Here is a 113,658-nt window from a genome sequence, read left to right as displayed (position 1 = left end):
GGCGGCCGTCCGGCAGCGCGGCCGAAAGGTTGGGGAGGGCGTTGCCGAGGCTCGCATAGACGTGCTCGACGTTCGCACCGCCGCCGACACGCAGCCAGTCGGTCAGCGCCACCGCGATCGACGGCTGGATGTCGATGGTCTGCAGCTTGGTGCGGGTCGCGCTGTAGCGGGTCCAGCTGGTCGAATCGTAATCCGTGGTGAAGCTGTAGGGCGAGGTGACGGCAAGGCCGATCGCGACGGGACCGAACGGCATCGCGATGGCGCCAGAGGGCAGCACGCCGTTGTCGATCGGATTGCGCGCGACCTGGTCGCCGCCGACCGGTGCGAACTGACCACCGGGACGGCGGATCAGGGTGCCGTTGTTGACGACCTTGCCGCGCGGCAGGATCGCCGATGCGTTGATCGCAGCCTCGCCATTCTCCATGCCGGCGATCGCGGCCGGGTTCCACCACAGGGACTGCGGGCCGGTGTCGGCGACTTCGCCCGAGAAGGCACGGCCGGCGCCACGCGCCGACTGCTCTTGCAGGTAAAAGGCCTGGGCGTGGGCGACGCTGGCAAGGCCGAACGATCCCACAACGGCGGTGGCGAGCCGAGAGGCTTTGATACGCAAGGACATAAGAGGTCTTCCTAAAGCTTACTTGTAGGTAGGGATAATCAGCGGACGCGCGTCCAGGTCTGCGTCTTGCACAGCGGCACGAAGACGCAGCCGCGCACCTTCAGCGTGTTGGCATCGACCGGCGTCACCTTCGCCTTGTAGGTCTTGCCGTCGTCGGGGTTGTAGATCTGGCCGCCGCTCCAGGCATCGCCGTCGGCAGTGAAGCCGCTGATGAGCAGCAGGCCCCTCAGCGGGCGGCCACGCTGCGCGGCATTCTGGTTATTGACGTCCTTCAGGTCGGGTTGCTGGCGGAGCAGTTCCGACGAGACGAGACGGCCGCAGATCGAGGCGCCGCAGCGCTGGATTTCGACGATGCCGTTGCGGGTTTCGGTCTTCCAGCGACCGACCGCAGTATCGGGGGCTGGGGCCGGGGCCGCCGCAAGCAGCGCACCGAGCAAAAGCAGGGACATGCGGTAATCTCCTCTCCATGGGCCCGCTAACAGCCGCGGCACCCTGACAAGCCGTACGAGCTTTGCGCCGTATGTGTACGGTCGCATTGGGTCGCCCTCGTGACGGTCACCAGATGAACGATGACCTAATGGCGAACCATCTGCCGTATACGGCAGCTGTTAGGCCGACTAGCCGCGTGGAGCGATGTGTCAACCCGCAGTGTCAGCCCGAAAACCGATCGCTGCCGTAACGTTCGGTCGCGCGCCGGGATGCACGATGCGAAAATTCTTCCGGTTCGGGCGATGCCCGGGAAGGGCGAGGCACGCGGCGGTTCCAGGTTGGTGAAGACGGGGCGCTCGCTGCTCGCGAACGCCCGCGCCGTCAGTTTCGCAACGGTTTGCCCGTGGTCAGCATCTGCTGCACGCGCGCCTGCGTCCGGGGATCCTTCACCGCCGCCATGAACGCTTCGCGCTCGAGCGTCAGCAGGTCGTCCTCCTGCACCACGTCGACTAGATCGGTGTCGCCGCCGGTCAGCACGTTGGCGAGGCGGGTCGAGACGACCTCGTCATATTCGGTCGCCATGCCCTTCTTGCGGAAGCCGTCGACGACGCCGGCGATGGCGACGCGGCCGCTCTCGCCGGGCAGGCGGAAGCTCGGCTTCTCGGGCGGCGTGTAGCCGTCGACGAGGCTCAACGCCTTCGCCTTGGCAGCGGCGAGCAGGCGGTCGCGATTCATGGTGATCCCGTCGGACGGGCGCAGGAACAGCATCTCCTTGGCGAGCGCTGCCGATTTGGACACCTGCGCGGTGGAGATCGTCTCGAACGCCTTGGCCACCGCCGGCATCGGCCCCCGCGGCATCGTCGGTGCCCTGGCGATCCGGTCCAGCATCTCGCCATTGCCACCCCAGCCGGGCAGCAGGCCGACGCCGCATTCGACCAGGCCGATGTAGCTTTCGGCATGCGCCTGCACCGCGTCCGAATGGAGCAGCACCTCGCATCCGCCGCCCAATGCCATGCCGGCAGGCGCCGAGACGACGGGGAAGGGGGCGTATTTCAGCGCCTTCAGCGCCTGCTGGCCGCCGGCGATCAGCTTCTCGATCTCGCCCCACATGCCCGCGGCGACGGCGAACATCGCCATGCCGAGGTTCGCTCCGGCCGAGAAGTTCGACCCCTCGTTGTAGATCACCAGCGCCTTGAAGCGTTCCTCGACCAGCGGGATCGCCTGCTGGACGAGCGCCATGATCTCGCCGTCGAGCGCGTTCATCTTGGTGGTGAATTCGAGCGCGGCGACGCCGTCGCCGACATCCCACAAAGCTGCCGACGCATTGCGCAGCAGCGGCTCGCCCGCCAGCTTGACGTCTTCCAGCAGCAACACACCCTCGGGACGCGCCACGTCGGCATAGTCGCCGGACACGGTGAGGAACTGGCGCTTGCCGTCGACGACGCGGTAGAAGGGGCGTTCGCCGGCCGTTTCGAGGATCGCCGGCACCTCGCGTCCCTCGCCGCGCAGCCGTTCGGCGAGCGCGGCGGCGCCGATGCGGTCGATCAGCTCGAACGGGCCGTATTTCCAATTGTAGCCGAGCTTCATCGCGTCATCGATCGCGACCACGTCGTCCGCGGCCTCGCCGACCAGCGACGCAGCATAGCTCAGCACCTTGCCGAGGATCTCCCAGGCATAGTCGCCGACCTTGCCGGGCACGGCGATCAACGCGGCGACGTCCTTCTCCGCCTTGGGCGGCAGGGCGGCGGGCTTGATCCCCTCGCGATAGTCGCCGGTGGCGAGGTCGAGCGCGAGCTTGGTCCTGGTCGCCTTGTCGAAGCGATAGAAGCCGCCCTTGCCCTTGCGCCCCGTGAAGCCCTCGGCGATCATGCGATCGACCAGCGGCATCGGCCGCACCGTATCGAAATAGGCGTCGCCCGCCGGCAGCGTCGATGACAGGCTCTTCGACAACAATGGCATCAGGTCGACGCCGACCAGATCGACGAGGCCGAAGATCCCAGTCTTGGGCACGCCCATCGGCCGGCCACCGATTTGGTCCGCTTCCTCCACGGTCAGTCCCTGATCCATCGCCGCGTTGATCGCAACGGCGAGCCAATAGGTGCCGATACGGTTGGCGATGAATCCGGGCGTGTCCTTGGCGCGAACGATGCGCTTGCCCATGAAGCGGTCGACGAAATCCTCGACGCGGCCTGCGACGGCGACGTCGGTCGCCTCGCCGCGGACGATCTCGATCAGCCGCATGTAGCGCGGCGGATTGAAGAAGTGGGTGATGAGGAAGTCGGCCTTGAACTGGTCCGACCGGCCCTCGACCAGATGCCCGAGCGGGAGCGTCGAGGTGTTCGAACTGACCGCGGTGCCGGGGCGCTTCAGCTGCTCCAGCTTGGCATAGAGCGCCTGCTTGATGTCGAGCCGCTCGACGATCGCCTCGACGATCCAATCGCACTCGGCGACGCGGCCGAGATGGTCGTCGATATTGCCCGTCTCGACCAGCTTCGCCGCCGCCTTCGACATGAAGGGGGCGGGCTCGGTCTTGAGCATCCTGGCGACGGCACCCTTGGCGACCGCATCGCGATCGTCGCCCCCCTTCGGGACGATATCGAGCAGCAGCACGGGGATGCCCGCATTGGCAACCTGTGCGGCGATGCCGGCGCCCATCACGCCCGCCCCGATCACGCAGACCCTTTTGATAGATTCGGGCATGATGCCCTCCGGCTTGATGCCCTCGCTCACGAGACGCGCTCCAGCACCGTGGCGATACCCTGGCCGCCGCCGATACACTGAGTCGCCAGCGCATAGCGACCGCCCTCGCGCTCCAGCAGCGCCGCGGCCTTGCCGACGATGCGCGCGCCCGTGGCGCCGAGCGGGTGGCCGATCGCGATCGCGCCGCCGTCGAGGTTGATCGTCTCGTCCTTTAGGCCGAGATCGCGGATGCAGGCGATCGCCTGGCTCGCGAACGCCTCGTTGATCTCGACGACGTCGAGGTCGGCGACCAACACGCCGGCGCGGGCCAGCGCCTTCTGCGATGCACTGATCGGGCCGAGGCCCATCGTCTCGGGCTCGATGCCGGACACGCCGACCGCCTTGATGCGGGCGAGAATCTTGAGGCCGTGCTTCTGCGCGAACTCTTCGGAGGTCACCAGCACCGCGCTGGCGCCGTCGGTCAGCGGCGAGGAGGTGCCGGCGGTCACCGATCCCTCGGCGTTGAAGGCGGGCTTCAGCGTGCCGAGCGCTTCGGCCGTGGTATCGGGGCGGATCGTGCCGTCCTCGCTCACCGTTCCGGCCTTGGTCGTGATCGGCACGATCTCGTCGGCGAGGCGACCGTCGGCGCGCGCAGCGGCGGCCTTGTGCTGGCTCTTCACCGCGAAGGCATCCTGCTCGGCGCGGGTGATCTGGTATTTGGTCGCGACATTCTCTGCCGTGTCGCCCATCCCCATGTACGCGCCCGGATTCGCCTTCGCGAGCGCGGGGTTGGGCAGGGGGTTGTAGCCGCCCATCGGGATGCGGCTCATCGATTCGAGGCCGGCGCAGATGAACGCCTCGCCGGCACCGATTTGGATCTGGCCCATGGCGATATGGATCGCGCTCATCGACGATCCGCAGAACCGGTTCACCGTCATGCCGCCGACCGACAGCGGCAGGTCGGCGAGCAACCCGATCAGCCGTGCGACGTTGAGGCCCTGTTCGCCCTCCGGGAAAGCGCAGCCGAGGATGATGTCCTCGATCTCGGCCGGGTCAACGCCGGTCCTGTCGATCAGCCCGCGGATCGTCTGCGCGGCGAGATCGTCGGGCCGGACGCGGGCGAGGGCGCCCTTGCCAGCGAGGTGGAACGGCGAGCGCGCGTAACCGGCGATGACGACGTTGGTCATGAAATCCTCTCTTGGGCAGGCAAGGCCTTGCGGTATGCCGTATAGGTGCGATACCTTCCCATTACGTCAAGTGGTGCGAGCGGACAATATGCTCGATGATGCGTGTGAGAGGATGAAGTGATGAGCGACCTCCCGACCGGCCCAGTCGAGGCTGCGGCAGCCACGCCGCTGGCGATCAAGCAGGGCGTGCCGCTGCCGGGTGATCCGCGCCTGCTCGGGCAGATGCTCGATCGATCGGTGGCCCGCTTTCCGGATCGCGCCGCGATCGATTTCATGGGCCGGATCACGACCTGGGGCGAGCTGGGCGCGGCGGTGGATCGCGCGGCGGCGGGCTTGCAGCGGCTGGGTGTGGTCAAGGGCACGCGGGTCGCCCTGTGCCTGCCCAACACGCCCTATTACCCGATCCTGTTCTTCGCGACGCTGAAGGCGGGCGGGATCGTCGTCAACGTCAACCCGCTCTATGTCGAGCGCGAGTTGACGCACCTGATCGAGGATTCGGGCGCGGAGATCATCGCGACCGCGGATGTCGCGGAGATCCAGGCGCGGGTGCTGAACGTCGCGGGCGAAACCGGCATCCGTCACGTCATCAGCTGCCCGATCGCCGACGTGCTGCCGCGGGTGAAGGGCTTCGCCTACCGGCTGGTCAAGCGCAAGGAGATCGGGCGCGCGCCGCGCACGCCGATGCATCTGTTCTTCGCCGACCTGTTGGCGGAGGGCGGCACCCCGACGCCGGTCGCCGTCGCACCCGACGAGGTAGCGGTGCTGCAATATACCGGGGGCACCACCGGGGTGCCGAAGGCGGCGATGCTGTCCCACGCCAATATCGTCGCTAACACCGATGCGATGCTGGTCCATGTCGGCGGCGAATCGGCCGAGCAGGATCGGGTGCTCGGCGTGCTGCCGCTGTTCCACGTCTTTGCGCTGACCAACGTGCTGACCTTCTCGACGCTGGTCGGGGCCGAGATGATCCTGCTGCCGCGCTTCGAGCTGAAGCAGCTGCTCGCCACGCTCAGCCGTACGAAGCCGAGCTACTTCCCGGCGGTGCCGACCATCTACAATGCGCTCGCCAACCTCGGCGCCGACCAGCGGCCCGACCTTTCGTCGATCAAGGTCTGCATCTCGGGCGGCGCGCCGCTGCCGATCGAGGTACGCCATGCCTTCGAGGCGAACACCGGTGCCAAGCTGGTCGAGGGCTATGGCCTGTCCGAGGCCTCGCCGATCATCACCTGCAATCCGTTCGAGGGCGTGAACAAGGAAGGTTCGGCCGGCCTGCCGTTCCCCGGCACCACGATCGAGATCCGCGACCGCGAGGACCCGAGCCGCATCGTGGCGGCCGGCGAGAAGGGCGAGATCTGCGCGCGCGGGCCGCAGGTGATGAGCGGCTATTGGCACAAGCCCGCCGAAACCGCCGCCGCCTTTGCCGACGGCGCGCTGCGCACCGGCGATGTCGGCTATCTCGACGCGGACGGCTACCTCTTCATCGTCGACCGGATCAAGGACATGATCCTGTGCGGTGGCTACAATGTCTACCCCCGCGTCATCGAGGAGGCGTTGTACGAGCATCCCGCCGTCGTCGAGGCGGTGGTGATCGGCGTCGCCGACGCGCATCGCGGGCAGGCGCCCAAGGCGTTCGTCGTGCTGAACGAGCCCGGCGTGGTGACGGGTGCGGAACTGCGCGACTTCCTGCGCGACAAGATCAGCAAGATCGAGCTTCCCCGCGAAGTCGAAATCCGCGACACTCTGCCCAAGACGCTGATCGGCAAGCTTTCCAAGAAGGAGCTGGTCGCGGAAGAAGAAGCCAAGGCGGCGCGCTAGACCGCCCGGAGAGCGATGATGAACGACGGGGGGCATGATGGGGGTGAAGCCAGGGCGGACCTGAAGGGCATTCAGGAGGTGGCGGCGCTGCTCGGCGTCACGCCCCGCACCTTGCGCTTCTACGAGGACAAGGGGCTGATCGAACCGTGCCGGATCGGCACCACCCGCGTCTATCGCCGCCGCGAGATCGCGCGGATGCAGCTGATCCTGCGCGGCAAGCGGCTGGGGTTTTCGCTGACCGACATCGCCGAATTCCTCGACCTGTACGACGCCGATCCCCAGCATCTCGAACAGATGCGTGCGCTCGCCGAGCGCGTGCGGATGCGGATCGTCGAACTGGAGGGGCAGCGCGATGCGCTCGACCAGACGCTGGTCGAACTGGCGAAGCTGGAGGGCGAGGCGCTGGCACGCGTCCACGCGCACGAACCGGCGGCAAAGCGGGCGTGATTCCATGCCCGTCCGACCGGGGGCGGGCAGGTGAAGAAACGTGACGAAGGGGGGCGAATGGCGCGCCACGTCTTCGAGGACGTTGCTGACCTCCCCCTCCGTCACGGCTTCGCCGTGCCACCTCCCCCTGGCGGGGAGGAATGCGTGAGGTCGCATAGCGATGGCCCAACTCCTCCCCCGCCAGGGGGAGGTGGCAGCGCGTCAGCGCTGACGGAGGGGGAGGTAAGCGACATCCTTCGTCGGAGAATACGTCGTTTACTTCCCTCCACCATTCGGCTGGCGCCGAACGGTACCTCTCCCCTCTGGCGAGGGAGGATTTTCCTAGTAAAGCCGTTCGATGCCTGACCCGCGCGAAACCGAGCTCGTCCTCGATCCCAAATACGACGCCGCCGGCCTCATCACCGCCGTCGTCACCGATCGCGCGGGCGCGCTGCTGATGGTCGCGCACATGAACGCCGAAGCGCTTGCCGCCACGCAGGCGAGCGGCGAGGCGACCTTCTGGTCGCGCAGCCGCGGACGGTTGTGGAAGAAGGGCGAGACGTCCGGCAACGTGTTGCGTGTGGTGGAGATGCGGATCGATTGCGATCAGGACGCGCTGTGGGTCATCGCCGACCCTGCCGGCCCCGCCTGTCACACCGGCGCGACCAGCTGCTTCTATCGCCGCATCGACGGCGACCGGTTGCAGGCGATCGAATGAGGCGAGCCGCATGGCTGCCGCTGCTGCTGCTCGCGGGGTGCGGATCGGAACCGCAGACGGCGGCGCCCGATACCGCCGGTGCCCGGCTGGAGGCGGCGGCCGAACGGGCGGGGCTGGTCATCGACGCGGCCGCGGCCCCGTTGATCGGCTCCTGGGCGCGCGATACCGACCGGCTCTGCGTGACGCCGCGCGGGCGTGACCGTTTCGGTGTCGGCGTGCTGATCGATTATGGCCAGGGGCAGGGCTGCGTCGCATCCGGGGCGATGCGGCGGCGTGGCGATCGGCTGACGGTCGATTTCGGCGCCTGCACCTTCGACGCGCAGTTCGATGGCGAGCGCATCGCCTTTCCCGCCGAGCTGCCCGCCGCCTGCGATCGGCTGTGTACGGGCCATGCGACGCTCGCCGCGCTGTCGGTCGAGCACCTCAGCACCGCCGTGTCCGAGGCCGAAACGCTACGTGCGCCGGGTGGCCGATTGCTTTGCCCCGCCGGAGAGTAGGTTGACGTTGACGTAAACGTGATGTAGCGGTTCGGCATGGCCACATCACCTGCCTATGCCGTGATCGACCATCGTCCCGATCGCGACCATTTCACCATCTCCGACCTGTGCGAGGAGTTCGGCGTCACCGCGCGGGCGCTGCGTTTCTACGAGGACGAGGGGCTGATCGCGCCCGAGCGGCGCGGCACGCAGCGCGTCTATTCGCACCGCGATCGCGCCCGGCTCGCCTGGATCCTGCGCGGCAAGCGCGTCGGCTTCAGCCTGGGCGAGATTCGCGAGATGATCGACCTCTACGATCTCGGCGATGGCCGCCGCGTGCAACGCCAGGTTTCGATCGACCGGTGCCGCGCGCGGATCGCGCTGCTCGACCGGCAGAAGCAGGATATCGACGCGGCGATCGCCGAACTCACCGAATTCGTCGCGGTCGTCGAGGCCGTGCACGCGAACGACACACACGCATAACCTTAGGGATAATCGGATGCCTCAATATACGCCGCCCGTCCGCGACACCCGCTTCATCCTCGAGCATGTCGTCGGCTTGCAGAACTACGCCAACCTGCCCGGCTTCGATGCCGCCACCCCCGACGTGGTCGAGGCGGTGCTGGAAGAGGGCGGCCGCTTCGTCGCCGAGGTGCTGTTCCCGATCAACCAGTCCGGCGACCAGGAGGGTTGCACCCGTCACGAGGACGGCAGCGTCACCACGCCCGCCGGTTTCAAGGATGCCTATAAGCAATATGTCGAGAGCGGCTGGGCTACGCTGGGCAATGCGCCCGAATATGGCGGGCAGGGGATGCCGCACGTCGTCTCGATCGCGTTCCAGGAATATATGATCTCGTCCAACATGGCGTTCGCCATGTATCCGGGCCTCACGCACGGCGCGATCGCCGCGCTGGTCGCCAAGGGTAGCCCCGAGCAGCAGCAGATGTACGTCCCCAAGATGGTGTCGGGCGAATGGGGCGGCACGATGAACCTCACCGAGCCGCAGTGCGGCACCGACCTGGGCCTCATCCGCACCAAGGCGGAACCGCAGGCGGACGGCAGCTATGCGATCACCGGTACCAAGATCTTCATCTCGGCCGGCGAGCACGACCTGACCGACAATATCATCCACCTCGTGCTGGCGAAGACGCCCGGCGCGCCGGACAGTTCGAAGGGCATCTCGCTGTTCGTCGTGCCCAAGGTGCTGGTCAACGACGACGGATCGCTCGGCGAGCGCAACGCCGTCACCTGCGGCTCGATCGAGCACAAGATGGGCATCCATGCCAATTCCACCTGCGTCATGAACTATGACGGCGCCAGGGGCTGGCTGGTCGGCGAGGAGATGAAGGGCCTCGCCGCGATGTTCATCATGATGAACGCGGCGCGTCTCGGCGTCGGCCTGCAAGGGCTGGGTATCGCCGAGGTCGCCTATCAGAATGCCGTGCAATATGCCGAGGATCGCCGTCAGGGCCGTGCGCTCACCGGCCCCAAGGAACCGAACGAGAAGGCGGATACGCTGTTCGTCCATCCCGACATCCGCCGCATGCTGATGGAGGCGAAGGCCTGGACCGAGGGCCTGCGCGCGCTCTGCCTGTGGGGCGCACTCCAGGTCGATCTGGAGCATCATGGCGCGACCGAAGAGGAGCGCGAGATGGCGTCCGACCTGATCGGCCTGCTCACCCCCGTCATCAAGGGCGTCGGCACCGACAAGGGCTATGAGGTCGCGACCAACGCGCAGCAGGTCTACGGCGGCCACGGCTATATCGCCGAATGGGGCATGGAACAGTATGTCCGCGATGCCCGCATCGCGATGATCTACGAAGGCACCAACGGCGTGCAGGCGATGGACCTCGTCGGCCGCAAGCTCGCCACCAAGGGCGGTCGCGCGGTGCAGGCGCTGTTCAAGATCGTCACCGAGGAGGCGAGCGCTGCCGAAGGTGTCGAGGCGACCGCGCAGATCGCCGCCGGGCTGAAGAAGGCATTGGGCGAACTGCAGGCGGCGACCATGTGGTTCATGGCCAACGGCATGAAGAACCCCGAGAATGTCGGCGCCGGCGCGGTGCCGTACATGCACCTGATGGGCATCGTCGCCACCGGCCTGATGTGGCTGCGTATGGCGAAGGCGGCCGCCGAGCTGAAGGCGGCGGGCGAGGGCGATGCCGCCTTCCTCGACGCCAAGCTCGTCACCGCGCGCTTCTTCGCCGAGCGGATCGTGCCCGACGCCGGTGCGCTCCGCCGTAAGATCGAAGGCGGTTCGGACAGCCTGATGGCGCTGCCGCCGGAAATGTTCCGCGCGGCCTGAGGCCCAAGGGCACTCACCCTCACCCTGTCGGCGCTGCGCGCCTGCTTCCCTCTCCCATCGGGAGAGGGAAGCAGGCGCCGAAGGCGGCGAAGGGTGAGGGTGGAGTGCCGCGTCGCCGAAGCAACCGCATCGTCGCTCGTCCGTTCGAACCGAGCGCGTAACGATGATGCAGGGGAGGCGCTGATGATTTCAGTCTCGAAGGCGGCGTGACCCGGCTCGGCTGGGGTATCCTGATCGGAATCGTGCTGCTCGGCGCGGCTTTCTTCGCGATGACCAGTTTCGGCACCGCCTCGCACCGTCCTCCCCGCATGGAGGTCGCCACTGCGGTTCCGCCACCGACGGCCATCGATAGCGCGACCCTCGTCATTCCCGTGGCGGGCGTCCGCCGCGAGGCGATCGTCGACAGCTGGGGCGATGCGCGCGGCGGCGGGACGCGCGGGCACCACGGCACCGACATCCTTGCCGCGCAAGGCACGCCGGTCGTCGCCGCCGCCCCCGGCGTGGTGGAGAAGCTGTTCCAATCCAATCTGGGCGGCACCACCGCCTATGTCCGGTCGCGGGATGGGCGCTGGATCTATTATTACGCGCATCTCGCCGGCTATGCGCCCGGACTGCGCGAAGGGCAGGGCATCCGCGCCGGCGAGACGATCGGCTTCGTCGGCGACACCGGCGATGCGGGGCCGGGCAACTACCATCTCCACTTCGGCATGCAGCGCATGGCGCCGGGCGAGCGCTGGTATCAGGGGCAGGACGTCAATCCGTTCCCGATGCTTGCCGGTGGCGTCCCCACGCGGTAAAGCGCGCGCCACCGGGCGCGCCTCGCCGCGCGCCCACTCGCTCTTTCCAGCAGGTTCAATCCCATGAAGATCAGCGGCGTGGACATCCGTCCCGGCAACATCATCGAATATGAAGGCGGCATCTGGCGCGCGGTGAAGATCCAGCACACGCAGCCGGGCAAGGGCGGCGCGTACATGCAGGTCGAGATGAAGAACCTGGTCGACGGCCGCAAGAACAACGTCCGCTTCCGCTCGGCGGAAACGGTGGAGCGCGTCCGCCTCGACACCAAGGATTTCCAGTACCTGTTCCGCGACGGCGACCAGCTGACTTTCATGGACAAGGACAATTACGAGCAGATCACGCTCGACGCCGGCATCCTCGGCGATGCCGCGGCCTTCCTGCAGGACGGCATGGACGTGGTGCTCGAACTCTATGACGAAAAGCCGATCTCGGTCGAACTGCCGAGCACGATCGAGGCGACGATCGTCGAGGCGGACGCGGTGGTGAAGGGGCAGACCGCCTCGTCGAGCTACAAGCCCGCGATCCTCGACAATGGCGTGCGCGTGATGGTGCCGCCGCACATCGGCGCGGGCACTCGCATCGTCGTCGACGTGTACGAGCAGACCTACGTGCGGCGCGCGGATTGAGGCGAGCGGCCTGAGACGGATAGCGTAGCTATTCGCACAGGCCGCCGCCCGGCCAGCGCGCGCAGCGCGACTGACGAGGCGGGCTTTGCCCGCCTCGCGGCCACACTCCCCCCACCCCCGACCCCTCCCGCACGCGGGAGGGGGGAGATTATCGAATGCCCTCCCATTCCGGCCTCTTCACCGTCATCGAGCGCGCCGCCCGCAAGGCCGGCACCGCGCTGCGCCGCGACTTCAACGAGGTGCAGAACCTCCAGGTCAGCCGCAAGGGGCCGGCCGACTTCGTCTCGATCGCCGACAAGCGCGCCGAACAGACGCTGTTCGAGGAACTGCGCAAGGCGCGTCCCGACTGGGGCTTCCTGATGGAGGAGGGCGGCGAGGTCGCGGGCGATCCCGACAAGCCGCGCTTCATCATCGATCCGCTGGATGGCACGTCGAACTTCCTCCACGGCATCCCGCATTTCGCGATCTCGATCGCGGTCGAGGAGCCGACCGTATCGGGCAAGCGCGAGATCACGACCGCACTCGTCTACCAGCCGCTCACCGACGAGAGCTTCTGGGCGGAAAAGGGTCGCGGCGCGTGGCTGACCGACCAGCGGCTGCGCGTGTCGGCCCGGCGCGATCTCAGCGAGGCGCTGATCGCGACGGGCATCCCGTTCCTGGGGCATGGCGATTTCGTCCAGTGGAGCCGCATCTTCGGCGCGATCGCACCCGAAGTCGCCGGCATCCGCCGCTTCGGCTCGGCCGCCCTGGATCTCGCCTGGGTCGCGGCGGGCCGCTACGATGGCTATTGGGAATCGGGCCTCAAGCCCTGGGACACGGCGGCAGGGCTGCTGCTGGTCAAGGAAGCGGGCGGCTACGTCACCGATTTCCGCGGCGCCGACCGTGCAATGGAGCGCAACGAGTTCCTCGCTGCCAATGACGGGCTGCATACCAAGCTGCACAAGCTGGTGGCGGGCGCCTTGCGCTGAGCCCTCGCGGGCCGTCCCGCACCTGCCCTCACCCCGCGGCGCTGCGCACCTAGCCCCTATCCCGTCGGTAGAGGGGAGAGACGGCGCAGCCGTCGATGGGTGAGGGTGGGTGCGACGCCCTCGAATTGCGAGTGATTCTCACACCCTCGCGGCCTTGCCCGACCCGGCCGGCAGGCCTAAAGCCACCCCATTCCTATCGCACCTGCGAGAAGCCCTTTGGTCGACCTATCGCAATACCTTCCTATCCTGCTCTTCCTTGGCGTCGCCGTGGCGCTGTCGAGCACGTTCGTGTTCCTGCCGATGGTGGTGTCGCGCCTCACCGGCAGCAACAAACCCAACGAGCAGAAGCTCGCCGAATATGAGTGCGGCTTCCCCGCCTTCGAGGATCCGCGCAGCCAGTTCGACGTGCGATTTTATCTGATCGCCATCCTGTTCATCATCTTCGATCTCGAAGCGGCGTTCCTATATCCTTGGGCAGTCTCGGTTTTCAGCATCGGCTGGACCGCATGGATCTCCATGATGATCTTCATCGGCGAGCTCGCCTTGGGGCTCGTCTACGCCTGGAAGAAGGGAGCGTTGGATTGGGAGTAAGTGCACACTCCGGTCCCGTGGGCCTCGTCAACAATCCCGAAGGGACGGTGATCGCGCCGGACCAGGGGTTCTTCGACAGCCTGAATGGTGAACTGACCGACAAGGGTTTCCTCGTCACCTCGACCGAGGAGCTGTTCCAGTGGGCGCGTACCGGCTCGCTGTGGTGGATGACCTTCGGCCTCGCATGCTGCGCGGTCGAGATGATCCACGTCAACATGCCCCGCTACGACCTGGAACGCTTCGGCGCCGCGCCGCGTGCATCCCCGCGCCAGTCCGACGTGATGATCGTCGCAGGCACGCTGTGCAACAAGATGGCGCCGGCGCTCCGCAAGGTCTACGACCAGATGTCGGAGCCCAAGTACGTCATCTCGATGGGCAGCTGCGCCAACGGCGGTGGCTATTACCATTACAGCTATTCGGTGGTGCGTGGCTGCGACCGCGTCGTGCCGGTCGACATCTATGTCCCCGGCTGCCCGCCGACCGCCGAAGCGTTGCTGTACGGCATCATGCAGTTGCAGCGGAAGATCCGTCGCGCCGGGAGCATCGAACGGTGAGGGCGCCCGCACCCGCTTATGCGGCGAACCTCAACGGCGAGACGATCGAGGCTGTTCGTGCGACCCTCGGCGCGGCGCTGATCGACGCCGTCGACCAGGTCGGCGAGGTCGCGCTCTACGTGGAGCGCGAGGGCATCGTGCAGGCGCTGACGCAGCTGCGCGATACCCCCGGCCTCGAATACCAGCAGCTGATGGAGATCGCCGGCGTCGACTATCCGGATCGCCCCGAGCGGTTCGAGGTGGTCTATTGCCTGCTGTCGCTGACCCGCAACCATCGCCTGCACGTCCATGTCGCGACGGACGAGGTGAAGCCGGTGCCGTCGGTGACGGGCATCTGGCCGGTCGCCGGCTGGCTGGAGCGTGAGGTCTACGACATGTACGGCGTGCTCTTCACGGGCAATGCCGACCTGCGCCGCATCCTCACCGACTATGGCTTCCGCGGCCATCCGCAGCGCAAGGACTTCCCGCTGACCGGGTTCGTCGAGATGCGCTATTCGGAAGAGGCGAAGCGCGTCGTCTATCAGCCGGTCAGCCTGGCGCAGGACTTCCGCAACTTCGACTTCCAGAGCCCGTGGGAGGGCGCGGAATATGTGCTGCCCGGCGACGAGAAGGGCATGCTGCCCGAGGCCAAGGGGGCGCCGACGCCGCTGAAGGCCGACACGATCGCCAAGGCCGACGCATCGAAGGCACCGACCGAGACGCCCAAGGCGGGCAGCGAACCTTATGCCAAGACGGCGAGCGGCAGCACCGCCGATACCGGCGCGGGCGAGGCGCATGGCGGCAACAAGGCGGAAAGCAAGCCCGCCGATGCCGACGTGGTGCCGACCAAGGGTCAAGGACAGAACCAGTGAGCGACTATGTCGACGAACTGATGCACGCCACGGACTCGGACGATCCGACGACCGGCGACGTGACCATCCAGAACTACACGATCAACTTCGGTCCCCAGCATCCGGCCGCGCACGGCGTGCTCCGGCTGGTGATGGAGCTGGACGGCGAGATCATCGAGCGGATCGATCCGCACGTCGGCCTGCTGCATCGCGGCACCGAGAAGCTGATCGAATACAAGACCTATGCGCAGGCGATCCCCTATTTCGATCGCCTCGACTACTGCTCGCCGATGTGCATGGAGCATACCTTCGTGCTCGCCATCGAGAAGCTGCTGGATATCGAGGTGCCGCTGCGCGCCCAGTATCTGCGCGTCTTCTTCGCCGAGCTGACGCGCATCTCCAATCACATGCTGAACCTCGGCAGCCACGTGATGGACGTCGGCGCGATGACGCCGAACCTGTGGCTGTTCGAGATTCGCGAGGATTGCTACAACTTCCTCGAGCGGGCCTCGGGCGCGCGTATGCACCATAATTACATGCGTCCGGGCGGCGTGCACCAGGACGTGCCGCTCAAGCTGCTGACCGATATCGCCGACTGGCTCGACACGCGCCTGCCGCGCCTGTTCGAGGATGCGATCAGCCTGGTGGCGGACAACCGCATCTTCAAGCAGCGCAACGTCGATATCGCGACGGTGAGCCGCGAGGATGCGATCGCATGGGGCTTCTCCGGCCCGATGATCCGTGCCGCCGGCATTCCGTGGGATCTGCGCAAGTCGCAGCCCTATGATGTCTACGACCGGATGGAGTTCGACATCCCCGTCGGCACGCGTGGCGATTGCTACGATCGCTTCATGGTGCGTGTGGAGGAGGTCCGCCAGTCGGCGCGGATCATGAAGCAGTGCCTGCGCGACATGCCGGAGGGGCCGATCGCCTCGTCCGACCGCAAGGTGGTGCCGCCGAAGCGGGCCGAGATGAAGCAGTCGATGGAAGCGCTGATCCATCACTTCAAGTTGTATACCGAGGGCTATCACGTTCCCGCCGGCGAAGTGTATGTCGCGACCGAAAGCCCCAAGGGCGAGTTCGGCGTGTTCCTCGTCGCCGACGGCTCGAACAAGCCGTACCGCTGCAAGATCCGGCCGACCGCCTTTTCGCACCTGCAAGCGATGGACTTCATGTCGAAGGGCCACATGCTGGCGGATACGACCGCGATCCTCGGTGCGATGGATATCGTTTTTGGTGAATGTGACCGCTGATGGCTGAAGCACCCCAGATCCCCGACGAAGCCGAGACCCGCGCCCGTTGGGGCGGCTTCGCCTGGACCGAAGAGAACCAGCGTAAGGCGAACGAGATCCTGGCGCGCTACCCCGCCGGCCGTTCGCAGTCCGCGTCCATCCCATTCCTCGATCTCGCCCAGCGGCAGGTCGGCGCGGAAACGCAGACGCAGGGCTGGCTGCCCGTGCCGGTGATCGAATTCGTCGCGAGGGCGATCGGCGTGCCGTACATGCGCGTGTTCGAGGTCGCGACCTTCTACACGATGTTCAACCTCGCGCCGGTCGGCCGCTATCACGTGCAGGTCTGCGGGACGACGCCGTGCATGCTGCGCGGGTCGGACGATGTGCTCGCCGCGTGCAAGAACCGCGGACTGGTGAAGGGCGGCACGACCCCCGATGGCCTGTTCACGCTGACCGAGGTCGAGTGCCTCGGCACCTGCGCCAACGCGCCGATGGTCCAGATCAACGACGATAATTACGAGGATCTGGATTACGATCGCACCGTCGCGGTGCTGGAGGCGCTGGCCAAGGGCGAGCAGCCCAAGACCGGGTCGACGATCGGCCGCCAGACCAGCTGCCCCGAAGGCGGCCCGACGACCCTCACGGCGATGGTCGACGACAATCACGATTACCGGAGCGAGTGGGCCTGATGCTGGCGGACAAGGACCGCATCTTCACCAACGTCTACGGGTTCCAGCCCTGGAACCTGGAGGCGGCGCTGAAGCGTGGCGACTGGGACAATACCAAGGGGCTGATGGCGCTCGGCCAGGACGCGATCATCGACGTCATCAAGGCGTCGGGTTTGCGCGGCCGCGGCGGTGCGGGCTTCCCGACCGGCACCAAATGGTCGTTCATGCCCAAGGAACCCAAGCCCGACCGGCCGAACTTCCTGGTCATCAACGCCGACGAATCCGAGCCCGGTTCGTGCAAGGACCGCGAGATCATCCGTCACGATCCGCACAAGCTGATCGAGGGTGCGCTGATCGCCGGCTATGCGATGCGGGCGCGTGCCGCCTACATCTACATCCGCGGCGAATATATCCGTGAAGCCGAGACGTTGTTCGCCGCCGTCGCCGAGGCCTACGACAAGGGGCTGATCGGCAAGAACGCCAGCGGCTCGGGCTACGACTTCGACGTCTTCGTCCATCGCGGCGCCGGCGCATATATCTGCGGCGAAGAAACCGCGATGCTGGAAAGCCTGGAGGGCAAAAAGGGGCAACCGCGCCTCAAGCCGCCGTTCCCGGCGGGTGCGGGCCTCTATGGCTGCCCGACCACGGTCAACAACGTCGAGAGCATCGCCGTCGCTCCCACCATCCTGCGTCGCGGGGCGGAATGGTTCTCGTCCTTCGGGCGCGAGAACAACAAGGGGACGAAGCTCTTCCAGATCAGCGGCCATGTGAACCGGCCGTGCGTGGTGGAGGATGCCATGGGCATCTCGTTCCGCGAACTGATCGAGACGCATTGCGGCGGCATCCGCGGCGGCTGGGACAATCTGCTCGCGGTGATCCCGGGCGGATCGTCGGTGCCACTGGTGCCGGCCAAGGACATCATCGATGCACCGATGGATTTCGACGGCCTGAAGGCAGTCGGCTCCGGTCTCGGCACCGCGGCGGTGATCGTGATGGACAAATCGACCGATATCGTCCGTGCGATCAGCCGCATCTCCTACTTCTACAAGCACGAAAGCTGCGGCCAGTGCACGCCGTGCCGCGAAGGTACCGGCTGGATGTGGCGCGTGATGGAGCGTCTGCGCACCGGCGATGCCGACATCGCCGAGATCGACACGCTGCAACAGGTGACCAAGCAGGTCGAAGGCCACACGATCTGCGCCTTGGGCGATGCCGCGGCATGGCCCATCCAGGGGCTCATCCGCCACTTCCGCCCGGAACTGGAACGTCGCATCAACTCGCGCAACGGCGGTGATCTCACCCCGATGCAGGAAGCTGCCGAATAATGCCCAAGCTGAAAGTAGACGGGATCGAGGTCGAGGTGCCGCAGGGAGCGACCGTGCTCCAGGCATGTGAGGCGGCGGGCAAGGAAATCCCGCGCTTCTGCTACCACGAACGGCTGTCGATCGCCGGCAATTGCCGCATGTGCCTCGTCGAGGTGAAGCCGGGGCCGCCGAAGCCGCAGGCTTCGTGCGCGCTGCCCGCCGCGGACAATCAGGAAGTGTTCACCACCACGCCGATGGTGAAGAACGCGCGCGAAGGCGTGATGGAATTCCTGCTCATCAATCACCCGCTCGACTGCCCGATCTGCGATCAGGGTGGAGAGTGCGACCTGCAGGACCAGTCGGTCGCCTACGGCAAGGGCCATAGCCGCTACACCGAGAACAAGCGGGCGGTCACTGAAAAGTATATGGGGCCGATCGTGAAGACGATCATGACCCGCTGCATCCAGTGCACGCGCTGCGTCCGCTTCGCGGAAGAAGTCGCCGGCGTGGAGGAGATCGGCGCGATCTATCGCGGCGAGGACATGCAGATCACCAGCTACCTCGAACAGGCGGTGACTAGCGAGCTCAGCGGCAACGTCGTCGACCTGTGTCCGGTGGGCGCCCTGACGTCGAAGCCTTACGCCTATGAGGCGCGGCCCTGGGAGCTGAAGAAGACGCTCACCATCGACGTGCAGGACGCGGTAGGCACCAACATCCGTCTCGACAGCCGTGGCCGCCAGGTGCTGCGCTGCGTGCCGCGCATCAACGAGGACGTTAACGAGGAATGGGCGCACGACAAGACGCGCCACCATGTAGACGGGCTCGTGCGGCGCCGGCTCGACCGGCCTTATGTACGGCGTGACGGCAAGCTGGTCGCGGTCGACTGGAACGAAGCGTTTGCGGTCATCAAGGCCAAGGTCGATGCAGCAGGAGCGAACATCGCCGCGGTGGCTGGCGACCTCGTCGATTGCGAGACGATGTATGCCGCCAAGGCGCTGCTCGGAGCGCTCGGCTCGTCGCTGCTCGAAGGGCGGCAGACCGGGATGGATTATGATACGTCCAGCCTCGCTGCGGTGAACTTCAACACCGGCATCGCCGGCGTGGAAGAGGCGGATGCCATCCTGCTGGTCGGCACCAACCTGCGCTGGGAAGCGCCGTTGGTGAACACGCGAGTCCGCAAGGCGATCAAGAAGGGCGCGAAGGTCTTCGCGATCGGGCTGGAGACCGAGCTGACCTACAAGGTCGAATGGCTTGGGGCCGACCTGTCGCTGCTCGGCAATCTGCCGGACGCTGCGGCCGAGCTGTTCCGCAACGCGAGCAAGCCGATGGTCATCGTCGGCGGTGGCGCGTTGAAGGGCGGCCACGGCGCTGCGTTGCAGTTCGCCAAGGACTTCAACCTCGTCCGCGATAGCTGGAACGGCTTCAACGTCGTCCACATGGCGGCGAGCCGGATGGGCGGGCTGATGCTCGGCTATGCACAAAAGGGTGGCATCGCCGACCTGCGTGGCGCAGACGTCACCTTCTTCCTGGGTGCGGACGAGGTCGATTTCACCGGCTTCGGCGGCTTCAAGGTCTATGTCGGCCACCATGGCGACAAGGGTGCGCATCATGCCGACGTGATCCTGCCGGGATCCACCTATGCCGAAAAATCGGGGACCTGGGTGAACCTGGAAGGCCGCGTGCAGCGTGGCGAGCGCGCGGTGTTCGCGCCGGGTGACGCACGCGAGGATTGGACGATCTTCCGCGCGTTGTCCGAAGTGCTCGGGGCAACGCTGCCGTTCGACAGCCTCGCCGGCTTGCGCGAGGCGATGGCGACGGAGGTGCCGGCGCTGCGCAACATCGGCGCAGTTGCAAGCTTCGACTGGAACCCGCCGTCGCTCGGTACCGCGGGGCAGGGCAGCCTGTCCGGCTATCCAATCAAGGATTTCTATCTGACCAACGCCATCTGCCGCGCATCGCCGACGATGCAGCGCTGCTCGGCCGAACTGGTCCATGGCGAGACGTTCGCGGAGGCGGCGGAGTGACCGATTTCTTCAACTCGACGATCGGCCTGCCCTATGGCTGGGCGTGGTTCGTCGCGACCATCGTCGGCATCCTGGTCATCGCACTGCCGCTGATGCTGGCGGTGGCGATGATCATCTATGCCGACCGCAAGATCTGGGCGGCGATGGCGCTGCGCCGTGGGCCGAACGTGGTCGGACCGCTCGGCCTGCTCCAGTCATTCGCCGACGGCCTGAAGGTGTTCCTGCAGGAAACCATCGTGCCGGCCGCTGCCAATCGCGGCCTGTTCTTGATGGCGCCGATCATCACCTTCACGGTCGCGCTGATCGTCTGGGCGGTGGTGCCGTTCGGAGCCGGCGTGGTGCTCGCCGACATCAATGTCGGGCTGCTCTACGTGCTCGCCGCCTCGTCACTCGGGGTCTATGGCATCATCCTGTCGGGCTGGGCGTCCAACTCGAAATATCCCTTCTACTCGGCGCTGCGCGCCGCGGCGCAGATGGTCAGCTACGAAGTGGCGCTCGGCTTCGTGCTCATCACGGTCGTGCTGTGGGCGGGGACGTTCAACCTGTCGTCGATCGTGCTGGCACAGAAGGCGATCTACAGCTGGCTGCCGGTCAACGGCTTCGGGTTCAATCCGCTGCTGTTCCCGATGAGCATCGTCTTCCTCATTTCCGGCATGGCCGAAACCGGCCGTGCGCCGTTCGACCTGACCGAAGCGGAATCGGAACTCGTCGCCGGATACCAGACCGAATACAGCTCGATGAGCTTCGCGCTCTTCTGGCTTGGCGAATATGCCAACGTGCTGCTGATGTGCGCGCTCAACGCGACGCTGTTCTGGGGCGGCTGGCTGCCCCCGATCGACTGGGCACCGCTCTACTGGGTGCCGGGCATCATCTGGCTGTTCGCCAAGATCCTGTTCTTTTTCTTCGTCTTCAGCTGGGTGAAGGCGACCGTCCCGCGCTATCGCTACGACCAGCTGATGCGGCTGGGCTGGAAGATCTTCCTGCCATTGTCGCTGTTCTGGGTGTTTCTGGTGTCGGGCGTGCTGATGCTGATGCGGGTGCCGCTGTGAGTGGCATCCTTACCAGCAACCTGTGGCGCCGTGCCTTGGGCGGCGTGGTTATCGGATTGACGGTCGTCGCCATCGACCGGGTTATGGGGTTTGGATCGTGAGCGTCGCGCAGATCGTCAAATCGTTCACGCTTTGGGAATTCGTGAAGGCGCATGCCCTCACGCTGAAGTATTTCTTCAAGCCCAAGGCGACGATCAACTATCCCTATGAGCGCAACCCCATCTCGCCGCGCTTCCGCGGCGAGCATGCGCTGCGTCGCTATCCGAATGGCGAGGAACGCTGCATCGCGTGCAAGCTGTGCGAGGCGGTGTGCCCGGCGCAGGCGATCACGATCGAGGCCGAGCCGCGCGACGACGGCAGCCGCCGCACCACGCGCTACGACATCGACATGACCAAGTGCATCTATTGCGGGCTGTGCCAGGAGGCCTGCCCCGTGGACGCGATCGTCGAGGGGCCGAATTACGAATTTTCAACCGAAACGCGCGAGGAGCTGATCTACGACAAGGCCAAGCTGCTCGACAATGGCGACCGCTGGGAACGCGCGATCGCGGCGAACCTTGCCGCCGATGCGCCCTACCGTTAATGCGCGCCGCACTCGATTCCGGGCTTAGGGGGCCGACCAACTCGTGATCCAGGCCATAGCCTTTTATCTCTTCGCCATCGTGGTGATCGGATCGGGCGCGATGACCATTTCGTCGCGCAATCCGGTGCATTCCGTCATGTGGCTGATCCTCGCCTTCTTCAACGCGGCGGGGCTGATGGTGCTCGTCGGTGCCGAATTCATCGCGATGCTGCTCGTCATCGTGTATGTTGGTGCGGTCGCGGTGCTGTTCCTGTTCGTCGTAATGATGCTCGACATCGAGGTCGCTGAACTGCGTGCCGGGTTCGCCCGCTATGCGGCGTTGGGCCTCGCGCTCGCCGTGGCGCTGGCCGCCGAAATCCTGATCGGCATCGGTGCCTGGAGCGCCGGCGGCCTCAAGATCAACCAGCGGATCGCGCCGATCGACGGTTCGGTGCCCAACATCCAGGCGATGGGGCAATTGCTCTATACGCGCTATCTGTTCGTGTTCGAGGCGGCGGGCTTCGTCCTGCTGGTCGCGATGATCGGCGCGATCGTGCTGACCCATCGTCAGCGTGGCGGGGTGCGCGCGCAGTCGCCGTTCCGGCAGATCGCGCGCCGGCCCGAAGAGGCGACGCGCAACGTCCAGCCGCCGGTCGGGCAGGGGGTGCAGCTGTGATCGGTCTTACCCATTACCTGGTCGTCGCGGCGATCCTGTTCACGATGGGCGTGCTCGGCATCTTCCTCAACCGGAAGAACCTGATCGTCATCCTGATGGCGATCGAGCTGATCCTGCTCGCCGTGAACCTCAACCTGGTCGCCTTCTCGGCCTATCTGCACGACCTCGTCGGTCAGATCTTCGCGATGTTCGTGCTGACCGTCGCCGCGGGCGAGGCAGCGATCGGGCTGGCGATCCTGGTGATCTATTTCCGTGGCCGCGGCACCATCGCGGTCGATGACGTCAACCGGATGAAGGGCTGATTTCGGTGCACGCCATCTTATTCATCGTATTCCTGCCGCTGCTCGCCGCCGCCATTGCGGGGCTGGGCAACAAGGCGATCGGCTTCGTGCCGGCCAAAGCCGTCACGACCGGCGCCTTGTTCATCTCGTGCCTGCTGTCCTGGCCGATCTTCCTCGGCTTCCTCGCCGGTTCCAGCGAGGCGCAGGTCATGCCGGTGCTCAAGTGGATCGTCAGCGGCGACATGGCGGTCGAATGGTCGCTGCGCGTCGACCAGCTGACCGCGATCATGCTGGTGGTCATCACCAGCGTGTCGGCGCTCGTCCACCTCTATAGTTGGGGCTATATGGGCGAGGACCCGGACCAGCCGCGCTTCTTCGCCTACCTCTCGCTGTTCACCTTCGCGATGCTGATGCTGGTGACGGCGGACACGCTGGTCCAGATGTTCTTCGGCTGGGAAGGCGTGGGTCTCGCTTCCTACCTGCTGATCGGCTTCTGGTTCCGGAAGCCCTCCGCCAACGCGGCCGCGATCAAGGCGTTCGTCGTCAACCGCGTCGGCGATCTCGGCTTCATGCTGGGCATCTTCGGCACCTTCCTCGTCTTCGGTACCGTGTCGATCCCCGCGATCCTCGCCGCGGCGCCGGGCATGGCGGGGTCGACGATCGGCTTCCTCGGCTTCCGCGCCGATACGATGACGGTGCTCTGCCTGCTGCTGTTCGTCGGCGCGATGGGCAAGTCGGCGCAGCTCGGCCTGCACACCTGGCTGCCGGACGCGATGGAGGGCCCGACCCCGGTGTCGGCGCTGATCCATGCGGCGACGATGGTCACCGCGGGCGTCTTCATGGTGTGCCGCCTGTCGCCGATGTTCGAAGTCTCGCCGACCGCGCTGCACTTCGTCACCTTCATCGGTGCCGCGACCTGCCTGTTCGCCGCCACGGTCGGCATGGTTCAGACCGACATCAAGCGCGTCATCGCCTATTCGACCTGTTCGCAGCTCGGCTATATGTTCTTCGCGGCGGGCGTCGGCGCGTACGGCGCGGCGATGTTCCACCTGTTCACACACGCCTTCTTCAAGGCTTTGCTGTTCCTGGGCGCGGGCTCGGTGATCCACGCGATGCACCACGAGCAGGACATGCGCTATTACGGGGGCCTGCGTAAGAGCATCCCGCTGACCTTCTGGGGCATGATGATGGGGACGCTGGCGATCACCGGCGTCGGCCTGCCGGCGGTGTTCGGCAATCCGTTCTCGATCGGTTTCGCGGGCTTCTATTCCAAGGACGCGATCATCGAGGCGAGCTGGGCGGCGGGCGAACCGGGTGTGTGGTTCGTCGGCGTGCTCGTCGCGCTCATCACCAGCTTCTATTCGTGGCGCCTGATGTTCCTCACCTTCTGGGGAACGCCGCGCTGGGCTGCATCCGAGCATATCCAGCATGCGCTTCACGATGCACACGGCCATGATGCGCACGGCCATGATGCGCACGGGCATGGTCATGACGATCATCACGCGCATGGCCACGACGCGCATCACGCCGACGAGGCGCACGGCAACCCGGCGCAGGCCGAGGACAGCGGCGATCGTCCGTCGACGCATGGCGCTTCGCAGCAGGACCTGCCTGCCGGCACCGGCGGCTATCATCCGCACGAGAGCCCATGGCCGATGCTGGTCCCGCTGATCGTGCTGTCGATGGGTGCCATCGCCGCCGGCTTCGTCTTCCAGCATTTCTTCATCGAGCCGAGTGCGGGTGAGACCTTCTGGAAGGGCGACATCGCGTTCCGCGAACATTTGATGCACGCGATGCACGAGATCCCGGTGTTGGCGAAGCTCGGCGCGACGATCGGCATGCTGCTCGGCCTGTTCATCGCCTGGTATGCCTATATCAAGGCGCCGCGCTTCCCGGCGGCGGTGGCGGACCAGTTCCGCATCCTCTACCGCTTCCTCACCCACAAATATTATTTCGACGAACTGTATCACCTGCTCTTCGTCCGCCCCGCCTTCGCGATCGGCCGCTTCCTGTGGCATCGCGGCGACGAGAAGACGATCGACCGGTTCGGGCCGAACGGCTCGGCCTGGGTGGTGCAGTTCTCCAGCCGCGTCGCGGGCCGGCTCCAGAACGGATATGTCTATACCTATGCCTTCGTCATGCTGATCGGTCTGACCGCCGTCGTCACCTGGGCGATCGCACAATGAGCGGCGTTCCCATCCTCTCGATCATGCTGCTGATCCCGGCGGTCGCAGCGGTCGCCTGCCTGTTCCTGCCCGCCGCCACGGCGCGGACGGTGGCGCTGGCGGCGACGCTGGTCGACTTCGTGCTGGGCGTGCTGCTATGGGCGAACTACGACATCGGCGGCGCGCAGTGGCAGTTCGTCGAGCAGGGGCCGCGGTTCGGCTTCTTCGCCTGGGACCTCGGCATCGACGGCTTCGCGCTGATGCTCATCATGCTCAGCGTCTTCCTGATGCCGATCTGCATCGGGGCGAGCTGGCGTTCGGTCACCAATCGCGTACCCGAATATATGGCAGCCTTCCTGCTGACCGAGGTGCTGATGATCGGCACCTTCGCGGCGCAGGACCTGTTCCTCTTCTACCTGTTCTTCGAGGCAGGCCTGATCCCGATGTACCTCATCATCGGCATCTGGGGCGGGGCGAACCGCATCTACGCGAGCTACAAATTCTTCCTCTACACGCTGCTCGGCTCGCTGCTGATGCTGGTGGCGATGCTCTACATGGCGCGGGTCGCCGGCACGTCGAGCATCCCCGCGTTGCAGGCGCACGACTTCCCCGCCCCTGTCCAGACGTGGCTGTGGCTCGCCTTCTTCGCCTCGTTCGCGGTGAAGATGCCGATGTGGCCGGTGCATACCTGGTTGCCCGATGCGCACGTGCAGGCACCGACCGCGGGATCGGTGATCCTGGCAGGCGTGCTGCTGAAGCTCGGTGGCTATGGCTTCCTGCGCTTCAGCCTGCCGATGTTCCCGGAGGCATCGGGGCAGCTCACCTGGCTGATCTTCGGCCTGTCGGCGGTAGCGGTGATCTACACCAGCCTCGTTGCGCTGGTGCAGTCGGACATGAAGAAGCTGATCGCCTATTCGTCGGTCGCACACATGGCGATCGTGACCATCGGCCTCTATGCCTTCAATCGGCAGGGGATCGAGGGCGCGATGATCATGATGCTCAGCCACGGGCTGGTGTCGGGTGCGCTCTTCCTGTGCGTCGGCGTGATCTACGATCGTCTGCATACGCGGGAGATCAGCCGGTACGGCGGCCTGGCGATCAACATGCCGCGCTATGCGCTGTTCTTCCTGTTCTTCACCATGGCGTCGATCGGCCTGCCGGGGACCAGTGGGTTCGTCGCCGAATTCCTGGCGCTGATGGGGACGTACCAGGTGTCGACCTGGATCGCGCTGCTCTGCACGACCAGCATCATCCTGGGCGCGGCCTATATGCTCTACCTCTACCGCCGGATCGCGTTTGGCGAGATCAAGTCGGACGAGGTGCGCGGCATGCAGGACCTGTCCAGCCGCGAACTGTGGCTGCTGGCGCCGATCGCCGCGGTGACGCTGTGGATGGGTGTATACCCCGAAAGCTTCATGGCGCCGATGCGTAAGGATGTCGGCGTCCTGCTCGCCCGCATCGACCGCGCTGCGCCGCCGTCCGATTCCAAGCCGACTGCCGGCAAGCCCATCCCGGTGGCCCATGCTGCCGCCCACGGAACCGCACACTGATGGATTACGCCGCCAATCTCGCCATGACGCTGCCCGAGGTGATCCTCGGCGTCGGTGCCATCGTTCTGATGCTGGTGTCCGCCTGGGGCGGCCCGGCGTCGACACGCGCCGTGTCCTGGGCTGCCGTCGCGATCCTCGCCGGTGCGGCGATCGCGTTGATCGGACCGGCCAGCCATGGCGGCGTCGCGTTCGACGGCCTTTACCGCGCGGACGCGTTCGCCGCCTTTGCCAAGGTGCTGATCTATATCGCTGCCTCGTTCGCCGTGCTGATGGCGCCCGATTTCTTCCAGCGCACCAGCGGCGACGACCTGCGGCCGGAATATCCGGTGCTGATCCTGCTCTCCGCGGCGGGCATGGGCATGATGGTGTCGGCGGCCGATCTGCTGACGCTGTATGTCGGCCTCGAACTGCAGAGCCTGTCGGCCTATGTGCTGGCGAGCTTCATGCGCCGCGACACGCGCTCGGCGGAAGCGGGCCTCAAATATTTCGTGCTCGGCGCGCTGGCGAGCGGCATCCTGCTGTACGGTATCAGCCTGGTGTACGGCTTCTCGGGCACGACCCTGTTCGGCGGCATCGCGGCGGCCTATGCGGGCGCCCATTCGCTCGGCCTGCTCTTCGGCCTCGTCTTCGTCTTTGCCGGTATCGCGTTCAAGATCTCGGCGGTGCCGTTCCACATGTGGACGCCCGACGTGTACGAAGGTGCGCCGACGCCGGTCACCGCCTTCTTCGCCTCGGCGCCGAAGGTCGCGGCGATGGGCCTGGCGGTACGCGTGGCGGTGGAGGCGATGGGGCCGGCGACCGACCAGTGGCGCCAGATCGTGATCTTCTCCGCGCTCGCCTCGATCATCCTCGGCGCGGTGGCGGCGATCGGGCAGACCAACATCAAGCGCCTGCTTGCCTATTCGTCGATCAACAACGTCGGGTTCGCGCTGATCGGGCTCGCGGCGGGGACGCCGGAGGGCGTGTCGGGTGTGCTCGTCTATATGACGATCTACATCGCGATGACGTTGGGCTCGTTCCTCGTCGTCCTCCAGATGCGCGACGATGCCGGGCAGCCGGTGGAGAGCATCGCGGCGCTGTCGGGCATGTCGCGGACGCGGCCGGGCCTAGCTGCGGCACTGGCGATCTTCATGTTCAGCCTTGCGGGCATTCCGCCGCTGTTCGGCTTCTACGCCAAGTTCGCGGTGTTCGACGCGGCGGTGGCGGCAGGCCTGTTCCCGCTGGCGGCAGTCGGTATCGCGGCATCGACGATCGGCGCCTATTATTACCTGCGCGTCGTCAAGACGATGTACTTCGACGATCCGGCACCGGCGTTCCCGAAGGGCAACAACCCGGTCGAGGGCGGGTTGATCGTGCTGACCGCGGCCTTCGTGTCACCCCTGGGCTATCTCGCCATTCCGCTGCTCGGCGGCTGGACGATGGCGGCGGCCCGCGCGCTGTTTCCCGCGATGTGACGATCCGTACCGTCGCAGAAACGGGATCGACCAACGCCGACATGCTGCTCCTCGCCCGCCAGGGTGAGGGGGAAGGGCAGTGGCTGCGCGCGGAGCGTCAGACGGCGGGGCGGGGCAGGCTCGGCCGATCCTGGGAATCGCCCATTGGTAATCTCTACGCCAGCACGCTGGTGCGATTGCGGTCGGGCGATCCGCCACCGGCAACGCTGGCGTTGGTTGCCGCCATCGCGCTGCACGAAGCGATCGGCGTATTCGGCGTCGCCACCCGGATCAAATGGCCCAACGATCTGCTGCGCCAAGGGGCGAAGCTATCCGGCATTCTGCTCGAACGCAGCGATGATGCGGTGGTGGTTGGGATCGGCGTCAACGTGGCCCATCAGCCGGAGCTGCCCGACCGGCCGACCACCAGCCTTGCCGAGGCCGGCGTCAACATCGCCGCGGAGACGTTGCTGGAGGTACTGGCGGAGGCGTTCGCGCGGTGGCTGGGGCGGTGGCGCGGCGAGGGCCTGGCCGTGATCCGCAGCGCCTGGCTCGCCGCCGCGCATCCGGTCGGCACGGCGCTGACCGTCCGTCTGCCCGACGGGGGGACACGCGAAGGCCTGTTCGATGGGCTTGGTACGGACGGCGCCTTGATCCTGCGCTTGGCGATCGGGGAACGGCATGTCATTCACGCCGCCGACGTCTTCGTGATGAAGGATTGACGATGCTGCTCGCGGTGGATGCCGGCAATACCAACGTGGTGTTCGCGCTGGTGGAGGGCCGGACGATCAAGGCACGCTGGCGCATCGCCACCGATCCGCGCCGCACCGCCGACGAATATGCCGTCTGGCTGAGCCAGTTGCTTGCGCTGGAGGGCTATGACCGCGGGCAGGTCGACGGCGTCATCATCGCCACGGTCGTTCCACGCGCGCTGCACAACCTGCAGGTGCTCAGCAGCAAGTATTTCGGCACCGAGGCGCTGATCGCCGGCCGCGCGCCGGTGGAATGGGGCATCGCGCTCGACGTCGACGAGCCGCAGAACCTGGGCGCCGACCGCGCCGTCAACACCGTCGCGGCGCATGCGCTGCATGACGGCGATCTCATCACCATCGACTTCGGGACCGCCACCACCTTCGACGTCAGCGACTTTTCCGGCGCCTATAAGGGCGGGATCATCGCGCCCGGCATCAACCTGTCGCTCGATGCCCTGGTCAGTGCGGCGGCCAAGCTGCCGCGCATCGCGATCGAGGCGCCGGCGACCACCAGCGTGATCGGCCGCAATACCGTCGACCAGATGGCGATCGGCGTCTATTTCGGATATATCGCGATGATCGAAGGATTGGTCGCCCGCATGAAGGCGGAGATCGGTCGCCCGGCGCGCGTCATCGCGACCGGCGGCCTCGCCACCCTGTTCGAACAGCATACCGACGTGTTCGACGTCATCGAGCCGGACCTCACCATACAAGGGCTGGCGATCATGTACCAAAACGCCCATATCGGCTGAGACGCGCTCGCGCCGATCAGAGGCCTGCGGGCGACCGAGACATTCACGAAAGACCTAGATGACCCCCAAGACCAACGAACTTCTCTTCTGCGCCCTCGGCGGCTCCGGTGAGATCGGCATGAACGTCAATCTCTATGGCCACGCAGGCAAATGGCTGATGGTCGATTGCGGCGTGACCTTCGCCGACGCTGCCTATCCCGGTATCGATATCGTGCTGCCGGACCTCGCCTTCATTGAAGACCGGCTCGACGATCTCGTCGGCATCGTGCTGACCCACGGGCACGAGGATCACATCGGCGCGCTGCCGTATCTGGCCGAAGACCTCGGCGTGCCGCTCTACGCGACGCCGTTCACCGCCGGCCTGATCCGCGGCAAGCTGGAGGAAGAGGGCAACGCCAACCGCGTCAAGCTGCGCGTGATCCAGCCCGGCAAGAACGGCGTCGCCGGCGCCCAGATCGGCCCCTTCGGCGTCACCTTCGTCGAACTGTCGCACTCGATCCCCGAGCCCAATGCGCTGGTGATCGAAACGGCGGCTGGCCGAGTGTTCCATACCGGTGACTGGAAGCTCGATCCCACCCCGGTGATCGGCAAACCGACCAGCGCCGAACGGCTGACCCAGATCGGCGATGCGGGTGTCGACGTGCTGGTGTGCGATTCGACCAACGTGTTCAACGCGGAGGCTTCGGGATCGGAGGCATCGGTGCGCAAGGGGCTCGCCGAGCAGATCGCGCGTGCCCGCGGCCGCGTGCTCGTCACCACCTTCGCCTCCAACGCCGCGCGCCTCCACACGCTCGGGCAGGTCGCGCGCGAGACGGGGCGCAAGCTGTGCGTCACCGGCCGTTCGCTCGACCGGATCCTCAAGGTCGCGCGTGCGACGGGGTATCTCACCGACTTCCCGGAGACGGTCGATCCCGACACCGCGATGCGCCTGCCCAAGAACAAGGTGCTGATCGTCGCCACCGGCGGGCAGGGCGAGCCGCGTGCGGCGCTGGCCCGCGTCGCCGACGGATCGCACACGATCAAGCTCGATGCGGGCGACGCGGTGATCTTCTCGTCCAAGCAGATCCCGGGCAACGAGGTCGCGATCGGCAAGATCCAGAACACGCTGGCCGCCAAGGGCGTGGTGATGATTACCGAGCGCCAGGCGCACGTCCACGTGTCGGGTCATCCGGGCCGTCCGGAGCTGTCGCAGATGTACAAGTGGATTCGGCCGACGACGTTGATCCCCGTGCATGGCGAGATGCGCCACATGATGGAGCATGCCCGCTTCGCACTGGCGGAGGGTGTGCCGCAGTCGCTGGTGCAGAGCGACGGCGACGTGGTGCGCCTGCTGCCGGGGGCGCCGACCAAGATCGGCAATGCCGGTGTGGGCAGGCTGGTGCTGGACGGCGACGTGATCCTGCCGGCCGATGGTTCGACGATCAACGAGCGGCGCAAGCTGGCGGTCAACGGCCAGATTTCGGTCGCAGCGGCGATCGGCCGGGATGGCCGGCTGCTCGGTCGTCCGCAGATCCGCGTCAACGGCGTGCCGGTCGAGGAAGATCGCGCCGCCTTCGTCGAGGATGCGGCCGAGGCTGCCGCCGAGGCGCTGAAGGGGCAGAAGCGTGAGATGGACCGCCGCCGCGAGGACGTGCGGCTGGCCGTGCGGCGGATCGCGACGCGCTGGACCGGCAAGAAGCCCATCGTCGACGTGCTGATCGTCGAGGCCTGATCCCATGCGTTGGACGTCGATGCTCGCGATCTACGTCCTGTTCTGGGCGTTTTCCGTCTTCCTCGTCCTGCCCTGGGGCGTGCGCACCACCCGCGAGGCGGGCGGTGAGTATATCGCCGGGCAGGCGGAAAGCGCGCCGCATGAATTCCGCCTCGGCCGCCTCGCCTTACGGGTGACGATCGTCGCCACCCTGCTGTTCGGGCTGTTCGTGGCCAATTACGAGTTCGGCTGGGTGACGCCGAAGATGCTGGACCTGTTCGATCGCGAGGCGGTGTACGCCGGCGCGTGACGCAAGTGTCACGTCGGTGTCAGCGCCCTGGCCGTCCCGCCTTGCTAGCGGGACCGTATCGGCAGGCCCGGCGTTGAAGGGCTTGTCCCAGGTCGAAAGGCACGCCCGCATGAACCATACCTGCCTTCAGGCGCTCGAACTGCTCAACCGTGCGCTGCGACTGATGGACGGCGAGGGCATGCCCCAGGTGGCGGCGCGGATCGCGATGGCGATCGACGAACTGTCCCGTACCCCCGAATGCGTCGAGCACCCGACGATCAACTGACCGTCCGGGTCAACGCAAACGCTCGATCGCCTGCGCGAGGGCCACGTAGAGCTTGCCCATATCCGACGACAGCAGGGTCACGCTGAGCGGCGATCCGTCGCGCTGCGCCAGGACCATGCGCAGCATGCCTTCGAAATCGTGGATGTAGCGGTTGACCGATTCGCGGAAGGTCGCGTCGTCGTCATAGAGCCGTGCGATGTCGCGGGCGTCGCCAGGCTCCAGCACGCGGACCGCTCGGCGGGTGAAGACGCCGCGATCGCCCTTCAGATAGGCAGCCCAGGCGCTGTCGGAGATATCCGGCGCGAACGCCTTGGTGATGTCGATCGAGGCCGAGTGCAGCGATTCGATCAGCAGCGAGGCGCGGCGGGCGAAGGTGTCGCGCTCCGCCTCGTCGCGTTCGGTGCGGGCGTCCTCGATCCGGGTTTCGACGATCGCGGTCTGGTCGAGGATCTGCTGCACCTGCGCCGACAGTCGCTCGGTGGCGCGGGTGGCGGCGTCGACCGCATCGCCGGTCGCATCGGCGATGGCGCGGACTTGCCGCTCCACGGTGTCGCTGGTCGCGCGGCGCATCGCCTCGGCACTGGCCAGTTCGAGCTGCCCGGCGGCATCCGGGATCACCGTCGCCAGCGTCTCACGCGCCTTGTCCGCCGCGACGGATGCGGTTTCGCGCACCCTGAGCAGCGCGTCGACCAGCCGCGGTGCCGCCTCTTCGGCGAAGCGGTGCGTCCGGTCGATCGTCTCGTCCACCATCATGCCCAGCGCGTCGGCCTTGGCGCGGCCTTCCGACAGGGTCTGGATCAAGCTGCCGGACAGATGATCGAGCGTGCGGCGCTGTTCGGCGATCACGCCGGCGATCGCCTCGATCGCGTCATGCGTGCTCTCGGCCGCGGTAACCAGAGCGAGCAGTTCGGGCTTGGCGGCGACCACCACCTGCTTGCTCGACGCGATCTTGGCATCGAGCCGGGTCAGTGCGTCGGGCAGCGTCTCGTCGATCTCGCGGGCGGCTGCATCGAGCGCGATCAGCAGCGATTCGGTGGTGCCGATCGTCCGCGACGCCATCGCTTCGCCGGCGCGCAAGGCCTCGGTCATCGCATCGGCCGATCCGCCGAGCGCGCTGATCGAGGCAGCGAGCAGTTGCGACCGTTCCACGCCCTGGCTGTGCAGCGTATCGAGCCGTGTCTCGACCTGGCCGATGCCGGTATCCAGCCCGGCGAGCAGGGCGTCGCTCTCGCTGCGCTGCCCCTGCAGCCGCAGGGTTACGCGGTCGATCACATCCTCGACCATCGCGATCCGTTCGGCGAGCGCATCGGCGCTGTCGCGCGCCGCGCTGTCGAGCGCCGCCTGATTGGCGCGCAGCATCGCGAGCATGGCTTCGCCCTGCACGGCGATGCCCTTGCGTGCCTCGTCCACCGCATCGGCGGTGCGGCCGAGCAGGGCATCGACCGCGTCCGACATATCGCCGGTCACCGTCTCCAGCCGGGCGCCGGCGGTTTCGCTGGTCGCCTCCATGCGCGCGATATGCGCGGCGAGCTTTTGCGCTGCGCTGCCGGCGACGACATCCGCCTCTCGCCCGCGGTCGGCGAGTGCGGCGAGTTGTGCCTCCAGCGCCGCGGCATGGCCGCTGGCGGCAAGGCCGGTATCGTCGAGCAGGCGCTGGACGTCGATCACCTCCGCCTGCGCGCGGGGCAGCGAGGCGAGCAGGATGCCGAGGCTGTTCTGCGCCTCGCCCGCCGCACGGGCGAGCGCATGGGCATGGGCGTCGGCCTGGTCGATCTCGATCGCCATGCCGCGGCCGATGGCGGCGAGGCGTTCGTTGGCGCCGTCGCCCAGCGCCGCCAGCATGGCGATCTGGTCGGCGAGTTGCCGGCGGTTGGCGTCCAGCGAGCGGGAAAGCGCCGCCACCGTCCGTTCCAGGTTCGCCGCCTCTGCCCGCATGCCGTGCGCCGTGGTGCCGAAGCACCGCGCCTCGCGGCGGCTGGTGCGCATCGCCAGCAGGTAGACGATGCCGATCAGCGCCGGCACCACCGCCAGTGCGGCGATCAGTTCGACCCAGGCGACCGGAGCCAGCGCGACGACCTGATCGGATACCGCCCAGATCGCACCGGCGATCCACAGCACCGCCAGCGCCGCGGCGAGTACCGGTGGCAGCCAGGCGGGGCCGCGCCGGTCGGGCTCGACGGCCTGCGTCCAGGCCGAGGCGTGCGCCTCGCCGGGCTCGTGGCCGCCCATGCGCTCGTGATCGTCATAACCGCGAACGTCGCTGGTCGCCGCCGCATCCGACCGCATGTCGATAATCATGGAACCCCCGTTCGTGGACGGCGAGCTTAACCGGCTTCGCCGCCCCCATAAAGCGAAACCGCAACACTCGGTTAAGCACCGCCGCGCTAGAGGCTCGTCATGGCTTATGATCCCGGAGCGATCGATGCGGCGCTGGCCGCCGCAGTGGGCGACGAACCCGCACTGATCGCCGAGCTGCGGCTCGCCTTCGTGGAAAGCGCGCAACGGGCGCTGGCGCAGCTGGAGGCGGCGGACACGCGCGACGACTGGCGCGAGGCGGCGGCACGGCTGAAGGGCCTGGCCGCCAGCTTTGGCGCGATACGGCTGATGGCGCTGGCGGCGCAGGCCGCCGACCTGCCGGGCGACACGGCGATGCTCGCCAAGCTGCGCCGATCGGTCGCGCGCCTGTAAGCATAACCGCCTAGGCAGGGGCGACATCACGCCCTAACAGCGGCGGGATGCTCGCCGGCCTTCTCTTCGCCATGCACGACGCGGACGATCGGCCCGCGATGCTGACCGCGACGCTGCCGTTCGGCGGCGTGACGCTGATCGAATATCAGGCGCGGTTGCTCGTCGCGGCGGGCGCATCGCAGATCGTCATCCTGGTGTCCCGCCTGACGCCCGAACTGCTGGGTGCGATCAACCGCATCGGCAAGCGCGGCGTGGCGGTGGACACGGTCCGCACCGCCGCCGAGGCGGCCGAGAAGCTGCATCCGCTCGCCCGCGTGCTGATGCTGGCGGACGGGCTGACGACCACGGCGGAGACGCTGGCGGTGCTGGCGCGCGAGGGCGGGGATGCGTTGCTCGTCGCGCCGGAGGATCAGGTCGGCCAGGGCTATGAACGGGTCGGTGGCGGCATGGTGTGGGCCGGTGTCGCGCGGCTGGAGGCGCGGCGGCTGGCCGAGCTTGCCGCGATGCCGCGGGACTATGACGTGCAGTCGACCTTGGTGCGGCTCGCCTCGCAGGCGCGGGCGGTGCATGCGTTGTTGCCGGCGGAGGCGGTGCGCGGCGGCCATGGCGTCGGCCATTCCGGCGCCGTCCTGGAGGCGCGCGGCCGCACGGTGATGGCGGCGATGGTGTCGGGGCGCAGCGGCTGGTTCGACCGGTTCGTCACCGCCCCGCTGGCGCGCACGGTCATCCCGCTGCTGGTGCCGCGGACGGTGCCGGTGGTGGCGGTCGCCGGCGGGGCGGCGGGCGTGGCGGTGCTGGGGCTGGTACTGATTGCCTTCGCCCATCCGGTGGCCGGCCTGCTGTTGGCGTTGCTGGGTACGATCGGGCTTACGCTGGGTGCGATCCTGGCCGACCTGCGCGACGAGGCGGCGAGCGAGCGCTGGCTCCATCTCGCGGCCGCGGTGCTGCCGGCGCTGGCGGTGCTGCTCTATGGCCGTGGCATCGCCGATGCCAGCGGAGAGGCATCGGCAGAGGTGCTGGCGATCGGCCTGGTCGCGCTTGGCGGGCTGGGGGAAAGGGCCGTCGACGCAGGCCCGCGCCGCGGTTGGTGGGGCTCGCCGCCGGCCTATGCCCTGCTCGTCTGGCTGGGTGCATTGGTCGCCGCGCCGCTCGCCGGCATGGGCGCCGCGGCCCTGTATGCGGGTGCGACATTGGCTGCGGCAATCGAACGATTGCGGCGGCAGCCTTAGCGTCGTTTTAAGGATGGGGGGATAGGCGTCGGGCATGTCGTCCGGATCGGAACAGGCCGAGCCCCATGTGCTCGGCACCCGCATCACTGCCGCGCGCCGTCTCGGCGCGCTGGCGGACACGCGCCTGTCCGGGGCGATCGACGATTTCTTCCTGGCCGACGACGCCCGGTTGGGCGAGCGGCTGCGGCTGACGCTCGGTCAGGTGCTTACCGCGGTGGTGCAGGGAATCGAAGGCGATATCCGCCGCCATGCCGCACGCCAGCTGGCGAGCCGCGGCGACGACGTGCGGGCAGAACGCCTGCTGAAGGGGCATGACGATGTCGTGCGGCGGCTGTCGCGCGCCGGCCTGCTGCGCGACCGGTTGCTGATGGACGAATTGATCGCGCAGGTCCGCTGCGATCTGATCGCGGAGCGGCTGGCACCGGCCGTCGCCGCGCCCGAACAGCCAAGCGTCCTGCTCCGCCTGACCGACGTGGCGGATGGCGTGGTCGCTGCGGCGGCGCGGGCGCTGCTGTCCGTCGAGGCGCGTCGCCGCGCGGCGGCCGATCAGAACGGTGCGCTGCCCGATATCTTGCCCGCCGAGCGGCATCACCAGCTCGTCTGGTGGGTGGCGGCCTGCGTGCGAGAGGCGCTAGTCGCGGCGGCGGGTGAGGATGCCGTGATCGACCGCGCGATCGTCGAGGCGGCGCAGCGCAGCCTCGCCGCGCACGACGAGGGGCAGCGCGGGGAAGCGATCGCCATGCGGCTCGCCGCTGCGATCGACGCACGTGCAGGCGAGATTGGCGACCTGCTGGTCGATTCGCTGGGCGACCGGCGCCTGCTGCTGTTCATCGCCGTGCTGGCGCGGGCCGCGGACCTGGATTTCATCGGCGCGCGTGCGATCGTGATCGAGCCGGAGGGCGACCGGCTGTGGCTGGCGCTGCGCGCGGCGGACCTCGACCGGGCGACCATCGCGCGGATCGCCCTTGCCCTCGCCGATGCCGATCCGCGCCGTGATATCGAGGCCTTCGCCGACGATCTGGACGCCATCGCGATGGTGCCCGTGGAGGCGGCGCGCTCTGCGCTGGCGCCGCTGACGCTGCACCACGACCTGCGCCTCGCGATCGATGCGCTCGCCCGGGAGACGACACGATGAGGGCGGACGGCATTCCCGACGTGCCGGTGAGCCACGCCACCCTGGACGGGGAGGGGCGGTTGATCGCCGCCGATCCGGCGATCATGGCGCTGAACGACCACGCGGGCGGCGCACCGGGCGAAGCACTGGCGGTGCCGCAACTCGCCACGGTGGTGCGGCTGGCGCGGCGGCTCGGCATCCTCGTGTCGCGCGGCGTGACCGTGGCCGACGACGACACCGATCTCGACCTGTGGGTGCGGGCGCAGCCGGAGGGGGAGGGCGTGCGCCTGGCGGTGAGCGGCTGGCGAGAGGTACGGCCGCGTGGCGTCGCGGCGCCATTGTCCCGGATCGCCGAGACGGATGACCTCGGCTGGGAAACCGACGCCAGCCTGCGCCTTACCTTCGTTTCCATCGACGCGGCGCGGCGGCTGGGCTTCGATGCGCTGGCGCTGATCGGCCAGCCGCTGACCGCGCTGTTCACCCTGGATGCCGCAGGCGACGGCGCGCTGCCGATCCTGGAGGCGGTGGCGCGGCGCAAGCCGTTGCGCGAGCAGCGTGCACGGCTGCGTGGCGGCGAGCCGCGCATGCTGCTGACCGCCGACGTCCGGCAGGACGGCGCCGGTGCGTTCGCCGGCCTTTCCGGCGTTGCGCGCGTCGCCGATGCGCCGGAACGTGCCGCCGCGCCGACCATCTCCGCCGGGTTCACCGCCGGGTTGGACAAGGCGCTGCGCAGTCCGCTTGCCAAGATCATCGCGCACGCCGACACCATCCATGCCGAAGCCGAGGGGCCGGTGCAGCGCGACTATGTGGATTACGCCTCCGATATCGCCAATGCCGGGCGGCACCTGCTGGAGCTGGTCGACGACCTCGTCGACCTGCAGGCGGTGGAGCGGCCCGATTTTGCCCTGACCTGCGAGCCGATCGACCTTGCCGATGTCGCGCGGCGCGCGGCGGGGCTGCTGTCGGTGCGCGCCGGCAACGCCGGGGTGGCGATCGCGCGGCCGTTGCCCGACCTGCGCGTTCCCGCATCGGGTGACTTCCGGCGCGCGTTGCAGATCATGGTCAATCTGATCGGCAATGCCGTGCGCTATTCGCCCGAGGGCGGGGTGGTCAGCGTCACGGCGGGGCGGACCGGCGACACGGTCGAGGCGGTCGTCGCCGATCAGGGCAAGGGGATCGCGGCGGCGGACCAGGCCCGCATCTTCGACAAGTTCGAGCGGGTCGATCCGACCGAGGCGGGCGGCAACGGCCTTGGCCTCTATATCGCGCGGCGGCTGGCGCGGGCGATGGGCGGAGACTTGACGGTGGAGAGCACGCCTGGCGAGGGCGCGCGGTTCACGCTGACGCTGCGCGTCTGACGGCTCAGCGCCGCCGGATACGGCGTGCCACGAGGATCAGCAGCAATCCGGCGACGGCGACCGCCGCGCCCCGATCCGCCCACGGCCGCTGGTCGAGCATGAAGCTCGACTGCGGCCAGTGGACGTAGCCCAGGCCCTGGCCGATCCATAGCAGCCCGACCAGCGTCAGGAGGACGCCGATCGACAGCAGGACCGGCCGGGCGCGCCGCATCAGCGCTGACCGACGGGCACGTAGCTGCGCTGCGTCGGCCCGGTGTAGAGCTGGCGCGGGCGGCCGATCTTCTGGTCGGGATCGGTGATCATCTCGTTCCACTGCGCGACCCAGCCGACGGTGCGGGCGAGCGCAAACAGCACGGTGAACATCTCGGTCGGGAAGCCGATCGCCGACAGGATGACGCCCGAATAGAAGTCGACGTTCGGGAACAGCTTCTTCTCGATGAAGTAATCGTCGCTCAGCGCCAGCTCCTCGAGCCGCAGCGCGGTGTCGAACAGCGGATCGTTGACCTTCAGCGCGTCGAACACCTCGCGCACCGTCTTCTGCATCACGGTCGCGCGCGGATCGTAGTTCTTGTAGACGCGGTGGCCGAAGCCCATCAGGCGGAACGGATCGTTCTTGTCCTTCGCCCGCGCGATGAATTCGGGGATGCGCTCCGGAGTGCCGATCTCGCGCAGCATGTTGAGCGCCGCTTCGTTGGCGCCGCCATGCGCCGGACCCCACAGGCAGGCGATGCCCGCCGCGATGCAGGCGAACGGATTGGCGCCCGACGAGCCGGCCAGCCGCACCGTCGAGGTCGAGGCGTTCTGTTCGTGATCGGCATGGAGGATGAAGATCCGGTCCATCGCCTTTTCGACGGCCGGGTTCACCTCATATTGCTCGGCCGGCACGCCGAAGGTCATGCGCAGGAAGTTGCCGGTGTAGGACAGCGAATTGTCCGGGTAGAGGAACGGCTGCCCCACGCTGTACTTGTAGGCCATTGCCGCGATCGTCGGGATCTTGGCGATCAGGCGGTGGCTGGCGATGGTACGCTGCACCGGATCGTGGATGTCGGTCGAATCATGGTAGAAGGCGGACAGCGCGCCGACGACGCCGCACATGATCGCCATCGGATGCGCATCGCGGCGGAAGCCGCGGAAGAAGGCCGCGAGCTGTTCGTGCACCATGGTGTGGCGCGTGATCGTGGTGGTGAAGCCCTTCAGCTCGTCCGCCGACGGCAGCTCGCCGTTGAGCAGGAGATAGGCGACCTCCATGAAGCTCGACTCTTCGGCCAGCTCGCCGATCGGATAGCCGCGGTGGAGCAGCACGCCCTCGTCGCCATCGATGTAGGTCAGCGCCGACTGGCACGACGCGGTCGAGGTGAAGCCGGGGTCGTAGGTGAAGGCGCCGGTCTGCGCGTAGAATTTCCGGATATCGACGACGTCCGGCCCGACCGAGCCGGACATGACCGGATATTCGAGGTCCTTACCGTCCAGGGATACCTTTGCGGCTTCGGTCATGTCGTGGTCCTTCCTATCAGACTGCCATCCGGTCCGCGATCCGGCCGAGGCTTTCCTCTTTGCCGAGCAGCGCGAGCACGTCGAAAATGCCGGGCGACGTCTTGCGCCCGGTGAGAGCGGCGCGGAGCGGCTGCGCGACCTGGCCGAGCTTCACGCCCTGCGCCTCGGCCACCTGCCGTACCGCTGCTTCGATTGTCTCCTGATCCCACTGCTGCACCGCGTCAAGCGCCGCGTGCAGCGCAGCGAGAAGCTGCGGGGCATCGCCGCCGAGCAGATCCGCGGCGGCCTGATCCAGGTCGAGCGGCCGGTGGGCGAACAGGAAGCGCGCACCCTCCGACAGCTCGTTGAGATTGGCGGCGCGCGCCTTCAGCACCGGCATCGCACGGGTGAGGAGGCCGGTGTCGGCATACCCGCCGATCCCCGCCACCAATGCGGCGAGGCGGGCGTCGTCGGCGGCGCGGATATAGTGGCCGTTGAGGTTCTCGAGCTTCTTGAGGTCGAAGCGCGACGGGCTCTTGCCAACGCCGTCGAGGTCGAACCAGCCGGTCGCCTGTTCGCGGCTGATGATCTCGTCGTCGCCATGGCCCCAGCCGAGGCGGAGCAGGTAATTGTCGAAGGCCTCGGGCAGGATGCCGAGTTCGTCACGATACGCCTCGATCCCGACCGCGCCGTGGCGCTTCGACAGCTTGGCGCCGTCGGTGCCGTGGATCAGCGGGATGTGCGCGTAGACCGGCTCGGGCCAGCCGTTGGCGCGATAGATCGGCAGCTGGCGGAAGGCGTTGTTGAGGTGGTCGTCGCCGCGGATGACGTGGGTCACGCCCATGTCGTGGTCGTCGACCACCACCGCCAGCATATAGGTCGGCGTGCCGTCGGAGCGCAGCAGGATGAGGTCGTCGAGTTCGGCGTTCTGCACTGTCACCGATCCCTGCACCCGATCCTCGATCGTGGTCGCGCCCTCACGCGGGGCCTTGAGGCGGACGACGAAGGGTTGGCCCTCGGGATGATCGGTGCGGTCGCGCCAGGGGGAGCGGATGCGCAGCGGCTGCTTGGCCGCCTGCGCCGCCTCGCGCTGCGCGGCGATCTCCTCTGCGGTCATGTAGCAGCGATAGGCATGGCCGCTCGCCACCATCTGGTGCGCCACCTCGGCATGGCGATCCGCACGGGCGAACTGGAAGACGGCATCCCCGTCCCAGTCGATGCCCAGCCACTGGAGGCCGCCAAGGATCGCGTCGATCGCCGGCTGCGTCGAGCGCGCCCGATCGGTGTCCTCGATGCGCAGCAGGAAGCGGCCGCCGTGATGGCGCGCGAACAGCCAGTTGAACAAGGCGGTGCGGGCGCCGCCGAGGTGCAGATAGCCGGTCGGCGACGGCGCGAAGCGCGTCACGACAGCCTGCGAATCACCTGTCGAATTTTCCACTGTTGCGCTCAACCGCGCCTGCTCCCAAAGTTCGAAACCGATGGCCAGTTCAGCCGCCGCGCGCCCTAGCACGCGCTTTTCGCGCCTTCAAACGCCGTGGGATGGCAGGGTGTTGCGTGGCCGTGTCGAAGAATGGCTGGAGGCCGAGCGCGACCAACTGGTGCTGTGGCTGCCGGTCGCCTTCGGCGGCGGGATCGCCGCCTGGTTTATGTTGCCGGATGCCCGGGCCTGGGCCGCGGCGATGCTGCTGTGCCTGACCGTGGCGCTCGCCGGCACGGCGGCGGCACGGGGCGGCCGGGCGGCGCGGGCGCTCGCCATCGGCGGCGCGACGGCGGCGTGCGGCCTCGCCCTCATATGGTGGCAGGCCGAGCGGGTGGCGGCACCGGTGCTCGCCCGGCCGGTGGTGGCGGCGTTCACCGCGCGGGTGGAACGGGTCGAGCCGCTGCCGGCGCGGGAGATGGTACGGCTGACGCTGCTGCCGCAGGCGGGCACGGCGCTGCCGCCGCGCATCCGGGTGAATGTTGCGCAGGCCGACATGCCGGCGGGCGCCACGGCGGGCGCGGTGCTGGCCCTGCGCGCGCGGCTGATGCCGCCGCCCGCCGCGGCCGTGCCGGGCGCCTATGACTTCGCGCGGGTGGCGTGGTTCGCCGGGATCGGCGCGACGGGGCGCGGCTTCGCGCCGGTCGCGGTCGTGCGGCGCGGTGCGGGGGAGGGCAGCCTGCGCCTCGCCCTGACGCGGCACATCACCGATCGCCTGCCCGGCAGCCGCGGCGGCATCGCCGCAGCGCTGGCAACGGGCGACGAAGGCGCGATCGCCGAGGACGACGCGGCCGCCATGCGCAAGGCGGGGCTCGCCCATCTGCTGTCGGTGAGCGGCCTGCATATCACCGCTGCGGTGGCGGCGACGATGTTCGTCGTGCTGCGCCTGCTGGCGCTATGGCCCTGGCTCGCGATCCGGGTGCGGCTGCCGCTGGTCGCCGGTGCGGCCGGTGCGCTGGCGGCGATCGGCTATACGCTGCTGACCGGCAGCCAGGTGCCGACGATCCGGTCCTGCGTCGCGGCGCTGCTGGTGCTGGCGGCGCTCGCGATGGGGCGGGAGGCGGTGACGCTGCGACTGGTCGCGGCGGGCGCGATGGTCGTGCTGCTGCTGTGGCCGCAGGCGCTGATCGGGCCGAGCTTTCAACTATCGTTCGCGGCCATCGCCGCCATCGTCGCGCTGCACGAGCACCCGCGGGGGCGGCATTGGTTCGAGCCACGCGAGGAGCGGATCGGCCGCCGGATGGCGCGCGGGCTGGGATCGCTGCTGCTGACCGGGGTGGCGGTGGAGGCGGCGTTGCTGCCGATCGCCGCCTATCACTTCCACAAGGCGGGCCTGTATGGCGCCGCGGCCAACCTGATCGCGATCCCGCTGACGACGTTCGTCATCATGCCGATCGAGGCGACGGCGCTGCTGCTCGACGTGGCGGGGCTGGGCGCGCCGCTGTGGTGGCTGGCCGACCTTGCGATCCGGTTGCTGCTGCGCCTCGCCCATGCGGTGGCGGCGGCACCGGGATCCTCGGTGGCGCTGCCGTCGATGCCGGCCGGCGCCTTTGCGCTGATGATCGCGGGCGGGCTGTGGCTGGTGTTGTGGCGGACGCGATGGCGGCGGCTGGGGCTGCTGCCGCTGCTGGCGGGCGGCATCTGGGCGCTCGCCACGCCGGCGCCCGACGTGCTGGTGACCGGCGACGGGCGGCATCTGGCGGTTCGGCTCGGCGCCGATCTTGCCCTGCTGCGCGATAGGGCCGGCGACTATGTGCGCGGCATGCTCGCCGAGAATGGCGGGGTGGAGGGCGAGCCGCTGCTGCTCGCCGATCAGGCGGCGGCGCGCTGCACCCGCGACCTGTGCGCGGTCGATCTGGCGGCGGGTGGGCGTCGCTGGCGGGTGCTGGCGACGCGCAGCGCCTACCCGGTGCCCTGGCCGGCGCTGGTCGCGGCGTGCCGGGCGGCGGACATCGTGGTCAGCGAGCGGCGGCTGCCGCGAGGGTGCCGGCCGCGCTGGCTGACGCTGGATGCGCCGGTGCTGCGACGGACCGGCGGGGTGGCGGTGACGCTGGCGAATGGCCGTGTCGCGACGGTGCGGCGGGCGGGCGATGGCCATCCGTGGCTGGTCCCGCCGACGATCATGCCGCCGCGGGACGGGGTAGGGCGGTGATCGGGTTGCTGGAGCGAGGGGGGCAAGTGTTAGTGGCGAGGGCCTGAGTCTCACCTGTGCTTCGACAGGCTCAGCACGAACGGTTTGAATGCGGTCCTCATGCTTAGGACCAATCGACCTTCAATCCCCCCCCTGGGCGGGGGAGGATGAAAGGAATCCCTTATCTTGGATGTCGATCAGCGCTAAAGTCATGAGAATCGCCTCTCCTTCGACGGGCTCAGCACGAGTGCGACGTAATGTCGTGCTTAATCAGGACTTTAGCTGATTTCAAAAGTCACAAAAGTCACACCCGTGCAGGTGTCGTCGCCGGTGCAAAGGTCGCGAAAGTCGCACCGGCGAGGGGGGTGTCGACCGTCAGTCGTAGCGGCGCAGGATGCCCGACAGCTTGCCTTGCACGCGGACGTGCGCGGGCACGTAACGCTGCGGTTCGTAGGCGCGGTTGGCAGGATCGAGGCGGATCATCGCGCCTTCGCGGCGGAAATATTTGAGCGTGGCTTCGCTGTCCTCGATCAGCGCGACGACGATCTCGCCGTCGCGGGCGACGTCGGTGCGGCGGATCAACGCGTAATCGCCGTCGAGGATGCCGGCCTCGACCATCGAATCACCCGATACCTCCAGCGCATAATGTTCGCCCGAGCCCAGCAGGGCGGCCGGCACCGCGAGCATCGAGCTGCCCTCGAACGCCTCGATCGGCACGCCGGCGGCGATGCGGCCATGCAGCGGGATCTCGACCACGTCGTTGGCGGGGGGCGGCGCGGGGCGGACGTTGCCGGTCTTCGCCGGCGCGGGGGCCGGCGTGGCGGTGGCCTTGCGCTCCGAACGTTCGGGCATGCGCAGCACTTCCAGCGCGCGGGCGCGGTTGGGCAGGCGGCGGATGAAATGCCGCTCCTCCAGCGCGCTGATGAGGCGATGGACGCCGGATTTCGACTTGAGGTCCAATGCCTCCTTCATCTCCTCGAACGAAGGGGAGATCCCCGTTTCCTCGAGGCGGTCGTTGATGAAGCACACGAGCTCGTGCTGCTTGCGCGTAAGCATGGCGGTCCTTCCCGTCAGAACAGACGCGGAACTTCTAGGGAACAATCCGGCGCCCGTCAAGCGATCAGCAGGATTTCCGCCGAGTCGCCCGCACGGGCCGGGGGGGCGGCGACCGGCCGCACGATCAGGGCATGCGACCGGGCCAGGGTGAGGAGCATCGAACTGTCCTGGATGGTCGAGGCATAGGCGCGACCGTCGCGCAATTCGGCGCGCAGATAGTCGGTGCGCGGCCCATTGGCGGGCAGGTCTTCGCCGAGGACGGCGAGCGCGGGCCGGGGCAGCGGATCGGCGGCACCGGCGAGGTGCGCGACCAGCGGCTTCACGAACAGGATGGCGGTGACGAAGGCGGACACCGGATTGCCGGGCAGGCCGAGCACCGTCATCGGCCCCAGCCGGCCGGCCATCATCGGCTTGCCCGGCCTGAGCGCGATCCGCCAGAAGTCGATGCTGCCGCCCGCCGCCTCCAGGGCGGGGCGGACGAGGTCGTGATCGCCGACCGACGCGCCGCCGGTGGTGACGAGCAGGTCGGCGTCCGTGCCTGCGAAGGCATCGCGCAGTGTCGCAAGATCGTCGGGCAGGATGCCGAGGTCGATCACATCGACCGGCAGGTCGGCGAGCATCGCCGCGAGCATCGCGCGGTTCGATTCGGGCAGGGCGCTGTCGGTCGCCGCAGCGCCGGGTGCGACCAGCTCGTCGCCGGTAGCGCAGATCGCGACCCGCACCCCGCGGCGCACCGGAAGCGTCGCGAGGCCACCGGTGGCGGCGACGGCGATCCGCGCCGGGGTCAGCCGGTCGCCGGCGGCGATCAGGCGGTCGCCGGCGGAAAAGTCCAGCCCTCGGCGGCGGGTGTTGCGCCCCGGCGTCGCCGGGCCTTCGCCGACGAGGCGGATGGCGGTGCCGGCCGCCGCCACCTCCTCCTGGATCATCACCGTGTCGGCACCGTCGGGCAGTGCCGCGCCGGTGAAGATGCGGACCGTCTCGCCCGTCTCGACCGTGCCGGCGAAGGCGCGGCCGGCGGCGCTTTCGCCGATCAGCGTCCAGGGGCCGGGCAGGTCGGCGAAGCGGATCGCATAGCCGTCCATCGCCGACAGGTCGGCGGCGGGCTGCGTGCGGCGGGCGGTCACGTCGGCGGCGGCCCAGCGGCCGTGCGCGGCGGTCACCGGCACCTCTTCCACCGGCACCGGTGTCGCGAGGGCGAAGAGCCGGGCCTGCGCCTCGGCGATCGGCAGCAGCGCCATCGGCTCAGGCGCGCCAGTCGCCGGAGGCGCCGCCGGCCTTTTCCAGCAGGCGGATGCCGCCGATGGTCATGGCGCGGTCCATCGCCTTTGCCATGTCGTAGATGGTCAGCAGCGCGACCGACACGGCGGTGAGCGCCTCCATCTCGACCCCGGTCTTGCCATCGGTGGCGGCAAGGGCGGTGGCGGTGATGCCGGCGTCGTCCAGCGTCAGGTCGAGCGTGACGCGGGTGAGGGGCAGGGGATGGCAGAGCGGAATGAGGTCGGCGGTGCGCTTCGCCGCCATGATGCCGGCGACCCGCGCGACGGCGAGCACGTCGCCCTTCTTCGCGGCGCCGTCGCGGATCGCGGCCAGCGCGTCGGGCGCGACGGCGATATGGCCGGTAGCGACGGCACGGCGGCTGGTCGCCGCCTTGTCGCCGACATCGACCATATGCGCGGCACCGTCGGCATCGAGATGGGTGAGGCCGCTCATCCGAGCAGCGCCCGCGTCGCCGCCTCGACATCGTCGGCGCGCATCAGCGCCTCGCCGATCAGGAAGCAGCGCACGCCATGCGCGGCCATCGCGTCGAGATCGTCGCGGGTTTCAAGCCCGCTTTCGGCGACGAAGGTGCAGCCGGCCGGTGCCTTGCCGACGAGTTCGTAGGTGCGGGCGAAGTCGACGGTGAAATCGCGCAGGTCGCGGTTGTTGACGCCGATCAGGCGCGACTTGAGGCGCAGCGCGCGGTCCAGCTCGGCCTCGTCGTGCACCTCGACCAGCACGTCCATGCCGCATTCGAGTGCGGACGCCTCGATCTCCGCCATCTGCCCGTCCTGCAGCGCGGCGACGATGATGAGGATCGCGTCGGCGCCGAGCGACCGGCTTTCCGTCGCCTGCCAGGGATCGACCATGAAGTCCTTGCGGATCACCGGCAGGTCGCAGGCCGCGCGGGCGGCGACCAGATAGTCGTCGCAGCCCTGGAACCATTGTTCGTCGGTCAGCACCGACAGGCAGGCGGCACCCCCCGCCTGATAGGCGCGGGCATGGGCGGGCGGATCGAAGTCGGCGCGGATCAGGCCCTTGGACGGGCTTGCCTTCTTGATCTCGCAGATCAGCGCATGGCCGGGCTTCGCATCCAGCGCGGCGCGGAAGCCGCGCGGGCGGGTGACGGCGGCGATGCGGGCGTCGAGGTCGGCGAGGCTGGTCGTCGCCTTGCGTGCCGCGACCTCCGCGCGCTTGGTTTCGATAATGCGGGAGAGGATGGTCATCGGTAGGCGATCCAACGATCGAGCAGGGCACCCGCGCCGCCGTCATCGAGCACGGCCGCAGCGGCTTTCGCGCCGGTGGGGAGGGACGGGCTGTGGCCGGCGACGACCAGCGCCGCGGCGGCGTTGAGCAGCACCGCATCGCGATAGGCGCCCCCTTCGCCATCGAGCAGGCGGCGCAGCGCGGCGGCGTTGTAAGCGGGATCGCCGCCGCGGATCGCGGCGAGCGGGTGGCGCGGCAGGCCGGCATCCTCGGGCAGGATGCGGCGCGGCAGATCGGCGCCGCCGACGTTGACGGCGAGGCTGGGGCCGGCGGTGGACAGTTCGTCCAGCCCCTCTTCGCCGGAGATCACCGCGGCGCGCGCGGTGCCGAGCTGTTCCAGCGCCTCGGCATAGAGGCCGGCGTAATCGGGGCGGGCGATGCCGATCAGCTGGTTTGCGACCCGCGCCGGATTGGCGAGCGGCCCCATCAGGTTGAAGATCGTGCGCTTGCCGATGCGGCGGCGGATCGGCGTGATCCGCGCCATCGCGGGATGATGGTTGGCGGCGAACAGGAAGGCGATGCCGAGATCGGCGAGGCTACCCTCTGCCGTGGCGCCGGCGATGGCCATGTCGAGGCCGATCGCCTCCAGCGTGTCGGCGGCGCCCGCCTTGGACGAGGCGGCGCGATTGCCATGCTTGGCGACGGGGACGCCACACGCGGCCACCACCAGCGCCACCGCGGTGGAGACGTTGAGGGTGTGGTGGCCGTCGCCGCCGGTGCCGCAGACGTCGATCGCCCCGGCGGGCGAGGCGACCGGGATCAGCCGTTCGCGCAGGGCGCGCGCCGCCTCGGCGATCTCGATGCTGGTTTCGCCGCGGTCGGATAGCGCGATGAGGAAGCTGCCGATCGCCTCCTCGGATGCGCGCCCGTCGAGGATGTCGGCGAACGCCTGCGCCGCGCTTTCGCGGGCGAGCGGGGTCGCGGGATCGGGAAGCAGCGCGATGCTCGTCATGCCGGCTCCCTGACCGCGATCCCGGCGATGCGCAGGAAATTGGCGAGCATGGCGTGGCCGTGTTCGGTGGCGATGCTTTCGGGGTGGAATTGCACGCCGTGGATCGGCAGGCTTTCGTGGCGGAAGCCCATGACGTGGCCGTCGTCGGCGCGGGCGTTGACGACCAGCGGCGGCGCGACATCGTTGACGATCAGGCTGTGATAGCGGGTGGCGATGAAGGGCGAGGGCAGCCCTTCGAACAGGCTGGTGCCGTCGTGCGTCACCGGCGAGGTCTTGCCGTGCATCAGGCCGCCGCGTTCGACCCGGCCGCCGAAATGCTGGCCGATCGCCTGGTGGCCGAGGCAGACGCCGAGCAGCGGACGGCCGGCATCGGCGGCGGCGGCGACGAGATCGAGGCTGACGCCCGCCTCGGTCGGGGTGCACGGGCCGGGCGAGATGAGAAAGGCTTGCGCGCCCGACGACAGCGCCTGTCCCGCCGAGATGGCATCGTTGCGCACCACCTCGACCTCGCTCCCCAGCTCCATCAGGTAGTGGACGAGGTTCCAGGTGAAGCTGTCGTAATTGTCGACGACCAGGATCATGCCGCCGCCATAGCCGATGACCGCGTTCGCGCAACGCCTGTTGCGTGCCGGCAATGCTGCGGCAATGTGGGATGGATAAATGATATGTCGTGTCGCGCGCCGGGAGAAACTGCGTCGCCTGCACGTTGGTAAAAGCGAAGGAGACGCCCGTCATGATCCGCCCGTTGCTCATTGCCGCCCTGGCCGCATTGCCGGGGGTAGCGGCCGCGCAGACCACGCCGGCGTCCGCGGATGCCGCGAGCGGTTCGCCGCCGCAGCGGGTGCGCAGCGTCACGCTGAACCCCGGCCAGGCCTGTCCGCAGAGCAGCGACGGCGAGATCGTCGTGTGCTCGACGCTCGACCAGCCCTATCGCATCCCCAAGCAGTTCCGCGACAGCGGGCCGATCCCCGCCCAGAACCAGGCATGGGGCAACCGGGTCGCCACGCAGGAGCAGGTGAGCCGCGTCGCCGGCGGACTGCCGGACACATGTTCGCCGGTCGGCACCGGCGGCCAGAGCGGCTGCGCGCTGGCGACCAACCGGCAATGGGCGGCCGACCGGCGTGCGCAGCGCGACGCCGATGCGGCGGTGCCGTGAGGGCGGTGGATTGGGGTGGGAGTGGGAGGTGTTGCCGAGTGTCTTCAGCCCCTCCGGCATGAACGTGCGTGCAAGCTTTGCTTGCTTATAGTGACATGACCCCAACCCAAGCTCGCCGCTTGCCCTGAGCCTGTCGAAGGGCATGAGTCTCACCTGTGCTTCGACAGGCTCAGCACGAACGGTTTCATCTGCTGTCATCCTGCTTAGTTAGGCGTCAAGCCTTTCGGCGGGGCAGCGGGAACGATGAGGATGGATAACCTGCGACGCGGCCGCAGCGATGACCCAGGCAGCCGCCGTCCTCATGCCGCGGCGCGCAGGGCCTTGCCCCGGATCAGGTCCGCGGCCTTTTCCGCGATCATGATCGTCGGCGCGTTGGTGTTGCCGCTGACGAGCGTCGGCATCACCGAGGCGTCTATCACGCACAAACCCTCCAAGCCGCGGACGCGCAGAGTCGCGTCGACAACGGCGTGGGGATCGTCCGCGGCGCCCATGCGGCAGGTGCCGACCGGGTGGTAGATCGTCTCCGCAGTCGCGCGGACCCAGGCGTCAATCTGCGCATCAGTGCGGACCTCGGCACCGGGGGCGAGTTCGGCGTCGCGATAGGGATCGAGCGCAGCCTGTGCGGCGACGTCGCGGCCGATCGTCACCGCCTCGCGCAGGACGCGGCGATCCTCGGCGGTGGCGAGATAGCCGGCCTCGATCCGCGGATCGGCGAGCGGGTCGGCGGAATGGAGACCGATCCGCCCGCGGCTTTCCGGGCGGAGCTGGCAGAGATGGAGCGAGAAGCCGTCCTCGACCGCCTTGACCTTGCCATGGTCGCGCATGATCGCGAGCACGGCGTGGATCTGGATATCGGGATGGTCGAGCCCTGCGCGCGAGGGGATGAAGGCGCCCGCTTCCAGGAAGTTCTGCCGGCCGACGCCCTTGCCGGTCAGCGCATAGCGCAGGCCGACGCCGAGCTGGCGCAGGCCCTTCACCTCGCTGAACACGCTGCGCAGGCCGCGGCTGCGCCAGTTCATGATGACGTCGAGGTGATCCTGCAGGTTCTCGCCGACGCCGGGCAGGTCGTGCAGCGGCGCAACCCCCGCCTCGGCCAGTCGTGCCGGATCGCCGATGCCGGAGAGCTGGAGCAGTTGCGGCGACTGGACCGCGCCGGTGGCGAGCAGCACCTCGCGCTGCGCCTCGGCCTGGCGCAGATCGCGCCCGACCACATAGTCGATGCCCACGGCGCGCCCCTGGGCGAGGCGGATGCGCGTGGTGCGCGCATCGGTGACGACGGTGAGGTTGGGGCGGGCGAGCGCCGGCACCAGATAGGCCTGCGCCGCGGTCCAGCGGCGGCCGTCGGCGATCGTCAGGTCGTAGGGGCCGAACCCCTCGGGCGCGGCGCCGTTGAAATCGTCGGTGACGGGATAGCCCGCCTGCCGTCCGGCGGCGATGAAGGCGGCGTTGAACGGGCTGCTGCTTTCCCCGGCCGATACGCGCAGCGGCCCGTCCTGCCCGTGCAGCGCGCCGCCGCGGTGATGCCCCTCCAGCCGGCGGAAATAGGGGAGCACATCGTCCCAGCCCCAGCCGGCAAGACCCGACTGGCGCCAGCGATCGTAATCGCGCGGGTGGCCGCGCGAATAGATCATGCCGTTGATCGCCGAACTGCCGCCGAGGCCGCGGCCACGCGGCCACCACAGCCGCCGGTTGTCGAGATGCGGTTCGGGTTCGGTCCAGAACCCCCAATTATGCCGGCTCTTCGCCTTGATGAGCTCGCCGACGCCGGCCGGCATCCGCACCAGCAGTTCGCGATTGCGCCCGCCCGCCTCGACCAGCAGCACGCTGGCGGCGGGGTCTTCGGACAGGCGGGCCGCGAGCACGCATCCCGCCGACCCGCCGCCTATGACGATATAGTCGTAGCTCTGTCTCCGCATGGCCTCTCCTCCGCGGCTCTATCGGCCGCCCGTTGCGCATCGCTGTGGCAGAGGAGCGCGATCATCTCCTCCATCAGCGTGGCGCGATCCAGTTCGGGTGCGTGCACCTTGCTCAAGCCCAGCGTCATCAGCGCATAGCCGCGCACCATCGCATCGTGCCGGTCGAAGCCGGATGATTGCAGGCAGGCGGCGATGAAGCCGAGCACCTGTTCGTCATGCCGCTCGACGGCGGCGCGGGTGTGGGGATCGCCCTCCGCCCAGGCGCGCATCGCGATCGACAGGCGCGACATGCCGCGGCGGCGGACGATCTCGGCGAGCAGGCGGATACGCCCGATCGGATCGGCCTCGGCACGGCCGATCGCGTCGACCAGTTCGGTGATCTGCGGCCCGGCGAAATAGTCGGACAGGCGGCGCTGGTAATCGGGAAAGTCGGTGAAATGGTGGTAGAAGCTGCCGGTCGAGACGCCGAGCTCCGCCGCGAGCGGCCGCAGCTTCAGCGCGCGCAGGCCACCACGGCGGAGCAGCGACTGGCCGGCCTCCAGCCAGTCGCGCGGCGTTCGGTCCGCCGGCCGCGCTGTCGATGACTCACTGGCGGCCGGCGTCTCCATGACGAAGGTTATGCTGTGCGAACCCCTCGGCGATCAAGGCCCGTGTGACGCCGTTGGTCCAGCCGAAGCCGTCCTGGTTGGGATATTCGCCGCCGCCGCCGGGGAGCCGCTCGACCACGTCGTATTTCTCGAGCAGCTTGCCGCTGGCGTCATATTCGCGCGACACCGTCGCCAGCCAGCGGGTGGCGATGCGATCCGCGAGCGCGCGTTCGCCGTAGCTGCGCAGGCCGTCGATCGCCGCCCATTGCAGCGGCGCCCAGCCGTTGGGATCGTCCCATTGCTGGCCGGTACGGTTGGCGGTGGTGCGCAGGCCGCCCTCTCCGATCAGGGGTTCGAGCGCGCGGGCGGTGGCGCGGGCGCGGTCGGGCGTGGCGATGCGCACCAGCAGCGGAAAGGCCATGGCGGCGGTGCGGGCGTCGGAGGGCCGCCGTGCGTCGAGGTCGTAATCGGCATAGAAGCCGGCCGGGTTCCACAGATGCCGCTGGATCGCGGCGACCCGCGCCTGTGCCGCGGCGGCATAGTCGCGGGCGCAGGCTGCATCGCGTAGAGTGCGGCAATTGTCGGCGATCGTCGATTCGAGGCCGGACAGCAGGCTGTTGAGGTCGATCGGCACCAGTCGGGTGGTGCGGATCGTCGCCAGCGTGCGGCCGTCGGCGAGCCAGCGCGAGCTGAAGTCCCAGCCGCTTTCCGCGCCGGCGCGCAGATCCCGCCACAGGCGCGGCCGCTCGGCGGCGGGCAGCCCGGCGGCGAGTTCGGCATCCTCGCGATAGCTTTCGTCGCGCGGATCGGCGCGATCGTCCCAATAGCGGTTGAGCAGGGAGCCATCGGCGAGGCGGACGACGCGGGCGCGCTGTTCGCCGGGCTGCAAGCCGGCGGCGCCGGTCATCCAGAAGGCATGTTCGGCGCGCAGCCAGCGGGTGCGCTGCGCCAGCGTCTTGGGATCGCGCGACAATTTGGTGATGAGGTAGAAGACGGGCGGCTGGGAGCGGCTGAGATAATAGGTGCGCGTGCCGTTGGGGATGCGGCCGTAGCGATCGAGCAGGCTGCCGAAATCGGCGATCATGTCCTCGACCAGATCCTGCCGCCCGGAGGCTTGCAGGCCGAGCATCGTGAACCAGCTGTCCCAATAATACATCTCGCGGAAGCGGCCGCCCGGCACGACGAAGCGGCGCGGTAGCGGCAGCGCGGAGGAGCCGGCGGGGACGGTCGGCAGCGTGCGGGTCAGCTGCGGCCAGAGCGCGTCGATATGCGCGGTGAGGCCGAGCTTGCGTGACGGCGGCGGCGCCGCGGGCGTCACGGGGAGGGTGAAATTGGCGAGGACGAACGCCTTCAGCGCGGCGTCGCCGCGGCAGTCGCACCGTTTGTAGGCGGTGAGGATGGCGGCGTCGCTGCGGCGCGGCTGGGCGTCCGCGAAGGTCTTCGAATCGGGGAAGACCTGCCGCATCTCCACGTCGCGATAGAGCGCGCCGAACCGTTGGGCGGGTGAGAGCGGGCCGGCGGCGACAAGCAGGCCGGCGAACGCGAGCAGCAGCGGACGGATCATGATCGGCTCTCCAGACAGGTGCCATGTATCAGCGCGACGCGGCGCGCGCGACGATCGAAGCGGAGCGCGATGCGGGCATCGCCGCGTGGCAGGCGCAGTTCGAACCCTTCAGCGCCGGCCCAATCCTGCGGCCGCATCGGTTCGCCGTCGAGGCGGCGCCAGTCCGCCGCGGTATAGGGTGCGACGCGGCCGAGTTCATGGGCGGCGCGGAAGGCGGCAAGGGCGACGGCGAAGGCTTCGAGATCGCGGTCCCGGCCCTGCCAGTCGACCCAGCCGGTCGCATTGTCCTGCGCATAGGCATTATTGTTGCCGTGCTGGCTGCGGCCGAATTCGTCGCCGGCGGTGAGCATGATCGTGCCGCGGCTGGCGAACAGCGTGGCGAGCAGCGCGCGCAGGTCGGCATGACGGCGGGCGAGGACGGCGGGGTCGTCGCTCGGCCCTTCGACGCCGTTGTTCCAGCTGTGGTTGTCGCCGTGGCCGTCGCGATTGTCCTCGCCGTTCGCCCGGTTGTGGCGCTCTGCGTAAGCGACCGTGTCGGCGAGGGTAAAGCCGTCGTGGGCGGCGATGAAGTTGACGGTGCGTGTGTCAGCAGGCCCGAACAGGTCGTCGGAGCCGGCGATGCGCGTCGCCAGCGTTCCCGCACCGGCGTCACCGCGCCAGAAGCGGCGGACATCGTCGCGGTAGCGGTCGTTCCATTCGAGCCAATGCGCCGGGAAGGCGCCGAGCTGATAACCGCCGGGGCCGATATCCCATGGCTCGGCGATCATGACGCGGGTCCGCAGCAGCGGGTCGGCGGCGATTTCCGCGAAGATCGGCGCGTGCGGATCGAAGCCGGGACCGCGGGCGAGGATCGTGGCGAGATCGAAGCGAAAGCCGTCAACACCGGCGCGGACGAAGTGGCGAAGGCTGGCGAGGATGAGGGCGCGGACCTGGGGCCGGCTGCAATCGAGCGTGTTGCCGGTGCCGGTGTCGTTGACGAGGGCACCATCGGGGGTGTGGGTGTAATACAGGCGTTCGTCGAGGCCGCGCAGCGAGAGGGTGGGGCCGGCCGCGTCGCTTTCGCCCGTGTGATTGAAGACGAGATCGAGAATGACGCCGATGCCGGCGGCGCGCAGCGTCGCGACCGTCTCGCGCAGTTCGGCGATGCCGCCGGGGGCGAGGCGCGGGTCGAGGGCCATGGGCACGACGGGATTGTAGCCCCAGGCGTTGGTCAATCCGAGCGGCGGCAGGTGGCGCTCGTCGATCCAGGCGACGATCGGCATCAGCTCGATCGCGCCGACCCGCAGCGCCTGGAGGTGCACGACGATGGCGGGATGGGCGAGGGCGGCGATCGTCCCGCGCTGCGCCTCCGGCACGTCGGGATGCAGCATGGTGAAGCCGCGGACGTTGACTTCGTAGATGAGCCCGCCCGGCTGGAACAACGGCGGCGGCGGCGGGGGCATGGTGCCGGCGTCCGGTTCGACGATGGCGCGCGGCACGAGGTCGCCGGTTTCGACACCGGGCCGGCCGAGGCGGGAATCGTAGCGGAACGGTCGATCGAGCGCGGTGGCGTAAGGATCGACCAGCAGCTTCGCAGGATCGGCAGCGGTGCGGTAGCCGTAAAGCTGGCCGATACCGACGCCGGCGACCTCTGCGGTCCAGAGGCCGCCCCGGTCCGCCATCGCAACCTGCCGCTCCGTGCCGGCGGCGTCGAACAGGCAGAGCGTCGCGGGGGTGGCGGCGTGCACCGCGAACCGCGTCGCGCCGGTCCCGACCTGCGCGCCCGGCCGGGGCGCGTCGATCATGTGATGACGTCCGGCTCGCGTCGCCCGGTGTGCCGCACGATGCCGGCGATCTGATCCGCGGCGGCGACGATATCGGCCAGCATCGCTCCCGTGTCGCGTTCGAGGTCGCCGCCCGCCGGCTCGTAGCGTTCGAGGTAGACGCGCAGCGTCGCGCCGCTGGTGCCGGTGCCGGACAGGCGGAAGACGACGCGGCTGCCGCCTTCGAACAGGATGCGGACGCCCTGGTTGCGGCTGACCGAACCGTCGGTCGGATCGGTATAGGCGAAATCGTCCGCGCTCGCGACGCGCAGGCCGGCGACCTCGGTCCCGGCGAGCGTATCAAGCTTGCCGCGCAATTCCGCCATCAGCGCATCGGCGCGTTCGCTCTCGACGCCCTCGTAATCGTGGCGGGCGTAATAGTTGCGGCCATAGGTCGCCCAATGGTCGCGGGCGATTGCGTCGACCGATTGGCCGCGCGCGGCGAGGATGTTGAGCCACAGCAGCACCGCCCACAGCCCGTCCTTTTCACGGACGTGATCGGAGCCGGTGCCGGCGCTCTCCTCGCCGCAGATCGTCGCCATGCCGGCGTCGAGCAGGTTGCCGAAGAACTTCCAACCAGTCGGCGTTTCGAAGACGGCCAAGCCCTTCGCCGCGGCGACGCGATCGGCGGCGGCGCTGGTCGGCATCGAGCGGGCGATGCCCTTCAGCCCCTGCGCATAGCCGGGGGCGAGATGCGCGTTGGCCGCGAGCATGGCGAGGCTGTCCGACGGCGTGACGAAGCGGTTGCGGCCGATGATGAGGTTGCGGTCGCCGTCGCCGTCCGACGCCGCGCCGAAATCGGGCGCGTCCGGGGCCATCATCGTCTCGTACAAGGCGTGCGCATGGACGAGGTTGGGATCGGGATGATGGCCGCCGAAATCCTCCAGCGGTGTGCCGTTGCGCACCGTGCCCTCGGCGAAGCCCAGCCGGCGTTCGAGAATTTCGATCGCATAGGGGCCGGTGACCGCGCTCATCGCGTCGAAGGCCATGGTCAGTCCCGCGGCGCGGATCGCGGCGAAATCGAACAGGCGCTCCATCAGCGCCGCATAATCCGCGACCGGATCGACCACCTCGACGATCATGTCGCCGACGCTCACCTCGCCCAACGTATCGAGGTCCACGTCCTCGGCATCGACCGTCAGCCAGCGGTCGATCGTCTTCGTGCGCGCGTACAGCGCCTCCGTCACGTGTTCGGGTGCGGGGCCGCCGTTGGCGATATTATATTTGATGCCGAAATCCTCGGTCGGGCCGCCGGGATTGTGGCTCGCCGACAGCACCAGCCCGCCCAGCGCCTGGCGGATGCGGATCATGTTGCTGGCCGCGGGCGTCGACAACAGGCCGCCACGCCCGACGACGACACGGCCGAAGCCGTTGGCGGCGGCGATGCGGATCGCCTTCTGGATCACCTCGCGGTTGAGGAAGCGGCCGTCGCCGCCGACCACCAGCGTCGCGCCTTGCTTGCCGTCGATGACGTCGAACACCGATTGGATGAAATTCTCGGCATAGTTCGGCTGCTGGAAGACGGTTACCTTCTTGCGCAGGCCGGAGGTGCCGGGCTTCTGGTCCGGGTAGGGCGTGGTGGCGACGGTGCGGGTCATGCTGCTCCTGTCAGGCTCTTGTAGAGGTCGGCGTAGCGGCGGCCGCTCGTGCCCCATGAAAAATCGGCGCGCATGCCGTTGCGCTGGAGGGTGCACCACAGGTCGGGCCGCGCATAGGCGGCGACGGCGCGGCGGATGGCGTGGGCGAGGGTGTGGTAGCCGGCCTCGCCATGCTGGAAGCCGGTGGCGACGCCGGCGGCGAGCGCCGCCTCGTTGGCGTCGATCACCGTATCGGCAAGGCCGCCGGTGCGCGCGACGACCGGCACGCAGCCATAGGCGAGGCCGTAGAGCTGGGTAAGGCCGCACGGTTCGAACCGCGAGGGGATGAGGATCGCGTCGGCGCCGCCCTGCAACAGGTGCGAGAGCGGTTCGTCATAGCCGATCTTGACGCCGATCCGCCCCGGATGCCGCCCGGCGGCGGCGAGGAAGGCGGCTTCGAGATGGGCGTCGCCCGAGCCGAGCAGGGCCAGCCGGCCGCCTAGGGCGACCAGCTCGTCGAGGCATTGGGCGAGCACGTCCATGCCCTTCTGCCAGGTCAGGCGGCTGATGACGGTGAAGATCGGGCCGTCGCCGGCGTCGAGTCCGAACATCGCCTCGACGGCGCGCTTGTTCGCCTTGCGGCGGCCGAGCGCGCGTGCGGTGTAGCGGCTGGGCAAGGCGGCGTCGGTTTCCGGGTTCCATACCGCGGGGTCGATGCCGTTGACGATGCCGTGCACCCGGCCACGCCGGTTCTCGATCAGCCCTTCGAGGCCCATGCCGAAGCGGCCCTCGCGGATTTCGGCGGCATAGGTCGGGCTGACGGTGGTGATCGCATCCGCCGCCTCCAGCCCCGCCTTGAGGAAGCCGACGCCGCCGTAATATTCGACGCCGTCGATGCCGTACGCCGCATCGGGCAGGCCGAGCGCCGGAAAGACCTCCGCGCCGAACTGGCCCTGGAAGGCGATGTTGTGGACGGTCATCACGCTCGCCACCGGGGACGGCATGGCGGCGAAGCGGAGATAGGCGGGCGCCATCGCCGCCTGCCAGTCATGCGCGTGGAGGAGGTCGAAGCGCAGCTTCGGCACCGCGCCCGCCGCGATCTCGGCGGCGGCCTGTGCCAGTGCGGCGAAGCGGCGCCAATCGTCGGCATGGCCGTAGAGCCCGCCGCTGCGCGCGAAGAGCGCGGGCGCGTCGAGCACCAGCAACGGATGCTCGCCGATCCGCGTCGCGAGCAGCCGCGCCTCCGCATCCATCAGCTTGGGCCAGCGATGGACGACGCGCGCGCCCTTCACCGCCTTGCCGACCACCGGATAGCCGGGAATCAGCGTCGTCGTCGCGACGCCGTGGGGCGCGAGCGCATCCGGCAGCGCGCCGACCACGTCGGCGAGCCCGCCGGTCTTGACCAGCGGAAACGCCTCCGAAGCGACGGACAGGACGTTGAGCGTCACGGGAATCGTCACAGGTCCAGGCGGTCGATCATCGACTGGGTGATGAGGCAGATGCCCTTGTCCGTGCGGCGGAAGCGGCGGGTGTCGAGCTCCGGGTCCTCGCCCACCACCAGCCCGTCGGGGATGATGACGCCCCGATCGAGCACGACGCGGCTGAGCCGGGCGCCGCGGCCGATATGGCAATAGGGCAGCACCACCGCTTCATCGAGCGAGGAGAAGCTGTGCGCGCGGACGCCGGTGGACAGCAGGCTGCGGTGGATCGAGGATCCCGACACGATGCAATTGCCCGACACGAGGCTGGAGACGGCGCAGCCGCGGCGCCCCTCTTCGTCATGGACGAACTTGGCGGGCGGCGTAATCTCCGAATAGGTCCAGATGGGCCATTCGTGATCGTAGACGTCGAGTTCGGGAATGACGTCGGTGAGGTCGATGTTTGCCTCCCAATAGGCATCCACGGTGCCGACGTCGCGCCAATAGGCGGCAGGCTCTTCGCTGGTGCGTACGCAGCTTGCCGAGAAGCGGTGCGCCTGCGCCTTGCCGTGCTGCACGAGGTAGGGGATGATGTCCTTGCCGAAATCGCGCGCCGACCCTTCAGTGTCGGCATCGCGGCGCAGCTGGTCGATCAGGAACGCGGTGCGGAAGACGTAGATGCCGAGGCTGGCGAGCGCGATATCGGGCTGGCCGGGGATCGAGGGCGGATCGGCGGGCTTTTCGACGAAGTCGATGATCCGGTCGGTCTCGTCGACGTGCATCACGCCGAACGCGACCGCCTCCATCCGCGGCACTTCCATGCAGGCGACCGTCACGTCGGCGCCGCTGTTGCAATGCTGCTGGAGCATCACCTCGTAATCCATCTTGTAAATATGGTCGCCCGCCAGGATGACCATATATTCGACATTGTAGGATTCGATGATGTCGATGTTCTGGTAGACCGCGTCGGCGGTGCCTTCATACCATTGGAACTCGCTGACCCGTTGCGAGGCGGGCAGGATGTCGAAGCTTTCATTGCGTTCCGGGCGCAGGAAGTTCCAGCCGCGCTGCAGGTGGCGGATCAGCGAATGCGCCTTGTATTGCGTCGCCACGCCGATGCGGCGGATGCCGGAATTGATCGCGTTCGACAGCGCGAAATCGATGATCCGGCTCTTGCCGCCGAAATATACCGCCGGCTTGGCCCGGGTGTCGGTCAGTTCCATCAACCGGCTGCCGCGGCCGCCCGCCAGCACATAGGCCATCGCATCGCGCGAAAGCGGCTGTCCTCGTCTGTCTACCATCGGCTCCCTCCTGTTATCCTCTCGATGCTGATCCTTGGGGGATCAGCCTTCATATTCCAGCATGATCGTGGCGAGCGGCGGCAGCGTCACCCAGGCCGCGCCGTCCTTCGCCTCGACGCCGCCCAGGTTGCCGAGGCCGGAGCCCCAGTAATCGTGCGCGTCGGAATTCATCACCTCGCGCCAGCGGCCATCGCACGGCAGCGGTATGCGATAGGGTGCGCGCGCCACCGGCGTCAGATTGGCGATCACCGCCACGGGCGGCGCGCCGGGTGCCTTGCGCAGCCAGGCGAAGACCGAATTGGCGGCATCGGTCGCGACCAGCCATTCGAAGCCTTCGCCCTCGCAGTCGCGGGCATGCAGCGCGGGCGTGTCGCGGTAGAGGCGGTTGAGATCGCGCACCAGCTTGCGCACGCCCTCATGCGCCGCCGAACAGCGCAAGTGCCAGTCGAGCGCGCGATCCTCGCTCCATTCCTGCCGCTGCGCGAACTCCTGCCCCATGAACAGCAGCTTCTTGCCGGGATAGCCCCACATGAAGGCATAATAGGCACGCAGGTTGGCGAATTGCTGCCAGTCGTCGCCCGACATCTTGGTGAGCAGCGAACCCTTGCCGTGCACCACCTCGTCATGGCTGAGCGGCAGGACGAAATTCTCGTCGAAGGCGTAGACGAAGCCGAAGGTGATCTCGCCATGATGATGGCGGCGGTGGACGGGTTCGCGCGCGAAATACTGGAGCGTGTCGTGCATCCAGCCCATGTTCCACTTGAAGCCGAAGCCCAGGCTCTGCCGCGGTCCGTCGTCGAAGGCGGGGGTGGAAACGCCGGGCCAGCTGGTCGATTCCTCGGCGACGGTGAACACGCCGTCGCGTTTGCCGTAGACGGCGCGGTTCATGTCGCGCAGGAAGTCGACCGCTTCCCAATTCTCGCGCCCGCCCTCGTCGTTGGGGATCCACTCGCCCGCCTCGCGGCTGTAGTCGCGGTAGAGCATCGAGGCGACGGCATCGACGCGCAGGCCGTCGACATGATAGCGCTCCGGCCAGAACAAAGCGTTGTTGACGAGGAACGAGCGCACTTCGCGCCGGCCGAAATTGTAGATCGCGGTGTTCCAGTCGGGATGGAAGCCGAGCCGCGGGTCTTCATGCTCGTACAAGGCCGTGCCGTCGAAGCGGGTGAGGCCGTGCGGGTCCACCGGGAAGTGCGCGGGCACCCAGTCGAGCAGCACGCCCACGCCGGCGCGGTGCGCGCCATCGACGAAGCGGGCGAAGCCGTCGGGATCGCCGAACCGGGCGGACGGCGCATAGAGTCCGGTCGTCTGATACCCCCATGACGGATCATAGGGGTGTTCGCTGATCGGCATGAACTCGATGTGGGTGAAGCCCATGTCGACGACATAGGGGATCAGCCGGTCGGCCAGCGCGTCCCAGGACAGGTACCAGCCGTTTTCGTCGCGATCCCAGCTGCCGGCATGCACCTCGTAGATGCTCATCGGCACGCGGCGCGGATCGACCTTCGCCCAGGTCTCGCGATGCGCATCGTCGCCCCAGACGTGCGCGGGCGGCGCGGTGGTGAGCGAGGCGGTGGCGGGGCGCAATTCGGCCTGGAAGGCGAAAGGGTCGGCCTTCAGCGGCTGCGGCGTGCCATCGGGGCCGAGGATCGCATATTTGTAGCTGCGGCCGGCGCCGATATCGGGAACGAAGATCTCCCACACGCCGACATCGCTGCGGCGGCGCATGACGTGGCGCGCCTCGTTCCAGTCGTTGAAGTCGCCGACCACCGACACCCGGCGCGCATTCGGCGCCCAGACGGCGAAATGCACGCCCGAGGCGCCCTGATGCTCGATCAGATGCGCGCCCATCTTGTCGTAGAGGCGGAAGTGCGATCCTTCGGCGATCAGGTAATCGTCGGTCGGCCCCAGCACGGGACCGAAGCTGTAGGGGTCGGTGACCCACCATTCGGCGCCGAAGCCTTGCGCCTTGTATTTCACCGGCTGTGGATCGCCGGTGACGATCCCTTCGAACAGGCCGGCGTCGTCGACGCGCTTCAACAGGCCGAGCGATGCGCCCGCCAGGTCGTGCGCCTCCGCACTTTCCGCACCGGGAATCCAGGTCCGCGCGAACGTGGCGCCCGGCCCGGCGAACACGCCGAGCAGCGAGAACGGGTCGTCGTGGCGCCCCTCGACGAGGGCGGCGAGGGCGCCACGCGGTGGTTTCACATCACACTCCAGATCTGCCGCGCATATTCGCCGATCGTCCGGTCGGACGAGAACCAGCCCATATTGGCGACGTTGAGGATGGCCGACCGGCCCCAGGCGGCGGGGTCGCCAAAGCGCGCATCGACGTCGCGCTGGGCGGCGGCATAGGCATCGAAGTCGGCAGCCACCATGAACCAGTCATGGTCGTAGAGGCCGTCCATCAGCCCGGCGTAGCGGCCGGGATCGTCGGGCGAGAACACGCCCGAACGGATCGCGTTCACCGCCTGCGCCAGTTCGTGCGACCCTTCGATCACCTCGCGTCCGCGATAGCCGGTGGCGCGCTTTTCGGCGACTTCGTCCGCGGTCAGGCCGAAGATGAAGATGTTGTCGTCGCCGACGTGATCCTTGATCTCGATATTGGCGCCATCGAGCGTCCCGATGGTCAGCGCGCCGTTCAGCGCGAACTTCATGTTGCCGGTGCCCGACGCCTCCATGCCGGCGGTCGAGATCTGTTCCGACAAATCGGCGGCGGGGATGATGCGTTCGGCGAGGCTGACGTTGTAATTGGGGACGAAGGCGACCTTCAGCAGGTCGCCGACCGCGGGATCGGCGTTGATCCGCCTGGCGATGTCATTGGCCAGTTTGATGATGAGCTTGGCGTTGTGATAGCTCGACGCCGCTTTGCCCGCGAACAGCTTGACCCGCGGCGTCCAGTTCCGTTCGGGATGGCTGCGGATCTGGTCGTAGAGCGCCACCGTCTCGATCAGGCCGAGCAGCTGGCGCTTGTATTCGTGGATGCGCTTGATCTGGACGTCGAAGATCGCGTCGGGATCGAACCGCAGACCCATGCTGTCCTTGATGAACGAAGAAAGCGCCACCTTGTTGGAACGCTTAACGGCGGCGAAACGCTCCCGGAATGCGGCATCATCCGCAAAAGGCACCAGCGCGGTCAGCGCGGCGGCATCGTCGCGGAAGCCATCGCCGATCGTCTCGGCCAGCAAAGCGGTGAGGCCGGGATTGCATTGCTGCAGCCAGCGGCGGGGCGTGATGCCGTTGGTCTTGTTGTTGATCCGGTCGGGATAGAGGCGGTGGAGGTCGGCGAAGACCGTCTTTTTCATCAGGTCGGTGTGCAACGCCGCGACGCCGTTGACGCTGTGGCTGCCGGCGAAGGCGAGGTTGGCCATGCGCACGCGCCGTTCGCCGCCTTCGTCGATCAGGCTGATCGCGGCGATCGCGCGCTCGTCGATCCCCTCCACCTTTGCCGCCTCGCGCAGCAGCTTGGCGTTGATCGCATAGACGATCTGCATGTGCCGCGGCAGCAGCCGCTCGAACAGGGGCAGCGGCCAGCTTTCCAGCGCCTCTGGCAGCAACGTGTGGTTGGTGTAGCCGAAGGTCGCGCGGGTGATGTCCCACGCCTGGTCGAAGGGCAGTTCGTGGAAGTCGGTGAGCAATCGCATCAGCTCGGCGACGGCGACCGCCGGGTGGGTGTCGTTGAGCTGGATCGCCGCCTTGTCGGCCAGCGTCGCGATGTCGCCGAAATACTGGATGTGGCGGCGGACGATGTCCTGGATCGAGGCCGACGAGAAGAAATACTCCTGCCGCAGGCGCAGTTCCTGCCCGGCGGGCGTGCTGTCGTTGGGGTAGAGGACGCGGGTCAGCGTCTCGGCGCGGAGCTGCCCGGCGAGCGCGCCCTGGAAGTCGCCCGCGTTGAACTGATCGAGCTTGATCGGATCGAAGGCGCGTGCATTCCACAGCCGCAGCGTGTTGACCCGTTTGCCGCGCCAGCCGACCATCGGCGTGTCGAAGGCGACCGCCTCCACCGCTTCCGCCGGCGACCAGTGGCTGCGGCCATCGGCTAGCGCCGTCACCTCGCCGCCGAAGCCGACGAAATAGGCGCTCTCCCGCCGCTCGAATTCCCAAGGATTGCCGTGCGCCAGCCAGTTCTCCGGCAGCTCCACCTGCCAGCCATCGTCCAGGCGCTGGCGGAACATGCCGTTCACGTAGCGGATGCCATAGCCGTAGGCGGGCAGGTCGAGGCTGGCGAGGCTTTCCATGAAACAGGCCGCGAGCCGGCCGAGGCCGCCGTTGCCGAGCGCCGCGTCGGGCTCGATCTCTTCGATGACGGCGAGGTCGACGCCGAGCGATGCCAGCGCCTCGGCCACCTCGTCGTTGTGGCGCAGGTTGGATAGCGCGTCGCGGAGCAGCCGGCCGATGAGGAATTCGAGGCTGAGGTAATAGACGCGCTTGGCGCCGGCCGCATGCGCCGCCTTGGTCGATTGCATCCAGCGTTCGATGATCTCGTTGCGCAGCGTGAAGATCGTCGCCGCCAGCCAGTCGTGCGGACGGGCCGCCTGCGCATCCTTGCCGATGCGATGGACCAAGGTGTCGACGATGGCGGCGGCAAGCGCGTTGGTCTGGGCGGGGGCTCGGCTGTCGGTCACGGGCTGTCCTGGGGAGAGGAGCGGGAAGGGTGCAGTTAACGGCGACGCACTGCGTTTGTCACCGGGCTAAATGGCCGATCCGGGATCAGATCATGCCGTAGAGCAGGGTGACGTTGAGCCCGATGATGACCGCGGCGATAATCCAGGCAAGCGTGCGCAGCCACAGCGGGCTGACGAACCGGCCCATCACGCTGCTGCGCCCGGTGAACAGCACCAGCGGCACCACCGCGAAGGGGAGCTGGAGGCTGAGCACGACCTGACTGAGCACCAGCAGCTGCGTCGCGCCGCTGTCGCCCGAGGCGCCGACGACGATCACCGCCGGCACGATCGCAAGCAGGCGCGTCACCAGCCGCCTGAGCCACACCGGCAGTCGCAGGTTGAGGAAGCCCTCCATCACGATCTGCCCGGCGAGCGTGCCGGTGACGGTGGAGTTCTGGCCCGAGGCGAGCAGCGCCACGCCGAAGACGATGCTGGCGGCGCCGACGCCCATCATCGGCGCGAGCAGGCGATAGGCCTCGTCGATCTCCGCCACCTCGGTGCGCCCGGCGGTGTGGAAGACGGCGGCGGCGACGATCAGGATCGCGGCGTTGATGAAGAAGGCGAGGCCGAGCGCGATCGTGCTGTCGAGCGTCGCGAGCTTCGCCGCCTCCGCCTTGCCCGCATCGGTCGGCTCGAAGGCGCGGGTCTGGACGATCGACGAGTGCAGGTAGAGATTGTGCGGCATCACCGTCGCGCCGAGGATGCCGATCGCGAGGTAGAGCTTGGCGGGATCGGTGACGATGCCGGGCGAGGGGACGAGGCCGGCGAGCACGGCGCCCATGTCCGGCCGCGCATGGAACAGTTCGAACGCGAAGCAGCCGGCGATGATGAGCAGCAGCGCGACGATGAACGCCTCGATCTTGCGAAAGCCGTAGCGTTGCAGCGCGAGGATCAGGAACACGTCGAGCGCGGTGACCAGCACGCCCCAGATCAGCGGGATGCCGAACAGCAGTTTCAGCGCGATGGCGGTGCCGAGCACCTCGGCGAGATCGCAGGCGATGATCGCCACCTCGGCGAGCGCCCATAGCGCGAACGTGGTCGGCCGGCTGTAATAGGCGCGGCAGGCCTGCGCGAGGTCCAGCCCGGCGGCGACGCCCAACCGCGCCGACAGCGCCTGCAGGACGATCGCCATCAGGTTCGACAGCAGGATGACCGACAGCAAAGTATAGCCGAACGCCGAGCCGCCGGCGATGTCCGTCGCCCAATTGCCCGGATCCATATAGCCGACTGCGACGAGGAAGCCCGGCCCCATGAACGCGCCCAGCCGCCGCCACCGCGATCCCCCTTGCGGCAATGCCACGCTGCGATGACTTCCGATCAGGGAAACGGCGGGCGTGGCGGCGGGTGCTGTCATCGCCAGCGTCTGTGGGGCATGCGCCCCGCATGGGCAAGCGGCGAGAGCGTACGCTGGATCAAGGTGGCGCGGGTCAGACCGGCGCGGCGTCCTTGGGCGGCGTGTCCGGTCCGGCGCCGTAATGGTGCCAGGTGAAGATCGCGAGTGCGCCGCGATGTGGGCGCCAGGCCTCGGCGAGCTGGCGCGTCAGCTTTTCCGACGGGCGTTCGGGATGGCCGAGCAGGCGGCCGACCTCGATCTGCACGGCGAGGTCGCCGGCCGGCCAGATATCCGGCCGCCCTTCGGCGAACAGCAGGTAGATTTCGGCCGACCAGCGGCCGATGCCCTTGACCCGCACCAGCTGCGCGATCGCTGCCTCGTCGTCGGCGGGCAGAGCGGCGAGGTCGAGCCGGCCGCTGGTCACCTCGTCGGCAAGGCTGCGGACGTAGCCTGCCTTTTGCCGCGACAGGCCGGCGGCGCGCAGCGTCTCGTCGCTGGCGGCAAGGATGGTGTGGGGATCGCCGGGATCGCCGACCAGGCTCTCCAGCTTGCGATGCACGGCGGCGGCGGAGGCGACGCTGACCTGCTGGCCGATGATCGTGCGCAGCAGCGTCGCATAGCCCGTTTCGCGGATGCGCGGCGGCGGATAGCCGACGCGGGCGAGCCCGGCGGCGAAGGCGGGTTCGATGCCCGCCAGCGCATCCATCGAGGCGCGGATCTGCTCGGCGGTCAGGCCCATGCTTGATCCGGCGCGTTCCGCACGGCATGGCGCGGGCTATTCATTGCGGAGAACATCATGCCCAAGCTTATCGTCGTGACGCGCGAGGGGGAAGAACGCGAAATCAACGGCGAGGCCGGACTGTCGGTGATGGAAGTGATCCGCGACGCCGGCATCGACGAACTGCTGGCGCTGTGCGGCGGCTGCTGCAGCTGTGCGACCTGCCACGTCCATGTCGACCCGGCCTTCGCCGATGCGCTGCCGTCGATGGGGCCGGACGAGGACGACCTGCTCGATTCGAGCGACGAGCGTAATGCGACGTCGCGCCTGTCGTGCCAGCTGCCGTTCACCGATGCGCTGGACGGGCTGAAGGTGACGATCGCCGGCGAGGATTGAGGGGTTGAGGGACGGCGGTCAGGATAGCCGCCGCCACCCCCCCCCCCCCCTTCATCCCGGCGTTCGCCGGGATGACGTGGGGGGCGAGTAGGCGTCTTGCGATGCAGGCCTACCGCGCCGCCACCGCATAGAGCGCGATCGCGGCGGCGTTGGAGACGTTGAGGCTTTCCACCTTGTCGCTGATCGGCAGCTTGGCGAGTTCGTCGCAATGCGCCTCGGTGTTCTGGCGCATGCCTTCGCCTTCGGCGCCGAGCACGATGCAGATGCGCTGCTGGCCCATCGCCTGTGCCAGCGTCTGGTCGGCGTGGCCGGTGAGGCCGATCCGCCAGAAACCGGCTTCGGCGATCTCTTCGAGCGCGCGGGCGAGGTTGACGACGCGGCACCAGGGCACCGTCTCCAGCGCGCCCGAGGCGGAGCGGGCCACCGTGCCGCTCTCGGGCGGTGCATGCCGGTCCTGCGTGACGATGCCGAGCGCGTCGAAGGCGGCGGCCGAGCGCAGGATCGCGCCGACGTTGTGCGGATCGGTGACCTGGTCGAGCACGATCAGCGGGCGCCGGTCGTCCTTGCCCTCCAGCAACAGGTCGGCGAGCCACATCTCCTCCAGCGGCTCGACCTCGGCGACGAGGCCCTGGTGCGGGGCGTCGGAGGGGACAAGCCGGCCGAGATCGGCGACATCGGCATAGACCACCGGCATCGCCGGCGGCAGGTCGAGCGAGGCCAATGCCTCGCGCGTGCCCCAGATCTTGCGCACGTTGCGGTTCGGATTGGCGAGCGCCGCCGTCACCGGGTGGCGGCCCCAGAATTTGGGGCGGTTGGCGGTGCCCGTCGACGGGCGGTGGCCACGGCGCGCCATCAGCGTGGAAGCCCGGGGCGGGTGGTAAGGGGCATGCGGATCATGGCGCGCGTGCTACGTCCGGGCCGGCGATCGTGCAAGCATCGCGCTTTCTTCGCCGACCGGCGTTGACAGCCGCGTTTGCCCACGCCAATAGGCCGCCTCGCTTCGGCGAAGCTCCCATCTGGACAGGTGGCCGAGTGGTTAAAGGCAGCAGACTGTAAATCTGCCCGTGCAAGCGTACGCTGGTTCGAATCCAGCCCTGTCCACCATCCTCCCCATGGCTGCGGGGGGCGAGCGTCCACAGCATCGGTGCCCATCCCACGGTGACGGCCTGCGCTGGTGGGTTCTGGTGAAAACCAGCTTCATCTAATTGAATCTGCGTCCGTAACGATAGGAACGTCGTCGAGTCTGCGCGGTTGGGGGTGTCTTCCGAAGGGAGACGAGAATGACCGACCAACGCGACGATGCGCCCGCCTCCACCTCCAAACGCGGCGACGCTGCCGAGACGACCACCGCCGGTCTCATCGACGGGCAGGGCTCTGCCGTCGTCGGTCGATCGGTGACGATCGACCGGCCGGTGAGCGAACTTTACGCCTTCTTCCGCGACTTCTCCAACCTGCCGCAATTCATGGAGAATGTCGTCTCCATCGAGGTGAAGGACGACACGCTGTCGCACTGGGTGGTGAAGGCGCCCGCGGGGGCGACGGTCGCCTGGGACGCACGCGTCACGCAGGAGGAACAGGACCGGTTCATCGCCTGGACATCGGAGCCGGGCGCGGACGTGGCCAATTCCGGGCGCATCGAGTTCCGCGAAGCGGGCGCGCGCGGTACGGTGGTGACGGTCACCATCGCCTACGATCCGCCGGGCGGCGTGATCGGCAAGGTGATCGCCAAGCTGTTCCAGCGCGAACCCGCGATCCAGGCGCGCCGCGACCTGCGCCGTTTCAAGCAGCTGATGGAAACCGGCGAGATCGCCACCCCCGCGATGAATCCCAAGCAGTTCGAGGAGATGGGCCTGTGAAAGCGCTTTGTTCGAAGAAGGAGCTACGCTGATGCGAGCACTGGCATGGCACGGCAAGCATGACGTCCGCATGGATACGGTGGACGATCCCGAAATCGTCAATCCGCGCGACTGCATCATCAAGGTGACCTCCACCGCGATCTGCGGATCGGACCTGCACCTGTACGACGGCTACATCCCGACGATGAAGGCGGGTGACATCCTGGGCCATGAATTCATGGGCGAGGTGGTCGAGGTCGGTGCGAAATCGACACTCAAGAAGGGGCAGCGCGTCGTGGTGCCCTTCACCATCGCGTGCGGCAGCTGCTACCATTGCGGCAAGCACCAATATTCCGCCTGTCCCAACGGTTTGCCCGCGGACAATCAGGATATCGCCCAGTCGCTGTACGGGCATGAGATGTCCGCCTTGTTCGGCTACAGCCACATGACGGGCGGCTATGCCGGCGGCCAGGCGGAATATGTCCGCGTGCCGTTCAGCGACGTCGGGCCGATCGTCATCCCCGACGGCGTCGACGACGACAAGGTGCTGTTCCTCAGCGACATCCTGCCGACCGGCTGGCAGGCGGCCGAATATGCGCAGATCGAGCCGGGCGACACCGTCGCGGTCTGGGGCTGCGGGCCGGTCGGACTGTTCGCGGTGCAGTCCGCGTTCCTGATGGGCGCGGAGCGGGTGATCGCGATCGACCATTTTCCGACCCGGCTGGCGCTCGCCGCGAAGTTCGGGGCGGAGACGATCAACTTCGAGGAATCGGCCACCTATGAAGCGCTGATGGAGATGACCGGCGGGATCGGCCCCGATGCGGTGATCGACGCGGTCGGGCTGGAGGCGCACGGCCTGTTCGTCGACAACGTCATCGACCAGATCAAGGCATCGACCTTCCTCGGCACCGATCGTCCGCATTCGATCCGTCAGGCGATCATCGCCTGCCGCAAGGGCGGCCGCGTCTCGATGCCGGCGGTGTACGGCGGCTTCGTCGATAAATTCCCGCTCGGCGCGTTCATGGAGAAGGGGCTGACGCTCAAGACCGGGCAGACGCACGTCCAGCATTATATGCCGGGGCTGCTCAACGCGATCATGGAAGACAAGATCGACACCGAATTCCTGATCTCGCACCGCATGCCGCTGACCGACGCACCCAAGGGCTACAAGATGTTCAAGGATCACCAGAACGAGGTGACCAAGATCGTGCTGAAGCCGGGCATGACCGCGGCGTAACTTCATAGCCCTTCCGTCATCCCGGCGAACGCCGGGACCCATGGACCCGATCGGGCCGCGTCGGCGCGACCCATCAGCCGGGCGCATCCATGGATCCCGGCGTCCGCCGGGATGACGGGTAGGGATCATCATCTTCGAGAAAGGACCAAACCCATGGCCAATCCCTTTGCTATCATCACCGGTGCCTCCACCGGCATCGGCTTCGAACTGGCGACGCTCGCCGCGAAGAACGGCTACGACATCCTCGTCGTCGCCAACGAACCGCTCATCAACGCCGCCGCCAACGATTTCGAACAGTTCGGCACCAGCGTCACCGCGGTGGAGGCGGACCTGTCGACCATCGAGGGCGTCGACCAGTTGCTCGCTGCGGCGAACGGGCGGCAGATCGACCTCGTCTGCGCCAATGCCGGCCATGGCCTTGGCCACGCCTTCCTCGATCAGGAGGTGAAGGACTGGCGCATGGTGGTCGACACCAACATCACCGGCACCGCCTATCTGTTGCAGAAGGTGCTGAAGCCGATGGTCGCGCGCAACGACGGCAAGGTGCTGGTGACCGGATCGATCGCCGGCTACATCCCCGGCGCGTTCCAGGCGGTGTACAACGGCACCAAGGCCTTCGTCGACAGCTTCGTCGCGGCGATCCAGAACGAGATCAAGGATGCCGACGGCGTCACGCTCACCAACCTGATGCCGGGGCCGGTCGACACCGAATTCTTCGCCCGCGGCGACATGCTGGACACCGACGTCGGGAGCGACCCCAAGAAGAGCGACCCCGCGGACGTCGCCAAGGACGGCTGGGACGCGCTGATGGCGGGCAAGGCGTCGGTCGTGTCGGGGTGGAAGAACAAGCTGCAATCGGCGGTGGCCAACATCACGCCCAACGCCGTGCTGGCCGAGCAGCATCGCAAGATGGCGGAGCCGGGTACCGCGAAGGAGTGAGCGGAGGAGGAGCAGCAACGCGTCCTCCTACTCCAATGCGCTCCAAACCATCCTCCGTCATGCCGGACTCGTTCCGGCATCCACCGTGCCGCATACTCACAGGCACTTGGATGTGCGGCACCGTGGACCCCGGAACAAGTCCGGGGTGACGGGGTATGGACGACGATTCCATTCCCATGATGCGGCGCGTTCCGGCATGGTGGGCAGCGCACGATCATGGCGCTTTAGGCCGCGGCGCCGGCATTCTGGCCGCTGCCGGACAACCGTCCGTAGAAACGCTCGTCGGACATCAGTGATCGGGAAAGAAACGCTGGAGCGGGTAACGGGAATCGAACCCGTGTATTCAGCTTGGAAGGCTGCTGCACTACCATTGTGCTATACCCGCTCACCGGGCGTGGGGCCTGCGATACCGCCGCCGCGCGCACTGCGCAAGCGGGCGCGGGCATGGTTCACGACTTCCTTACCGCTGCCGGGCTAACCGGGCGGGATGTACCACGATCCCGCGCTCGCCGCGCATGCCGCCGACCAGCGCCCGCGTTCCGCCGTCAGCCATGGCGTCGGCCTTGCCGGACTGGCGGGACTAGGCGCCTGGCTTGCATTCGCCTTCGCGATCGGGATGGACGGCCCTTATTCGGCGCTGGTCGGGCTGGTGGCTTGTGCACTGCCGATGATCGGCTGGTCGTTGCTGGTCGACAAGGTGCATCGCAACGCCTCCACCGGCATCGACTGGGCATCGCCGCGTCCGTTCGCCGCCACCCGCGATGTCAGCCTCACCAAACTGGCCGGCCTGTTCGTCACCTGGGGCGGGATCGCATGCCTCTATGGCGTCGGCCGCTTCTATTGGGAGGGCAATTTCGCCTTTGCCATGTGGTGTTTCAGCTGGGGCGTGCCGATCGCCGCCGTGGTGGCGGTGCCCTACGTCCTGTGGCTCGACCGCTATCTGGTCGAGCCGCGGGATGGCGCGTGGCATGTCGGCGCCTGGCTGACCGGACAGGACGGCGTCGATCGCGACGCGATCCATGGCCACCTGCGCAGCTGGGGGGTCAAGGCGTTCTTCCTCGCCTTCATGCTGGCGGTGGTGCCGGGCAATTACGGGGGCGTCATCCGCACCGACCTTGCCAGCCTGCGCGATCCGGTGGCGCTGGCACAGTGGCTGATCGCGTTGATGTTCGTCGTCGATGTCGCCTTTGCGACCGTCGGCTATATTTTGACGCTGCGCCCGCTCGATGCGCATATCCGCAGCGCCAACCCCTATGCCGCCGCCTGGACGGCGGCGCTGATGTGCTATCCGCCGTTCATCCTGATGGAGGCGGGCGGACCGCTCGACTATCATCCGGGAACGCAGGAATGGACCGACTGGTTTGCCGGCCACCCCTGGCTGCTCGCCGGCTGGGGCGCGCTGCTGGTCGTGCTGACCGCGATCTATGCCTGGGCGACGGTGGCGTTCGGCCTGCGCTTCTCCAACCTCACGCATCGCGGCATCCTGACGCACGGGCCCTATGCCTGGTCGCGCCATCCCGCCTATCTGTCCAAGAACCTGTTCTGGTGGCTGTCGACGCTGCCGTTCCTCACCACCGGCAGCCTGGTCGATGCGGTGCGCGCGACGGCGCTGATGGGGGCGGTGAGCGGCGTCTATTACTGGCGGGCGCGCACGGAGGAGCGGCACCTCGGCCTCGACCCGGCTTATCGCGCCTATAGCGACTGGATCGGCCGCCGTGGCGCCGTGCCGCGCGTCCTGCGCTGGCTGGTCGCGCGCTAAGTCTTCGGCCGGTCCTTGGCCCAGAGCGCGTCGATGCGCTTCTGGTTGCCGCCGCTTTCGCGCAGGCGCAGGTCGGTCACCTCCACCGCACGGCCGCGCAGGGCACGGCCATGCGTCGACCAGACGAGGTCGTAGATCGCCTGCCGCGTGGTCGGCTGGTCGTCGGTGAAATAGGTGTAGCGGATCAGCACCGGCAGCCGCCCGGTCATGGTGTCGGGGCCGCCGTCCGTCACCGCGCGCAGCGCCTTGGCGAACCAGTCCACCGGGATCGTCTGCGTCACCGAATCCTGCGGCGACACGCCGAGCGCGGTCGGAAAGGTGACGCGGATGTCGCCGAGCGGATGGGCCTCGTCGCGGGTCAGCAGGATCGCCTGCTTGCCGGCATCGGGCGTGCCGCGCAGCATGAAGCGCGTCTTGTCGCGCGTCGCACTCGCCGCCTCGATCGCCTTGTCGGCGGCGGCGTCGCGGCGTTCCTGCCAATTATTGTAGAGGGTCAGCGCGGCGATAATGACGCCGGCCACCGCCACCACCTCGGCGAGCGTGATCCAGCGGCGGCGGGTCTGCGCCTGATCGGCGGTTTCGCCGCTGCCCTTGCCGCTCATCGCCCGCCCGCCTCCAGCAGCCCGCGTGGCGCGCTGAGTTCCCAGCTGCGGGCGATCCGGTCCTCGATCAGCGTCCAGTCGGCATGGCCCGCGGCGTCGAGCGTGTCCCATCCATCCGCGCCGCGCACCCGCAGCGATTCGCCCGCGATTTCGACGAAGGGCGTGCCGGCGACCAGGAACGCGCCGTCGCGCTCTTCCGCTTCGGGCAGCAGCAGCGCGATGGCGCGCACGGATTCGAGGATGGCGGTCATCGGCTGGCGAACTCCTTCAGCACCTGGGGATAGAGGCGGTGTTCGGCCGCGAGCACGCGCGCGGCAAGCGTGTCGGTGGTATCGCCGGGCAGGATCGGCACCTCGGCCTGGCCGAGCAGTTCGCCCGCATCCAGCTCCTCGGTGACGATGTGCACCGAACAGCCCGCCACCGTGTCGCCCGCCGCGAGGGCGCGGGCGTGGGTGTCTAGGCCCTTGTACTTGGGCAGCAGCGACGGATGGATGTTGACGATCCGCCCGCGCCAGCGCCCGACGAAATCATCGGACAGCAGCCGCATGTAGCCGGCGAGCGCGATCACCGCGCACCCCGCCTCGTGCAGCGCGGCATCGACCGCGGCTTCATAGGCGGCCTTGCCGATCCCCTTGGGCGACAGCGCGAAGGTGGCGATGCCGCGATCCCGAGCCCAGGCGAGGCCCGGCGCGTCCGGCGTGTCGGAGGCGACGAGGCCGACCGGGATGCCCGCCCCCACCAGCGCCATCATGTTGGAGCCGCGGCCGGAAATGAGGATGCCGACGGTCTTCATGCCCGATCAGCCATGGTCGTGCGTCGCGGTCCAGTCGCTGCGCGCGCTCCACGTTTCGGCCGATCCGCGCACGGTGCAGCCGCGCGTGCCGTCCTCGATGCGGCCGATCGCGTGCACCGTCTCGCCCGCGTCCGTCAGCGACGTGGCGACCGCATCGGCCTGGTCCGCCGCGACGACCACCGCCATGCCGATCCCGCAGTTGAAGGTGCGCGCCATCTCCTCGGGCTCGATCGCGCCTTGTGCTTGCAGGAAGGCCATCAACCGCGGCTGCTCCCAGGCGTCCGCATCGACAACGGCATGCGTGCCCTCGGGCAGCACGCGCGGGATGTTTTCCAGCAGGCCGCCGCCGGTGATATGGGCGAGGCCCTTGATCCGGCCTTCGCGCAGCAGCGGCAGCAGGCTTTTCACGTAGATGCGCGTCGGCGCCATCAGCGTGTCGATCAGCAGCCGGTCCGAATCGAACAGCGCCGGCCGGTCGAGCTTCCAGCCGCGATCGGCGGCCAGGCGCCGGACGAGCGAGAAGCCGTTGGAATGCACGCCCGACGAGGCGAGGCCGAGGATCACGTCGCCCGCCGCGATCCCGCGCCCGGTCAGCACGCGGTCGCGCTCGACCGCGCCGACGCAGAAGCCGGCAAGGTCGTAGTCGCCCTCGGCGTACATGCCCGGCATCTCCGCCGTCTCGCCGCCGATCAGCGCGCAGCCCGCCTGGCGGCAGCCCTCCGCGATCGAGGCGACGACGCGTTCGGCGATGGCGGTGTCGAGCCGGGCGGTGGCGTAATAATCCAGGAAGAACAGGGGCTCGGCGCCCTGTACGATCAGATCGTTGGCGCACATCGCGACGAGGTCGACACCGACGCCTTCGTGCCGGTCCCATTCGATCGCGAGCTTCAGCTTGGTGCCGACGCCATCGTTAGCGGCGACGAGCAGCGGGTCGGTGAAGCCCGCGGCCTTCAGGTCGAACATGCCGCCGAACCCGCCGAGTTCCGCATCCGCGCCCGGCCGCCGCGTCGCCTTGGCAAGCGGACCGATCGCGCGGACCAGCGCGTTGCCCGCGGCGATCGAGACGCCGGCATCGGCATAGGTGTAGGACTGGTCGCCAGTGGCAGGTGCGGGGGGCGAGGGGGGCGTGCTCATCCGGCCAGCCTGCTACGGTTTGCGGGCGGTGGTGGCAATGGCGAACCCGATCCTTCCCGGCACGGAGAGGGGGACCGCGGCCACAGGCCGTGGGGGGGGGGGGCAGCCGCAGGCGAGCCGCTCGTGGCTGCCCCTCTGTCGCGGCTGCGCCGCGCCACCTCCCCGTGCCGGAGAGGATTGAGCGGTCGGGGCTTGGCTTCGCGGCGCCGCTTCGCCAAAAGGCGGGCGAGATGCGTAACCGTACCCTGTTCTCGTCGCTGGCCGGTGCCGCATTGCTGCTGGGCGCGGGCGCCTATGCCCAGATCGAGGGCGGGCGCGGCGTCGCGCCGATCGACAGTTCGGGCGATTTCGAGGTGAGCGGCGTCGCCGTGGATGTCGCCGGCAAGACGGCGGAGGCCGCGCGCCTCGGCGGCTGGCGGCTGGCGCAGCGCAAGGCCTGGGTGCAGCTGTCGCGCCGGCTCGGCGGCGACGGCGCCCTGGTGTCCGACGGCACGCTCGACCAGATCGTCTCGGGCATCGTCGTCGAGAACGAGCAGATCGGGCCGGCGCGCTATATCGCCAGGCTGGGTGTGCTGTTCGATCGCGGCCGCGCCGCCTCGATCCTGGGGATCAGCGCCTATTCGGATCGCTCGCGGCCGATGCTGCTGGTGCCGCTGCAGGTGTCGGGCGGGGTCGAGACGGTGTTCGAGCAGCGCAACGACTGGCAGGAGGCATGGGCGCGCTTCCGCACCGGCAATTCGGCGATCGATTATGTCCGCCCGTCCGGCGCGGGCGCCGATTCGCTGCTGCTCAACGCCGGCCAGATCGGCCGGCCGGGGCGCGGCTGGTGGCGGACGATCATCGACCAATATGGCGCGTCCGATATCCTGATCCCGGTGGTGCGCCTGTACCGCAGCTATCCCGGCGGCCCGATCATCGGCGTGTTCCAGGCACGGCACGGGCCGGACAATCGCCTGCTCGGCAGCTTCACGCTGCGCGTCGGCAGCGCCGCCGGCCTGCCGCAGCTGCTCGACACCGGCGTCACCCGCATGGATGCGCTGTTCCAGCAGGCGCTGCGCAGCGGCGAGCTGGCGCTCGATCCGACGCTGTCGCCACCGCCGGAGCCGGAACCGGTCGTCGATCCCGATGCGGCCGGCGACGACAGCGGCGGCGAAACGCTGGCCGAGATCGTCGGCGACACCGGTTCCGCCAATGCCGGCATTCCGATCACCGTGCAGTTCGACACGCCTGGCGCCAGCGCGGTTGCCAATACCGAAGGGCTGGTGCGCGGCATCCCCGGCGTGCGCACCGCCAGCACCACCAGCCTCGCACTCGGCGGCGTGTCGCTGATGCGCGTCACCTATGACGGCGATCCCGACGCGCTGCGTGCGGCGCTGGAGGTGCGCGGCTATCAGGTGACCGGATCCGGGCAGACGCTGCGCATCCGCCGCGCGCCGCAGCTGCTGCCGCCGAACTTGCCGGCCGACGACCGACCCGCAGGCTGACCCGCATGACCAACCAGCTCGCGCTGCCGCTGGGGTGGCCGGCCGACCCCAAGGACGACGCCTTCCTCATCACCCCCTCCAACGTCCGCGCCGCGCAGACGCTGGAGCAATGGGCGACGTGGCCGGTGATGGCCGCGGTGCTGACCGGCCCGCGCAAGTCGGGCCGCAGCCTGCTTGCGCGCATCTTCGCGGCGAAGAGCCAGGGCACGATCATCGACGACGCCGAAAAGGTGCCGGAGGCGCAGATCTTCCACGCCTGGAACCAGGCGCAGGCCGATGGCCGCCCGCTGCTGATCGTCGCCGATGCGCTGCCGCCCGCTTGGGGCGTGAGGCTGCCCGACCTGCGTTCGCGCCTCGCGGCCAGCCCGCATGCCGCGATCGGCGCGCCCGACGACGAACTGATCGCCGCATTGCTCGACCATCTGTTCCAGCGCCGCGGGCTGGACGCCCGCCCGGACCTCGTCGGCTGGCTCAGCACCCGGATCGAACGCAGCCATATCGTCGTCCAGCGCGTGGTCGACGCGCTCGACCAGGAGGTGCTGGAAAGCCGCAAGCGCCTGTCCATCCCGCTCGCGCGCACCGTTCTCACCGCCGCAGGGATCGTCACGCAACCGCAACCGTTGTTGCCTATGACGTAACCATGACACGCCCCGCGCACCTCGCTCATCTGTCCGACGCCGACGACGATCCCTTCGTCCCGGAGGTGAACGATCGCTATTTCAACCGCGAGCTGTCGTGGCTGGCGTTCAATCGGCGGGTGCTGGACGAGGCGTGCAACGGGGCGCATCCCCTGCTCGAGCGGCTGCGGTTCCTGTCGATCTCGGGCAGCAACCTCGACGAATTCTTCATGGTCCGCGTCGCCGGCCTGAAGGGCCAGCAGATGAAGGACGTCGACCGTCGCTCGTCGGATGGCCTCACCCCCGGGCAGCAGCTGGCCGCGATCACCGCGGAGGCCGATGCGCTGATGGCTAGCCAGCAGGCGGTGTGGGGCGATCTTCGCCACCTGCTCGACGAGGCGGGGCTGCACGTCCTGCGCCGCGACGAGGTGGATGCGGACGCGGCGCGCTGGCTGGAGCAGCATTTCCGCGAGCAGATCTTCCCGATCCTCACCCCGCAGGCGCTCGATCCCGCGCATCCGTTTCCCTTCATCCCCAACAAGGGGCTGTCGGTGATGTTCGACGTGGTGCGCGATTCTGATGGCGAGCCGGTGCGCGAGCTGGTGATGATCCCGTCGAGCGCGCCGCGATTCGTCCGCCTGCCTGGCGATCCCGCCCGCTACGTGTCGATCGAGGCGCTGCTGAAGCGGTTCGCGCCTATCCTGTTCCCCGGCTACACGCTGGTCGGGGCCGCCGCCTTTCGCGTGCTGCGCGACAGCGATATCGAGATCGACGAAGAGGCGGAGGATCTGGTCCGCTATTTCGCCAATGCGATCAAGCGCCGCCGCCGTGGCCGCGTCATCCGGCTGGAGCTGGAGACGGGCATGCCCGACGCGCTCGCCGAGGTGTTGCGCGAGGAATTGGGCGGCGCCGACGCGACGATCACCGAAAGCGGCAACCTGCTCAGCATCGGCGATCTGGCGGCGGTGATCGACGAGGATCGGCCGGACCTCAAATTCCTGCCCTTCACCCCGCGTTTCCCCGAGCGCATCCGCGAGTTCGGCGGCGATTGCTTTGCGGCGATCCGGGCCAAGGATATCATCGTCCACCATCCCTATGAGGCGTTCGACGTCGTCCTCGCCTTCCTGAAACAGGCGGCGCAGGACCCGGATGTCATCGCAATCAAGCAGACGCTGTATCGCGCCGGCAAGCAGCCTGCGGTCATCAACGCACTGATCGCCGCGGCCGAGGCGGGCAAGTCCGTAACCGCCGTGGTCGAGCTGCGCGCGCGCTTCGACGAGGAACAGAATATCCTCTGGGCGAGCGCGCTGGAGCGGGCGGGCGTGCAGGTCGTCTACGGCTTCCTCGAATGGAAGACGCACGCCAAGGTGTCGATGGTGGTGCGGCGCGAGGGCGGCCAGTTCCGCACCTATTGCCACTTCGGCACCGGCAATTACCATCCGGTCACCGCGCGCATCTATACCGATCTCAGCTTCTTCACCGCCGATCCGCGGATGGGGCGCGATGCGGCGCAGATGTTCAACTACGTCACCGGCTATGTCGAGCCGACCGACATCACCAAGCTGTCGCTGTCGCCGCGCGACCTGCGGCAGAAGCTGCTCGACCTGATCGACATCGAGATCGGCCATGCTCGTGACGGTCGGGCAGGGGCGGTGTGGGCGAAGATGAACAGCCTGGTCGATCCGATCATCATCGACAGATTGTACGAGGCGAGCAACGCCGGCGTCGAGGTGGAGCTGGTGATCCGCGGCATCTGCTGCCTGCGGCCCGGCGTGCCCGGCATGTCGGAAAATATCCGCGTCAAATCGATCATCGGCCGCTTCCTGGAACACAGCCGCATCTTCTGCTTCGGCAACGGCGCGGCGCTGCCCAACGACGGCGCGCGCGTCTTCATCTCGTCGGCGGACTGGATGCCGCGCAACTTTGACCGGCGAGTGGAATATATGCTGCCGATCGAAAATCCGACGGTGCACGACCAGGTACTCGACCAGGTGATGGTCGCCAACCTGATCGATACCGAGCAGAGCTGGGAATTGCAGGCCGACGGCCGCTACGTCCGCGACGAGCCCGGCGACAAGCCGTTCAACCTGCACCGCTATTTCATGATAAACCCGTCGCTGTCCGGCCGCGGCGCGGCGCTGGCGGAAAGCGATGCGGTGCCGACGCTGGCGCTCAGGCGGCGGCGATAACGGGGTTGTTGGCAGGCGGCGGAGCGGCCACAAGCCGGGGGATGAAGGCCCTCCGTGTCATCCTGTACGATCGTCGACCCGGACGCGCTTCGCGCGGCGGGTGGAGGAATGGACGCCGTAACACGTCCGGGGCGGCGGAATGGACAGCGCGCAATGCAGCCCCGCCCTCCGCGCGACCACGGACGCGCTGATGGCACGCGCCTATCCCCGCACCGGCATCATCGACATCGGCTCCAATTCGGTGCGGCTCGTCGTCTATCAGGGGCATCCGCGCATTCCGGCGACCTTGTTCAACGAAAAGGTGATGGCCGGCCTCGGCCGCGGGCTTGCCGCGACAGGGGCGATCGACGCCGACAGCATGGCGCTGGCCCTCGGCGGACTGCGCCGTTTCGCCGCGGTGGCGCGCGAGATGGAGGCGAGCGTCCGCACCGTCGCCACCGCGGCGGTACGCGATGCCTCGAACGGTGCGGCCTTCATCGCCGCTGCCGCCGACCTCGGCCTGTCGGTCGAACTGCTGAGCGGCGAGCAGGAGGCGACCGCCGCCGGCATGGGCGTGCTGTCGGCGATCCCCGACGCCGACGGCATCGTCGGCGACCTCGGCGGTGGCAGCCTGGAGCTGGTCCGCGTCGTCGCGGGCACCGTCACCGATCGGGTTTCGTTGCCCCTCGGCGTGTTACGGATCGCAGCCCTGCGGCAGGGGCGCGGGCCCGGCTTCGACCGGCACGTCACGCGCATGATCCGCGAGGCGGGCTGGAACAGCCGGGGCAGGGGGCTGCCGCTCTACATGGTCGGCGGATCGTGGCGCGCGCTCGCCCGGCTCGACATGAGCCTCACCCATTATCCGCTGCCGATCATCCACGGCTATGCGCTGGCGCCGGAGACGGTCGGGCGACTCGGCCGCAGCCTCGCGCATCTCTCCCGGCCGCGGCTGCGCAATATTCCCGGCATGTCGTCGACACGGGCGGGCCAGCTCGGCGATGCGACCGCGCTGCTCGGCATCGTGATGCGCGAATTGGGGTCGACCAGCGCGATCGCCTCCACCTTCGGTCTGCGCGAAGGGCTGCTCTACGCGGCGCTCGACCGGCCGACCCGCGCCCTCGATCCCCTGATCGTCGCGGCGCGCGAGGAGGGGCGGCTGCTCGGCCGCTTTCCGGAACATGGCGACCTGCTGGCCGACTGGATCGCGTCATTGTTCACGGGAGACGCGCCGCCCCTCGCCCGCATCCGCCACGCCGCCTGCCTGCTCGCCGACACAGGCTGGCGCGCCAATACGGAGTTCCGCGACGAACGCGGCTTCGAGATCGCGCTGCATGGCAATTGGGTGGCGATCGATGCGGGCGAGCGGGCGATGCTGGCGCAGGCGCTGCACACCAGCCTCGGCGGCAGCACCAGCCCGCATCCGCTGCTGAGCGGCCTTGCCAATGCCGGGCAGATCCAGCTGGCGATCCTGTGGGGCCTCGCCATCCGGCTCGGCCAGCGGTTCAGCGGCGGCCTCGCCGGGCCGCTACAGCGCGCGTCCCTGTCGATGACGGCGAAGGACCTGACGCTGCACCTCGCCTCCGGGGATGCGGCGTTCTACGCGGAAACGGTGGAACGTCGCCATACCGCGCTCGCGATGGCGCTCAAGCGGCGGGCGGTCATCGCCTGATTTGTTCGCGTGAAATCACCATCATCCGCAGCGCAGGCCCTCGATCTGCTTCAGGTCGTCGAGCAGGATGTTGAGCCGGTCGGGGCGCAAGTCCATCGTCGCGACATCGCCGGGATTGAGGACGCGCGAAGTCGCGGCATGTGCCTCCCGCTCGATTTCGCTGCGCATCCGCTCGCGGAACTTCACACCCACGAACCGCATCCGCAGCTTTTCGGTGATCGCGCACGGGCCGCGCGGCGCCGGCGGTTCGGCCATCGTCGTGCATCCGGCGATCACCACCGGCAACAGCATCGTCCACGCCTTGGTCATGCCGCATCCTCCGTCCGGGTCATGGTGAGCTTGCCGTTCTTCACGGCAAAGCCCAGCCGCCCCTCGACCAGATCGAGCGCGTCGCGGCCGAACTGATCGTAGCGCCACCCCTCCAGCATGGGGAGTCCCGTCCGCACGCCCGCGGCCAGCATCTCCAGCTCGTCCGACCGGGCGAGCAGGCGCGAGGCGACGTCGATGTCGCGCGCCCGGATCTTGAGCAGCAGCTTCAGGAGGTCGGCGACCAGCGAACCGTCCTTGCCCAGCCCCGGCTTGCGATCGTCGCGCGGCGGCAATTCGTCCGCCGACAGCGGCGTCGCACCCTCCAGCGCCGCCATCAGCCGCCCGCCGATGTCGTTCGAGGCCCAGGTCGCCGACAGGCCGCGCACTTTGGCAAGGTCCGCCTGCCGCCGCGGCGGATGGCCGGCGAGATCGCCCAGCGTCTCGTCCTTGACGATGCGGCCGCGCGGCAGGTCCTTGCCCTGCGCCTCCAGCTCGCGCCAGCGGGCGAGCGCCTTCAACCGGCCGAGCACGTCGGGCTTGCGGCCGGACACGCGCACGCGCTTCCACGCCTGGTCGGGATCGTTGGCGTAATTGGCGGGATCGGCCAGCCGCTCCATTTCCTGGTCTAGCCACACGCCGCGCCCCGTCTTGCGCAGCCGCTCCAGCATCTTGGGGAAAATCTTGGCGAGGTGCGTCACATCGCCGATCGCATATTCGATCTGCCGCGCGTCGAGCGGCCGGCGGGCCCAGTCGGTGAACCGGGCACCCTTGTCCACCTGGATGCCGAGCCAGCTGTCGACCAGGTTGGAATAGCCGATCTGTTCGCCCTGACCCAGTGCCATCGCTGCCACCTGCGTGTCGAACAGCGGGTGCGGCGTCTTGCCGGTCAGGTTGTAGATGATCTCGATATCCTGCCCGCCGGCATGGACGACCTTCAGCACGTCGTCATTGTCGGTCAGCAGGTCGAGCAGGGGCGTCAGGTCGATTCCCGGCGCCATCGGATCGATGGCGGCGGCCTCGTTCACATCGGCGATCTGGATCAGGCAGAGCTCCGGATAATAGGTGCTCTCGCGCATGAACTCGGTGTCGACCGTGACGAAGTCGGCCTGGGCGAGGCGGCTGCAGAGATTGGCGAGGCTCGCGCTGTCGGTAATCAACGGGTGGATGTGCATCCGACCTCCCATAGACCGCGCGTGCGGGTTGACAAAGAGGGCATGGAAAGGGGAGGGCGCGGCAACCACAACCCGTCACCCCAGCGCCAGCTGGGGTCTTTCTACCGCGGGCGCGTCCGCGGCACGAGATCCCAGCCTGCGCTGGGATGACGCAATCAGAGAGCGCTGATGCACGCCTATCGTACCCACACCTGCGCCGCGCTCACCGCGAGCAACGTCGGCGATACCGTCCGCCTGTCGGGCTGGGTGCATCGCAAGCGCGATCATGGCGGCGTGCTGTTCGTCGACCTGCGCGATCACTACGGCATCACCCAGATCGTCGCCGACAGCGATTCGCCGGCGCTGGCCGTGCTGGAGCAGGTGCGCGTCGAATCGGTCGTGACGATCGACGGCAGCGTCAAGGCGCGCTCGGCGGGCACGGTGAACGGCAATCTCGCGACCGGCGAGATCGAGGTGTTCGCGCGCGGTGCGACCGTGCTGTCGGCCGCCGACGAGCTGCCGATGCCCGTCGCCGGCGAGCAGGATTATCCCGAAGACATCCGCCTGCGCTATCGCTTCCTCGACCTGCGCCGCGAGACGCTGCACGCCAACATCGTCCGCCGGACGAAGGTCATTTCGGACATGCGCCGCCGCATGGAGACCGCTGGGTTTACCGAATATTCGACGCCGATCCTCACCGCCTCCTCGCCGGAGGGCGCGCGCGACTTCCTGGTGCCGAGCCGTATCCACCCCGGCAAGTTCTATGCACTGCCGCAGGCGCCGCAGCAGTACAAGCAGCTGCTGATGGTCGCCGGCTTCGACCGGTATTTCCAGATCGCGCCGTGTTTCCGCGACGAGGATCCCCGCGCCGATCGCCTGCCCGGCGAATTTTATCAGCTCGACCTCGAAATGAGCTTCGTCACCCAGGAAGAGGTGTGGGAGACGATGGAGCCGGTGATCGGCGGCATCTTCGAAACCTTCGCCGACGGGCGCAGCGTCACGCCGTCGGGCCAGTTCCCGCGGATCCCCTATGACGAGGCGATGCTGAAATACGGCAGCGACAAGCCCGACCTGCGCAATCCGCTCATCATCACCGACGTGTCGGAGCATTTCACCCAGTCCGGCTTCGGCCTGTTCGAAAAGATCGTCGGATCGGGCGGCGTCGTCCGCGCGATCCCCGCACCGGCGACCGCGGAGAAGAGCCGCAAGTTCTTCGACGAGATGAACGAATGGGCGCGCAGCGAAGGTCATGCCGGCCTCGGCTACGTCACTCGCAAGGGGGGCGAATTCGCCGGCCCGATCGCCAAGAACCACGGCACGGAGGGCATGGAGGCGATCTACGCCGCGCTCGGCCTGGGGCCGGACGACGGCCTGTTCTTCGCCGCCGGCAAGGCGGAGGCGGCGGCGAAGCTCGCCGGCGCGGCGCGCACCCGCGTCGCCGATCAGCTCGGCCTCATCGAACAGGGCGCGTTCCGGCTGTGCTGGATCGTCGATTTCCCCTTCTACGAATGGGACGAGGATGCGAAGTCGGTCGAGTTCGCGCACAACCCCTTCTCGATGCCGCAGGGCGGCCTCGACGCGCTGACCAACCAGGACCCGCTGACGATCAAGGCGTTCCAGTACGATCTCGTCTGCAACGGCTATGAAATCGCCTCGGGATCGATCCGCAACCAGAGCCCCGAGCTGATGGTCAAGGCGTTCGAACTGGTCGGCCTCAGCAAGGCGGACGTCGAGGAGCGCTTCGGCGGCCTCTATCGCGCCTTCCAATATGGCGCGCCGCCGCACGGCGGCATGGCGGCCGGCGTCGACCGCATCGTGATGCTGATCTGCGGCGCGCAGAACCTGCGCGAGATCACGCTGTTCCCGATGAACCAGCGCGCCGAGGACCTGCTGATGGGTGCGCCGAGCCCGGCGGCGCCCAAGCAGCTGCGCGAACTCGCCATCCGCTCCGCCGTCCCGGCCGAGCCGGGCACCGCGGTCGCCAAGACGGTGGCGCCGAGCGCCGGCTGACGCCGCTCACCCTCACCCTTCCGGCGCTGTCGGCGGCGAAGGGTGAGGGTGAGTGCGACGTCCTCAATCGTTGCCGCCGATGAAATCGCCGAGGCCGCCCAGCACCGATCCTTCGCCGCGATTCTGACCGCGGCCGTTCGCCGCCGCCAGCATCCGTCCGGCAAGGCGTGCAAAGGGGAGCGACTGGATCCACACCGTGCCCGGTCCGCGCAGCCGGGCGAAGAACAGCCCTTCGCCGCCGAACAGCACGCTCTTCACGCCGCCTGCGGTGACGAGGTCGAAGTCGATGCCCGGCGTCATCGCCGCGAGGCAGCCGGTGTCGACGTGCAGTTCCTCGCCTGCGGCCAGTTGGCGCTCGACGACGGTGCCGCCCATCTGCACGAACACCCAGCCGTCGCCGGTCAGCGACTGCATCACGAAGCCCTCGCCGCCGAACAGGCCGGTCATCACTCGCCGCTGGAAATAGATGCCGAGTTGCACGCCCTTGGCCGCCGCCAGGAACGCGTCCTTCTGGCAGATCAGCTGCCCGCCGAGGTCGGACAGGCGGATCGGCAGGATCGATCCCGGCGTCGGCGAGCCGAAGGCGACGCGCGCCTTGCCGCGCCCCTCGTGCGTGAAGACGGTGGTGAACAGGCTCTCGCCCGTCACCAGCCGTTTGCCCGCGCCGAGCAGCTTGCCCATGAAGCCGCCGTTCTGGCCGCTGCCGTCGCCGAACACGGTGGTCATCGTGATGGCGGCGTCCTTCCACACCATCGCGCCGGCCTCCGCCACCGCGCTCTCGCCGGGGTTGAGTTCGATTTCGAGGAATTGCAGTTCCTCGCCCTTGATCTCGTAATCGATGTCGTCGGCGTCGCTGCTGCGGCGGCTCTGCTGCCAGGGGCTTTCGTAGGGCATGATCGTCTCCCGCATCGGTGCCTCGGGTATAAAACCGCTGGGGCAGGCGCGAAAGCGGCGGCTCTTTCGCCGCGCGATTAACCATGTCACTACCGCTACGGGGCTAAGCGAGGGGTGACATCGGCTTGCCCCGTTCGTGCTGAGCCTGTCGAAGCACAGGTGAGGCTTGAGGCCCTTCGACAAGCTCAGGGCGAACGGTTGGGGGCGGATCGATTTTACGTCATCATGCTCTATGAGAGCGGGAACAATGCTGGACGATCAACTGCTTCCCCAGGCGCCGCAGCCATTGGTGCGCAGCCTGGGCGTGATGGGCGTGCTGTTCCTCACGCTGTCGGTCGCGACGCCCGCCTCCTCCGTCTTCGTCATCATCCCCGGCATGCTGCAAGTGGCCGGCACCGGCACGATCTGGGCGATGATCCTCGCCGGCATCGTCTGCATCGCCACCGCCTTCGTCTATGCCGAATTGTCCAGCGCTTGGCCTGTCGCGGGTGGCGAATATGTCGCGGTCGCCAAGACGCTGGGGCCGCTCGCCGGCTTCGTGATGCTGGGTGTCAATGTCTTCAACAACCTGTTCTTCCCGCCCGTCGCCGGGCTCGGGATCAGCGCGGTGCTCTCCACGCTCTGGCCGGGGCTGCCGGAGGTGCCGGTGGCGGTGGCGGTGGTCGCCGCGTCGACGTTGGTGGCGCTGCTCCAGATCCGGGTCAACGCCTGGGTCACCGGCCTCTTCCTGCTCGGAGAGGTTTTGGCGCTGGTCGCGATCGTCGTGCTCGGCTGGGCCGACGTCGCGCGGCCGTTCGCGCCGTTCCTCACCTTGCCGGTGATGCCGCAGAACGGCGCGCTGGTGCCGGCATCGCCCGCGGCGATCGGACTCGCCACCTCGATCGCGATCTTCGCGCTCAACGGCTATGGCGCCGCCGTCTATTTCGGCGAGGAGATGCGCGAACCCTCGCGCCTGATCGCCCGCGCGATCCTCGCCAGCCTCGTCCTCACCCTGCTGTTCGAGATCGTGCCGACGGTCGCGGTGTTGATGGGGGCGGGGGACCTGCACGCGCTGCTCAGCGCCGATGATCCCTTCGGTCTGATCGCCCGGCAGCGCGGCGACGGCTGGCTGGCCGACGCCATCGCGATCGGCGTGGTGATCGCGATCGTCAATGCGGTTATCGCCTGCATCCTTGCCTGTTCGCGCTTCTTCTACGGCACGGCCCGCGACGGCAGCTGGGGGCGGCCGCTCGACCGCTGGATGACGCAGATCCATCCGCGGCTGGGATCGCCCTGGGTAGGCACGCTGATCGTCGGCGGCGTCGGCGTCGTCTGCTGCTTCCTGCCACTCACCTTGCTGCTGGTGCTGAGCGGCACCGGGCTCGTCGCCATCTATGCCGGTATCGCCGTCGCCGCGATGGCCGGGCGGCGCAGCGGTGCCACCGCGCACGCCCGCTATCGCATGCCGCTCTATCCGCTGGCGCCGGTCGTCACGCTCATCGCGCTCGCCTATGTCGTCTGGACGAGCTGGCTCGACCTAGCGGAGGGGCGGCCCGGCCTCATCATGACCGCGGCGCAGATCCTCGGCTCGGCGGCCTATTACTGGTTCGTGTTGCGCCGTCGCGGCGGTTGGCGCGTTCACATCCCTGAGGCATGACAGGATGGATGACAGGGAGCCGCGCGTGATCGACCTTGCCGATTTCGAGAAGACCAAGCCCTACAAGGGCCATTACAAGCGCGACCTCGCCGCGTTGCAGGACCGGCTGGAACGCATCCTCGTCGCGCATATCATCCACGGTCGTCGCGCCGTGGTGATGCTGGAAGGGTGGGACGCCGCCGGCAAGGGCGGCATCATCCAGCGGCTGACCGCGGACTGGGACCCGCGCCATTTCGAGGTCTATCCGATCGCCGCGCCGACCGCGGAGGAAAAGGCGCACGATTTCCTCTGGCGGTTCCGCACCCGGCTGCCCGCCCCCGGCAACATTACCGTCTTCGATCGCAGCTGGTACGGCCGCGTGCTGGTCGAGCGCGTCGAACGCTTTGCCGACGAGGCGGATTGGCGCCGCGCCTATGACGAGATCAACGCCTTCGAGGCGGAGTTGATCGAAGGTGGCACGACCTTGGTGAAGCTGTTCGTCCACGTGTCCCAGGTGGAGCAGGACAAACGGCTGAAGGACCGGCTGGACGATCCGTGGAAGCGGTGGAAGACGGGCGCCGACGATTACCGCAACCGGTCACGCCGTCAGGATTATCTGGATGCGATGCACGACATGTTCGCCCGCACCGATACCGGCGGCGCACCGTGGATCGTCGTCAACGGCAACGACAAGAAGGCCGCGCGCATCCATGCGCTGACCGCCGTCGCCGATCATCTAGAGGCCAACGTCGACATGACCCCGCCGCCGCTCGACCCGGAACTGGAGCGCGTGGCGACGGCGGCGCTCGGCTTGCGCTAGGCGGCGACCGGCGATGCTGCGATGATCGTCGTCAGAAGCTCGCCTCGTCGTACACCCGGGTGAGATCGCCCGCCCATGCGCCGTTGTAGCGATCGAGCAGCACCTGCGCCGGCACCTTGCCCGACCGCACCACCTCGCGCAGCGGATCGAGGAAGCCGGTCTCGTTGTCGCCGGCGGCATTGCCCCGCGCGCGCGCCGCAAGCCCGGCATGCGCGATGTCCAGCACTTCGCCGGCGATGTCGCCCAGCCGTCCGCCACCGGGCAGCGGCGCGTCGAGCGCCAGCCGCGGCACCGCATCGCGCAGCGCCTGCCGGTCGGCGAGGCTCCAATCCTTGACGAGGTCCCACGCCGCATCCAGCGCCGCGCCGTCATAGAGCAGTCCCACCCATAGCGCCGGTAGCGCGCAGATGCGGTTCCACGGCCCGCCATCGGCCCCGCGCATCTCGAGGAAGGTCTTCAGCCGCACTTCGGGGAAGGCGGTGGACAGATGGTCGTTCCAGTCGTCCAGCGTCGGCTTCTCGCCGGGCAGCACGCTCAGCTCTCCCTTCAGGAAGTCGCGGAAGGACAGGCCGGCGGCGTCGATGTAGCGGCCTTCGCGATAGACGAAGTACATCGGCACATCGAGCATATAGTCGGCATAGCGTTCGTAGCCGAAGCCGTCCTCGAACACGAAGGGCAGCATGCCGGTGCGCGCAGGGTCGGTGTCCGACCAGATATGGCTGCGATAGGAGAGGAAGCCGTTCGGCTTGCCCTCGGTGAACGGCGAGTTGGCGAACAGGGCGGTCGCCAGCGGTTGTAGCGCCAGCCCGACGCGGAACTTCTTGGCCATGTCCGCCTCGGACGCATAATCGAGGTTCACCTGGATCGTGCAGGTGCGCAGCATCATGTCGAGGCCCATGCTGCCGACGCGCGGCATGTGGCGCAGCATGATCGCATAGCGGCCCTTGGGCATGATCGGCAATTCGTCGCGCCGCTTGTCCGGCCACATGCCGAGACCGAGGAACCCGATCCCCAGCTTCTCGCCCGCCGCCTTCACCTGATCGAGGTGTCGGCCGGTTTCGGCGCAGGTCTGGTGCAGGTTGTCGAGCGGTGCGCCGGACAGTTCGAACTGCCCCGCGGGCTCCAGGCTGACGCTGCCGTCGGCGCCGGACAGTGCGATCAGATTGCCGCCTTCTTCCACGGCTTGCCAGCCATATTGCTGAAGCTCGGTCAGCAGCGCGCGGATGCCGCCCGGCTCGCCCCAGCTCGGCGCATGATGGTCGGCGGTGCTGTAGACGAACTTCTCGTGCTCCGTGCCGATCCGCCACCGTTCCTGCGGCTTTTCACCACGCGCGAAGCTCGCGATCAGCTGGTCGCGCGACTCGATGATGGGGGAGTCCTTGGGGCTGCCGGTTTTCGTCGTCATTGCGCGCCCTTACGCGGGGATGAACGGGCACGCCAGCCAGCTTTCCTACCAATCGCCCGCCGCCGCCATCCAGAGCGACACCGCCGTCGCCGCCGCGGTGTCGGCGCGCAGGATGCGCGGGCCTAGGCCGATGCCGATCGCCTGCGGCACCGCGCGGATTGCCGCGCGCTCCTCCGTGGTGAAGCCGCCCTCCGGCCCGATCAGGATCGCCGCCGGGCCGCGATTCGCCTGCATCGCCGCGAGCGGCGCGGCGCCGCCGCTTTCATCGGCGAAGAACAGGTGGCGATCCGCCGGCCAGTCACGCAGCAGCGCGGTCAGCTTCACCGCCTCGTCGAGCCGGGGGAGGGCCGTGCGCCCGCATTGCTCCGCCGCCTCGACCATGTGGCTGCGCAGCCGGTCGCGTTTCGGCCGATCGACCACCGTCCGCTGCGTCACCACCGGCACCAGCCGGTCGACGCCCAGCTCGCAGGCCTTTTCGACCAACCAGTCGATCCGCCCCTTCTTGAGCGGCGCGGCGCACAGCCACAGGTCGGGCACCGGCTCGCGCTCGCGCAGCCGTGTCGACACTTCGACAACGAGGTCGCGCTTGCCGACCTGGCTCGCGGTGGCGAGCCACTCGCCGGTGGCATCGTCGAACAGCTTGACCGGATCGCCCGGCGCCATCCGCATCACCGATACGAGGTAATGCGCCGCGGGGCCGTCGATGCGCAGCGGCCCGGGGGCGAGCGGGCGCTCGACGAACAGCCGCGGGGTCGATTGCGGCGGCCACGCCGGTGTCGCGGTCACTTCCTGCCCCTCCGTCGGGCTTGCCGCGCCCAGATCTTGCGCAGCACGATCCACGCCAGCAACGCTGCGGCGGCGATCGCGACCACCGCCACCGTCACCACGCCGGCGACGCGCAGGATCGCCCAGAACAGCGCCTCCACGAAGCGGCCGACGGCGACCGAGAGGCCGATCATGCGCGTTTTCCCATCATCGTCCTGCGATTGCCGGAACTTCGCGGCGATAGCGAGGCAAAAGCCGATGCGTCAGCGCATCGCGTGCTTGCTCCGCCACCCCCCGTCGCGGCAAGAGCGGCCGCATGACAGCAGAGATCGTGCCCGACAGCGAACACCGCGGCCTGACCGGGCGCCTGCCGCCGCTGCTGCGCGGCCTTGCCCTGCTCGCACGGCTGGACCGGCCGATCGGCTGGTGGCTGCTGTTCTGGCCCGGCGCCTGGGGGATCGCGCTTGCCGGCGGCGCGGTTACGCGCTGGCCGCTGCTCCTGTGGATCCTCGCCGGCAGCATCGCCATGCGCGGCGCCGGCTGCGTCTACAACGATATCGTCGATCGCGACCTCGACGCGCAGGTCGCGCGCACCCGCGCCCGGCCGCTGCCGAGCGGCCTGGTGTCGGTGAAGCTCGCCTGGGGCTGGCTCGTCATCCTGTGCCTCGTCGGGCTGGTCGTGCTGGTGCAGCTGCGTCCGCTGGCCGCCGGCGTAGCGGTCGCCAGTCTGGCGCCGGTCGCCGCCTATCCCTTCATGAAGCGGATCACCTGGTGGCCGCAGGCGTGGCTGGGGCTGGTGTTCTCCTGGGCGGCGCTGGTCGGGTGGAGCGAGGTGACCGGCGATCTCGCGCTGCCGCTATGGCTGCTCTACGGCGGCTGCATCGCCTGGGTGATCGGCTACGACACCATCTATGCGCTGCAGGATCGCGAGGACGATGCGCTGATCGGCGTGCGCTCCTCCGCACTGCGCATGGGCGCGCATGTGAAGGCGGGATGCGCCCTCTGCTATGCCGTCGCGCTGGCGTTCTGGGCCGCGGCGATCTGGCAGGTGCGCGCCGATCCGCTGGCGCTCGCCGCCCTGTTGCCCGTCGCCGCGCATTTCGCCTGGCAGATCGGCACGCTCGTTCCCGACGACGGCGGCAATGCGCTGGCACGGTTCCGCAGCAACCGGTTCGCCGGACTGCTGATGTTCCTTGCCTGCGCGGTCGTCGGCACCGCGCTCTAGCATCGCCGCGCCCGCGCCCCTAAGTCGGGGCGATGCTGACCCCCGATCAGGCGCGTGATCGCGCCGCCGATATCGTCGCGCGTGCCACCCGAGCGGGCGCCGATGCCGCCGACGCCGTCTTCGCCGCCGATGCTTCCCTCGACCTGTCGGTGCGCCTCGGCGCGCTGGAGGATGTCGGCCGGTCCGAAAGCGAGGAACTGGGGCTGCGCGTCTTCGTCGGCCGGCGCTCGGCAAGCGTCTCGACCTCCGACCTTTCCGACGATGCCGTCGCCGCGCTGGTCGAGCGCGCGGTCGCCATGGCGCGGGAGGCACCGGAGGATCGCTGGGCCGGCCTCGCCCCGCAGGAACGGCTGATGCACGGCGCGCCGCCGCTGCTCGATATCGACGATGGCGGCACGATGACCCCCGCCGAATTGCGCGAATGGGCATCGGCGGCGGAGGATGCGGCGCGTGCCGTGCCCGGCGTCACCAACAGCGAAGGCGGCGGCGCCAGCGCATCGCGATCGATCTGGGCGCTCGTCACCAGCCACGGTTTCGCCGGCGCTTATGCCGCCACCGCCTACAGCCTGTCGGCCAGCGTGCTGGCCGGCGATGCGGCGAGCGGCATGGAGCGCGATTACGCCCATCACGCCGCCCGCAAGCGCGCGCACCTCGAATCGCCTGAGGCGATCGGCTGTCGCGCCGGCGAGCGCGTCGTCGCCCGCGCCAATCCCGGCCGGATGGCGAGCGGCGCGATGCCGGTGGTGTTCGATCCGCGCGTCGGATCGTCGCTGCTCGGCCACCTGACCGGCTCGATCAGCGGACAGGCGATCGCGCGGCGCACTAGCTTTTTGCTGGATGCGCTCGGCACCGCGGTGTTTGGCCCGGGCGTCACCATCTGCGACGATCCGCACCGGCCGCACGGCTTGCGTTCGCGTCCCTTCGACGGCGAAGGCCTGCCGGTGTCGCCGCGATCGATCGTCGACGGCGGCGTGCTGGAAACCTGGCTGCTCGACAGCGGCTCGGCCCGGCAACTCGGGCTGGAGCCGACCGGCCATGCCGCGCGCGGCATCGGCGGCGCCCCCGGCGTATCGCCGAGCAACCTCTACATGGAGGCGGGCGACGTGCCGGTCGCGACGCTGATCGGCGACATCGCCGATGGCGTCTACGTCACCGAGCTGATCGGGCAGGGGGTCAATCCGGTCACCGGCGACTACAGCCGCGGCGCGGCGGGCTTCCGGATCGTCGCGGGCGAGATCGCCGGCCCGGTCGCGGAATTCACCATCGCGGGCAACCTCAAGGACATGTTCGCGCAGCTGACCCCCGCCAACGATCTCGAATTCCGCTATGGCACCAACGTGCCGACCCTTCGGATCGATGGCATGACGGTCGCGGGTGGCTGATACGCCCGCCGATCTGCTCGCCGCCGTCGCCGATGTCGCGCGCGAGGCGGGGCAGATGGCGCTCGCCCGCTGGCGCACCGATTTCGCGCGCTGGGAAAAGACGCCGGGCAGCCCGGTGTGCGAGGTCGACCTGGACGTCGACCGCATGCTCCGCGCCCGCCTCGCCGGGCTGCTGCCCGACGCCGGCTGGTTGTCCGAGGAAACCGTCGATGCGCCCGAGCGACTGGCGCGGCGCCGGATCTGGGTGGTCGATCCGATCGACGGCACGCGCGACTATATCCGCGGGCGGGAGGGCTGGGCCGTCTCCGTCGCGCTGGTGGAGGATGGCGAGGCGGTGCTGGGCGTGCTCGATGCGCCTGCACGCCGCGAACGGTGGAGCGCGACGCGGGGCGGCGGCGCCTGGCGCAACGGCGTCGCGCTGCGTGCCGGCGACCGCACCGACCTGACCGGCGCGCGCGTGCCGGCCGATGCCGCGCCCAAGATCGACCGGCATCTCGCCATCGTTCACAAGCCCAATTCCATCGCGCTGCGCATGGCGATGGTCGCCGCGGACGAGGCGGATCTGGTGGCGACGCTGCGCTGGGGCAACGAATGGGACATCGCCGCCGCGGCGCTGATCGCGGCGGAAGCGGGTGCCGGGGTCAGCGACGCACTCGGTGCGGCACTGCGCTACAACAAGCCCGATCCGACCGCATTCGGCGTGATGGTGGCCGCGCCGGGCATCCAGGCGGCGGCGCTGGATTGGATCGGTGATCGCGCCCGTGCCGCTCTACGGCGTTGAACAACCGCCTCTTTCCACAAGCTTTTCGGCCAGCGGCGGAACGCGTGCCGTATCCGTAACGTTTTGTTTCCCACTGGCGTCATCATGGCGTCGGCAAAGGAAGGGAAGCCTGACCATGTTGTGGACCATCGCCGTCATCCTGCTGATCCTGTGGCTGCTGGGCTTCTCGCTCCATATCGCCGGCGGATTGATCCACATCCTGCTGGTCATCGCGATCATCGTCGGCCTGATCCAGCTCTTCACCGGTCGTCGCGCAGTATAGCAGCGTGCCTGTGGTCCTCCCGCGCGGGAGGACCATGTCGGCCCGTTAGTGAACGAACCGCGCCACCACGTCGCGGTAGCTGCGGCTGACCTTCACATTGGCGCCTGAATTGAGCACCAGGAAGCATTCGCCGTTGGTGTGCGGCTTCACCTGCTTGACCAGATCGAGGTTGACGATCGTCGAACGATGCACCCGCTGGAAGCGCCGCGGGTCGAGCCGCTTTTCCAGGTCCTTCATCGTCTCGCGCAGGATCAGGTTCCGGTCGCCGGTGTAGATCACCATGTAATCGCCCGCCGCGTCGATCCGCTCGATCGTATCGACGTCGACGCGGAAGATCTGGCCCTGGTCCTTGATGTTGATGAGCTTCTCGAACCGGTTGGCGCTCACCGCGTCGCCGCTGCCGCCATCGATGTCCGCCGCGGCTTCGGGCGCATGCTCGGCCAGCACCTCCTTCAGCTTCTCGACCTCCTCCACGCCGCGCTTCTCGCTGAGCCTTTGCCGCACCCGTTCGATCGTGTCGGCGAGGCGCGATTCCTCCACCGGCTTCATCAGGTAATCCACCGCCTGCGCCTCGAACGCGCGCAGCGCGTGATCCGAATAGGCGGTGACGAACACGAACAGCGGCGGCTCCACCTCCATCAGGCCCTGCACCACCGAAAAGCCGTCGAAGCCCGGCATCTGGATGTCGAGGAAGACCAGATCGGGCTTGTGCGTCTTGATCGCCCGGATCGCCTCGCGCCCGTTGGAGCACTTTTCGATGATCTCGATATCATCATGCGCCTGGAGCCGGAGCTCCAATCCCTGGATCGCGAGCGGTTCGTCGTCCACCAGGATGGTTCTGATCGTCATGCGGCCTCTCTACTCAGATCGTCGAGCTGGAAGGGGATCTCGATCTCCACCGAAAAGCCTCCAGCCGGCGCGGTACGCGTCTCGAAACGGTGGTCCGTGCCGTACGCCTGGACCAGCCGCTCCCTAATATTGGGGAGACCCACGCCGGTTGAAAGGCTTGGCATCGCGCGCCCCTCCTGCAAACCCGGCCCGGTGTCCGATACGCCGATCTGCACGCGATCCCCGGCGAGCCGCACGCGGACGCAGATCTCGGCGCCTTCCTCCTGGGTGCTGACCGCATATTTGATCGCATTCTCGACCAGCGGCTGGAGCAGCAGCGAGGGCAGGCGGGCGCGTTCGGCGGCGGGATCGATCTCGAACTGCGGCCGCAGCCGGTCGTCGAAGCGCATCTTCTCGATCTCGAGGTACAGCTTCAGCGTCTCCACCTCCTGCGCGACGGTAACGTGCGCGGTCGGTTCGTTGGCGAGCGTGTAGCGCAGGAACGACGACAGGCGGCTCAGCATCGCATTCGCCCGCTCGGTCTGTTTCAGCAGCACCAGCGTCGAGATGGAATTGAGCGTGTTGAACAGGAAATGCGGGTTCAGCTGATAGCGCAGCATGGCAAGCTGCGCCGACGACGCCTGGTTCTCCAGATGCTGCATCTGGTCGATCTGATCCTCGACGATCAGGTAGAAATTGATGCCGAAATAGAGCGCCGACCAGCCGAACAGCGCCGTGAAGGTGACATAGAAGGACACCAGCATCCGCGGCAGCGTGACGCCGGGCTGCCCGTTCTGGATCAGCGACCAGGTGAAGGCGTCGAGGAACGCCGACAGCAAGGTCGCCGCGGCAAAGGCGAGGATCGTCAGCACCAGGCCCGCGACCCGCGGCAGGCTGCGGAAATAGCCGTAGAAGGTGGAGAGCAGCAGCGTCACGCAATAGCCGACGATCGCCTCGAAGATCACCGGGATCAGCACGTCGAGCGACAGGTTGGTCAGCGTCGATGCGCCGCGCAGCAGCAGATACCCCGTCCACCCGACCGCCTGCAGCGTCCAGAACGCACGGCTCTTGTTCTCGAAGAAGGGGCGCACGTTCAGCGCCGGACGGGGTGGGGCGGGAAGCGTCGCCATATGGCCAGCGTCCCTACACGCGCGAACGCCGCCGTGCAAAACAGAAGGGCCGCCGCCTCGCCCGAAGGGAAGCGGCGGCCCCGGTGAACCGTCAGGCTGGCGCTTGCTCCTTAGAAGGAGAAGCGCGCGCCGATGCGGATCAGGTAAAGCGAATTGTTGATGCTCGCGAAACCCGTGCCCGGAGCGCGATAGCTCGAGTACCGGTACTGGTTACAAGCCTGCGCGGTGTTGGTGTTGACAACACCCGTGGCCGGTGCCGTACCCGTCGGCGTTGCAACGCTGAGGCACTGTACCTGCACGACCGGCGCATATTGCGGGAAGGCTAGCTGACGCAGGCCACCCCAATTGTGGTTGATGAGGTTCGGCAGGTTCTCGATGTCACCAAAGATCGACAAGCGGGACTTTCCGATAAAGGTCGGGATTTCCTGCTCGAGGTGAAGGTCGATCCGGGTGAAGGCACGGTTGCGGTCGATGTTCCGCGCTGCGATCCGACCCCGATAGTCCTTCAGCTTGGTGCTGTTGATCAGATTCTCAACTGCCGTCTGGGTGTCCGTGCTGTCATAGCTGACCAGCGGATCGGTGGTGCTGGTCGGTACATACATCAGGAAACGCTGATCGGAGTTGGTGCCGAGGTTCGGGCCTCCAATAGTGCCGAACACCGGCGAACGACCATTGACCGGGCTCTGCATCGTGTAGCTGAATGGACGGCCCGCGCGGGTTTCGCCGAACAGCTGGATCGTGGTCTTGTAGTCGCCGAAGAAGGCGTGATCGTAGCCCAGGTTGTACTTGAATGCCCACTTGGTCTGGTCCGCAGACGTGCCGAGCGTGGCCATGTTCGGGTCGGACATCGCAACGTTGAAATAGTTGGACGACGCGGTCGATGAGGATGCCGGGCTGACGTCCTTCACGTCCTGGTAGGTATAGCTACCGCCGAGCGACAGGCCCCAGTCGAACTGCTTATCGGCATGGACGACGAAGATGTGGCTGCGACCCTTCGTGGTGTTGGTCAGGAGGATGTCCTGATTGGTGTCCGTGAAGCTCGTGAGGCTGCCGTACCGTGGGCGGCCGTCAGGCAACCTGCCGACCACGACCGAACGGATATCCGTGAACGTCACCGCCTGATTGGTCTTGGTGTACAGGTACGTCGCGCCGACGTTGAAGCCGAACAGCTTGTAATCCGCCGATGCGGTCAGCTTCGTCACGGAAGGAAGCTTGAAATCCTGCGCCAGGGCGTTGGTCGGAGCCGGGTTGCCCCCCGCCGGCGTGTTAGCAAGGTAGGAGCCGATCGCCGTCGGGATCGAATTCCCAGTGACGTTGTTCAGGCCCGTCGTGCACAGCGCTGCATTGGCACCGGTGTAAGGCGCGGTACACGTTGCCGTCGCCAGCGAGTTCGGGACCGTACCCGCAACCGTGCCGGCACGCGTCATGGTGGTGATGCGGTTGGTCAGCACGCCGGTGTTGGAGTAGCTGTTCGACAGATAGATGTCGGGCGAGCCGCCGCCGAAAACCGCAGCCGAGGCGCGGATCGACAGATCGTGAATCGGCTTCCACTGCGCGCTGATCCGCGGCTGCCAATTGTCCAGACCCTTGTACGTCTTCGTGTTATAGAAGCCGTAGCGGTTGAAGAAGGAGGCGTTGGCCGCGACCGGCGAGCGCTGCGCGTAAAGGTCATAGCGGACGCCGTAGGTCAACTGCAGCGTGTTGGTGACATCCCACGTATCCTGCAGACCGAACGTATACTGCTGGTACCGGAAATCGGCCGCGGCATCGGTGGAGTTCAGCGACACGGCATTGGCATAGTCGAACTGCGAAGCCGAACGGTTCTGGAAATCGGCGATCGAGTCAAAATAATAAGCGCCGTTCACCCGCTGCAAGAAGTAGTTGAAGGTGCGCTTGGCATTGACCTCTGCCAGGATCTTAACGTCATGGGCGCCCTCAGTGTATCGAGCCTGGATCGAACCACCCCAGTTGTCGAAGAACAGCTGGTTGGCCTGACGGCTGATGTCCGGACCGAAGACGACCTGCGGAATACCCGTGCCGCAGTTGCTGACGGTGTTCGTGCCCGAAACGACGCTCGTCGGCGCGGTGCAGACGGAGAACTGCGCGAAGTTGGTGCCGAGGAGCGAATCCTGACCTACCTTGTTGTACTGGTAGAGGAAGCGGGTCTCGGTCGAGAAGTTGTCCGTCCAGTCCGAGTTCAGCTGAGCGATACCAGAGCGAAGAAGGACGCTGCGCTGATAATAGTTCGACGCCAGGCCCACCGCCGGGGTTGTCGTCGACTGGCTGGTGCCTTGGGCGACCGTGCTCGACTCATAGGCGTTGATATAGGACAGCGACAGCTTCTGACGATCGGTGATGTTCCAATCGATCCGGCCGACGATCTTCTCGTCCTTCTGGTTGTTGATCGATGTGAAGCTGCCGGGATTGTAGCCGTACACGCTCTGGGCGATCGAGCTGATCTGATCGACCTGCGCCTGAGTGGCACCGGTAACCTGCGAAATGCTGGTGACCGCGAGCGGGCGCGGATCGGTATTCCGCTCTGCCGAAACCATGAAGAACAGCTTATCGGCGATCAGCGGACCGGACAGGGTCGCGCCGTATGTTTCCGAGTTATAGTCCGGCAGGTTGTTGATGACGTTGGAGCCGATCCGCTTGCCCTGCCATTCATCGCGGCTCTGCGAGTAGAAGCCGGTGCCATGGAATTCATTGGTGCCGGACAGCAGCACGGTATCGATCGCACCGCCCTGGAAGTTGCCCTGGCGAATGTCGATCGGAGCGATCGAAACGGAGACCTGACCGATCGCGTCGAATGGTACCGGGCCACGGCCGGTGGGGTTGGCGTCCGAGTTGAGGCCAAAGCTGTCGCCGACCTGCACGCCGTTGATCGTGAAGCGGTTGAAGCGCGGGTTGACGCCGCCGAAGCTCACGGCGCGGCTGTTGGAAAGATCGAGCGTGGCAAGCGGGTCACGGCGTTCGATGTCGCGGATATCGCGGTTCACCGAAGCGACCTTGCGGATATCTTCCTGGGTCAACACAGTGCGCAGTGCCGTGCCGACGGTACCGGCGCCTGCGATCGAACGAGCGGTCACCACGATGTCTTCACCGGCGGTTTCGCTGCCGAGTTCCACCGGGAGGTCGAATGCCTGCTGCGCGACCGTGAAGATGTCGGTCACGGTCTTGCTGCCCTGCGGGCTGGTCACTTCAACGGTGAACGGGCCGCCGACACGCAGACCGGTCTGGGTGAACGAGCCGTCTGCGCCGGTCGTGGTTTCAGCGCGTGTGTTCGAGGGGACGTTGATCACGACCACCTGCGCACCGGCCACCGGCACGCCGTTGGCGGTCACGGTGCCGCGAATGATGGACGTCGTCTCCTGCGCAGACGCGGCGGCCGGCGCGATGAGCGCGACCGCGGCCACGCCCAGGAAAAGGTTGTTACGCATCTTCAATGTCCCCTTGTGAGCGTCTGCTCGGAATCGCGGCTCGATCTCATGCCGTTGCCGCGCGCCCTGCCCGCGGGATATTTCTGTTCCATGACAGTTGCGAGTCGCGTTTGCGCAACCGCGAAAGTCGTTGATTGTGCGTTGCAAAAAGGCAACGGTTCCCTGCGAAAGTTACTCCGAAGCGGCCACGATGGCCGCCCAGTCCGCTTCGCTGATCACCGCCACGCCGAGGTCCGCCGCCTTCTTGAGCTTCGATCCCGCATTGGCGCCGGCGATGACGAGGTCGGTCTTGGCGGACACCGAGCCCGACACGCGAGCGCCGAGCTTTTCGGCCTGCGCCTTCGCTTCGTCGCGGCTCAGCGTTTCCAGCGTTCCGGTGAAGACCAGCGTCTTGCCGCTCACCTGCGATTCGCGTGTTTCCCATTGGAGGTCGGCGGGGGTCACCTCGGTCAGGAGGTCGGCGAGTGCCGTGCGGTTGTGCGGCTCGGCGAAGAAGTCGACCAGCGCCAGCGCGACCTCGGGGCCGACCTGTTTGGTGTCGACCACCGCGGCGAGCGCCTTGGCGACGCGGGCGAGGTGCTTGTCGTCGCTTTCGCCGATCGCCGGGGCCATCGCATCGCGCTCGGCGACGGCGCGGGCGAGCATCTCGATGAGGGCGCCCCAACTGCCCCAGCGGCGGGCGAGGTCGCGCGCCGTCACCTCGCCGACGTGGCGGATGCCGAGTGCGAAGAGGAAGCGGTCGAGCGGCGGCTGCCGCTTGGCGTCGATCGCCGCGATCAGGTTGCGCGCCGACACCTCCGCCCAGCGTTCGCGGGCGAGCAGCCGCGCTTCGGTCAGGCGATAGATGTCGGCAGGCGTGCCGATCAGGCCATCGCGGAAGAAGCTTTCGATATTGGTGACGCCCAGCCCTTCGATATCGAGTGCGTGGCGCGAGGCGAAATGGCGTAGCCGCTCAACCCGCTGCGCCGGGCAGATGAGCCCGCCCGAGCAGCGGAAGTCGACCTCGCCCGGTTCGCGTTCGGCGGCCGATCCGCATTCGGGACAGTGCGTGGGGAACGGCCAGGGCGCGCGCGCTTCGTCACGCGACAGATTCTCGACGATCTGCGGAATGACGTCGCCGGCGCGTTGCAGCACCACGCGGTTGCCCGGGTGGACGCCGAGCCGCCCGATCTCGTCGGCATTGTGCAGCGTGGCGTTGGTGACGACGACGCCGCCGACCGTCACCGGCTCCAGCCGTGCGACGGGGGTCAGCTTGCCGGTGCGGCCGACCTGGATATCGATCGCCTTCAACGTCGTCTGCGCGCGCTCGGCGGGGAATTTGTGCGCGATCGCCCAGCGCGGCGCCTTGGCGACCTGCCCCAGCCGCGCCTGCCAATCGAGCCGGTCCACCTTGTAGACGACGCCGTCGATATCGAACGGCAGGTCGGCGCGACGGGCCTCGATCGCGCGATAGGCGGCAAGCGCCTCCTCCACCGTTCCGGCCAGGGTGAAGCCGTCGGCGATCGGCAAACCCCAGTCGCGGATCGCCGCGACGATGCCCGCCTGCGTGTCGGCGGGTAACGCGGAAGTTTCGCCCCAGCCATGGGCGAAGAAGCGCAGCGGCCGGCTCGCCGTGACGGCGGCGTCCTTCTGGCGCAGCGATCCGGCGGCGGCGTTGCGGGGATTGGCGAACTGGCGCGCCTTGGCGGGATCGCTGGCCTCGTCGAGCAGGCGGCGGTTGAGCGCGGCGAAATCTGCCTTGGCCATATACACCTCGCCGCGGATCTCGAACACCGCGGGTGCGTCGCCGGCAAGGCGCTGGGGGATGTCGGCGATGGTGCGGACGTTGGCGGTCACGTCCTCGCCGGTGGTGCCGTCGCCACGGGTAAGCGCCTGGACCAGCTCGCCGCCCTCGTAGCGGAGCGAGCAGGACAGGCCGTCGATCTTGGTCTCCGCGGTCAGCGCCACCGGCTCGTCATCGCCCAGCCGCAGGAAGCGGCGGACCCGGCCGACGAACTCGGCCACATCGTCATCGGAAAATGCGTTGTCGAGGCTCATCATCGGCCGCGCATGCGCCACCTTCGCGAGGTGGCCGGCGGGGGCGGCGCCGACCAGGCGGCTCGGCGAATCGGCGCGGATCAGCGTGGGATAGGCGGCCTCGATCGCGGCGTTGCGGCGGACGAGCGCGTCATATTCGGCGTCGGCGATCTCCGGCGCATCCTGGGTATGGTACAGGCGATTGTGGTGCGCGATCGTGGCGGCGAGCGCTTCCAGTTCGGCGGCGGCCTGTTGCGGCGTCTCGGGCAGGTCGGTCATTCCGGCGGGGTAGGGGAGAGCCGGGGCGTCGGGCAAGTGTGCCGCGCATGTGTCTGTGTTGAGGTCGCTATTTTGCGAGCCCGGATGAACCAACGCGGGCGGCGAAGGGTTTCGCGGAGGAAGTGTCCGGGAGATGAACGCCATGACCGATTCCACCAGCCGTCGCGATCTGTTCAAGGGCGCAGCCGTCGCCGGCGTCGCGGCCGCCGCGGCGCCCGCCTTCGCCCAAGCCGGGGCCGCCGGTGCGAAACCGGCCGATCCGCAGACCCGCTACACCAAGCAGCCGTTTCCCGAACAGCGGCAGAAGTGGCCGGCGCTCCAGCGCGAGATGCAGCCGGTGCCGGACAGCGGCGAGGCGAGCTACCGCGGATCGGGCCGGCTCGCCGGGCGCAAGGCGCTGGTGACCGGCGGCGATTCGGGGATCGGCCGCGCCGCCGTCATCGCCTTCGCGCGGGAAGGCGCCGATGTCGCGATCAATTACTATCCGACCGAAGAGCCCGACGCGCAGGACGTCGCGCGGCTGCTGCGCGGCGAGGGGCACAAGGTCGTGCTGATCCCCGGCGACCTCACCGATGAGAAATTCTGCCGCGACCTGATCGCCCGCGCCAGCCGCCAGCTCGGCGGATTGGACATCCTGGTCAACAACGCCGCCTATCAGCAGTCGAAAGCGTCGATCGCCGACATCAGCGCCGAACAGTTCGACCGGACGATGAAGACCAACCTGTATGCGATGTTCCACCTGTCCAAGGCGGCGATCCCGCTGATGAAGCCAGGGTCGACGATCATCAACACCGCCTCGGTCAATTCGGTGATGCCGGAGGAGGAATTGCTGGATTACGCCACCACCAAGGCCGGCATCCTGATCTTCACCAAGGCTCTCGCCAAGCAAGTCGCGAAACAGGGCATCCGGGTGAATGCGGTCGCGCCGGGACCGATCTGGACTCCGCTGCAGGTCGCAGGCGGCCAGCTGCCGGGCAAGATGGGCGAATTCGGCCAGGACACGCCCCTCGGCCGCGCCGGCCAGCCGGCGGAACTGGCGGGGCTGTACGTGACACTCGCCGATCCGACGATCAGCTTCACGACGGGAAGCGCGGTGGGGGCCAACGGCGGAACAGGGGCGATCTGACGCGTTTGCCATCCGGTTCGGCGAGCCCCGCGGCGCGAGCAAGCGGGGCCGTCAGCCGCCAAATGACGATCGACGCGACGATGCCGGCCAGGCCATCGATGGCGTAATGCCACCCTAGGTGAACCGACCCTACGAACACCACGGCTGCGTAAGGCACCAGTATCCACGCTAGGCTGCGGCGCAGGCTGATCGCGAAGCAGATGAACAGCGTGGACATCCCGTTATGGATCGATGGCAGCGCCGAGATGCCAGCGCCGTCCGCGCTTTGCGCCGTGCCAAACAGCCGCAGCAATTGCGCCTGATACTCCAGCGAGATGAACCCGCGACCGATTTCCGAGGATTGCGCATGGAGCAGCCGCGTCAGCGCTTCATACCGGCCATTGCCATGAAGCGTAGCGTCGAAGCACGGCCCCACCGCCGGCACCAGCCAACTGCCGATGGTGGCCGGCCCGGCGAGCAACAGCGTCAGGCCGGCGAGATAGCGGAACCGGGCGACGGATCGCAGCGGAAGATAGGTGCAGAGCGCCACACCCATCGTCATCGGAAAAAACAGCGGGTGGTACAGCAGGTCGAGCAGATAGGTCGTGAGCGGGGAGGGCAGCATGCCATGGCTGATCGTCCATGCATCGTTGCCGCCGAGGAGCGTCTGGTCGATACGGGCGAGAAGCCCGTCGGCACCGTAGCCCGAACGGGGCAGGACCTGTTGCTTGAAGACGTTGTAGGCCGCACCGGCGAGCATGGCACTTGCGATCGGCACGAACAGCCCCGCTCCCCGCTCGGTCAGAAAGTCGCGTGCGATCGACATGATCGATCGCGATCCGCCATGCCGTCGCTCGCGGTATACGGCGCCGATCAGCATCAGTGGCGCTATCATCGCGATCGGCGGCCAATAGTCGCCGATCTTGCTCGCCGCGAGTGCGAGCCAGTCGATCATGCCGATATGCGCGAGCGCGAAGACCAAGCCTACATAGATGAGGCCGAGTGACAGCAGGATCGACGAAGGACGGTGAAGGACGAACACGGCACGACGTTACGTGTCGAACACTTAATCTTGTGTTCCCACCATGCTGACGCCCAATTGGGGCTCAATGCCGAACTCCTGCTCGTCTGCCCCCCGGGCCAGCCGGTGACCGGCGGCACCCGTCAGCTTCCACAGGAACATCGTGACAACCAAGGCGACGACACCATCGATCGCATAATGCCAACCCAGATGGATCGACCCGATCCAGATCAGGGCGGCATAGGCCGACAGCAGGCCGCCGATCCGTCGACCGAAGTGGAACCCGGCACAGGCAAAAAGTACTGCCATCGCGTTGTGCAGCGACGGCATCGCCGAGATGCCACCGCCGACCGCAAGCTCCGCCCCGCCGTACAGCTTCAACAGCTGTTCCTGAAAATTGGGTGCACTCAGTCCGGGCCAGCCGGCCGCCATGAGCGTCGCGTCATGCATACGCAATTCGGCGACTAAGGGCAGAAAGCGTTCGCGTTCGACCTGGAAATATTGGAAGAAACAGGGGCCGGCCGCGGGTAACAAGCGAGCGATCATCGAGCCCTGCACGACCCAGGTGAGCAGGTAGGTCATCAGGTAGCGCCAGGCGAGGAGCGAGCCAGGGCGCGCGAACGCGCACAGGACCACGCCCAGGGTCATTGGGGCGAACCAGGCGTGGTAGGCAAGATCGATGAACTGCGACCAGCCGGCACCAGGCAACATCGCATGGGTTACGCGCCAGGCATCACGCCCCAACATCCAATGATCGATCGTAGCGGCGCTTGGGCCGAATGCAAAGCCGGCACCGGGCAGCAGCCGCTGCTTGAATGTCGTGAAGGCGGCCATCAACAGTGCGAAGGCGGTCAGCGGCAGCCATAGCGACGTGCAGCAATCCCTCCGCCAGCGGGCGAGTACCGCATCGACGACAATCCCAGCCAACGATCGCGGCAATCCGCCGTGTGGTTCGCGGCGCAATGCTGCAAACAATTTAACGAGCAATATCAGCAGCGTCAGTGAAAATGATGCACCGAAATAGGCAAAGAATAGCCGGGCGAACCCCAATCGATCGTGATTGTCGATCCGCACGAAGACGGCTGCTGCATAGCTCCCCGCCAACATCAGCGGTGTCAAACGCATTAGCGGCGACCGGATTGTTCTTTCCCCCACGCAAAGCCGAATAGGGAGGAACTGTTATCAATAGGTGCATAGAGGCCGCGTTCTTCGGCCTCCCATAGGATGCGACCTTGCTTACGCCGCCTCCAACAACCGTTCCGCCTGCGCGCGCGCTTCGTCGGTCACTGTCGCGCCGGACAGCATGCGGGCGATCTCTTCGCGGCGTTCCGCTTCGCCCAGGACGCGCACGCCGGTGCGGGTGACGGTGCCGTCGTGGCTCTTGGCGATCAGCAGATGTTCGACGCCGCGCGCGGCGACCTGCGGCGAATGGGTGACGACGAGAAGCTGGGTGCGTTCGGCGAGGCGCGCCAGCCGTTCGCCGATCGCGCTCGCCACCGCACCGCCGACACCGCGGTCGATCTCGTCGAAGATCATCGTCGCCGCGCCGCCTTCCTCCGCTAATGCGACCTTGAGCGCGAGGATGAAGCGCGACAATTCGCCTCCCGAGGCGATCTTGGCGAGGGGGGCGAAGGGCGCGCCGGGGTTGGTCGCGATCTCGAATTCGACCCGGTCCTTGCCGTGCGACGACCAGCCCTCCGGCCCGACGGGCACCACCATCGTGCGGAAGCGTGCGGCATCCAGCTTCAACGGCGCGAGTTCGCCCGCCACCGCGGCGTCCAGCCGCTCTGCGGCGGCATGGCGACGCTGCGACAGGATGTCGGCGGCGGCGTCGAAATCCGCACGGGCGGCAGCGGCGGCGGCTTCGAGCAGCGCGATGCCATCCTCGCCAGCCTCCAGCCGGTCGAGCCGCTCGCGCAGATCGTCGGTCAGTTTTGCAAGATCGTCGGGCTGGACGCGGTGCTTGCGCGCCATGCCACGCAGTTCGAACAAGCGCGCCTCATCCTCCTCCAGCGCCCGCGGATCGTAGGCGAGCGCGCGGCGCGCCTCGACCAATTGCTCCTCGGCGGCCGAGGCCTCGATCACCGCGCGGTCGATCGCCGCCAGCGCCTCGCCGAGCGCCGGGTGATCCTCGGCGATCCGTTCCAGCACGCGCGCGGCCTGTCGCAACTGCGCAAGGCCACCATCCGACCCTTCGAGATAATCGTCGATCGCGCCCAGTTCGCTCGCGATCTTCTCGGCGCGCTGCATGCCGCGGCGCTTGTCGGCCAGCGCCTCCTCCTCGCCCGGTTCGGCGGCAAGGGCGGTGAGTTCCCCGACGGCATGTTCCAGCCACTCGCGGTCGCGCGCCGCCGTCTCGATCTCGGCACGTGCCGTCTCCAGCCTGGCCTGTGCCGCGCGCAGCGTCGCCCAGGCGCGGGCGGTATTGCCCGGATCGACCCGGCCGAAGCTGTCGAGCAAGGCGCGGTGACCGCGCGGGTTCAGCAGGCCGCGATCGTCATGCTGGCCGTGAATCTCGACCAGCATCGGCGCCATCTCGCGCAGCAGCGCGGCCCCTGCCGGCTGGTTGTTGACGAAGCCGCGGCTGCCGCCGTCGGCCTTGACGATGCGGCGCACGATCAGCGGCTCGCCGGGCTCCATCTCGACGCCATTGTCGTCGAGCAAGGCCGCGAGCGGACCGGCCGGCGGATCGAAGGTGGCGGTCACCACCGCCTGCGTCGCACCGTGGCGCACCAGCCCGGTTTCGCCGCGCCCGCCCAGCGCCAGGCCGAGCGCATCGAGCAGGATCGACTTGCCCGCGCCCGTCTCCCCGGTCAGCACGTCGAGCCCGGCCCCGAATTCGAGGTCGAGCGCCTCGATCAGCACCACATCGCGAATGGACAGCGCGGTCAGCATCGCCGCCCGATATAGCGTGCGATGCGCGGATGTTGATCCTTAAATGTTCTGATTTTTTCGCAATGTCCCGTGCAGCGGAGAGCGGGCACGCAAGTGCCGCCCCCGCGCATGGTGTTTCGCCACCGCCTCCCGCTTACGGGACGGCCGCGAGCTTCAGGTCGTCGGCGTCTCGGTGCTCGGTACCGGACCGCCGGTGGTGCCGCCGCTGGGCGCGACCGGAGTCGGCGTGCCCGGAGCTTCGGCCTTGGGCGTCGCGTTGTTCGTGCCCGGCAATGCCGGTTGCGCACCGGGGGTGCCGACCGGGACGATCGGCTGGCCCGCCGGGATCGGCGCGACCGGCGTGTAGGGATGCTCCTGCATCAGCTTATAGGCATGGCCGTACCAGTCGCTGCCCGGGTAATTGGCGCCGAGCACCGCCGTCGCCTTCTGCGCTTCGCCCGGCAGGCCGAGCGACAGATAGCTTTCGGTGAGCCGCATCAGCGCCTCGGGCGTGTGCGTCGTCTGCTGATATTTGTCGATCACTGTGCGGAAGCGCAGCGTCGCCGCCAGCCACTGACCGCGCGTTTCGTAGAAGCGACCGATCTCCATCTCCTTGCCGGCAAGGTGATCGTTGACGAGGTCGATCTTCAGCCGCGCGTCGGAGGCATAACGCGTATTGGGATAGCGGCGCACCAGCTCGCCGAGCGCGTTCAGCGCCTGCAGCGTGATCTTCTGGTCGCGCGTCACGTCGCGGATCTGCTCGTAATAGCTGAGCGCGACGAGGTAATAGGCATAGGGCGCATCGCGGTTGCCAGGGTGCACCGACAGGAAGCGCTGCGCCGACTGGATCGCCTGAGTATAGTCCCGGTTGAGGTAATAGCTGAACGCGCTCATCAGCTGCGCACGCCGTGCCCAGATCGAATAGGGATGCTGGCGCTCCACCTCGTCGAACAGCAGCGCCGCTTCCTTGTAGCGCCCCTGGTCCAGCCGCTTGCGGGCGGTGGAATAGAGCGTGCCGACGTCGCGGGCGACGTACGGCAGGTCGGACTTGGCGCGGTTGCGGGCGCAGCCCGCGATCGGGAGCGCGAGAACGGCGATCAGCGCTGCGGCAAGCGCCTTGGACTGTGGGGTACGCATCGGCTAAGGCTCTTAGCGTAAGCCCGGCCTCGCGAACAATCCCTTCCGTCATGGCCGCGCGCAATGGTTACGACCTCGAAAGGACCCGCATGCCCGCCACCCTGCTGCACACCCATCGCGTCGAAAAGCCGTGGGGCCGGCACGACCTCGGCTTCGGGTTCGAGGACGCGCCGAAGGGCGGCGATCCCGTCGGCGAGATCTGGTTCCAGGAGCCGGGCGACACGACGCCCGACCTGCTCATCAAATATCTGTTCACCGGGCAGAAACTGTCGGTGCAGGTCCACCCCGACGACGAACAGGCGCATGCCCGCGGCCTGCCGCGGGGCAAGGACGAATGCTGGACGATCCTCGCCGCCCGGCCCGATTCGACGATCGCCTTGGGACCCAAGGCGCCGATCACCGCCGACACGCTGCGCCGCGACGCGCAGGATGGCAGTATCGAGGACGATCTCGACTGGGTGCCGGTGAAGGCGGGCGATTTCTACTACGCCCCCTCCGGCACCATCCACGCGATCGGCGGGGGGCTGACCCTGATCGAGGTGCAGCAGAACAGCGAGACGACCTATCGCCTCTACGATTACGGCAGCGACCGCGAGCTGCACCTCGACGATGGCGTCGCGGTGTCGCACCTGACGCCCTACCAGCCGATCGTCTCGCCGGGCGCGGCGGGCGAAGGGCGCGAGATCCTGGTCGAGGGACCGAAATTCGTGCTGGAGCGCTGGTCGTCGGGTGAGCGGCAGGTCGCGCTGGCCGAGGGGCAGACCGGCTGGCTGGTGCCGATCACCGGATCGGGCAGCGTCGCTGGCCTCGCGTTCAAGGCCGGCGAATGCGTCACCGTCACCGGCTCGGAGACGATCGCGAGCAGCGAGGATGCCGATCTGCTATTCGCCTACTCCGGCATGCGCCGCCTCTGACCGCCCTTTTGGCGGCGTGATCGCGTGGGGCGTGCTGGCATTTGCTTAACCTCGCCGGGTTAGCAGGCGTCCCATGCTCCGCGTGCTCACGCTGTCCACCCTGTTTCCCGACGCGACGCGGCCGAACTTCGGTATCTTCGTGGAGCGGCAGACGCAGGGGCTGGCTGCGCTGCCGGACGTCGCGGTAAAGGTGGTGGCGCCGATCGGCCTGCCGCCGGGACCGCTGGCGCGGCTGCGCCATGCCGATCGACGAGCGCTGCCGCTGCACGAGACTTGGCATGGCCTCGACGTGGCGCGGCCGCGCTTCACCGCGGTGCCGGGGGTCGGCGGCCGCTGGCACGCGTATCACCTGCACCGTGCCCTCGAACCGGTGCTCGATGGCATCCGGGCCGAGTTCGCCTTCGACGTGATCGACGCGTCCTTCTTCTTTCCCGATGGCCCGGCCGCCGTCGCGCTCGGGGCGCGCTACGGCGTGCCGGTGTCGATCAAGGCGCGCGGGGCCGACATCCATCATTGGGGCCGCAATCCCGCCACCGCCGCACAGGTGCTTGCCGCGGGCCGCGGCGCCGATGGCCTGCTCGCCGTCAGCGCGGCGATGCGGCAGGACATGATCGCGCTCGGCATGCCGGGCAGCGCCATCGCGGTGCATCACACCGGCGTCGATCTCGACCGCTTCCGCCCGGTCGATCGCACGGCCGCCAAGACGGCGCTGGGCGTCGCAGGGCCGCTGGTGCTGTCACTCGGCGCCCTGATCCCCCGCAAGAACCACCACCTCGTCCTCCACGCGGTCGCCGCGCTGCCGGGCGTCACGCTGCTGATCGCGGGCGAGGGGCCGGAACGGGCGCGCCTGCTCGCCCGCGCCGCCGAACTGGGGGTGGCGGATCGCGTCCGCCTGCTCGGCAGCGTGCCCCATGCCGATCTGCCGGCCATCATCGGCGCGGCCGATGTGATGGCGCTTGCCTCCGCGTCGGAAGGGCTGGCCAACGCATGGCTGGAGGCGCTCGCCTGCGGCACCCCGATCGCGGTGTCGGATGCCGGCGGCGCGCGCGAGGTCGTGACCTCGGCCGACGCGGGCCGCATCGTCGCCTGCAATCCGGCCAATCTCGCGGTCGGCATACACGATCTGCTGGCCAGCCCGCCGCCAGCGCATGCGGTGCGGGCAGCGGCGGAGCGCTTCACCTGGCAGGCGAACAGCGCAGGCCTTGCCGCGCATCTCGAACGGCTGGTCGCCGCCCGAGCGAAAGGTCAGGCATCGAGTGGGTAGAGCGCGGCGCCGATGATCCGCCCTTCGCCGCGCAGCACGCCCCAGGCACGTGCCGCGGCGCGGCTGTCCATCGCCTCGACGCCGATCTCTCGCGCATCGAGGGCGCGGACCAGATCCACGGGTGGCCGCACCAGCGCGGCGCCGGTGCCGATCAGGATGAATTCGGGGCCGATGTCGATCAGCGGGCGCAGCGCCGCTTCGTCCAGCCGGTCGAGCGGCGGCGGGGCGAACTCCGCCGCCGTCTCCGGCGTCAGCAACAGCGCGCGATAGACGGCGTCGTCGACACGATAGCCGTTGCCGGCGAAGCCGCGGACGATCGGCCCGCCGCTCTGCTGCTCGCGCTCCATCCGCATGCGCGTCAGCCTTCCCGCGGGCCGACCCGCTCCGCATTGTCGATGCCGCCGCGCTTCGGCTTGTCGGCGGCGATCGGCTCGGCGCGCAGGCCCAGCGTGATGAGCAGCGACGACGAGACGTAGATCGACGAATAGGTGCCGACGACGATGCCGAGGATCATCGCCGCGGTGAAGCCACGCAGCACATGGCCGCCCAGCGCCAGCATCGCGACCAGCGCGAGCAGGATCGTCACCGAGGTCATGACGGTGCGCGGCAGCGTCTCGTTGACCGACAGGTTGATGATCTCGCGCATCTCCATCTTGCGATAGCGGCGCATGTTCTCGCGGATGCGATCGTCGATCACGATCTTGTCGTTGATCGAATAGCCGATGATGGTGAGGACGGCGGCGATGATGTTGAGGTCGAATTCGAAGCGCGATACCGCGAAGAAGCCGACGGTCATCAATAGATCGTGGACGATCGCGACGATCGTCGACACGCCGAACTGCCATTCGAACCGGACGATCGCGAACAGGCCGATGCCGAGGATCGCGAGCACGACCGCGAGCACGCCGTTGCGGATCAACTCGCCCGACACCTTGCTCGACACGGTCGAATAGCGGCTGAAGGTCGCGCCGGGAAATGCCTGGCCCAGCGCAGTCTCGACCTTCTTGACGACGGCGTTGGTGGCGCCTTCGTCGGCACCCTCCTGCACGGGCAGGCGGATGGTCAACGTCTTGGGATCGCCGAACTGCTGGAGCGCGGCCTCGCCGACGCCCAGGCCATCGATGACCTGGCGGACCTTGTTCTGGTCGGGCTGGGTCGGGAACTTCTCTTCGATCATCAGGCCGCCGACGAAGTCGACGCCGAAGTTGAGGCCCTTCACCACCGTCAGCCCGACCGCGAGCAGGCTGAGCGCGAGCGTCAGCCCGAATGCCCAGCCGCGCAGGCGGACGAAGTCGATATTGGTGTTGTCGGGTACGATTTTCAGGAGGCGCATGAGGTGTCCTTTCGCCTCAAATGTTGATCGTCTTGGGCTTGTTGCGCCGGATCCACAGCGCGACGAGCATGCGCGTGAAGGTGACGGCGGTGAAGACCGAGGTGACGATACCGATGAGCAGCACGACCGCGAAGCCGCGGACCGGACCTGATCCGAGCACGAACATGATCGCGCCCGAGATGAAGTGGGTCATGTTGGCTTCGAAGATGGTGCGACTGGCTTCCTTGTAGCCCAGCTCCACCGCCTGCACGACGCTGCGCCCGCGCCGGCGTTCTTCGCGGATGCGCTCGTTGATGAGCACGTTCGCGTCGACCGCCGTGCCGATCGTCAGCACGAAGCCGGCGATACCCGGCAGCGTCAGCGTACCACTGAGCAGCGCGAGCACGCCCAGGATCACGAACACGTTGATGACGACGGCGAGGTTCGCATAGGCGCCGAAGCGACCATAGGTCACGAACATGAACACCATGACGAGCGCGACCGCGACCGCACAGGCCTGGATGCCGGCCCGGATCGAATCGGCGCCGAGTTCCGGACCGACGGTCGATTCCTCGATCACCTTCAGGTTGATCGACAGCTTGCCCGAGCGCAGCGCGATCGCGAGCTGGTTGGCGCTGTCGACGGTGAAGCCGCCGTTGATGACCGCCGACCCGCCGAGGATCGGCTCGTTGATGTTGGCGACGGAGACGACCTGATTGTCGACCACCACCGCGAACGGCTTGCCGACGTTCGCCTGCGTGACGCGGGCGAAGCGGTTGCCGCCGACGCCGTTGAACGTGATCTGCACGTTGGGCGCGTTGGTCTGCTGGTCGAAGCCCTGGCGGGCGTCGGCCACCATGTCGCCGGTGATCACCGCCTGGCGCTTCACGACACTGAACGGCACGCCGTCGCGGCTGCCGGGATAGGGGAGGACCTGGCTGCCGATCGGCGCGATCCCCTTGGCGGCATCGGCGGGGTTGGCGGTCGTGTCGACCAGCTTGAATTCGAGGCGCGCGGTCTTGCCGAGCAGATCCTTGAGTTGTTGCGGGTTCTGGAGGCCCGGCACCTGCACGAGAATGCGATTGTCGCCCTGGCGGACGATGGTCGGTTCACGCGTGCCGAGCGCGTCGATGCGGCGGCGCACGACATCGGTCGCGTCTTCCATCGCGATCTTGATCGCCTGGTTGAGGCCCGCCTGTGTCGGGGTCAGCACGAAGCGGCTGCCATCGACGACCTGGATGTCCCATTCCCGCTGGCCGGTCATGCCCGCGCCGCCGCCGGTGATGCCGAGCAGGCGTTCGCGTGCCGCGTCGACCTGCGCCGGGTTGCGCAGCATGAAGCTGATCTGGTTGTTGCGCGTCGAGATATCGCCGATGTCGATCCGGGGCGTGCCGTTGCGCATCGTCCCCTGGATCTGATCGCGCATCGATTCGATCCGCGTGTTGGCGAGGTCCTGCGTGTCGGCTTCCAGCATTAGATAGCTGCCGCCGGCCAGGTCGAGCCCCTTGTTGACGCGCGGATGGAACGGCCAGTTCGCGGTCATCTTTTCAGGCAGGAACGTCGGGATGGCGAGCGCGCAGAGCAGCGCCAGCACCGCCCAGATCGACACCACCTTCCAGCGCGGGAAGTCTAGCATCAGTCGTTCGCCGGCTTCGAATTGGGGCTGGTCACCTCGGCCAGCGTCGCCTTGACCACGCGAATGCGGGTGTTGGGCGCGATCTCGACCTCGACGAAGGCGTCCTCGACGCGCGTCACCTTGCCGACCACACCGCCTGCGGTGACGACGCTGTCGTTCTTCTTCACGCCGGCGATGGCGTTCTGCAAGGTCTTCATCCGCGTCTGCTGCGGCCGAATCATCAGGAAGTAGAAGACGATGAAGATGAGCAGCAGCGGTGCGAAGCTGATGAGCGAGGCAAGGCCACCGGATTCAGCAGCGGCGCCGCCGGCGGTCTGGGCATAGGCTGGGGAGATGAGCATCTGATCCGTGCATGGCTGATCGGCAGAGGAAATACCCCCGCACCTGATGCCTGCGCGCTAGCATCCGTTGCGATCCCGCGCAATGTTGCGCCGAAGCAACGGATCGGGAGGGGAAGCTGCCATTAGCGGCTTGCGTCGCACGGCCGACGCGCCTACAGGCCCCGCTCCGGGATCGGCGGCTTTGCCGAATGGTCCCGTCGGTCGGGGCGTAGCGCAGCCTGGTAGCGCATCACACTGGGGGTGTGGGGGTCGCAGGTTCGAATCCTGTCGCCCCGACCATTTCATCCGCCGCCCGTGGCGGCACGGCTGCCCGGGGCAGCAGGGCATCCAAACCAAAATGATTTCGTAACAGGCCGTTTACCGGCCGCGGCCATGGCTGTCCGCAGTTCGTCGCTGCGGAGACAGGAATGACGTTGGTTCGTGGGGTTTGCCGGTTCGTCGTCTGTGTCGCCGCCGCCGTCCTGATGCCGGCTGCGGCCTCGGCGGCCTGCACGGTGACGCCGAAGGTCACGGCGAATGCCGGCCCCTATTCACCCGCCGCGGCCGCCGCGGCCAAGCTGCCGACGATCGCCAGCCAGGCGGGCCTGGGCTGCAATGCGACGGTGCTGACGCTGTTCGGTGGCAATTACGTGCGGGCGACCTTTTCCAGCACGAATGCGATGACGCTCAAGAACGGTGCCAGGGCGATTCCCTACACCGCCTTCGCCGATGCCGGCAGCACCGTGCCGCTGACCAACGGCGCGACGATCGACTATATGCAGAACAATCTGCTGAACCTGTTGGGCCTGCTCGGCAGCAGCAACGCGGCGCTGCCGCTCTACCTCAAGCCGGGCGCCGCCGCCGGCCTGCCGTACGGCAATTACGTCGACAAGATCACCGTCGCCTGGGACTGGAAGATCTGCAGCCTCGCCTATGTGCTGGGCGCCTGCGTCGGCACGCTCGATCAGGGCGCCGGCAGCAGCGAGATCACGGTGACCGTCACCGTCGGGCCGCAGGACGTCACGATGACGGTGAGTTCGGTGGTGACGTGGGATCCGGTGAACGGCACCGGCCGCCCCTTTGCCCTACCGGGCAGCAAGGGCCGCACCAGCCTGGCCGTGCGCAATCCCGATCTGGTGCCGCTCGACGACGGTTCGCTGGCGCTCGTCTACCGCGTGCCTGCCAGGACCAGCGTCGCGCTCGATGGCGACGGGACGGCGGGCAATCCGGTGTTCGGCTTCAGCGACGGGTCGCCTGCATCGGGTACGACGCTGAGCTACGTCGCCGGCAGCGCCACCGACGATGTCGATTTCTCGACCGACAATGGCGCCACCTGGACCTATTCGCCGGTGGCCGGGGATC

At 68.0% G+C, this 113,658-nt stretch carries 102 protein-coding genes and 3 tRNA genes (2 of these 105 running past the window's edge); 56 read left to right on the top strand and 49 right to left on the bottom strand.

The window, feature by feature from the left end; all coding sequences use genetic code 11:
• The 4 genes from AC4GY7_RS03070 to AC4GY7_RS03055 all read right to left on the bottom strand — a co-directional run.
• On the bottom strand, window positions 1-616 hold the beginning of the coding sequence (locus tag AC4GY7_RS03070; protein WP_491111930.1) for an OmpP1/FadL family transporter. It extends 683 nt beyond the left edge of the window; the window shows 616 of its 1,299 coding nt (coding positions 1-616); its start codon is at window positions 614-616; the stop codon falls past the left edge of the window.
• 38 nt (window positions 617-654) lie between these two features.
• Entirely contained in the window at window positions 655-1,065 is a 411-nt protein-coding gene (locus tag AC4GY7_RS03065; RefSeq protein WP_491111929.1) for a DUF2147 domain-containing protein, read from the bottom strand.
• Window positions 1,066-1,426: 361 nt separating this feature from the next.
• Complete coding sequence (locus tag AC4GY7_RS03060) at window positions 1,427-3,745, bottom strand: 3-hydroxyacyl-CoA dehydrogenase/enoyl-CoA hydratase family protein (protein ID WP_491111928.1); 2,319 nt, start codon at window positions 3,743-3,745, stop codon at window positions 1,427-1,429.
• Between the two features lie 26 nt (window positions 3,746-3,771).
• Window positions 3,772-4,911 carry a thiolase family protein gene (locus AC4GY7_RS03055; protein ID WP_491111927.1) on the bottom strand — a complete coding sequence of 380 codons (1,140 nt, stop codon included), beginning with the start codon at window positions 4,909-4,911 and terminating at the stop codon, window positions 3,772-3,774.
• A 120-nt stretch (window positions 4,912-5,031) separates the two neighbouring features.
• On the opposite strand from AC4GY7_RS03055, the gene AC4GY7_RS03050 reads away from it, so the two are divergent.
• From AC4GY7_RS03050 to AC4GY7_RS02915, 28 genes are all read left to right on the top strand, one after another.
• A complete protein-coding gene (locus tag AC4GY7_RS03050; RefSeq protein WP_491111926.1) occupies window positions 5,032-6,726 on the top strand; it encodes a long-chain-fatty-acid--CoA ligase in 1,695 nt (564 codons plus the stop codon).
• Between the two features lie 18 nt (window positions 6,727-6,744).
• Entirely contained in the window at window positions 6,745-7,173 is a 429-nt protein-coding gene (locus tag AC4GY7_RS03045) for a MerR family transcriptional regulator (RefSeq protein WP_491111925.1), read from the top strand.
• 337 nt (window positions 7,174-7,510) lie between these two features.
• Entirely contained in the window at window positions 7,511-7,870 is a 360-nt protein-coding gene (hisI, locus tag AC4GY7_RS03040; protein WP_491111924.1) for a phosphoribosyl-AMP cyclohydrolase, read from the top strand.
• Complete coding sequence (locus tag AC4GY7_RS03035; RefSeq protein ID WP_491111923.1) at window positions 7,867-8,367, top strand: hypothetical protein; 501 nt, start codon at window positions 7,867-7,869, stop codon at window positions 8,365-8,367. Before hisI ends, AC4GY7_RS03035 begins: the two co-directional genes overlap by 4 nt.
• A gap of 36 nt (window positions 8,368-8,403) precedes the next feature.
• Window positions 8,404-8,829: a MerR family transcriptional regulator gene (locus AC4GY7_RS03030; protein ID WP_491111922.1), complete on the top strand. Its 426-nt coding sequence runs from the start codon at window positions 8,404-8,406 to the stop codon at window positions 8,827-8,829.
• A 16-nt stretch (window positions 8,830-8,845) separates the two neighbouring features.
• The gene (locus tag AC4GY7_RS03025; protein ID WP_491111921.1) at window positions 8,846-10,648 is read left to right on the top strand and encodes an acyl-CoA dehydrogenase C-terminal domain-containing protein; all 1,803 of its coding nucleotides are present in this window, start codon (window positions 8,846-8,848) and stop codon (window positions 10,646-10,648) included.
• A 206-nt stretch (window positions 10,649-10,854) separates the two neighbouring features.
• Window positions 10,855-11,445 carry a M23 family metallopeptidase gene (locus AC4GY7_RS03020; protein WP_491111920.1) on the top strand — a complete coding sequence of 197 codons (591 nt, stop codon included), beginning with the start codon at window positions 10,855-10,857 and terminating at the stop codon, window positions 11,443-11,445.
• A gap of 63 nt (window positions 11,446-11,508) precedes the next feature.
• A complete protein-coding gene (efp, locus tag AC4GY7_RS03015) occupies window positions 11,509-12,072 on the top strand; it encodes an elongation factor P (protein ID WP_491111919.1) in 564 nt (187 codons plus the stop codon).
• Between the two features lie 155 nt (window positions 12,073-12,227).
• A complete protein-coding gene (locus tag AC4GY7_RS03010) occupies window positions 12,228-13,040 on the top strand; it encodes an inositol monophosphatase family protein (RefSeq protein ID WP_491111918.1) in 813 nt (270 codons plus the stop codon).
• Between the two features lie 216 nt (window positions 13,041-13,256).
• Window positions 13,257-13,631: an NADH-quinone oxidoreductase subunit A gene (locus AC4GY7_RS03005; RefSeq protein WP_491111917.1), complete on the top strand. Its 375-nt coding sequence runs from the start codon at window positions 13,257-13,259 to the stop codon at window positions 13,629-13,631.
• Window positions 13,622-14,185, top strand: a complete 564-nt coding sequence (locus AC4GY7_RS03000) for a NuoB/complex I 20 kDa subunit family protein (RefSeq protein WP_491111916.1) — start codon at window positions 13,622-13,624, stop codon at window positions 14,183-14,185. Before AC4GY7_RS03005 ends, AC4GY7_RS03000 begins: the two co-directional genes overlap by 10 nt.
• The gene (locus AC4GY7_RS02995) at window positions 14,182-15,036 is read left to right on the top strand and encodes an NADH-quinone oxidoreductase subunit C (RefSeq protein WP_491111915.1); all 855 of its coding nucleotides are present in this window, start codon (window positions 14,182-14,184) and stop codon (window positions 15,034-15,036) included. Before AC4GY7_RS03000 ends, AC4GY7_RS02995 begins: the two co-directional genes overlap by 4 nt.
• Before the next feature lie 20 nt (window positions 15,037-15,056).
• Complete coding sequence (locus AC4GY7_RS02990) at window positions 15,057-16,268, top strand: NADH-quinone oxidoreductase subunit D (protein WP_491112082.1); 1,212 nt, start codon at window positions 15,057-15,059, stop codon at window positions 16,266-16,268.
• Window positions 16,268-16,936 (top strand): complex I 24 kDa subunit family protein, encoded by a 669-nt coding sequence (locus AC4GY7_RS02985; RefSeq protein WP_491111914.1) that lies wholly within the window; start codon window positions 16,268-16,270, stop codon window positions 16,934-16,936. The genes AC4GY7_RS02990 and AC4GY7_RS02985 overlap by 1 nt, the downstream gene beginning before the upstream one ends.
• Entirely contained in the window at window positions 16,936-18,240 is a 1,305-nt protein-coding gene (gene nuoF / locus AC4GY7_RS02980; RefSeq protein WP_491111913.1) for an NADH-quinone oxidoreductase subunit NuoF, read from the top strand. Before AC4GY7_RS02985 ends, nuoF begins: the two co-directional genes overlap by 1 nt.
• Entirely contained in the window at window positions 18,240-20,243 is a 2,004-nt protein-coding gene (gene nuoG, locus AC4GY7_RS02975) for an NADH-quinone oxidoreductase subunit NuoG (RefSeq protein WP_491111912.1), read from the top strand. Before nuoF ends, nuoG begins: the two co-directional genes overlap by 1 nt.
• Window positions 20,240-21,292 (top strand): NADH-quinone oxidoreductase subunit NuoH, encoded by a 1,053-nt coding sequence (nuoH, locus tag AC4GY7_RS02970; RefSeq protein WP_491111911.1) that lies wholly within the window; start codon window positions 20,240-20,242, stop codon window positions 21,290-21,292. Before nuoG ends, nuoH begins: the two co-directional genes overlap by 4 nt.
• A gap of 97 nt (window positions 21,293-21,389) precedes the next feature.
• Window positions 21,390-21,875, top strand: a complete 486-nt coding sequence (gene nuoI, locus AC4GY7_RS02965; RefSeq protein ID WP_491111910.1) for an NADH-quinone oxidoreductase subunit NuoI — start codon at window positions 21,390-21,392, stop codon at window positions 21,873-21,875.
• 43 nt (window positions 21,876-21,918) lie between these two features.
• A complete protein-coding gene (locus AC4GY7_RS02960; RefSeq protein WP_491111909.1) occupies window positions 21,919-22,530 on the top strand; it encodes an NADH-quinone oxidoreductase subunit J in 612 nt (203 codons plus the stop codon).
• A complete protein-coding gene (gene nuoK / locus AC4GY7_RS02955) occupies window positions 22,527-22,832 on the top strand; it encodes an NADH-quinone oxidoreductase subunit NuoK (protein WP_163959071.1) in 306 nt (101 codons plus the stop codon). Before AC4GY7_RS02960 ends, nuoK begins: the two co-directional genes overlap by 4 nt.
• 5 nt (window positions 22,833-22,837) lie before the next feature.
• The gene (nuoL, locus tag AC4GY7_RS02950) at window positions 22,838-24,997 is read left to right on the top strand and encodes an NADH-quinone oxidoreductase subunit L (protein ID WP_491111908.1); all 2,160 of its coding nucleotides are present in this window, start codon (window positions 22,838-22,840) and stop codon (window positions 24,995-24,997) included.
• Complete coding sequence (locus tag AC4GY7_RS02945; RefSeq protein ID WP_491111907.1) at window positions 24,994-26,526, top strand: NADH-quinone oxidoreductase subunit M; 1,533 nt, start codon at window positions 24,994-24,996, stop codon at window positions 26,524-26,526. Before nuoL ends, AC4GY7_RS02945 begins: the two co-directional genes overlap by 4 nt.
• Window positions 26,526-27,980: an NADH-quinone oxidoreductase subunit NuoN gene (nuoN, locus tag AC4GY7_RS02940; protein WP_491111906.1), complete on the top strand. Its 1,455-nt coding sequence runs from the start codon at window positions 26,526-26,528 to the stop codon at window positions 27,978-27,980. Before AC4GY7_RS02945 ends, nuoN begins: the two co-directional genes overlap by 1 nt.
• The gene (locus AC4GY7_RS02935) at window positions 27,977-28,681 is read left to right on the top strand and encodes a biotin--[acetyl-CoA-carboxylase] ligase (RefSeq protein ID WP_491111905.1); all 705 of its coding nucleotides are present in this window, start codon (window positions 27,977-27,979) and stop codon (window positions 28,679-28,681) included. Before nuoN ends, AC4GY7_RS02935 begins: the two co-directional genes overlap by 4 nt.
• Before the next feature lie 2 nt (window positions 28,682-28,683).
• Window positions 28,684-29,463, top strand: a complete 780-nt coding sequence (locus AC4GY7_RS02930; protein WP_491111904.1) for a type III pantothenate kinase — start codon at window positions 28,684-28,686, stop codon at window positions 29,461-29,463.
• Window positions 29,464-29,521: 58 nt separating this feature from the next.
• Window positions 29,522-31,174, top strand: a complete 1,653-nt coding sequence (locus tag AC4GY7_RS02925) for a ribonuclease J (protein WP_491111903.1) — start codon at window positions 29,522-29,524, stop codon at window positions 31,172-31,174.
• A gap of 4 nt (window positions 31,175-31,178) precedes the next feature.
• Window positions 31,179-31,463 carry a DUF1467 family protein gene (locus tag AC4GY7_RS02920; protein ID WP_491111902.1) on the top strand — a complete coding sequence of 95 codons (285 nt, stop codon included), beginning with the start codon at window positions 31,179-31,181 and terminating at the stop codon, window positions 31,461-31,463.
• Between the two features lie 109 nt (window positions 31,464-31,572).
• Entirely contained in the window at window positions 31,573-31,728 is a 156-nt protein-coding gene (locus AC4GY7_RS02915) for a hypothetical protein (protein WP_491111901.1), read from the top strand.
• 9 nt (window positions 31,729-31,737) lie between these two features.
• On the opposite strand, the gene AC4GY7_RS02910 is transcribed toward AC4GY7_RS02915, so the two are convergent.
• A complete protein-coding gene (locus AC4GY7_RS02910) occupies window positions 31,738-34,026 on the bottom strand; it encodes a hypothetical protein (RefSeq protein ID WP_491111900.1) in 2,289 nt (762 codons plus the stop codon).
• A 99-nt stretch (window positions 34,027-34,125) separates the two neighbouring features.
• Here AC4GY7_RS02910 and AC4GY7_RS02905 point away from each other — a divergent pair, with 99 nt between their 5' ends.
• Genes AC4GY7_RS02905 through AC4GY7_RS02890 form a run of 4 tightly spaced genes read left to right on the top strand, consistent with a single transcriptional unit; the run spans window position 34,126 to window position 38,117 of the window.
• A complete protein-coding gene (locus AC4GY7_RS02905; RefSeq protein WP_491111899.1) occupies window positions 34,126-34,416 on the top strand; it encodes an Hpt domain-containing protein in 291 nt (96 codons plus the stop codon).
• A gap of 47 nt (window positions 34,417-34,463) precedes the next feature.
• The gene (locus AC4GY7_RS02900; RefSeq protein WP_491111898.1) at window positions 34,464-35,645 is read left to right on the top strand and encodes a hypothetical protein; all 1,182 of its coding nucleotides are present in this window, start codon (window positions 34,464-34,466) and stop codon (window positions 35,643-35,645) included.
• A gap of 34 nt (window positions 35,646-35,679) precedes the next feature.
• A complete protein-coding gene (locus tag AC4GY7_RS02895; RefSeq protein ID WP_491111897.1) occupies window positions 35,680-36,780 on the top strand; it encodes a DUF2336 domain-containing protein in 1,101 nt (366 codons plus the stop codon).
• A complete protein-coding gene (locus tag AC4GY7_RS02890) occupies window positions 36,777-38,117 on the top strand; it encodes a sensor histidine kinase (protein ID WP_491111896.1) in 1,341 nt (446 codons plus the stop codon). Before AC4GY7_RS02895 ends, AC4GY7_RS02890 begins: the two co-directional genes overlap by 4 nt.
• Before the next feature lie 4 nt (window positions 38,118-38,121).
• Here AC4GY7_RS02890 and AC4GY7_RS02885 read toward each other — a convergent pair whose 3' ends face one another.
• From AC4GY7_RS02885 to gltX, 3 genes are read right to left on the bottom strand one after another with little or no spacing between them, the layout of a single operon-like run.
• Window positions 38,122-38,328 carry a hypothetical protein gene (locus AC4GY7_RS02885; protein ID WP_491111895.1) on the bottom strand — a complete coding sequence of 69 codons (207 nt, stop codon included), beginning with the start codon at window positions 38,326-38,328 and terminating at the stop codon, window positions 38,122-38,124.
• A complete protein-coding gene (locus AC4GY7_RS02880) occupies window positions 38,328-39,611 on the bottom strand; it encodes a citrate synthase (RefSeq protein WP_491111894.1) in 1,284 nt (427 codons plus the stop codon). Before AC4GY7_RS02880 ends, AC4GY7_RS02885 begins: the two co-directional genes overlap by 1 nt.
• 16 nt (window positions 39,612-39,627) lie before the next feature.
• Window positions 39,628-41,040 carry a glutamate--tRNA ligase gene (gene gltX / locus AC4GY7_RS02875; RefSeq protein WP_491111893.1) on the bottom strand — a complete coding sequence of 471 codons (1,413 nt, stop codon included), beginning with the start codon at window positions 41,038-41,040 and terminating at the stop codon, window positions 39,628-39,630.
• A gap of 28 nt (window positions 41,041-41,068) precedes the next feature.
• Between gltX and AC4GY7_RS02870 the strand changes: the two genes are divergently transcribed.
• Window positions 41,069-43,219, top strand: a complete 2,151-nt coding sequence (locus AC4GY7_RS02870) for a ComEC/Rec2 family competence protein (RefSeq protein ID WP_491111892.1) — start codon at window positions 41,069-41,071, stop codon at window positions 43,217-43,219.
• A gap of 354 nt (window positions 43,220-43,573) precedes the next feature.
• Here the strand turns inward: AC4GY7_RS02870 and lexA are convergent, their stop codons facing one another.
• Genes lexA through AC4GY7_RS02840 form a run of 6 tightly spaced genes read right to left on the bottom strand, consistent with a single transcriptional unit; the run spans window position 43,574 to window position 48,310 of the window.
• On the bottom strand, window positions 43,574-44,254 hold the full coding sequence (lexA, locus tag AC4GY7_RS02865) for a transcriptional repressor LexA (RefSeq protein WP_491111891.1): 681 nt from the start codon (window positions 44,252-44,254) through the stop codon (window positions 43,574-43,576).
• A gap of 56 nt (window positions 44,255-44,310) precedes the next feature.
• Complete coding sequence (locus tag AC4GY7_RS02860; RefSeq protein ID WP_491111890.1) at window positions 44,311-45,492, bottom strand: molybdopterin molybdotransferase MoeA; 1,182 nt, start codon at window positions 45,490-45,492, stop codon at window positions 44,311-44,313.
• A gap of 4 nt (window positions 45,493-45,496) precedes the next feature.
• On the bottom strand, window positions 45,497-45,964 hold the full coding sequence (gene moaC, locus AC4GY7_RS02855) for a cyclic pyranopterin monophosphate synthase MoaC (protein WP_491111889.1): 468 nt from the start codon (window positions 45,962-45,964) through the stop codon (window positions 45,497-45,499).
• Window positions 45,961-46,737: an indole-3-glycerol phosphate synthase TrpC gene (trpC, locus tag AC4GY7_RS02850; protein WP_491111888.1), complete on the bottom strand. Its 777-nt coding sequence runs from the start codon at window positions 46,735-46,737 to the stop codon at window positions 45,961-45,963. The genes moaC and trpC overlap by 4 nt, the downstream gene beginning before the upstream one ends.
• Window positions 46,734-47,729: an anthranilate phosphoribosyltransferase gene (gene trpD, locus AC4GY7_RS02845; protein WP_491111887.1), complete on the bottom strand. Its 996-nt coding sequence runs from the start codon at window positions 47,727-47,729 to the stop codon at window positions 46,734-46,736. The genes trpC and trpD overlap by 4 nt, the downstream gene beginning before the upstream one ends.
• The gene (locus AC4GY7_RS02840; protein ID WP_491111886.1) at window positions 47,726-48,310 is read right to left on the bottom strand and encodes an anthranilate synthase component II; all 585 of its coding nucleotides are present in this window, start codon (window positions 48,308-48,310) and stop codon (window positions 47,726-47,728) included. The genes trpD and AC4GY7_RS02840 overlap by 4 nt, the downstream gene beginning before the upstream one ends.
• A 152-nt stretch (window positions 48,311-48,462) precedes the next feature.
• Here AC4GY7_RS02840 and AC4GY7_RS02835 point away from each other — a divergent pair, with 152 nt between their 5' ends.
• Window positions 48,463-48,885: a hypothetical protein gene (locus AC4GY7_RS02835; protein ID WP_491111885.1), complete on the top strand. Its 423-nt coding sequence runs from the start codon at window positions 48,463-48,465 to the stop codon at window positions 48,883-48,885.
• A gap of 299 nt (window positions 48,886-49,184) precedes the next feature.
• On the opposite strand, the gene AC4GY7_RS02830 is transcribed toward AC4GY7_RS02835, so the two are convergent.
• From AC4GY7_RS02830 to AC4GY7_RS02780, 11 genes are all read right to left on the bottom strand, one after another.
• A complete protein-coding gene (locus tag AC4GY7_RS02830; protein ID WP_491111884.1) occupies window positions 49,185-50,801 on the bottom strand; it encodes a choline dehydrogenase in 1,617 nt (538 codons plus the stop codon).
• Window positions 50,768-51,409, bottom strand: a complete 642-nt coding sequence (locus AC4GY7_RS02825; protein WP_491111883.1) for a TetR/AcrR family transcriptional regulator — start codon at window positions 51,407-51,409, stop codon at window positions 50,768-50,770. Before AC4GY7_RS02825 ends, AC4GY7_RS02830 begins: the two co-directional genes overlap by 34 nt.
• A complete protein-coding gene (gene treF / locus AC4GY7_RS02820; protein ID WP_491111882.1) occupies window positions 51,387-52,952 on the bottom strand; it encodes an alpha,alpha-trehalase TreF in 1,566 nt (521 codons plus the stop codon). The genes AC4GY7_RS02825 and treF overlap by 23 nt, the downstream gene beginning before the upstream one ends.
• A complete protein-coding gene (locus AC4GY7_RS02815) occupies window positions 52,949-54,736 on the bottom strand; it encodes a glycogen debranching protein (protein ID WP_491111881.1) in 1,788 nt (595 codons plus the stop codon). Before AC4GY7_RS02815 ends, treF begins: the two co-directional genes overlap by 4 nt.
• Window positions 54,733-56,352, bottom strand: a complete 1,620-nt coding sequence (locus AC4GY7_RS02810) for an alpha-D-glucose phosphate-specific phosphoglucomutase (protein WP_491111880.1) — start codon at window positions 56,350-56,352, stop codon at window positions 54,733-54,735. The genes AC4GY7_RS02815 and AC4GY7_RS02810 overlap by 4 nt, the downstream gene beginning before the upstream one ends.
• Window positions 56,349-57,779, bottom strand: a complete 1,431-nt coding sequence (gene glgA, locus AC4GY7_RS02805) for a glycogen synthase GlgA (protein WP_491112081.1) — start codon at window positions 57,777-57,779, stop codon at window positions 56,349-56,351. The genes AC4GY7_RS02810 and glgA overlap by 4 nt, the downstream gene beginning before the upstream one ends.
• Before the next feature lie 8 nt (window positions 57,780-57,787).
• Window positions 57,788-59,050 carry a glucose-1-phosphate adenylyltransferase gene (gene glgC / locus AC4GY7_RS02800; RefSeq protein WP_491111879.1) on the bottom strand — a complete coding sequence of 421 codons (1,263 nt, stop codon included), beginning with the start codon at window positions 59,048-59,050 and terminating at the stop codon, window positions 57,788-57,790.
• A 42-nt stretch (window positions 59,051-59,092) separates the two neighbouring features.
• Window positions 59,093-61,258 (bottom strand): 1,4-alpha-glucan branching protein GlgB, encoded by a 2,166-nt coding sequence (glgB, locus tag AC4GY7_RS02795; RefSeq protein ID WP_491111878.1) that lies wholly within the window; start codon window positions 61,256-61,258, stop codon window positions 59,093-59,095.
• Window positions 61,255-63,678, bottom strand: coding sequence for a glycogen/starch/alpha-glucan phosphorylase (locus AC4GY7_RS02790; protein ID WP_491111877.1), 2,424 nt, complete (start codon window positions 63,676-63,678; stop codon window positions 61,255-61,257). Before AC4GY7_RS02790 ends, glgB begins: the two co-directional genes overlap by 4 nt.
• Before the next feature lie 85 nt (window positions 63,679-63,763).
• Entirely contained in the window at window positions 63,764-65,071 is a 1,308-nt protein-coding gene (locus AC4GY7_RS02785) for an Nramp family divalent metal transporter (protein ID WP_491111876.1), read from the bottom strand.
• 73 nt (window positions 65,072-65,144) lie between these two features.
• Window positions 65,145-65,789 (bottom strand): DNA-3-methyladenine glycosylase family protein, encoded by a 645-nt coding sequence (locus AC4GY7_RS02780; protein ID WP_491111875.1) that lies wholly within the window; start codon window positions 65,787-65,789, stop codon window positions 65,145-65,147.
• A 57-nt stretch (window positions 65,790-65,846) separates the two neighbouring features.
• Between AC4GY7_RS02780 and AC4GY7_RS02775 the strand changes: the two genes are divergently transcribed.
• Complete coding sequence (locus AC4GY7_RS02775) at window positions 65,847-66,164, top strand: 2Fe-2S iron-sulfur cluster-binding protein (RefSeq protein WP_491111874.1); 318 nt, start codon at window positions 65,847-65,849, stop codon at window positions 66,162-66,164.
• Window positions 66,165-66,273: 109 nt separating this feature from the next.
• Here AC4GY7_RS02775 and rlmB read toward each other — a convergent pair whose 3' ends face one another.
• Window positions 66,274-67,017 (bottom strand): 23S rRNA (guanosine(2251)-2'-O)-methyltransferase RlmB, encoded by a 744-nt coding sequence (gene rlmB, locus AC4GY7_RS02770; RefSeq protein WP_491111873.1) that lies wholly within the window; start codon window positions 67,015-67,017, stop codon window positions 66,274-66,276.
• 165 nt (window positions 67,018-67,182) lie between these two features.
• Between rlmB and AC4GY7_RS02765 the strand changes: the two genes are divergently transcribed.
• The 4 genes from AC4GY7_RS02765 (at window position 67,183) to AC4GY7_RS02750 (ending at window position 70,175) form a co-directional block, all read left to right on the top strand.
• A tRNA-Tyr gene (locus AC4GY7_RS02765) sits at window positions 67,183-67,268 on the top strand.
• A gap of 176 nt (window positions 67,269-67,444) precedes the next feature.
• Entirely contained in the window at window positions 67,445-68,020 is a 576-nt protein-coding gene (locus tag AC4GY7_RS02760; RefSeq protein ID WP_491111872.1) for an SRPBCC family protein, read from the top strand.
• Window positions 68,021-68,051: 31 nt separating this feature from the next.
• The gene (locus tag AC4GY7_RS02755; RefSeq protein ID WP_491111871.1) at window positions 68,052-69,236 is read left to right on the top strand and encodes a zinc-dependent alcohol dehydrogenase; all 1,185 of its coding nucleotides are present in this window, start codon (window positions 68,052-68,054) and stop codon (window positions 69,234-69,236) included.
• 153 nt (window positions 69,237-69,389) lie between these two features.
• Window positions 69,390-70,175, top strand: coding sequence for an SDR family NAD(P)-dependent oxidoreductase (locus tag AC4GY7_RS02750; RefSeq protein WP_491111870.1), 786 nt, complete (start codon window positions 69,390-69,392; stop codon window positions 70,173-70,175).
• 311 nt (window positions 70,176-70,486) lie between these two features.
• Here AC4GY7_RS02750 and AC4GY7_RS02745 read toward each other — a convergent pair.
• Window positions 70,487-70,560, bottom strand: a tRNA-Gly gene (locus AC4GY7_RS02745).
• 102 nt (window positions 70,561-70,662) lie between these two features.
• Between AC4GY7_RS02745 and AC4GY7_RS02740 the strand changes: the two genes are divergently transcribed.
• Window positions 70,663-71,934, top strand: coding sequence for a methyltransferase family protein (locus AC4GY7_RS02740; RefSeq protein WP_491111869.1), 1,272 nt, complete (start codon window positions 70,663-70,665; stop codon window positions 71,932-71,934).
• On the opposite strand, the gene AC4GY7_RS02735 is transcribed toward AC4GY7_RS02740, so the two are convergent.
• Genes AC4GY7_RS02735 through purM form a run of 4 tightly spaced genes read right to left on the bottom strand, consistent with a single transcriptional unit; the run spans window position 71,931 to window position 74,463 of the window.
• Window positions 71,931-72,536, bottom strand: coding sequence for a hypothetical protein (locus tag AC4GY7_RS02735; protein ID WP_491111868.1), 606 nt, complete (start codon window positions 72,534-72,536; stop codon window positions 71,931-71,933). The genes AC4GY7_RS02740 and AC4GY7_RS02735 overlap by 4 nt on opposite strands.
• Entirely contained in the window at window positions 72,533-72,787 is a 255-nt protein-coding gene (locus tag AC4GY7_RS02730) for a hypothetical protein (protein ID WP_491111867.1), read from the bottom strand. The genes AC4GY7_RS02735 and AC4GY7_RS02730 overlap by 4 nt, the downstream gene beginning before the upstream one ends.
• Complete coding sequence (purN, locus tag AC4GY7_RS02725; RefSeq protein WP_491111866.1) at window positions 72,784-73,329, bottom strand: phosphoribosylglycinamide formyltransferase; 546 nt, start codon at window positions 73,327-73,329, stop codon at window positions 72,784-72,786. Before purN ends, AC4GY7_RS02730 begins: the two co-directional genes overlap by 4 nt.
• A 6-nt stretch (window positions 73,330-73,335) precedes the next feature.
• The gene (gene purM / locus AC4GY7_RS02720; protein WP_491111865.1) at window positions 73,336-74,463 is read right to left on the bottom strand and encodes a phosphoribosylformylglycinamidine cyclo-ligase; all 1,128 of its coding nucleotides are present in this window, start codon (window positions 74,461-74,463) and stop codon (window positions 73,336-73,338) included.
• 230 nt (window positions 74,464-74,693) lie between these two features.
• Here purM and AC4GY7_RS02715 point away from each other — a divergent pair, with 230 nt between their 5' ends.
• From AC4GY7_RS02715 to AC4GY7_RS02700, 4 genes are all read left to right on the top strand, one after another.
• Window positions 74,694-75,947 carry a heavy-metal-associated domain-containing protein gene (locus tag AC4GY7_RS02715; RefSeq protein WP_491111864.1) on the top strand — a complete coding sequence of 418 codons (1,254 nt, stop codon included), beginning with the start codon at window positions 74,694-74,696 and terminating at the stop codon, window positions 75,945-75,947.
• A 5-nt stretch (window positions 75,948-75,952) separates the two neighbouring features.
• On the top strand, window positions 75,953-76,585 hold the full coding sequence (locus tag AC4GY7_RS02710) for an HdaA/DnaA family protein (RefSeq protein WP_491111863.1): 633 nt from the start codon (window positions 75,953-75,955) through the stop codon (window positions 76,583-76,585).
• Between the two features lie 2 nt (window positions 76,586-76,587).
• Window positions 76,588-78,753 (top strand): RNA degradosome polyphosphate kinase, encoded by a 2,166-nt coding sequence (locus AC4GY7_RS02705; RefSeq protein WP_491111862.1) that lies wholly within the window; start codon window positions 76,588-76,590, stop codon window positions 78,751-78,753.
• Between the two features lie 190 nt (window positions 78,754-78,943).
• A complete protein-coding gene (locus AC4GY7_RS02700; RefSeq protein WP_491111861.1) occupies window positions 78,944-80,401 on the top strand; it encodes a Ppx/GppA phosphatase family protein in 1,458 nt (485 codons plus the stop codon).
• 21 nt (window positions 80,402-80,422) lie between these two features.
• Here the strand turns inward: AC4GY7_RS02700 and AC4GY7_RS02695 are convergent, their stop codons facing one another.
• Window positions 80,423-80,710: an I78 family peptidase inhibitor gene (locus AC4GY7_RS02695; RefSeq protein WP_491111860.1), complete on the bottom strand. Its 288-nt coding sequence runs from the start codon at window positions 80,708-80,710 to the stop codon at window positions 80,423-80,425.
• On the bottom strand, window positions 80,707-81,882 hold the full coding sequence (gene rnd / locus AC4GY7_RS02690; protein WP_491111859.1) for a ribonuclease D: 1,176 nt from the start codon (window positions 81,880-81,882) through the stop codon (window positions 80,707-80,709). The genes AC4GY7_RS02695 and rnd overlap by 4 nt, the downstream gene beginning before the upstream one ends.
• 168 nt (window positions 81,883-82,050) lie before the next feature.
• Between rnd and aspS the strand changes: the two genes are divergently transcribed.
• Complete coding sequence (gene aspS, locus AC4GY7_RS02685; protein WP_491111858.1) at window positions 82,051-83,871, top strand: aspartate--tRNA ligase; 1,821 nt, start codon at window positions 82,051-82,053, stop codon at window positions 83,869-83,871.
• Between the two features lie 63 nt (window positions 83,872-83,934).
• On the opposite strand, the gene AC4GY7_RS02680 is transcribed toward aspS, so the two are convergent.
• Window positions 83,935-84,765, bottom strand: coding sequence for a TIGR00266 family protein (locus AC4GY7_RS02680; RefSeq protein ID WP_491111857.1), 831 nt, complete (start codon window positions 84,763-84,765; stop codon window positions 83,935-83,937).
• Window positions 84,766-85,012: 247 nt separating this feature from the next.
• Here AC4GY7_RS02680 and AC4GY7_RS02675 point away from each other — a divergent pair, with 247 nt between their 5' ends.
• Entirely contained in the window at window positions 85,013-86,401 is a 1,389-nt protein-coding gene (locus tag AC4GY7_RS02675) for an APC family permease (protein WP_491111856.1), read from the top strand.
• 25 nt (window positions 86,402-86,426) lie between these two features.
• On the top strand, window positions 86,427-87,200 hold the full coding sequence (locus tag AC4GY7_RS02670) for a polyphosphate kinase 2 family protein (protein WP_491111855.1): 774 nt from the start codon (window positions 86,427-86,429) through the stop codon (window positions 87,198-87,200).
• A 31-nt stretch (window positions 87,201-87,231) separates the two neighbouring features.
• Here AC4GY7_RS02670 and AC4GY7_RS02665 read toward each other — a convergent pair whose 3' ends face one another.
• Genes AC4GY7_RS02665 through AC4GY7_RS02655 form a run of 3 tightly spaced genes read right to left on the bottom strand, consistent with a single transcriptional unit; the run spans window position 87,232 to window position 89,564 of the window.
• The gene (locus AC4GY7_RS02665) at window positions 87,232-88,605 is read right to left on the bottom strand and encodes a glutamate--cysteine ligase (RefSeq protein WP_491111854.1); all 1,374 of its coding nucleotides are present in this window, start codon (window positions 88,603-88,605) and stop codon (window positions 87,232-87,234) included.
• Window positions 88,606-88,650: 45 nt separating this feature from the next.
• Window positions 88,651-89,391 carry a 16S rRNA (uracil(1498)-N(3))-methyltransferase gene (locus AC4GY7_RS02660; protein WP_491111853.1) on the bottom strand — a complete coding sequence of 247 codons (741 nt, stop codon included), beginning with the start codon at window positions 89,389-89,391 and terminating at the stop codon, window positions 88,651-88,653.
• Window positions 89,388-89,564 carry a hypothetical protein gene (locus AC4GY7_RS02655; protein WP_491111852.1) on the bottom strand — a complete coding sequence of 59 codons (177 nt, stop codon included), beginning with the start codon at window positions 89,562-89,564 and terminating at the stop codon, window positions 89,388-89,390. Before AC4GY7_RS02655 ends, AC4GY7_RS02660 begins: the two co-directional genes overlap by 4 nt.
• A 122-nt stretch (window positions 89,565-89,686) precedes the next feature.
• On the opposite strand from AC4GY7_RS02655, the gene ubiA reads away from it, so the two are divergent.
• From ubiA to AC4GY7_RS02635, 4 genes are all read left to right on the top strand, one after another.
• A complete protein-coding gene (ubiA, locus tag AC4GY7_RS02650; RefSeq protein WP_491111851.1) occupies window positions 89,687-90,595 on the top strand; it encodes a 4-hydroxybenzoate octaprenyltransferase in 909 nt (302 codons plus the stop codon).
• A gap of 32 nt (window positions 90,596-90,627) precedes the next feature.
• Window positions 90,628-91,977, top strand: coding sequence for a TldD/PmbA family protein (locus AC4GY7_RS02645; RefSeq protein ID WP_491111850.1), 1,350 nt, complete (start codon window positions 90,628-90,630; stop codon window positions 91,975-91,977).
• Window positions 91,970-92,758, top strand: coding sequence for a 3'(2'),5'-bisphosphate nucleotidase CysQ (locus AC4GY7_RS02640; protein ID WP_491111849.1), 789 nt, complete (start codon window positions 91,970-91,972; stop codon window positions 92,756-92,758). The genes AC4GY7_RS02645 and AC4GY7_RS02640 overlap by 8 nt, the downstream gene beginning before the upstream one ends.
• A gap of 115 nt (window positions 92,759-92,873) precedes the next feature.
• Complete coding sequence (locus AC4GY7_RS02635) at window positions 92,874-93,020, top strand: lmo0937 family membrane protein (protein WP_203308341.1); 147 nt, start codon at window positions 92,874-92,876, stop codon at window positions 93,018-93,020.
• Window positions 93,021-93,065: 45 nt separating this feature from the next.
• Here AC4GY7_RS02635 and AC4GY7_RS02630 read toward each other — a convergent pair whose 3' ends face one another.
• The 4 genes from AC4GY7_RS02630 to ligA form a co-directional block, all read right to left on the bottom strand.
• Complete coding sequence (locus tag AC4GY7_RS02630) at window positions 93,066-93,869, bottom strand: LytR/AlgR family response regulator transcription factor (RefSeq protein WP_491111848.1); 804 nt, start codon at window positions 93,867-93,869, stop codon at window positions 93,066-93,068.
• Window positions 93,866-94,978: a sensor histidine kinase gene (locus AC4GY7_RS02625; protein WP_491111847.1), complete on the bottom strand. Its 1,113-nt coding sequence runs from the start codon at window positions 94,976-94,978 to the stop codon at window positions 93,866-93,868. The genes AC4GY7_RS02630 and AC4GY7_RS02625 overlap by 4 nt, the downstream gene beginning before the upstream one ends.
• A gap of 110 nt (window positions 94,979-95,088) precedes the next feature.
• Complete coding sequence (locus AC4GY7_RS02620; RefSeq protein ID WP_491111846.1) at window positions 95,089-98,418, bottom strand: TonB-dependent receptor; 3,330 nt, start codon at window positions 98,416-98,418, stop codon at window positions 95,089-95,091.
• A 171-nt stretch (window positions 98,419-98,589) separates the two neighbouring features.
• Window positions 98,590-100,713 carry an NAD-dependent DNA ligase LigA gene (ligA, locus tag AC4GY7_RS02615; protein WP_491111845.1) on the bottom strand — a complete coding sequence of 708 codons (2,124 nt, stop codon included), beginning with the start codon at window positions 100,711-100,713 and terminating at the stop codon, window positions 98,590-98,592.
• 142 nt (window positions 100,714-100,855) lie between these two features.
• Here ligA and AC4GY7_RS02610 point away from each other — a divergent pair, with 142 nt between their 5' ends.
• Window positions 100,856-101,839 carry an SDR family oxidoreductase gene (locus tag AC4GY7_RS02610; protein ID WP_491111844.1) on the top strand — a complete coding sequence of 328 codons (984 nt, stop codon included), beginning with the start codon at window positions 100,856-100,858 and terminating at the stop codon, window positions 101,837-101,839.
• Here AC4GY7_RS02610 and AC4GY7_RS02605 read toward each other — a convergent pair.
• The 4 genes from AC4GY7_RS02605 to AC4GY7_RS02590 form a co-directional block, all read right to left on the bottom strand.
• Window positions 101,790-102,698, bottom strand: coding sequence for a phosphatase PAP2 family protein (locus tag AC4GY7_RS02605; RefSeq protein WP_491111843.1), 909 nt, complete (start codon window positions 102,696-102,698; stop codon window positions 101,790-101,792). The two genes, AC4GY7_RS02610 and AC4GY7_RS02605, sit on opposite strands and share 50 nt — an antisense overlap.
• Window positions 102,699-102,884: 186 nt before the next feature.
• A complete protein-coding gene (locus tag AC4GY7_RS02600; protein ID WP_491111842.1) occupies window positions 102,885-103,964 on the bottom strand; it encodes a phosphatase PAP2 family protein in 1,080 nt (359 codons plus the stop codon).
• A gap of 111 nt (window positions 103,965-104,075) precedes the next feature.
• Entirely contained in the window at window positions 104,076-105,734 is a 1,659-nt protein-coding gene (recN, locus tag AC4GY7_RS02595) for a DNA repair protein RecN (protein ID WP_491111841.1), read from the bottom strand.
• A gap of 153 nt (window positions 105,735-105,887) precedes the next feature.
• A complete protein-coding gene (locus AC4GY7_RS02590) occupies window positions 105,888-106,850 on the bottom strand; it encodes an outer membrane protein assembly factor BamD (protein ID WP_491111840.1) in 963 nt (320 codons plus the stop codon).
• A gap of 89 nt (window positions 106,851-106,939) precedes the next feature.
• Here AC4GY7_RS02590 and AC4GY7_RS02585 point away from each other — a divergent pair, with 89 nt between their 5' ends.
• Window positions 106,940-107,764 (top strand): class I mannose-6-phosphate isomerase, encoded by an 825-nt coding sequence (locus AC4GY7_RS02585; protein WP_491111839.1) that lies wholly within the window; start codon window positions 106,940-106,942, stop codon window positions 107,762-107,764.
• A 73-nt stretch (window positions 107,765-107,837) separates the two neighbouring features.
• The gene (locus AC4GY7_RS02580; RefSeq protein ID WP_491111838.1) at window positions 107,838-109,028 is read left to right on the top strand and encodes a glycosyltransferase; all 1,191 of its coding nucleotides are present in this window, start codon (window positions 107,838-107,840) and stop codon (window positions 109,026-109,028) included.
• On the opposite strand, the gene AC4GY7_RS02575 is transcribed toward AC4GY7_RS02580, so the two are convergent.
• The 4 genes from AC4GY7_RS02575 to yajC are packed head-to-tail and all read right to left on the bottom strand — an operon-like array spanning window position 109,010 to window position 112,317.
• Window positions 109,010-109,375, bottom strand: coding sequence for an MTH938/NDUFAF3 family protein (locus AC4GY7_RS02575; protein ID WP_491112080.1), 366 nt, complete (start codon window positions 109,373-109,375; stop codon window positions 109,010-109,012). The genes AC4GY7_RS02580 and AC4GY7_RS02575 overlap by 19 nt on opposite strands.
• Before the next feature lie 11 nt (window positions 109,376-109,386).
• Window positions 109,387-110,361, bottom strand: coding sequence for a protein translocase subunit SecF (gene secF / locus AC4GY7_RS02570; protein WP_491111837.1), 975 nt, complete (start codon window positions 110,359-110,361; stop codon window positions 109,387-109,389).
• A gap of 16 nt (window positions 110,362-110,377) precedes the next feature.
• A complete protein-coding gene (gene secD, locus AC4GY7_RS02565) occupies window positions 110,378-111,976 on the bottom strand; it encodes a protein translocase subunit SecD (RefSeq protein ID WP_491111836.1) in 1,599 nt (532 codons plus the stop codon).
• Window positions 111,976-112,317 carry a preprotein translocase subunit YajC gene (yajC, locus tag AC4GY7_RS02560; protein WP_491111835.1) on the bottom strand — a complete coding sequence of 114 codons (342 nt, stop codon included), beginning with the start codon at window positions 112,315-112,317 and terminating at the stop codon, window positions 111,976-111,978. Before yajC ends, secD begins: the two co-directional genes overlap by 1 nt.
• A 202-nt stretch (window positions 112,318-112,519) precedes the next feature.
• Here yajC and AC4GY7_RS02555 point away from each other — a divergent pair.
• Together AC4GY7_RS02555 and AC4GY7_RS02550 are read left to right on the top strand one after the other, a co-directional pair.
• Window positions 112,520-112,596, top strand: a tRNA-Pro gene (locus tag AC4GY7_RS02555).
• 128 nt (window positions 112,597-112,724) lie between these two features.
• A protein-coding gene (locus AC4GY7_RS02550) for a spore coat protein U domain-containing protein (RefSeq protein ID WP_491111834.1) crosses the window boundary here: on the top strand, window positions 112,725-113,658 show its 5' portion. Its footprint extends 101 nt past the window's final position; the window shows 934 of its 1,035 coding nt (coding positions 1-934); its start codon is at window positions 112,725-112,727; its stop codon lies beyond the right edge, outside the window.

The organism is Sphingomonas sp. SP5 (assembly GCF_058313455.1).
This window is presented reverse-complemented; position numbering and strand designations above follow the sequence as displayed.

Coding starts and splice junctions, on each gene's coding strand:
- AC4GY7_RS03065 (WP_491111929.1), bottom strand. CDS start 1,065: ATGTCCCTGCTTTTGCTCGGTGCGCTGCTTGCGGCGGCCCCGGCCCCA.
- AC4GY7_RS03060 (WP_491111928.1), bottom strand. CDS start 3,745: ATGCCCGAATCTATCAAAAGGGTCTGCGTGATCGGGGCGGGCGTGATG.
- AC4GY7_RS03055 (WP_491111927.1), bottom strand. CDS start 4,911: ATGACCAACGTCGTCATCGCCGGTTACGCGCGCTCGCCGTTCCACCTC.
- AC4GY7_RS03050 (WP_491111926.1), top strand. CDS start 5,032: ATGAGCGACCTCCCGACCGGCCCAGTCGAGGCTGCGGCAGCCACGCCG.
- AC4GY7_RS03045 (WP_491111925.1), top strand. CDS start 6,745: ATGAACGACGGGGGGCATGATGGGGGTGAAGCCAGGGCGGACCTGAAG.
- hisI (WP_491111924.1), top strand. CDS start 7,511: ATGCCTGACCCGCGCGAAACCGAGCTCGTCCTCGATCCCAAATACGAC.
- AC4GY7_RS03035 (WP_491111923.1), top strand. CDS start 7,867: ATGAGGCGAGCCGCATGGCTGCCGCTGCTGCTGCTCGCGGGGTGCGGA.
- AC4GY7_RS03030 (WP_491111922.1), top strand. CDS start 8,404: ATGGCCACATCACCTGCCTATGCCGTGATCGACCATCGTCCCGATCGC.
- AC4GY7_RS03025 (WP_491111921.1), top strand. CDS start 8,846: ATGCCTCAATATACGCCGCCCGTCCGCGACACCCGCTTCATCCTCGAG.
- efp (WP_491111919.1), top strand. CDS start 11,509: ATGAAGATCAGCGGCGTGGACATCCGTCCCGGCAACATCATCGAATAT.
- AC4GY7_RS03010 (WP_491111918.1), top strand. CDS start 12,228: ATGCCCTCCCATTCCGGCCTCTTCACCGTCATCGAGCGCGCCGCCCGC.
- AC4GY7_RS02990 (WP_491112082.1), top strand. CDS start 15,057: ATGCACGCCACGGACTCGGACGATCCGACGACCGGCGACGTGACCATC.
- AC4GY7_RS02985 (WP_491111914.1), top strand. CDS start 16,268: ATGGCTGAAGCACCCCAGATCCCCGACGAAGCCGAGACCCGCGCCCGT.
- nuoF (WP_491111913.1), top strand. CDS start 16,936: ATGCTGGCGGACAAGGACCGCATCTTCACCAACGTCTACGGGTTCCAG.
- nuoG (WP_491111912.1), top strand. CDS start 18,240: ATGCCCAAGCTGAAAGTAGACGGGATCGAGGTCGAGGTGCCGCAGGGA.
- AC4GY7_RS02945 (WP_491111907.1), top strand. CDS start 24,994: ATGAGCGGCGTTCCCATCCTCTCGATCATGCTGCTGATCCCGGCGGTC.
- nuoN (WP_491111906.1), top strand. CDS start 26,526: ATGGATTACGCCGCCAATCTCGCCATGACGCTGCCCGAGGTGATCCTC.
- AC4GY7_RS02930 (WP_491111904.1), top strand. CDS start 28,684: ATGCTGCTCGCGGTGGATGCCGGCAATACCAACGTGGTGTTCGCGCTG.
- AC4GY7_RS02925 (WP_491111903.1), top strand. CDS start 29,522: ATGACCCCCAAGACCAACGAACTTCTCTTCTGCGCCCTCGGCGGCTCC.
- AC4GY7_RS02920 (WP_491111902.1), top strand. CDS start 31,179: ATGCGTTGGACGTCGATGCTCGCGATCTACGTCCTGTTCTGGGCGTTT.
- AC4GY7_RS02915 (WP_491111901.1), top strand. CDS start 31,573: ATGAACCATACCTGCCTTCAGGCGCTCGAACTGCTCAACCGTGCGCTG.
- AC4GY7_RS02910 (WP_491111900.1), bottom strand. CDS start 34,026: ATGATTATCGACATGCGGTCGGATGCGGCGGCGACCAGCGACGTTCGC.
- AC4GY7_RS02905 (WP_491111899.1), top strand. CDS start 34,126: ATGGCTTATGATCCCGGAGCGATCGATGCGGCGCTGGCCGCCGCAGTG.
- AC4GY7_RS02900 (WP_491111898.1), top strand. CDS start 34,464: ATGCTCGCCGGCCTTCTCTTCGCCATGCACGACGCGGACGATCGGCCC.
- AC4GY7_RS02895 (WP_491111897.1), top strand. CDS start 35,680: ATGTCGTCCGGATCGGAACAGGCCGAGCCCCATGTGCTCGGCACCCGC.
- AC4GY7_RS02890 (WP_491111896.1), top strand. CDS start 36,777: ATGAGGGCGGACGGCATTCCCGACGTGCCGGTGAGCCACGCCACCCTG.
- AC4GY7_RS02885 (WP_491111895.1), bottom strand. CDS start 38,328: ATGCGGCGCGCCCGGCCGGTCCTGCTGTCGATCGGCGTCCTCCTGACG.
- AC4GY7_RS02880 (WP_491111894.1), bottom strand. CDS start 39,611: ATGACCGAAGCCGCAAAGGTATCCCTGGACGGTAAGGACCTCGAATAT.
- AC4GY7_RS02870 (WP_491111892.1), top strand. CDS start 41,069: ATGGCCAGTTCAGCCGCCGCGCGCCCTAGCACGCGCTTTTCGCGCCTT.
- lexA (WP_491111891.1), bottom strand. CDS start 44,254: ATGCTTACGCGCAAGCAGCACGAGCTCGTGTGCTTCATCAACGACCGC.
- AC4GY7_RS02860 (WP_491111890.1), bottom strand. CDS start 45,492: ATGGCGCTGCTGCCGATCGCCGAGGCGCAGGCCCGGCTCTTCGCCCTC.
- moaC (WP_491111889.1), bottom strand. CDS start 45,964: ATGAGCGGCCTCACCCATCTCGATGCCGACGGTGCCGCGCATATGGTC.
- trpC (WP_491111888.1), bottom strand. CDS start 46,737: ATGACCATCCTCTCCCGCATTATCGAAACCAAGCGCGCGGAGGTCGCG.
- trpD (WP_491111887.1), bottom strand. CDS start 47,729: ATGACGAGCATCGCGCTGCTTCCCGATCCCGCGACCCCGCTCGCCCGC.
- AC4GY7_RS02840 (WP_491111886.1), bottom strand. CDS start 48,310: ATGATCCTGGTCGTCGACAATTACGACAGCTTCACCTGGAACCTCGTC.
- AC4GY7_RS02835 (WP_491111885.1), top strand. CDS start 48,463: ATGATCCGCCCGTTGCTCATTGCCGCCCTGGCCGCATTGCCGGGGGTA.
- AC4GY7_RS02830 (WP_491111884.1), bottom strand. CDS start 50,801: ATGCGGAGACAGAGCTACGACTATATCGTCATAGGCGGCGGGTCGGCG.
- AC4GY7_RS02825 (WP_491111883.1), bottom strand. CDS start 51,409: ATGGAGACGCCGGCCGCCAGTGAGTCATCGACAGCGCGGCCGGCGGAC.
- treF (WP_491111882.1), bottom strand. CDS start 52,952: ATGATCCGTCCGCTGCTGCTCGCGTTCGCCGGCCTGCTTGTCGCCGCC.
- AC4GY7_RS02815 (WP_491111881.1), bottom strand. CDS start 54,736: ATGATCGACGCGCCCCGGCCGGGCGCGCAGGTCGGGACCGGCGCGACG.
- AC4GY7_RS02810 (WP_491111880.1), bottom strand. CDS start 56,352: ATGACCCGCACCGTCGCCACCACGCCCTACCCGGACCAGAAGCCCGGC.
- glgC (WP_491111879.1), bottom strand. CDS start 59,050: ATGGTAGACAGACGAGGACAGCCGCTTTCGCGCGATGCGATGGCCTAT.
- AC4GY7_RS02785 (WP_491111876.1), bottom strand. CDS start 65,071: ATGACAGCACCCGCCGCCACGCCCGCCGTTTCCCTGATCGGAAGTCAT.
- AC4GY7_RS02780 (WP_491111875.1), bottom strand. CDS start 65,789: ATGGGCCTGACCGCCGAGCAGATCCGCGCCTCGATGGATGCGCTGGCG.
- AC4GY7_RS02775 (WP_491111874.1), top strand. CDS start 65,847: ATGCCCAAGCTTATCGTCGTGACGCGCGAGGGGGAAGAACGCGAAATC.
- rlmB (WP_491111873.1), bottom strand. CDS start 67,017: ATGGCGCGCCGTGGCCACCGCCCGTCGACGGGCACCGCCAACCGCCCC.
- AC4GY7_RS02760 (WP_491111872.1), top strand. CDS start 67,445: ATGACCGACCAACGCGACGATGCGCCCGCCTCCACCTCCAAACGCGGC.
- AC4GY7_RS02755 (WP_491111871.1), top strand. CDS start 68,052: ATGCGAGCACTGGCATGGCACGGCAAGCATGACGTCCGCATGGATACG.
- AC4GY7_RS02750 (WP_491111870.1), top strand. CDS start 69,390: ATGGCCAATCCCTTTGCTATCATCACCGGTGCCTCCACCGGCATCGGC.
- AC4GY7_RS02740 (WP_491111869.1), top strand. CDS start 70,663: ATGTACCACGATCCCGCGCTCGCCGCGCATGCCGCCGACCAGCGCCCG.
- AC4GY7_RS02735 (WP_491111868.1), bottom strand. CDS start 72,536: ATGAGCGGCAAGGGCAGCGGCGAAACCGCCGATCAGGCGCAGACCCGC.
- AC4GY7_RS02730 (WP_491111867.1), bottom strand. CDS start 72,787: ATGACCGCCATCCTCGAATCCGTGCGCGCCATCGCGCTGCTGCTGCCC.
- purN (WP_491111866.1), bottom strand. CDS start 73,329: ATGAAGACCGTCGGCATCCTCATTTCCGGCCGCGGCTCCAACATGATG.
- purM (WP_491111865.1), bottom strand. CDS start 74,463: ATGAGCACGCCCCCCTCGCCCCCCGCACCTGCCACTGGCGACCAGTCC.
- AC4GY7_RS02715 (WP_491111864.1), top strand. CDS start 74,694: ATGCGTAACCGTACCCTGTTCTCGTCGCTGGCCGGTGCCGCATTGCTG.
- AC4GY7_RS02710 (WP_491111863.1), top strand. CDS start 75,953: ATGACCAACCAGCTCGCGCTGCCGCTGGGGTGGCCGGCCGACCCCAAG.
- AC4GY7_RS02705 (WP_491111862.1), top strand. CDS start 76,588: ATGACACGCCCCGCGCACCTCGCTCATCTGTCCGACGCCGACGACGAT.
- AC4GY7_RS02700 (WP_491111861.1), top strand. CDS start 78,944: ATGGCACGCGCCTATCCCCGCACCGGCATCATCGACATCGGCTCCAAT.
- AC4GY7_RS02695 (WP_491111860.1), bottom strand. CDS start 80,710: ATGACCAAGGCGTGGACGATGCTGTTGCCGGTGGTGATCGCCGGATGC.
- rnd (WP_491111859.1), bottom strand. CDS start 81,882: ATGCACATCCACCCGTTGATTACCGACAGCGCGAGCCTCGCCAATCTC.
- aspS (WP_491111858.1), top strand. CDS start 82,051: ATGCACGCCTATCGTACCCACACCTGCGCCGCGCTCACCGCGAGCAAC.
- AC4GY7_RS02680 (WP_491111857.1), bottom strand. CDS start 84,765: ATGCCCTACGAAAGCCCCTGGCAGCAGAGCCGCCGCAGCAGCGACGCC.
- AC4GY7_RS02675 (WP_491111856.1), top strand. CDS start 85,013: ATGCTGGACGATCAACTGCTTCCCCAGGCGCCGCAGCCATTGGTGCGC.
- AC4GY7_RS02665 (WP_491111854.1), bottom strand. CDS start 88,605: ATGACGACGAAAACCGGCAGCCCCAAGGACTCCCCCATCATCGAGTCG.
- AC4GY7_RS02655 (WP_491111852.1), bottom strand. CDS start 89,564: ATGATCGGCCTCTCGGTCGCCGTCGGCCGCTTCGTGGAGGCGCTGTTC.
- ubiA (WP_491111851.1), top strand. CDS start 89,687: ATGACAGCAGAGATCGTGCCCGACAGCGAACACCGCGGCCTGACCGGG.
- AC4GY7_RS02645 (WP_491111850.1), top strand. CDS start 90,628: ATGCTGACCCCCGATCAGGCGCGTGATCGCGCCGCCGATATCGTCGCG.
- AC4GY7_RS02635 (WP_203308341.1), top strand. CDS start 92,874: ATGTTGTGGACCATCGCCGTCATCCTGCTGATCCTGTGGCTGCTGGGC.
- AC4GY7_RS02630 (WP_491111848.1), bottom strand. CDS start 93,869: ATGACGATCAGAACCATCCTGGTGGACGACGAACCGCTCGCGATCCAG.
- AC4GY7_RS02625 (WP_491111847.1), bottom strand. CDS start 94,978: ATGGCGACGCTTCCCGCCCCACCCCGTCCGGCGCTGAACGTGCGCCCC.
- AC4GY7_RS02620 (WP_491111846.1), bottom strand. CDS start 98,418: ATGCGTAACAACCTTTTCCTGGGCGTGGCCGCGGTCGCGCTCATCGCG.
- ligA (WP_491111845.1), bottom strand. CDS start 100,713: ATGACCGACCTGCCCGAGACGCCGCAACAGGCCGCCGCCGAACTGGAA.
- AC4GY7_RS02610 (WP_491111844.1), top strand. CDS start 100,856: ATGACCGATTCCACCAGCCGTCGCGATCTGTTCAAGGGCGCAGCCGTC.
- AC4GY7_RS02605 (WP_491111843.1), bottom strand. CDS start 102,698: ATGCTGATCGGCGCCGTATACCGCGAGCGACGGCATGGCGGATCGCGA.
- AC4GY7_RS02600 (WP_491111842.1), bottom strand. CDS start 103,964: ATGCGTTTGACACCGCTGATGTTGGCGGGGAGCTATGCAGCAGCCGTC.
- recN (WP_491111841.1), bottom strand. CDS start 105,734: ATGCTGACCGCGCTGTCCATTCGCGATGTGGTGCTGATCGAGGCGCTC.
- AC4GY7_RS02590 (WP_491111840.1), bottom strand. CDS start 106,850: ATGCGTACCCCACAGTCCAAGGCGCTTGCCGCAGCGCTGATCGCCGTT.
- AC4GY7_RS02585 (WP_491111839.1), top strand. CDS start 106,940: ATGCCCGCCACCCTGCTGCACACCCATCGCGTCGAAAAGCCGTGGGGC.
- AC4GY7_RS02580 (WP_491111838.1), top strand. CDS start 107,838: ATGCTCCGCGTGCTCACGCTGTCCACCCTGTTTCCCGACGCGACGCGG.
- AC4GY7_RS02575 (WP_491112080.1), bottom strand. CDS start 109,375: ATGGAGCGCGAGCAGCAGAGCGGCGGGCCGATCGTCCGCGGCTTCGCC.
- secF (WP_491111837.1), bottom strand. CDS start 110,361: ATGCGCCTCCTGAAAATCGTACCCGACAACACCAATATCGACTTCGTC.
- secD (WP_491111836.1), bottom strand. CDS start 111,976: ATGCTAGACTTCCCGCGCTGGAAGGTGGTGTCGATCTGGGCGGTGCTG.
- yajC (WP_491111835.1), bottom strand. CDS start 112,317: ATGCTCATCTCCCCAGCCTATGCCCAGACCGCCGGCGGCGCCGCTGCT.